Origin of the sequence: Rathayibacter sp. AY2B3 (assembly GCF_002931755.1) — a bacterium.
In the GTDB taxonomy this organism is placed as follows: Bacteria; Actinomycetota; Actinomycetes; order Actinomycetales; family Microbacteriaceae; genus Rathayibacter.
The window spans coordinates 1-114,121 of the sequence record NZ_PSUG01000001.1; the positions used below are offsets into that span (position 1 = coordinate 1).

Consider the following 114,121-nt stretch of genomic DNA (forward strand, 5'->3'; position numbering starts at 1 on the left):
TCAGCCGCGGCTGGCCCAGACCGCGCGGCGGCTGTCGTACTCGACGAGGTTGCCGTCGTCCTGCATGACGAGCTTGTACGGGCCGCCCTCCTCGACAGGACCCCTGCGATGACGCACCTCCCCTCCGGCCGCTCCCTGGCCGTCTCCCTCGCGGCGATCGCCGCCACAGGCGCCCTCCTGCTGGGGTCGCTGTCCGCCTCCGCGCTCGAGGTCCCGGCCTCGGCGCCCTCCGCCGTCGCCTCCGCCGCGGTCCTCCGCGCCGGCGAGCAGCTCGCGCGCGGCGAGCGCCTGGTGTCCCCCGACGGCGCCTCCTCCCTCGTGATGCAGAACGACGGCAACGCCGTGGTCTACGCCGCCGGCGGCCGTCCCACCTGGGCGTCGGGCACGCAGGGGCGCGGTGACAGCCTGCGGATGCAGGACGACGGCAACCTCGTCGTGTACGCCGCGGACGGGCGCCCCGTCTGGGCGAGCGGCACGGTGGCCGACCCGGGCGGCGAGCTGCGGATGCAGGACGACGGCAATCTCGTGATCTACCGCCGCAGCGGCTCGGCCGCCTGGGCCAGCAGCATCGGCGGGCGGATCGACGAGCCGCGCACCGACACCCTCCGCCGCGGGAGCACCCTCTACGCGGGGAACCGGCTCGCCACCCAGGGAGGCACCACGGCGGTGATGCAGGCGGACGGCAACCTCGTCGTCTACGGGCAGGGCGGAGCTCTCTGGGCGAGCGGCACCCGCGGCCGGGGCAACGTCCTCCGGATGCAGGACGACGGGAACGCCGTGGTCTACGCCGCGGACGGCGCACCCCTGTGGGCCTCGGACACGTCCGGCGAGCCGGGCGCCACGATGGTCCTCCGCGAGGGCGATCTCCGGATCGCGGACGACTTCGGCGTCCTCTGGAGCAGTGCTGCGCTCGTCGTGCGCGACTCGCTCTCCCCGAGCGGCCTCGTCGTCGCGGGCTCGCGGCTGACCTCGGCGAGCGGGCAGTGGCGGGCCGAGATGCAGCGCGACGGCAACTTCGTCGTCTACGGGCCGAACGGCGCGGACTGGGCGACGAACACCTCCTCCGCCTCCGGTGCCGCCTTCTCGATGAGCTCCGAGGGCCGGCTCGACGTGGCCGACTCCCGGATCCTCTGGCTGCGGTTCCCGAGGATCTCGTTCGGCATCGGCCAGAGCGGCGTCGCCCTGCCCTACCGCCTGGTGCTGCAGAACGACGGCCGCCTCGTCGAGTACGACGGCCTCGGACGGGCCGTCTGGGCCAGCCGGGGCTGACGCGCGACGCATGATGGAGGGGTGAGCGACCCCGGCGACTTCATCCGCTCGGCCCTGGAGTACGAGGGCGACGTCTGGCGCGCGCAGGACGTGCGCGAGCGCCTGGGCGCGGGGCTGGACTCGACGGGAGCCTCCGTCGGGGCGGTCCGCGGCACCGTCCGCGACGCGCTGAGGAAGTTCCGCTCGCTCGAGCACGACGACGTGACCGCCCTCTCCTCCGAGCTCTGGGAGACGGCGGTGTTCGAGCCGCGGCTGGCGGCCGTCGTGCTGCTGCAGTCTCGGGCCGAGTGGCTGCGAGGCTCCGACCTCACCCGGCTCGAGGGCTTCGTCCGCGACTCCCGCGTGGACGAGCTGAGCGACCCGCTGGCCCGCGACGTCGTCGCTCCGCTCCTGGCCGGGCTGCGCGGTGCGGCGCGGACCCGGGCGGACGCGGTACTCGACCGCTGGGAGGCGGAGGGCGGGCGCCTGGCGCGGGCGGCCTCCCTGGCGCGGGCGCCAGCCCGGTCGGACCGCGGCTGAGGGCCCCTCGACCCGGTCGCCCTCGCGGAGCCGGACCCCTGCTCAGGCGGCCCCGTGCTCCTGGATCGCCGTGCCGTCCGCCACCCGGATCCGCGTGTCGAACACCAGGCCGGGATCGACGCGGTGCGCGATCAGGACCACCGTCCGCCCCTCGGCGGCGCGGAGCAGATCCGCGAGCAGCGCATCGGCCACGGGAGCGTCCACCGACGCCGTCGGCTCGTCCAGCATCAGCACGCGGAAGTCGGCCAGGAGTGCGCGCGCGAGCGCGATCCGCTGCGCCTGGCCGCCCGAGACGAGCGTGCCCCGCTCCCCCACCCGCGCGTCGAGACCGCCCCGCGCAGCGGCCCAGGGCCCGAGCCCGACCCGCTCCAGCACCGCCTCGAGCACGGCGTCGGCGGCCTCGGGCCGCGCGAAGAGGAGGTTCTGCCGGATCGTGTCGTCGAAGAGGTACGGCTGCTGCTCCACGAGCCCGACCCGCTTCCGCACTTCCGCCTGCGGCAGCGTGCGCGCCTCGACTCCGCCCAGCACGTAGCTGCCGGTGTGGTCGAGGAAGCGCACCAGAGCGTGCGCGAGCGTGGTCTTCCCGGAGCCGCTGCCGCCGGTGACGAGCACGCGCGCACCCTCCGGCAGGTCGAGCGAGACGCCGCTGAGCGCCGGCGAGTGCGCACCGGGCCAGCTCACCGACAGGTCGCGCAGGACGATGCCGGCACCCCGGGGGGCCGGCGCGTGCGGGTCCACCTCCGCATCGGTCGCGAGCGCCGGCGACGCCGCCTCCGCGTCCAGATCGGCCAGGCGCTGAGCGCTCGAGAGCGCGGTGCGCGCCGCCTGCACGGCGAGCGGCGCGGCGGCGGCGACCTCGAAGACCGCGAGCGGCACGAGCGCGACGACTCCGAGGGCCGGACCGCCGAGGTCGCCGATCGCCGGGATCCCCAGCGCGAGGCCCGCCCAGACCGCACCGCCCGAGCAGAGGGCGAGGACGGCCGCGGCCAGTCCGGCGGACGCGGCCCGTCGTCGCGCCGCCCGGGCGAGCGACTCCTCCGCGCGCGCGACGTCCGCCAGAGCGTCACCGGCCGCATCGAAGGCGATGAGCACGTCGAGGCGGGTGACCAGCAGGTTCAGGCGCTCGGCGAGCTCCCCGCGCAGCGGCGCCAGCTCGCGGTCCGCCTGCGCGGAGAGCCGGCCGGCGCCCAGCGCCCCGCCGGCGAAGGCGAGGACGAGCAGCGCCAGCAGCACGGCGCCCATCGCCGGCAGCAGCAGCCAGACGCCGACCACGGAGACCGTCGCGACCAGCGCCGCGACGATCAGCGGCTGCACGACGCGAAGCGGCACGTCCTGCTGGGCGTCGACGTCCGATACCACCCGTGAGATCAGATCGCCGCGGCGCACGCGGCCCAGCCCGTCCGGCGCGACCGGCACCAGGCGCCCGTAGACGCCCGCCCGGAGCTCTGCGAGCGCGCGGAAGGCGGCGTCGTGGCCGGTCAGCCGCTCGAGGTAGCGGAAGAAGGCCCGCGCCAGTGCGAAGGCCCGCACGCCCACGACGGCCATCGAGAGGAACAGGATCGGCGGCTGCTCGGCCGCGCGGACGATCAGCCAGGCCGAGCAGGCCAGCAGCGCCACGACGGAGGCGGAGGAGAGCAGCCCGAACGACAGGCCCGGCAGGAAGCGGCGCGGCCCGGGCATCGCGGCGCGGAGGACGTCGGAGCGGTTCACCTCGCGACCACCCCCGACGGCGCCAGGGCGATCACGGCGTCGGCCGCCGCGACGGTCGCGGGCCGGTGGCTGGCGATGATCACGATCGTCCCGCTCTCCGCCAGGGTCCTGAGCCCGGCGAGCACGGCCCGCTCCGACTCCTCGTCGAGGGCGGCGGTCGGCTCGTCCAGGGCCAGCACGGCGCACTCGCGCTCGAGCAGGCGGTGCACGGCGCGGGCGACGGCGACACGGGCGCTCTGCCCGCCCGAGAGGCCTGTCCCCTCGGCGTCGAGCCGGCGCTCGGGGTCGACGTCGGCCGCGGCGATCGCCAGGGCCCGCCGGACGCGCTCGGGGTCCGGCGAGAGCGCTCCGAGCCCGACCGCGGACGCGACGCTCCCCGCGAGCAGGTCGGGCCGCTGGCCCGCCCAGGCGAGCGTCGACCGCAGATCCGCGACCGGCGACCCGCCGAGCAGCAGCGTGCCCGAGAAGGGCACGAAGCCCGCGAGCGCGGCGAGCAGCGTCGACTTCCCGGATCCGCTGGGCCCGGTCACCACGGTGATCGACCCGACGGGGAGCACCGCGTCGACAGGAGCGAGCGTCCGCCCGCGTCCGTCGTCGACCGCGAGTCCCCGCAGCTCGAGCGCCCCCCTCGCCGCCGGGGCCTTCCCGCGAGGGGGCAGGGCCGCCGCGCGCTCGAGGACGGCGAAGGCGCGGTCCGCCGCCTGCACCCCGTCGGCCGCCGCGTGGAACTCGGCACCGACCTGGCGCACCGGCAGGAACACGTCGGGCGCCAGCACCAGGACGAACAGCCCGACGGCCAGCCCCAGCGAGCCGTCGACGAGCCGCAGCCCGATCGAGACGGCGACCAGTGCGACCGAGAGCGAGCCGGCGAGCTCGAGCACGAAACCGCTGACGAAGGTCACCCGCAGCACCTTCATCGTGTGCACGCGGTAGTCCTCGGTCAGCGCGCGGATCCGCGTCGCCTGCCGCTCGGCCCGCCCGAAGATCTTGAGGGTCGCGAGGCCGCCGACGGTGTCGACGAAGCCGGACGCGAGGGCCTGCAGCCGCTCCCACTGCCGCGCCTGCACGGCCTGCGTCGCCCAGCCGATCAGCACCATGAAGACCGGGATGAGCGGCAGGGTCACCACCAGGAACAGCGCGCTGAGCGGATCGGCGAGGAAGACCACGAGCGTCAGGAGCGGCGTCGCCACCGCGGTGGCGATCAGCTGCGGGAGGTAGCGGGCGAAGTAGCCGTCGAGGGCGTCCAGACCGCCGCCCAGCAGCGCGACGACCCCGCCCGAGCCGCCCTCGGAGCGGCCCGCCGGGCCGAGCTCGACCAGCGCGGCGAGGACCGCCTGCCGCAGCTGGGCCTTCGCTCCTGCTCCGTGGCGCACCGCGTTCACCTCGGTCGCCCAGGCGAGACCCGCCCGCACCGCGACGACCGCGAGCAGGGCGGCCAGCAGCGGCGCGAGGTCGTCGGCGCTCCTTGCGTCCACCGCACCGGCCACCAGCTGCGCCACCAGCCACGCGAAGGCGACGATCGCGAGAGTCCTGGCCAGCGCGAGCGCCCCGCCGAGCAGGAGGAACACGCGGGCCGCCCGGGCGTAGCGGAGCAGGCGCGGATCGAGGGGCTTCACGTCAGTGGGCGTCGACTGGGATGTGCGCGCGGCTGATGCGCTTGCGGAAGATCCAGTAGGTCCAGGCCTGGTAGCCGACGATGAGCGGCACGAACACCAGCGCGGTCCAGCTCATGACGGTCAGCGTATAGGGCGTGCTGGAGGCGTTCTCGATCGTCAGCCCGTAGGCGGGGACGTTCGAGGCGGGCATCACCGCGGGGAACAGCGTCGCGAAGAGGGCGAGCACGGCCAGCGCTGTGGTGCCGGCCAGCAGCGCGAAGGCGCGTCCCTCCCGGCCCCGCGTGAGGGCGAGCCAGCCGCCGACGAGGGTGGCGGCCGCCCCCGCCGAGAGCGCCCAGGAGGCGGTGCTCCCCTGGCCGAGGTTGGTCCAGGCCAGGAAGACCGCGGCGACGACCACGGTGAGCAGCCCCGCGCGGGTCGCCAGGCGGCGCGCCCGCTCGCGGATCTCCCCCTCCGTCTTCAGCGCGACGAAGACGACTCCGTGCGTGAAGAAGAGCAGGAGGGTCGTCGCTCCGCCCAGGAGCGCGTAGGGGTTCAGCAGGTCCAGGACGGTGCCGATGTAGTTGTGGTCGGCGTCCATCGGGACGCCCTGCACGATGTTCGCGAAGGCCACGCCCCAGAGGAAGGCGGGCACCGCGGAGCCGACGACGATCATCGTGTCGAAGCGCCGCTTCCACTGCGCCTCCGGACGCTGGTGCCGGTACTCGAACGAGACACCGCGGGCGATCAGCGCGAGCAGGATGAGCAGCAGCGGCAGGTAGAACCCGCTGAAGAGCGTGGCGTACCACTCCGGGAACGCGGCGAACAGGGCGGCGCCGGCGACGATCACCCACGTCTCGTTGAGGTCCCACACCGGGCCGATCGTGTTGATCAGCACGCGGCGGTCGGTGTCGTCGCGCCCGAGGAAGGGGAGCGACATGCCGACGCCGAAGTCGAACCCGTCGAGGACGAAGTAGCCGATGAAGAAGAACGCGACGATCCAGAACCAGAGAACGGCGAGATCCATGGAGGTGCCTCCTAGTAGACGGTGCCGACGAGCTGCGGGCGACCGCTCTCCTCGTCGACCTCGGGAGCGTCGTCGGGGCCGGCCTGCGCGGCCCGCTTGATCAGGCGGAACTCGACCACGGCGAGAGTGCCGTAGATCGCGGTGAAGGCGAGCAGCGAGATCAGGACTTCGACGCCGCTCACTCCGGGCGAGACTCCGTCGGCGGTCTTCAGCAGCCCGAACACGAGCCACGGCTGGCGGCCCATCTCGGTGAAGACCCAGCCCACGATCATCGCCATCAGGGGCAGCGGGGCGGCCCAGATCGCGACCTTCCACATCCACTGCTTCGGCTCGCGGCCCTTCCGGGTGAACCACAGACCCGCCGCGGCGACCCCGATGGCGAGGACGCCGAGCGCCATCATCCAGCGGAACGACCAGTACGTGACCCAGATGATCGGCGTGTAGTCGCCGGGTCCGTAGACCCGGGTGTACTGCGCCTGGAGGTCGTTGATGCCCTCGACCGTGCCGGTGAAGGTGTGCGTCGAGAGGAACGAGAGCAGGTAGGGGATGCGGATCGAGAACAGCTCGCTCGAACCGTCCGGCGTTCCCCAGGTGAAGATGGAGAAGGAGGCGTCGACGCCCGTGGAGGTCCGGTAGAGCGCCTCCGCGGCCGCCATCTTCATCGGCTGCGTGTCGACCATCGCCAGGCCGAGCGAGTCTCCGGTGAACAGGGTCAGGCCGCCGCTGACGAGCATCATCCAGGCGCCGAATCTCAGGGCCGGACGCATGGTCTCGAGGTGCTGGTTCCGCGAGAGGTGGTAGGCCGCGACGCTGATGATCACGGCCGCGGAGACCATGAAGCAGGCGAAGATCGTGTGCGGGAAGGCGGCGAGCGCGACCTTGTTGGTCAGGAGCGCCCAGATGTCGGTGAGCTCCGCACGGCCCTTGGTCTCGTTGATGCGGAAGCCGACCGGGTTCTGCATGAACGCGTTCGCCGCGATGATGAAGTAGGCCGAGAGCGTGGTGCCCAGCGTGGTCAGCCAGATGGTGGCCAGGTGCAGCTTCTCGGGGAGCTTGTCCCAGCCGAAGATCCAGAGGCCGATGAAGGTGGCCTCGAGGAAGAAGGCGAGCAGGCCCTCGAACGCGAGGGGCGCCCCGAAGACGTCGCCGACGAAGCGGGAGTAGTCGCTCCAGTTCATCCCGAACTGGAACTCCTGGACGATCCCCGTCACGACGCCCATCGCGAAGTTGATCAGGAAGAGCTTCCCGAAGAACTTCGTCAGCTGCAGGTAGTGCACCTTCCCGGTGCGCACCCAGCAGGTCTGGAAGATCGCGACGGTGAGCGCCATGCCGATCGTGAGCGGCACGAACAGGAAGTGGTAGATCGTCGTCAGACCGAACTGCCATCTCGACAGCAGGAGCGGATCCAGGAGTTCGTTCACAGCTCCGAGAGTAGGTCGGCGGGAGAGGTCCGACGGCCTCCGATCCCAGTACTGGGGCGGATGTGCGGCCTTCCACGAGCTCCTGGCGACCCCCTTTCCGGGGTGGCCCCGGGAGCCCCGCCGAGCACTCCCACCGACCGGTCGCTCGACGTCGAGACGGACCCTCTCGACGTCGAGGGAGTCTTCCGTGCGGCGACTGCCGAGCAGGGCTCGCCTCCGTCGGACGTGCTGCCGCCGATTTCTCGACGCCGAGCGATCGGGCGGTCGGCGACCCGCTGAGGGATCGTCTCACCCACCTTCAGTGGATTCTCAGGCGCACATCCGCGAGATCGGCGGTGGGAATCCGTTCAGGGCGCGCCGTCGGCGACGGATACACCCGCAGCAGGCGCTCGAGGAGGCCCGTGCGGAGGCGCCGCCGGTGGGCGACCCGCGGTCAGCCCGCGTCGACGCGCGAGCGGGAGCCGGAGAACCAGGCGGGCGCCTGGAAGCCGTACTTCAGGACGGGCAGATCGCGCGTGAGGCGCCAGTAGCCCAGCGCCGCCGCGACGCCGGACCCGCAGACCAGGAGCGGCACGACCGGCCCGATGACGTCGAGCCAGCGCTGTCCCTGGAAGAGCAGCAGGGCGCTCGTGGCGAGCGAGACGAAGAGGACGTGCACCACGTACACCGGGAGCGTGTTGCGACCGATGAAGGTGATCCAGCCCGCGCCGCGCCGGTTCGAGAGGAAGCGGGCGACCACGAGCCCGGCGAGGACCGCCAGCACGCTCACCACGACCAGCCCGATCGTCAGCAGCGGGAAGCGGACGCGGGCGGCGAGGATCACGCCGGCGAGCACGAGGAAGAGCACGCCGAAGCCGAGTCCGCTGACGATCCCGCGGCGCTCCACGAACGCGATCACCGCGTTCCGCAGGTACAGGCCGAGCAGGAAGAACATCAGGTAGCGGGCCATGCCGTCCCAGGCGATGTTCCCGGTGCCCTCGGAGGTGCTGGAGCGGACGGCGTACCAGACCACGGCGATCGCAGTCGCGATGCCGATCTGCACTCGCCAGTCGATCCGGCCCTGCGCGAGCTTGGCGGCCACGAAGAAGATCGTGAGGGCGTAGAGGAACCAGAGCCCGTTGTGCGGCATCACCGGCTGGAGGAGCAGCGCCAGCGGGTCGGACTCGTCGGTACCGCCCGGGTTGGGCACCACCAGGAAGAAGAGGAACCGCACCACAGACCAGAGCAGGAAGGCCCAGACCAGCAGGCTCAGCCGCGAGCGCCAGAGCTCCGACCACGACCGGGTGAGCACCGAACCGGCGAACAGCCCCGAGGCGAGGAAGAACAGTGGCATCCGGAAGGTGATGAGGAGCAGGTTGATGTCGTTCCACGAGTCGGGGGCGATCCCGGCGGTCGTGGTCCACTGCACGGAGTGGGCCAGGGCGACCAGGATGATCGCGATGCCCTTCGCCGTGTCCACCCAGGTGATGCGTGCGCGTGCCATGAGTCCTCGTCGTGATCGTCCATCGGAAGTCGGCCGGCGGCGACGATGACGATGGCGAAGTGCAAGTGTGGCACGGCTGTGCATCCTCTGTGACGTTCTGGACGGATCCGATCTCGGCGATCCGGTGACGCGGAGACGGCCATCGGGTGCTCCGATCCTCGGCCGGCCTCCTCGTGCACGACGCGCGCCCGCCGATGCCCGAAGATCGAGCCATGACTCGAGCGACGACCTCCGGCTCCGCGCCCGGCCCCCGCCGCATCCGCCTCCGCCTCCTGGTCGCGCTGCTGGTGCTCGCGCTGATCCTCGCCGGCGCAGGCATCGCCCTCTCGCTCGCCTCCCGGAGCGGTAGCGCGGGCACCCCGGCCGCGGGCTCCCCCGAGCCCGGACCGACCTCCTCCGTCGACATGGCCGAGCGCGTCGCCGGTCTCGAGAAGCGCTTCGCCGCCGGGTTCCCGCAGCACAGCATCGTCCTCACGGGCAGCTCCACGATCGGCCGCTGGACGACCTCCAAGGAGGACCTGCGCCCGCTCGAGACCTACAACATCGGGATCGGCGGCACGACGGTCGCCGACCACCTCGCGTGGCTGGACCGCATGGTCGCCCCCTTCGATCCCCGCGCCGTGATCGTGTACGTGGGAGCGAACGACATCAGTGGCGAGGAGGGCTCGCGGACCGGCGCGCAGACCGCCGACTCGGTCGTCGAGTACCTCCAGCGCGTCGAGGAGGTCGCCCCCGACGCCGAGCTGTTCTACGTCGAGATCGCGGAGACGCCCGCCCGCGCCTCCGTCGGCGCCGAGGTCCGCGCCGCGAACACCGCGGTCAGCGCCTACGCCGAGACGGACGACCGCGTCACCTTCGTCCCCACCGCCGACGCGCTCGTCACCTCCGACGGCGCGGTCGACCCCTCCCTCTTCGTCGACGACGGCCTGCACTTCGACGAGGCCGGCTACGCCCGGTTCTCAGAGGCGGTCCGCGCGGTGGTCCTGCCCGCTCTGGAGTGAGCAGGCGGACCGCCGTACTGCGGCCCGCTCCGCGTGAGCGGTCCGGGGACACCGCGCCCGGAGCCCCCAGTGTTGACCCTGAAGGGGGACACGGCCACTCCCTCGCGCGCGCCTATCCTGGCCCCGCGTCATCGCCGACAGCGCCCTCTGCACCGCCGCAGACCGCCGCTCGCTCAGCAGCGCCGACCGTCTCGGAGTCACCGATGCCCCGCTCGAGGATCCGCCCCCGTGGTCTCGCCCTGCTCGCCGTCCTGGCGGTCACGGCCGCCGCGCTCGTCGCCGGGCCCGCGGCTCCGGCGTCCGCCGCTCCCGTCGTCCCCGCCGGCTTCACCGACTCGCGGGTGGCGGCCGTCCCCGCGCCGACCGCCCTCGCCTTCACGACCGACGGGCGCACCCTCGTCTCCTCGCAGACCGGCGCGATCCGGGTGATCCGCGGAGGCAGCCTGGTCGCCACCCCGGCCCTCGACCTGCGCTCGAAGATCTGCGCCAACGGCGAGCGCGGTGTGCTCGGCCTCGCGGTCGACCCGGCGCCGGGATCCCGGACCGTCGTCGTCTACTACACCGCGAAGGGCTCCGACTCCTCGTGCCCGACCAACGCCGGCGGCACGGTGAATCCCTCGGGAGCTCCGCGCAATCGCGTCTCCTCGTTCCAGCTCGGCACCGACGACCGCATCGACCCGGCCTCCGAGCGCGTCCTCCTCGACGGCATCTACTCCCCCGCGAGCAACCACAACGGCGGCGACCTCGCCATCGGCAAGGACGGGCTGCTCTACGTCAGCGTCGGCGACGGCGGCTGCGACTACCGCGGCGGAGTCGGCTCGCCGGGCGGCAGCGGCTGCGGCGGCCGGAACGACGCCGCCCGCGACCCGAACATCCTGAACGGCAAGATCCTCCGGGTCACCCTCACCGGCGGCGTCCCGGCCGGCAACCCGTACCTGGGCACCGGGACCGCCTCCTGCCGACTCGCCCCGGCCGCCGCGGGCGTGCGCTGCCGCGAGACGTTCGCGAGCGGCCTGCGCAATCCGTTCCGGATGGCGTTCGACCCGAACGCGACCGGCACCGTCTTCCGCATCAACGACGTGGGCCAGGACGCCTGGGAGGAGATCGACCAGGGCGTCGCCGGCGCCGACTACGGCTGGAACACCCGCGAGGGCCACTGCGCGAAGACCGGCTCGTCCTCGAACTGCGGAACAGCGGCGCCCGCCGGGCTCACCGACCCCGTCTTCGACTACCCGCACAGCAGCGGCTGCGCCTCGATCACGGGCGGCGCCTACGTCCCCCGCGGCGTCTGGCCGGCCGCCTACGACGGCGCGTACCTCTTCGGCGACTACGTGTGCGGGAAGATCCGGACCCTCGGCCGCACCGGCGCGGCCGGCGACCTGGTGACCGGCCTCGGCGGCAGCAGCGCCGTCGCCATGGCCTTCGGCCCCTCGCGCGGGACCCAGGACCTCTTCTACACGAGCTACGCGAACGGCGGCGAGGTCCGGCGCCTCGCCTACACCGCCGCGGCGAACCGCGCCCCGACCGCGGCCCTCTCCGCCGCCCCCTCCTCCGGTGCGGCTCCTCTCGCCGCGCGGCTGAACGGCTCCGGCAGCAGCGACCCGGAGGGCGGGGCCCTGACCTACCTGTGGTCGTTCGGCGACGGCACCCCCGACCGCATCACGACCGGCCCGACCTTCACCCACAGCTACGCCGCCGGCAGCTGGACCGCGTCCCTCCGCGTCCGCGATCCGAAGGGAGTCGTCTCCGCACCTGCGACGACGAGGATCACCTCGGGAGACAGCGCGCCGACCGTGAGCATCACCGCACCCGCCGACGGAGGGGTGTTCGTCACGGGCCGGAGCTACGGCCTCCGCGCCACGGCGACCGACGCCGAGGACGGGGCCCTGCCCGCCTCGGCGCTCACGTGGACCGTCCAGCGCCGCCACGCGCAGCACACGCACCCCTTCCTCGGCCCGCTGACGGGGAACGACCTCTCCTTCGTCGCCCCCGGCCCGGAGGACCTCGCCGCCGCCGCGGACAGCGACCTCCTGATCAGCGTCACGGCGACGGACTCGAGCGGAGTGTCGACCACGGCGACGCGGACGTTCTCGCCGCAGAGGGTCTCCGTCACCCTGGCCACCGCTCCCGTCGGCCGGACGGTCGTCGTCAACGGCACCGAGGTCGCCGGAGGCACGACGGTCGTCTCGTGGGCGGGCTCGGCACTCCAGCTGGAGGTCCCGGACCAGACCGACGCCTCGGGCACGGCCTACCGGTTCTCGTCCTGGTCCGACGGCGGCGCCGCCTCGCACAGCGTCGTCACTCCCGGGAGCAGCACCACGCTGACGGCGACCCTCGCCGCCACCGGGCTCCCCGGCGCTCCGACCGCGGTCACCGCCACGGCGGGCTCGGACGGCACGGCGACGCTCGCGTGGTCGCCCCCCGCGGGCACCGGGGGCTCGGCGGTCACCGGCTACCGGGTGTCGCGCGACGGGTCCGACACGAGCGGAGCCGGAGCCTGGAGCGCCGTGGTCGCCGCGACCAAGCGGTCGCAGACCTTCACGAAGCTGGTCCCGGGCAGCAGCTACACCCTCTCCGTGCAGGCGGTCACGGCGAACGGCACCGGCCCCGCCGCCTCCGCACGGGTCGCCGTCCCCTGAGCGCTCCACGCCCACCGGCCTCCCGGGCGCAGCCCTGCCGCCGCCCAGCCGTGCGCCCCTACGATCGAGCCATGCCGAGCATCCGGAGCCGCTGTCGGCCCCAGCCCCCGATCGAGTCCGCGGCGGGCGGGGGCGCCCGGTGAACGACACCCTCACCGGGATCCTGGACTTCGTGGTCGGCGTCCCCCCGGTCTGGCGGACGCTCCTCGCCGGGCTCGCGATCTTCTTCGAGACCACGATCCTGGCGGGCCTCGTCGTCCCCGGCGACACGATCGTGATCGTCAGCGCGACCGGCGTCACCAGCCCGCTGCAGTTCGTGGCGCTGGCCGTCACCGTCGTCATCGGCGCGCTCTGCGGCGAGTCCGTCGGCTTCTGGCTCGGCCGCTGGTTCGGGCCGCGGATCCGCGCATCGCGTCTGGGACGCCGACTCGGCGAGAAGAACTGGCTGAAGGCCGAGCGCTACCTCGCACGGCGCGGCGGGTTCGCCGTGTTCCTCTCGCGCTTCCTGCCGGTGCTGCACTCGCTGATCCCGCTGACGGTGGGGATGAGCGGGATGCGCTACCGGACCTTCATGGCCTGGACGATCCCGGCGTGCGTGCTCTGGTCGTCCGCCTACGTCGGCGTCGGCGCCGCGGCGGCCGGCAGCTACCGGGAGCTCTCGGAGAGCCTGCACGGCGCCGGCTACCTCTTCGTGGGGGTCATCGTCGTCTTCGCCCTGCTCGTGCTCCTCGGGAAGAAGCTCCTGAACAGAGCGGAGGCGCGCCACCTCGACGAGTGACGCGCCTCCGGGCGTGGATCCGGGGAGGATCAGTCGACGAGACCCGCCGACTTCAGCCACTCGCCCGCGATCGCGGACGCGGACTTCTGCTCGTTGACGCTCTCGGAGTTGAGGGCGACCAGGTCGTCCGCGGTGAGCTTCGCGCTGACCGCGTTCAGCACCTCGGCCGCGTCGTCCGTGATCTTGCTGGAGACGATCGGCACGACGTTGTCGGCGACGAACAGTCCGTCCGGGTCCTCGAGAGCGACGAGGTCGTTCTTCTGGATGTTCGGGTCGGCCGTGTAGACGTTCGCCAGCTGGATCTGGTCGCTGGTGAGCGCGTCGACGGTGGTCGATCCGCCGCTGTCCTCGATCGCCTGGAAGGTGGTCGTGATGCCGTACTTCGACTGCAGGGTGTCGGGCCCGTAGGGACGCGTCTGCAGCTCGGAGTTGCCGCCGACCACGATCGGGTCGGTGACGTTCTTGAGCGACGCGATGTCGGTCAGGTCCCACTTGTCGGCGAAGGCCTGGGTGACGGTGTAGGAGTTCTGATCGCTGGCCTCGGCGGCGTCGAGGGCGCGGAGGCCGTCGGGCAGCGCGTCGCCGAGCGCGGAGTACACGTCGTCGGCAGTGGTGGCCGTCGCGTCCGGCTCGAGCGCCTGCAGGAGGCTGCCGTCGTACTCCGGGAAGACGTCGATGGATCCGCTCTCGATCTCGGGCAGGTAGATCTCGCGCTGGCCGATGCGCAGCTGGCGGTCGACGGTGAAGCCGTCGTTCTCCAGAGCCTGCGCGTAGATCTCGGCGAGGATCTCGTTCGAGTAGTAGTCCTGCGAGCCGACCACGATGGTCTCGCTGCCCGCAGTCGCACCCGATCCCTCATCGAGCGGATCGCCCGAGGAACACCCTGCCAGTGCCACGACGGCACCGACCGCGAGTGCGCTCAGCGCGACACGGCCCTTCGTGAAATGTGCTGTGAACATTGCTATTTCCCTTCTTCGATGGGGATTCCCACCACCGCGCGTCGTCGGGGCGACGACGTGCGGGAACCTGTGCGGCCGGCGGTGCCGGCCAGGCCGAGCACGACTCCGCGCGGCACGGCGAGCCGCTGGAGGAGGGCGAAGAGGACCTCGCTGAGGAGCGTCAGCACGATCACCAGGATCGAGCCGGCGAGCATCTGCGGGTAGTCCCCCGACTTCACTCCGCGGAAGATGTACTGGCCGAGTCCGCCCGCGCCGATGTAGTCGGCGAGCGTGGCGGTCGCGATGATCTGCAGCGCGGCCGAGCGGAGTCCGCCGATCAGCAGCGGCAGCCCCAGCGGGATCTCGACCTTCGTCAGGATCTGCCACTCGGTCATGCCCATCGAGCGCGCCGCGTCGACCGTGCGGCGGTCGACCGCCTCCAGTCCGGAGTACGCGCCGGCGAGCACCGACGGGATCGCGAGCACGACGAGGGCGATCACCGGAGCGCCGAGTCCGAGCCCGAGGCTCATCGCCGCGAGGACGAGCACGCCCAGCGTCGGCAGGGCTCGCAGACCACCGGCGACGGGCACCGCGATGCCCTTGCCGCGCCCGGTGTGCCCGATCAGGTACCCGATCGGGATAGCGATCGCGGCGGCGATGACGAGCACCAGCAGGCTGATGCCGACGTGCTGGGCGACGCGGGTCGGGATCGCGTAGACCCCGGTCCAGTGCGCGGGATCGGCGATCCAGGCGAAGGCCTCGGCGATGAGGTTCACGACGTCACCGCCCTCTCGACCGCGAGCGGCCTGCGCGAGCGGCGCGTGCGGTCCAGGGCCGTCCAGGGCATGAGGAGACGGCCGATCAGCACCAGCAGCCCGTCGAGCACCAGCGCGAGGACGATCGTGAGGACGATGCCCGTGACGATCTCACCGGTGATGCCGCGCTGGAAGCCGTCGGTGAAGAGCAGGCCGAGGCTCTGGATCCCGAGCACCGCGCCGACCGTCACCAGGCTGACCGTGCTGACCGTGACCACCCGCAGGCCCGAGAGCAGGACCGGACCCGCCAGCGGGAACTCGACCCGCCAGAAGCGCGCCCAGCCCGAGTAGCCCATCGCGGTCGCCGACTGGCGGACGTCGTCCGACACCGCGCCCAGTGCGTCCGAGGTGGTGCGGACCATCAGCGCGACTCCGTAGAGGGTGAGGCCCGTGATCACGTTGGCGGTCGAGCGGAGCGGGATGCCCAGCAGGACCGGCAGCAGGATGAACATGGCCAGCGACGGGATGGCGTAGAGCACGCCGAGCCCCGTCAGCAGGGTTCCGCGGCTCCAGCGGTAGCGGTTCGCGAACCAGCCGAACGGCAGCGAGACGAGGAAGCTGAGCAGGATCGGCGGAACCGACAGGGCCAGGTGCGCCAGCAGGTTCGCGACGATCGCGTCCGTGTTGTTGACGACCCAGTTCACGCGGCGGGGCCGTCCTGCGAGCGCAGCACGCCGGTCGGGCGCCCGTCGCCGTCGACCACGATGCGGGCGCCGTCGCGCTCCTCGATCCGGAGCGAGCGCTTGCCGCGGTCGGCGCCGACGAAGCCGGCGACGAACTCGCTCGCGGGGTTCGCCAGGATCTCGGCGGGCGAGCCCTTCTGCGCGATCCGGCCGCCCTTCTCGAGGATGACGACCTGGTCGCCGAGCAGGAACGCCTCGTCGATGTCGTGGGTGACGAAGACCACGGTCTTGTCGAGCTCGTCCTGGAGCCGCAGGGTCTCGCGCTGCAGGTCGGCGCGCACGAGCGGGTCGACCGCTCCGAACGGCTCGTCCATCAGCAGGATGTTCGGGTCCACCGCGAGGCCGCGCGCCACGCCGACGCGCTGCTGCTGGCCGCCGGAGAGCTGGCTGGGGTACCGGGCGGCGAGCCCGCGGTCCAGTCCGACCGTGTCCATCAGCTCGAGCGCGCGGGAGTGCGCCTGCTTCTTGGCGACCCCGTTCAGCCGCGGCACGGTCGCGATGTTGTCGATGACCTTGCGGTGCGGCAGGAGTCCGGAGTTCTGCATCACGTAGCCGATTCGGCGGCGGAGGGCGACGGCGGGCAGAGAGGAGATGTCCTCGCCGTCGATCTCGATGGTGCCGGACGTCGGCTCGATCATCCGGTTGATCATGCGGAGGATCGTGGTCTTCCCGCAGCCGGAGGAGCCGACGAAGACGGTCGTCTGCCGGGAGGGCAGCACGAGCGAGAAGTCGTCGACCGCCCGGGTGCCGTCCGGGTACTGCTTGCTGACGTTGCGGAACTCGATCACGAGGCCGCCCGCCGTCCGGCGGTGTGCGCGCCGATCTGTCCCTGGTCCACGACTGTGCCCGCTCTCGCTCCGCGCGTCCGGCCGCTGCGCGGCCCGCGGCCCCGAACGGGGCCAGGCGGCAAGGAAAACACCAATAGCAGCCGCCTGCCAACCCGGACCGCGAAGTGTTGCGGGATGTTCCGGGAGCGACTAGGGCCTTGACAGCCCGGGCGGGTCAGGACTCCTCGACGGCTCCGTAGTGCGAGGTCATGTAGTGGCGCAGCAGCGAACGGCTCTCGTCGATGAAGCGCTGGTCGCCGTGGGGGTCGATGAGGAACGCGCGGGTGAGCAGCGCGTCCGCGACCTCGATGGTCACCTCGAGGCGGAAGGACAGCTGCGCGCCGCCCGGGAGGCCGTACTCGGACGCGAGGATCTCGGCGAAGCGGCGCGCGAAGAAGCCGGCCTCGAACGCCTCGCCCGCGACCTCGGGGGCGTGGATCGTGTCGACGAAGCGGATGGAGCGGAAGCCCGGCTCGTTGCGGTGCATCTCGCAGAAGGCGTCGATCGCGCAGTCGACCGCGCCCCACCAGTTGCCCGGGTGGGTGTCGCGGATCTCGGTGATGACGCGTCGGCGGAAGCGCTCGAGGGCCCGCTCGCGCAACGCCTGGAGGACGGCGATGCGGTCGGGGAAGTAGCGGTAGACCGTGCCGATCGCCGCTCCCGCGCGCTCGGCCACCATCGCCGTGGTCAGGCGGTCGAAGCCGACCTCGTCGACGACGGCGGCCGCCGCGTCGAGCAGCGAGGCGAGACGGGCGGCGCTGCGCACCTGCACCGGCTCGTTGCGGACCTGGGACGATTCACCGAACGGTCGGTCGACGAGGTTTCCAAGAGGCACGGCGGGCTCCTTCGGTCGTGGTTCCTACAATCGTACGCACGCCGACCGCCGGTCGGGGTCGTTTCATCGAAAGTCCCTCGTGTTTCGCGCCCCCGGACGGGCGACGGCTCCGCGGGTCCGATCCACCCGGGAGAAACCATGTGCGGACGCTTCGTCCTCTCGCAGACCACCGCCGACCTGGTGGCGCTCTTCGACATCGACGAGCCGGGCGCCGACCTGCCGGAGCCGTCCTGGAACATCGCGCCGACCCAGCGGATCGCCGTCGTCGCGGAGTCGATGAAGGGGGTCGAGGAGGGCAGCCCGCCGCGACGCCGGCTCGCCGGGGCCCGCTGGGGCCTGGTGCCCCGCTCCGCCGCCGACCCGTCCGCCGGGCCGCCGCTGTTCAACGCCCGGATCGAGTCCGTCGCCGAGAAGCCGTCGTTCCGGGAGTCCTACGCCTCCCGGCGCGCCATCGTGCCCGCCTCGGGCTGGTACGAGTGGCGGGTCGGCGCGGACGGGGCGAAGGCCCCCGTCTACGTCTCGCCGGGCGAGGGCTCCCTCCTCCTCTTCGCCGGTCTCTACGAGTGGTGGCGCTCGGCTCAGCCGGGCGCTCCCTGGCTGCTCTCGGCGACGATCCTCACCCGCCCCTCCGCCGGGCCGCTCGCCGAGGTGCACGAGCGGATGCCGGTGCTGCTGCAGCCGGAGCTGATCGAGGACTGGCTGGACCCGGCCTCCCCCGGGGACGGCGAGCTGCTGCGCGCGGCCGCCGAGGGCGCGGCCGAGCTGGCCGAGGAGCTCGAGGTGCACGGCGTCGGGGCGGCCGTGGGCTCCGTCTCGGTGAACGGGCCCGAGCTGATCGAGCCCGCCGACGCCTGACGATCGCGTGAGAGCGCGATCCGCGGTCCGGCATCGGGTCTGACAGACTGGGCGGATGCCGCTGACGCCCGAGAGCAAGCCCCTGAGCGCAGGCAAGGCCGAGGTCATGCACCGCGCCGCCCGCCTCGAGGACCGACTCCACTCCTTCCGGATGAGGCGCGTCAAGCGCAAGGGCTACGTCCCGCGGGTCATCCCCTACACCGGCTACGGCTCGACCACGCAGCTGCGCGTCCTGGCCCGTGTCCTCTACACGCGGCCGACCCCTCCCGGGGTCGAGGAGGTCCGCCCCGTCGAGGGCGTGCGCGGCTGGCGGAGCTTCACCAGCGTCTTCGTGAGCGGGGCCGTCGTGACCGTCGAGGCCGACGGGCAGACCCATCGGGTCACGGCCGACCGCGGCGGGGTCGTCGACGCGGACCTCCCGATCACGCTCGATCCCGGCTGGCACACCATCACCTTCTCGACCGCGGGCTCGAAGCCCGTCGAGGCGCCCGTCTTCATCGTGCGTCCGGAGTCGCGGCTCGGAGTCGTCTCGGACGTCGACGACACGGTGATGGTCACCGCGCTCCCCCGCCCCTTCGTCGCCGCCTGGAACACCTTCGTGCTCGACGAGCACGCCCGGATGCCCACGCCCGGCATGGCGGTCTTCCTCGACCGCTTCGCCCGGCAGTACGAGGGCTCCCCCGTCATCTACCTCTCCACGGGCGCGTGGAACGTCGCCCCGGCGCTCACCCGCTTCCTCTCGCGGCACCTGTACCCGGCCGGAGCGCTGCTCCTGACCGACTGGGGCCCCACGCACGACCGCTGGTTCCGCAGCGGCAAGCAGCACAAGGAGATGAACCTCCGCCGACTCGCGGCCGAGTTCCCGGACGTGCGCTGGCTGCTGGTCGGCGACGACGGGCAGCACGACGAGGAGATCTACTCCGACTTCGCGGACGAGCACCCCGACAAGGTCGCGGCGATCGCGATCCGCCAGCTCTCCACCGGCGAGGCGGTGCTCGCGGGCGGCCGCTCCAAGGCCGAGGACCGCTCGCTGACCAGCGGCACGACCTGGGTCTTCGCGCCCGACGGCGCGGGCATCTCCGAGCAGCTGACGGAGCTCGGCATCCTCTGATCCCGCACCGGCTCCGGGAACGACGGAGCCGTCCGCTCCCCGGAGGGAGGGACGGCTCCGGTCGATCGGCTCGGACTACGCCTGGTGGGCGGCCTGCAGGTCGAGGGTGATGGTGACCTTCTCGCCGATGAGCACGCCACCGGTCTCGAGGGCCGCGTTGTAGGTCAGGCCGAAGTCGGTGCGGTCGATGGTGGCCTTGGCGGTGAGGCCGGCCTTGTAGTTGCCGTACGGGTCGGTGCCGAAGCCGCCGAACTCCACCTCGAAGGTGACGGGCTTGGTGGTGCCCTTGATGGTGAGCTCGCCGTCGACGAGGAAGTCGTCGCCGTTCGGGCGGACGGCGGTGGAGACGAAGTGGATCTCCGGGTACTGCTCGGCCTCGAAGAAGTCGCCGGTGCGGAGGTGGCCGTCGCGGTTGGGCTCGTTGGTGTTGACGGAGGCGACCTCGGCGGTGGCCTCGACCTTGGAGTCGAGCGGGTTCTCGCCGGTGGTGAACGTGGCGGTGAAGCGCTCGAACTTGCCCTTGACCTTGCTGATCATCAGGTGGCGGACGCTGAACGCGACCTCGCTGTGGGTGGGGTCGATGACCCAGGTGCCGGCCTTGTAGCCGGGGATGGTGACGGTGTCGGTCATGGTTTCTCCTCGAGTGTGACGGTCGTCGCGGGGAGAGCGTCCCCGTCCGATGTATGCAAGCGCATCGACGTCGATCAGTATTCCATGTAGCGACAACTATTTCATCCACGTTCCGTCGAAGGATCGGCGGACGCTGCGTGAACACGGGGCGCCGCACCCCCGGGCGGGGGCCGATCCCGCTCCCCCGAGCGCCCGTCAGCGGTCGGCGGGAGCGGGGTTGCGGATGCCGAGGAGGGAGACGACGCCGCCGGCGACCAGGAGGACGGAGGTCGCCACGGCGGCGCGGGAGAAGCCCTCGACGTCGAGCGAGTCGCCGACCACGAGCGAGGTGGCGGCGATGGCGACCAGCCCGGCGATGCGCGAGACCGCGTTGTTCACAGCGGAGCCGACTCCGCTGTGCCCGTCCTCGACCGCGCCGAGGATCGTCGAGGTCAGCGGGGCGACCGTCACCGCGAGGCCGAAGCCGAACAGGAGGATCCCCGGCAGCAGCTGCGTGGCGTAGTCCGCGCCCTCGTCGACGAAGGAGAGCAGGAGGAACCCGGCCGCGGCGATCAGCGGTCCGACGCCCATGAAGAGCCTGGGGCCGAACCGCGCCGACAGCGACCCGGAGACCTGCGAGAGCAGGAGCAGCAGGATCGTCGGCGGGAGCGTCGCGAGCCCGGCCAGGGTCGCCGAGAAGCCGAGGGTCTGCTGCAGGAACAGGCCCAGCGCGAAGAAGCCGAAGGAGAGCGCTCCGTAGACGAACGCCGTCGAGACGTTGCCGACGGTGAAGTTCCGCGAGGCGAAGAGCGAGAGCGGGAGCATCGGGTGCGCCGCGCGCCGCTCCCACACGACGAACGCGACGAGCGCGGCGACTCCCCCGATCAGGGCGGTCAGCACGAGCGGATCCCGGATCCCGAGCCGCTCCTGCTCGATCAGCGCGAACACCGGCCCTCCCAGGCCGATCACCCCGAGCACCGCGCCGACGCCGTCGATCGGCACCCGGGTCCCCGAGTCGACCGCGCCGAGCCTGCGCAGCAGCACGAGCGTCACCGCGATCGGCAGCAGGTTGAGCGCGAAGACGTACCGCCACGATCCCGCGTCCACCAGCAGGCCGCCGAGCACGGGCCCGGCGATCGTCGCCGTGCCGGTCCAGGCCGTCCACGCGCCGATGGTCCGGGCCTGCGCGGCGCCGTGGACGGTCGCGATGATGAGGGCGAGCGAGCTGGGCACGAGGATCGCCCCGGCGGCGCCCTGGAGCATCCGCGCCACGATGAGGACCTCGGCGGTGGGGGCCAGCGCGCACAGCAGCGAGGTGACGCCGAAGCCGATCAGGCCGATGGTCATGCTGCGGGCTCGGCCTATGCGGTCGGCGAGCGAGCCGGCGACCAGGATCAGCGCGCCGAGCGTGATCAGGTACCCGTCGACCACCCACTGCTGCACCGCGAGCCCGCCGCCGAGCTCGCGGGTGATCGCGGGCAGGGCGACATTGACGACGGTGCCGTCGAGGAAGGCGACGAAGGAGGCGAGGACGGCCACCACGAGCACCGCGCGGCGGCGCGTCTCAGCGGGGTCGGCGGAGGTGGTCATGCTCGGGCTCTGCTCACTCGATCACCGTACCGGCGGCCGCCGCTCCCGGGACCGGGAGGGCGGGCATCCGGGCCCCCGAGCGCGGCCGCACGACGGATCCAGACTCGTCGCCTACTCTCGTAGCCATGTCTGCGCAAGGAACCGCCCGCGGCGGCGTGCTCGCCCGGGTCCTCGGGATCGTCGGAGCCAGCCTCGCCGGGGGCCTGCTGATCACGGTCGGGGTCACCCCCGCCCTCGCCGTCACCGGGCTCGCCGAGAACAACCCGATCGGGCTGTTCGAGACGGTGCCCGAGTACCTCGAGCTCGGCCAGCTGGCCCAGAAGACCGAGATCTACGCGAAGCGCACCGACGGCTCGGACGAGCTGCTCGCCTCCTTCTACGCGCAGAACCGCGAGGAGGTGGCCTTCGACCAGGTCAGCCAGTCCGTGAAGGACGCGGCGGTCTCGACCGAGGACCCGCGCTTCTACGACCACGGCGGCGTCGACCTGCAGGGCACGATCCGCGCGGTGCTCAGCAACATCGTCGGCGGGGACCTCCAGGGAGGCTCCTCCATCACCCAGCAGTACGTCAAGAACGTCCTCGTGCAGAAGGCGGAGTCGCTGAGCGCGACCGACGAGGCCGCCTCGGAGGCCGCCTACGAGGAGGCGACCGCGACCACTCCGAGCCGCAAGCTCAAGGAGATGAAGCTCGCCGTCGACCTCGAGAAGAAGTACAGCAAGGACGACATCCTCCTCGGCTACCTCAACATCGCCGGCTTCGGCGGGCAGGTCTACGGGATCCAGGCGGCGGCCGAGTACTACTTCTCGACCACCGCGGCCGACCTGAGCCTGGCCCAGGCCGCGAGCCTGATCGCCACGGTCAACAACCCCAACGGCCTCAGGATCGATCAGCCCGAGAACATCCCGGACAACACGGTCCGCCGCGACTACGTCCTCGGCCAGATGCTGAAGGAGGGGAAGATCTCGCAGGCCGACCACGACGCCGCCGTCGCCGAGGAGGTCGTCCCCGCGATCACGCAGACGCCGACCGGCTGCCAGACGGCCGGCAACGCGGCCTTCTTCTGCGACTACATCACCCGCGTCGTCCAGAACGACCCGGCCTTCGGCGACGACGTGGACACCCGTCTCGCGAACTTCCAGCGCGGCGGCTACAAGATCTACACGACGCTCGACCGCGACCTGCAGGACACCGCGGCCAACGCGACGAACAACGCCGTCCCCAAGGTGCCGACCCTCGACACCAACATCGGCAGCGCGACCGTCTCGATGGAGGTCGGCACCGGCCGCATCCTGGCGATGGTGCAGAACAAGGACTACGACGCGGCCGGTGCCGTGAACGGCGCCAACTTCTCCGCCGTCAACTTCAACACCGACACGGCCTACGGCGGCTCCGCCGGGTTCCAGGTCGGATCGACGTACAAGGTGTTCACGCTCGCGCAGTGGCTGGCGAGCGGACGCACCCTGAACGAGACGGTCAACGGCCGCGAGCGCACCTTCTCGGGCTTCCCCGCCAGCTGTGCGCCGGGCGGAGAGCTCGACACCTCGTACGAGGTCAACAACGACGACGGCGAGAACGGCAGCTACAGCGTGCTGACCGGCACGATGCAGTCGATCAACACCGTCTACGTCTCGATGGCGCAGCAGCTCGACCTCTGCGCCATCCGCGACCGCGCGGTCGGCTTCGGCGTGAAGGCGGCCGACGGCGGCGAGGTCGACTACAAGCCGTCCGCCGTCCTCGGCTCGGACACGCTCATCTCCCCGCTCTCGATGGTCACCGCCTTCGCCGGCTTCGCCAACAACGGCACCGCCTGCTCCGCGATCGCCATCGACTCGATCACCGACGCGACCGGTGCCGCCGTCCAGCCGCCGACCTCCACCTGCAACCAGGCCCTCAGCCCCGAGCTGACGGCGGTCGCGAACTACGCCCTGCAGCGCGTCGTCACCAGCGGCACGGCCGCCCAGTCCGACCCGGACGACGGCATCGAGCACATCGGCAAGACGGGCACCACCGACAACGCGGAGTCGACCTGGATGGACGGCGCGAGCTCGCGCGTCGCGACCGTGGTCTGGGTGGGCAACATCGACGGCCACACCTCGATGCGCGAGGTCCGCTTCCCGAACTCCGAGCTCGAGAGCCGCCCCTACGCCTCCAACATCCGCCACTACATCTGGAACTCGGTGATGACCCGCGCCGACCAGAAGTACGGCGGAGACGACTTCGAGGAGCCCAGCAGCGCCCTGCTGAACGGCCGCCAGATCGCCGTGCCGACCGTCTCGGGCCGCTCGATCGACGACGCCACGGAGGCGCTGGAGGATCTCGGCTTCGACGTCGAGGAGGGGGCGACCATCGACTCGTCGCTCCCCGCCGGCGTGGTGGCGGGCACCGACCCGGCCGCGGGCACGACCGTCGCGCGCTACTCCGACATCGCCCTGCTGATCAGCAACGGCTCGCAGGTCCCGGCCCCCGCCACCGAGGCACCGGCCCCGGCGCCGTCCGGAACGGGAGTGCCGGCGACCGAGGCTCCCCCGGCGACGCCCACCGCGACCCCGACAGCGACGCCCACGGCGACTCCGACGGCGGAGGTCGAGGAGTGAGCTTCGACGCGGACTTCCTCGGCGTCCCCGCGGCGGCACCGCGCCTGAGGGTCGAGCGCCCCGTGCGGCTCCTGCCGTACACGCACTTCGAGGTGATGCTGGACCCGGAGCGGCGCCTGGCCGTCTCGACGGCCGTGAACATCGACGGCGCGCGCCTCGTCGAGCTCGGCCGCGGCGACGACTGGCACCTCGACGACCGCGTCCCCGCCGACGAGCAGACGGGTCCGGAGGTGTACGCCCGCAACGACCTCGACCGCGGCCACCTCGTCCGCCGCCGCGACCCCGTCTGGGGCGACCGGGTCGAGGCCGCCGCGGCCAACCGCGACAGCTTCTGCTACACGAACGCCGCGCCCCAGGCGAGCGGCTTCAACCAGTCGCAGGAGCTGTGGCTCGGGCTCGAGACGCTGGTGCTCGACTACGCGCAGACCTGGCGCACCCGCCTGAGCGTCTTCACCGGGCCCGTGCTCGCGGACGACGACCCGGTCTACCGCGGCACGGGCATCCCCCGCCGCTTCTGGAAGATCGCGGCGTGGAGCCCGGACGGATCGACGCTCGCGACGAGCGCGTACCTGCTCGATCAGAGCGAGCTCGTGGAGCGGGTGCGCGAGGGCCTGGTGCCGCTCGGCGGCTTCAGGACGTTCCAGCTGCCCGTCGCCGCGATCGGCGAGCTGACCGGTCTCGATGCGGACCTCCTCGCCGAGGCCGACGTGCTCGGCGCGGCAGGACTCCGGCCGGAGCCGTGGCGCGAGCTCGTGGAGCCGTCCGACGTGGCGAGCGGCCTCCTCCCCCGCTGAGACCCCGCCGGGGGCAGGATGGGCGGATGAGCACCCCCGTCCTCGTCGAGATCGCCTCCCGCACTGTCGTCCTCCGCGACCCGGAGGGTCCGCTCGTCCGCGTGGACGAGGCGGGCTACCTCCGCGGCGACGGCGTCTTCGAGACCCTCGCGGTCCTCGACGGACGTCCCCGCGCACTCCCCGAGCACCTCGAGCGGCTGGCCGGGTCGGCCCGGGCCGTCGGGCTGGCGATCCCGGAGGCGTCGCTCTGGTCCCGAGCGGTCGACCTCGCCGTGGCGGAGCACGACCGGGTCGACGACCTGACGATCCGCTTCATCGCCGCGCACGGCTCGGGCGACGCCGCCCGGTGCACCGTCCGCGCGGCCCCGACTCCCGACTCGAGCGCGCTCCGGGAGAAGGGCGCGGCTGTCGTCGTGCTCGACCGCGGCTACGCGAGCGGTCCGCTCGCGCCGTGGCTGCTCCCGGGCGTCAAGACGACCTCGGGCGCCGTCACCCGGGCGGCGCTGCGCGAGGCGGCCTCGCGGGGCGCGGACGACGTTCTCTGGCGCACGAGCGACGGGCTGCTCCTCGAGGGGGCGACGTCCAGCCTGGTGCTCCTCGCCGACGGGGCGCTCACGACCCCGCTCTCGGGCAGCGTGCTCGCCGGCACGACGGTCGAGCGGATCCTCGCGCTGGGCGAGCACTGCGGTCTCGCGTCCTCGCATCGCGAGCTGCCGGTCTCGGCGCTCACCGGCGCCGATGCGGCCTGGCTGGTGTCGAGCACCCGGCGGGCGATCCCCGTCCGCTCGGTCGACGGGGCACCGCTCGCGATCGACGCCGGCCTGACAGCGGCGTTCGAGGCGGGGCTGCTCGCCGACTGACCGCGGCGGCGGCTCGGACTCCCTGCGGCTCAGGCCGCTGCGGCCAGCGCGTGGGAGGTGTGCGGGCCGACGCCGGCCTCCTCCGCGTCGCCGAGGTCGGCGAGCGTGTCGACGTCCAGCCGCAGCGTCGACGAGCCGGGCAGCACGACGACGGTGCAGCCCGCGTCGCGGTGCCGGGAGAGAGAGCCCGGGCCGAACGCCGGAGCGACGAGGGCTCCGGCCGCCAGCAGGAGCGCGGTGGTGCCGCTCCCCTCGCGGTCCGGGACGACGGCCGGGAGCGACCGCGTCGCGAGCGCCTCGGAGAGGTCCGACGGCAGCAGGGCGGGCAGGTCCCCGGTCAGCACGACCACCGGGGCGCCGGGCCGGCGGTGCAGGGCGGCCTCGGCTCCCGCGGACACGGCGGCGTCGAGGGTCCCCGGGTCGGGCACCACCACCAGCTGCGGGTGCTCCGCCCGGGCACGGTCGGCCGCGCCGGCGTCGGAGGTGACCAGCAGCAGGCTCACCACAGGCTCCGCGGCGGCCACGGCGGCGAGCGTGTCCAGGAGGAACGCCTCGGCCAGCGCCGCGCGGCCCGGCACGTCGAGGCGCGTCTTCGAGCCGCCGCGCCCCTTGAAGACGACGACCGCACTCCAGCCGGTCACGCGCGCTCCTCGCGCGCGGCGGCTCCGGCCGCGAAGCCCTCGGCGTAGGCCTCGTCGGCGCCGAGGCGGAACATGTCCTCGGGACCCGTGCGGGTCAGCGTGCGGGCGCCGGGGCTCCCGACCCCCGTCACCAGGCGTGCGAGCCCGCGGACGACGGCGACGGGTCGACCGCTCGCCTTGCCCTTCACCAGGTCGCCGAGCGCGGCGATCTCGTCCGCCACGGCCGGCATGGTCACTCCGAGCGTGCGCCCCAGGGCGTCGACACCGCCGCGGAGGTCGTCGATCACGAGGACTCCCGCGGCTCCGATGGCCGCGTCGGTCTGCCCGACCCGCCAGGCGCGGCCGAGGGTGTCGCTGACCAGCACGCCCACCTCCACGCCGAGCCGCTCCCGGAGGCCCGCGCAGAGGGCCCGCGCCGAGGCGTCCGGGTCGACGGGGAGGAGGAGGACCGTCCCCTCCGCGACGTTGCTGGCGTCGACTCCGGCCGCTGCCTGCACGATCCCGAGTCGGTTCTCCACGATGCGGGTGACGCCGGATCCGTGCGCCCGGGTGGCGACGACGCGGACGGTCTCGGCCGTGATCGCGTCCTCGCGGTCGGTCGCGGCGACGACGCGCCCCTCCGCCTTCGAGACGATCTTGCTCGTGACGACGAGGATGTCGCCGTCCGCGGGCCGGTCCTCCTCCTCGGCGGCGGCGACGGCCGCGAGGATCAGCTCGAGCAGGTCGTCGCCGGGAGTCACCTCCGGGATGCCGTCGAGGGCCCAGGCCTGCACGCGCGTCTCGCTCACCGGTCCATTCTCCCGGCTGCCGCGGGCGCACGGGTCCACGGCCCGAGATCGCCCGCGTGGACGATCGGCGGCGCCTCAGCCGGCGGCGAGGTACGCGGCGACCGCGGGCGGCACGTAGGGGGCCACGTCGCCGCCGAGGGAGGAGACCTGCCGCACCAGCGAGCTCGACACGTGGGCGTGCGCGGGATCGGGCAGGAGGAACACCGTCTCGACGTGTGCGAGGTTGCGGTTCACGATCGCCATCGGGGTCTCGTACGCCACGTCGACCTGCGAGCGGATGCCCTTCACCAGGATGCTCGCGCCGACGTCGGTGCAGTAGTCGACGAGCAGTCCCATGCTCCACGAGGCGACGACGATCCGCCCCTCGACCCCCGCCTCCGCGATCGACTGCTCGATGAGCGAGACGCGCTGGGCGATCGGCAGCAGCGCCGTCTTGGCGGGGTTGTGCACCACCACGACGTGCAGCTCGTCGACCAGGCGCGCGGCCCGCTCGATCACGTCGAGATGACCGAGGGTCACGGGGTCGAAGGAGCCGGGGACGACGGCGATGCGGGCCATGCCGACAGAGTAGCGGGCGCGCACCGCCTAGCTCTTGGCGAGGAACTCCCGGTCGCGGTCCTGCACGCGGCGCTCGAGCGCGGCACGGAGCCGGTCGTGCGCGGCGAGCGACGGGTCCTCCGCGAGGAGCCGCTCGGCGAGCGCCCGCGCCTCCACGATCACGTCGGCGTCCTGCACCACGCGCAGCAGGCGGAGCGACGAGCGCCCGCCGGACTGCGAATCGCCCAGCACGTCGCCCTCGCGGCGCAGCTCCAGGTCGACCTCGGCGAGCGCGAAGCCGTCGAGCGTCGCGGCGACCGCCTCCACCCGCTCGCGCGCGACCGTCCCCGCCTCCGCCGCCGTCACGAACAGGCACACCCCCGCGACGCCGCCGCGCCCGATGCGCCCGCGGAGCTGGTGCAGCTGGGAGACCCCGAACCGCTCGGCGTCCAGCACGACCATCATCGAGGCGTTCGGCACGTCCACGCCGACCTCGATGACCGTCGTCGACACCAGCACGTCGATCTCCCCCGCGGCGAAGGAGCGCATCACGGCGTCCTTCTCCTCCGTGGTCATCCGCCCGTGCAGCGCTGCCGACCGGCGCTTCCCGAGCAGCGGATGCGCGCGCACGCCCTCCAGCGTCGCCGCGACGGTCGTGAGTGGCGCGGCGGCGTCCTCCTCGGGCGGCTGCGCGTCCTCGGCCGGCTCTCCCGGCTCGATCGCCGGGCAGACGAGGTAGACCTGGTGGCCCGAGCGGATCTCCTCCTCGGCGCGCTCCCACGCCCGCGCGATCCACGCGGGATGGTCGGCGAGCGGCACCACGTGGCTCGTGATGCCGGGGCGCCCCGCGGGGAGCTCGCGGATGGTCGAGGTGTCGAGATCGCCGAAGACCGTCATGGCCACGGTGCGCGGGATGGGCGTGGCCGTCAGCACCAGCACGTGCGGCGGGGTGGCGCCCTTCCGGCGCAGGGCGTCGCGCTGGTCGACGCCGAAGCGGTGCTGCTCGTCGATCACGACGAGGCCCAGGTCGTAGAAGGAGACCGCGTCGCCGAGGAGGGCGTGCGTGCCGACGACGATCTTCGCCGTGCCCGAGACGATCCGGAGGAGGGCCGCGCGTCGCTGCGCCGCCCCCAGTCCGCCGGTGAGGAGGGTCGGCACCAGCTCGGCCGCGAGCTCCGGACCGAGCGTCCTCGCGATCGAGCGGAGGTGCTGCCCCGCGAGCACCTCGGTGGGAGCGAGCAGCGCCGCCTGACCTCCGCTCTCGGCCGTGGCGAGCATCGCCCGGAGCGCGACGAGGGTCTTGCCGGAGCCCACCTCGCCCTGCACCAGCCGCGTCATCGGGCTCTCGGCGGCCAGGTCGACGGCGATCTCGTGCCCCACCGCGGTCTGGTCGCCGGTGAGGGCGAACGGCAGCGCCGCGTCGAAGCGCTCGAGCAGCCCGCCGGGGCCGGGCACGCGGGCGGTGGCAGGGCTGCTCCGCGCCGACGCCCGGCGCTCGAGCAGCGCGAGCTGCAGGAGGAACGCCTCGTGGAAGCGCAGCGTCTCGCGCGCCTGCGACTCCTCGCCCTCCCGCTGCGGGCGGTGGATCAGCTCCAGCGCCTCGCCGAGGCCCAGCAGCGAGCGCCCGGCGCGCACCTGCTCGGGCATCGGGTCCGGCACGTCGCGCAGGCCGTCCAGCAGCACGCCGACCGCGGCCTGGAGCTGCCAGCTCGAGATCGCGCTGGTCGCCGGGTAGATCGGGATCGGCCGCTCCGCCCAGTCCTTCGCGAGCTCACCGCCTCCCGTCTCCGTCGCGGCGGCCTCCTCGTCGTCGAACAGGCGGTAGTCGGGATGAGTGAGCTGCGGGGTGTCGCGGAACATCGAGACCGTGCCCGCGAAGATCCCGCGCACACCGCGGTGCAGCTTGGCCGCGCGCCAGGGCTGTCCGAAGAACGTCAGCGAGAGCGTGCCCGAGCCGTCCGAGATGACGACCTCGAGCAGGGTGCCGCGCCGGTTGCGCATCGGGCGCTCGCGCACCTCGCGCACCTCTGCCACGATCGTCACGCTCTCGCCCACCGGGAGGCGCGAGAGCGCCGTCAGCTCGCCCCGCTTCGCGTAGCGGCGCGGGTAGTGGCCCAGGAGCTCGCCGACCGTGCGGTACCCGAAGGCCTTCTCGACCGCGCTCGCCGTGCGCGGCCCGATCAGCGGCGCGAGCGAGGCGTCGAGAGGGTCCGGGATCACCTAGCGATCATAGGTCGGACCTCGGACGCGCGAGCCGGGCGACCGGGTCCAGCGCCGAGCGGGGCACGACCGTTGCGAGCAGCCGCCGACCGGGACCCGCGGAGCCGCGGAGAGCGGCGGCCACAGCGGTCGCGTCGTCCCACGCCTCCGACTCGCTCGCGGACGGCGAGTAGCGCCGGCGCTCGACGCGCTCCCGGAGCCCCTGCAGACGTGCCGCTGCTCCGGGGTCGAGGGCGGGAGCCATGCGGGCCTCCTGCGCGCGCGGCGACTCCGTGTCCTCCACGGGGACGCCCAGGTCGCGGGCGGTCGCCAGCAGCTCGGCCCACGCGGCCTCGACGGAGCCGGAGCGCGCGGACCGGCGCCGCAGCGCCCGCTGGACGGCGCGCATCAGCCAGGGGACGAGCACGAGCAGCAGGAGGAGCACCCAGAGCGTCGCCGCGGGAGCCGCCGTGGTGCTGGAGGCGCCGACGGCGCCGGGGGTCGGCGTGGCCGACGCGGCGGTCGGAGTGGGCGTCGCGGCGGGAGCGCTGGTCGCACCGGGCGCGGTGGTCGCGGTCGAGCCCGGGGCGGTGGGGCCCGAGGACGCCGTGGCGCTCGGCAGGGTGTACGAGGCCGGGGCCCCGCGGCTGGGCGTCGGCTCGAAGGGCAGCCAGCCGACCCCCTCGAAGTAGAGCTCGGGCCAGGCGTGCAGGTCGGAGGAGAGGACGCGGTAGGTGGTCAGGTCGCTGCCGCCGGAGGGCACGACGGAGCCGGGCTGGTAGCCGATGGCGAGCCGCGACGGAATCCCGAGCTCGCGCGCCATCACCGCCATCGCCGAGGCGAAGTGGACGCAGTAGCCCTCCTTCGTCGTCAGGAAGGCCGAGAGCACGCCGACTCCGTCGCCGTCGTAGCCCTCCTCCACCGGGGTGTCCTCGGAGTAGCGGAACTCGGACGAGCGGAAGTACGTCTGCAGCGCGCGCGCCCGGTCGTAGGCGGTCGGAGCCTCCGCGGTGACCTCCTCGGCGGTGGTGCGGACGATCTCGGGAACGTCGTCGGGGAGCGAGAGGTACCGGTCGACGCCGGACGGCGCGGGCGCGGCGAGCAGCTGCTGCGGGTCGGGCTCGAGCCGCAGCGCCTGCACCTGGTAGTCGTCTCCGGAGCGGGTCGTCGCGTCGCCGCGGATCGAGCCGTCCTGCACGTCCTGGAGCCAGCCGTCGCCGACGCCCGTCAGCGACGAGACCGGGTACGGCACGGGGAGCCACTGGCTCCGCAGCGTCTCCACCGAGACGTCGACCTCCTCCGCCTCGCGCGGCACGCTCTCGGAGAGCCCCTCGGGCGCGATCGGCGCCTCGATCGGAGCGGTCTGCTCCGTCTCGCTCGGCGCCCAGTCGTCACCGTCGAAGTCCGAGACGGTCAGCACGCGGAGGTAGACGGGCAGGTCGGAGTCGGTGGCGTAGCGCAGCACGGTCACGGGGTTCGGGCGGCGCAGGTCCGCGCCGAGGGCGACCACCGGGTCGATCGCCCCGTTGAAGAGGCTGCCGGAGACGCCCGAGGGAGCGGTGGTGCGCGCGTAGCCGGCCGCCGACCCGGCGACGACTCCCGCGCCCAGGACGACCACGGTCACGGCCGCGAACGCGGGCAGCACGGCCGAGGCCGCGCTCGGGCCGCTCGAGCGGCGCGGAGCGGCAGTGGCGGCGAGCACGCCCGCGTAGGCGAGCGCGGTGACGACGAGGCTCGCCCAGGACACCTCGGAGGGGTCCACGATCGCCGGCACCGCCAGCAGAGCCGCGGGGAACAGCCCGGCCAGGGCGGGGAGGCGGACGGAGAAGGCGAACAGGTCGGCCGCCCAGGCGAGCACGACCACCCCGCCGATCAGGAGGAACGAGATGCCGTCGTCGGCGACGGCCGGGAGCCCCTGCTGGGCGATGGACTCGAAGCCGCCCTGCGCGAGCGCCTCCGCCTGCGCGACGGCGCCGGGCGTGGGGATCACGAACAGCAGGGCCCGACCGGGCACGAACATCGCGGTCAGCACGCCGACCATCGTCAGCGTGCCGAGGATCGGCGGGACGACAGGATGCACGCGCAGAGCCCGGGCGGCGGCCGGGACGCCGAGCACCACGGCGACCGCGCACGCGAGGAGCACCAGCCAGTCGACGCCGACGAGGAGCCGGCCGATCCCGGCGGCCGCGGCCGTGATCGCGAGGAAGAGCAGACCGCTCAGGGCAGCCGACCCGGCGCGCGGATCGATCTCGGCGCGGCGGCTCACGCGACCACCCGCAGAGCGAGGGCCTGCGCCCACGCCTCCTCGACGGAGGCGCTCGGGTCGACGGACACCGCGTACCAGCCGAGCGAGGCGAGAGCCGCCTCCTCCTCGACGGTGCCGGCGACGACGAAGGCGATCGCCGGGCGCGACTGCGCCGCCAGGGAGGCGAGGGCGTCGAGGTCCGACTCGAGGAGGCGGGTGAGCACGGCGAAGACCGGGCGCACTCCCCCGGTGTCGCGCATGTCGGCCGAGATCCGGGTCACCGCGTCGACCGACTCGCGCGAGGGCGTCAGCTCGGCCAGGCGCAGCAGCACGTCGTGCGCCACCTCGCGCTCGTCCTCCGAGTGCTCCGGCTCGCCGTCCGCACCGGTCTCGACGAGGTGGGTCTCGAAGCCGCGGTCGAGCAGGTGGACCGCGAGGGAGGCCGTCATCGACACCGCCCACTCGAGCCGGTCGTCACCGCGCCGCTCGAGAACGCGCTCGGCGCGGGTCTCGAGGAGGATCCACGCGTGGGGATCCGTGTTCTGCTCGTCCTGGCGGACCATGAGCTCGCCGGAGCGGGCGCTCGCCCGCCAGTGCACCCGGCGCATCGCGTCGCCCGGGCGGTAGTCGCGGGGGATCACGTCGTCCGTGCCGGCGCCGGCCGTCGCGTGCGCGACCGGGCTCGATCCGCCTGCTCCGTGCGCGTCGAGAACGTCGCTCTGGAGCGGAACGACCCGCGGAGTCACGACGAACGGCTGCGCCGCCCCCACGACGCTCTCCCGGAGCGCGAGCCCGAGGCCGTCGCCGCGGACCAGGCGCAGCGGGCCGATGCGGTGGATCCCGCGCCGCTCGGCGAGCAGACGGTAGCGGGCGCGCACACGCCCGCCCGACGGGACGCCCGGGAGCCCGAAGACCCCCTCGGCGACCGGCCGGCCGACGACCACCCCGCGCTCCACGCGCTCGAGGCGGTCGTGGGCGCGGGCGCCGCTGCGGACGGCGCGGCCGCGGTTCTCGAGCAGCACGTCGACCTCCACCACGTCACTGGCCGCGACGGTCTGGGGAGCGAAGCGGCGCTGCACCCGGAACGACGCCGGCGCCAGGAGCAGGGAGACGAGTGCGCCCAGGGGCAGGCCCAGCAGCACCAGGCCGACGAACAGCAGCTCGCGGAACTCCGACAGCGGCGCGATCACCACTCCCGCGATGCCCAGCAGCACGAGCGCCCAGCCGCGCAGCGTCAGCGCGACCCCGCGGAGCGCGGGCAGTCCGCCGAGACGGGACGACGGCGTCTCGGTCGGGCGGGCCTCAGTCGCCACGGTTGCCGAAGGGGACGGGGGTGGCCGCGACGATGCGCTGCACGATCTCGGTGACCGAGTGCGAGGATCCGGCGCCGGAGCGGCCGGGGAGGCGCGTCGCGGGCAGGAGGCGGTGGCCGAGGACGGGGACGGCGAGCGCGTCGACGTCGTCCGGCACGACGAAGTCGCGGTCGCTGAGGGCGGCGAGCGCTTTCGCGGCGGCGATCAGCTGGAGCGTGGCGCGAGGGCTCCCCCCGAGCCGCAGCTCGGGGTCGACGCGGGTCGCCTGCATGATCGCCACCACGTACTCCTGCACGGGCGGTGCGACGTACACGGAGCGCACGTAGGCCATCATCCGCTCGAGCTCGGCGAGGCCGACGACGGGCCGCAGCTCCTCGAGCGGGCTGGCCGAGTCGCGGGTGCGGATCATCTCGAGCTCGGCGCGCTCGTCGGGGTAGCCGAGCGAGAGGCGGGCCATGAAGCGGTCGCGCTGGGCCTCGGGCAGCGAGTAGGTGCCCTCCATCTCGACCGGGTTCTGCGTCGCGATCACGGCGAAGGGGCGCGGGAGGAGGTGGGTGGTGCCGTCGACCGAGACCTGACGCTCCTCCATGCACTCCAGCAGCGCCGACTGCGTCTTGGGCGAGGCCCGGTTGATCTCGTCGCCGATCAGGATGTTCGCGAAGACCGGGCCCGGCTTGAACTCGAAGTCGCGGGTCGCCTGGTTGTAGACCGAGACCCCCGTGACGTCGGAGGGGAGGAGGTCGGGCGTGAACTGGATGCGCGCCACGCTGCCGCCGACCGAGGCCGCCAGCGACTTCGCCAGGACCGTCTTGCCGGTGCCGGGGACGTCCTCCATCAGGAGGTGCCCGCCGGCGAGGAACACCGTCAGCGCCATCGAGACCTCGGCCGCTTTGCCGTCGATCACGCGGGTGAGGTTCCCGAGGACGGCGCCGCAGTGCGCCGTGAACTCCTCGCGGGTCAGGGGCGTCTCGGGTGCCGCTCGGCGGCCGACAGCGGAGCGGGTGTCTTCGAGCGACGTCATAGCTACGGATTCTCGCAGTCCTGACGGGAAAAGGGTCCAGGTTCCGCGAGTTCGCAGTGTGCCGCCAGGTGGGAGCCGCGCGGCGGCCACCGGACGCCGCAGGCAGGGGTGCCGCCCTATGCTCGGTCCGGTGACCAGGATCATCGCCGGATTCGCCGGCTCGCTCACCCTCCGGGTCCCGCGCGCGGGCACCCGCCCCACCAGCGACCGCGTGCGCGAGGCCGTCTTCTCGGCCCTCGAGGCCCGGGACGCCCTCGACGGCGCGACGGTGGTCGACCTCTACGCCGGCTCCGGCGCCCTCGGGCTCGAGTCGGCCAGCCGTGGGGCGAGCGCGGTCGTCCTGGTCGAGCGGGACCCGAAGGCCGCGCGGACCGCGGGCGAGAACGCCCGGGCGATCACGACCGCGGCGGCCAAGAATAAGCGGCCCGCCCCGCGGATCGAGGTGGTGACCGGCTCCGTCCGCTCCTTCCTCGACGGCTCTCCGGCCCTCAACACCGACACGGTGTTCCTCGACCCGCCCTACGACCTCGGCGAGGACGACCTCGCCGCCGACCTCGCCGGCGTGCTGCCTCTGCTGCGCGAGGACGCGGTGGTCGTCGTGGAGCGGAGCTCCCGCAGCCCTGAGCCGCGCTGGCCCTCGGGCCTGGAGCGGGAGCGGAGGAAGGACTACGGCGAGACCACGATCTGGTGGGCTTCGCCTGCTTCGCCTGCTCCGCCTGCTCCGCCTGCTCCGCCTGCTTCTCCCGCTTCTCCCGCGGCCGGCTGACCGGCCTCAGCCCGCCGCGCCGTCCCAGCCCAGGTACGGGTCCCAGCCCCCGCGTCCCTCGAGCGCGACCCCGCCCAGGCGCACCTGCGGATCCCCCTCGCGGACGACCCCGAGCGGGACGAAGCCCTCCGGCGGCGCCGAGTCGGGCGGGAAGCACGCGAGCATGGCGTGGTCCTCGCCGCCGCCCAGCACCAGCGCCCGCGCCAGCTCGAGGTCCACGCCCTCCACTCCCGTGAGCCCGCGCGCGTGCGCGTCGACCGCCGCGGGATCGAGATCGATCGCCACTCCGCTCGCACGCGCCATCCGACGGGCGTCGAGCACAACGCCGTCCGAGACGTCCATCATCGCCGTGGCGGTCCCGCCCGCGGCCTCGCCAGCCGCGATCGGCGCGGTCGGTCGCAGCTGCGCCTCGAGGAGGGACGGATGCCGCTCCCGGAGCCGGGCGGCGAGGTCGGCCGACGGCTCCCCGTCCCGCCGCGCCTGCTCGAACAAGAGGCGCAGCCCGAGTCCCGCTCGTCCCAGCGGGCCGGCCACGGCCAGCACGTCTCCCGGCCTCGCACCGCTGCGGAGCACCGGCGGCCGTCCGTCGAGCGAGCCGAACGCCGTGATCGAGAGCGTGAGCGTCGCCGAGGCGGAGAGGTCTCCCCCGACGACTCCGCACCCCGGCGCCATCGCGGCGCAGCCGGCCGCGAGCCCGCCCGCGATCCCCTCCAGCACGTCGACGCCCAGCGACTGCGGCGCCGCGAGCGCGACGACGAGCCCGGTGGGCCGGGCCCCCATCGCCGCGACGTCGGCGAGGTTCGAGGCCGCCGCCTTCCAGCCCAGGTCCGCCGGGCTCGACCAGGCCAGCCGGAAGTCGGGGCCGTGCACCATCATGTCCGTGGTCACCACGAAGCGGCCGTCGGGAGCGCGCAGCACCGCACAGTCGTCCCCGGGCCCGACCAGGGTCTCCGCTCCCGGGCCGCCGAGGCGGGCCAGCACCCTCGCGAGCACCTCGCCCTCGCTGAGCTCGGCCAGGGTGGGACTCCGATCCTCTGCCATGGTTCACACGCTAGCGTTGACGGCGATGTCCCCCCGCCGACTCCGCTCCCCCCTCCTCGCTGCTGCCGCCGTCCTTCTGCTCTCGGGCTGCTCGGCCGCCGTGGCCCTCGAGCCCGCCGCCGACGCGACGAGCACGGGCTGCGCGGAGGTGTCCGTCCGCCTGCCCGACGTGGTGGCGGAGCAGCCCGAGCGCGAGACGAACGCGCAGGGCACCGCCGCCTGGGGTACGCCGGCCGCGGTCATCCTGCACTGCGGAGTCGAGGTGCCCGGCCCGACGACGGACCTCTGCGTGAACGTCAGCGGCGTCGACTGGATCATCGACGAGACGCAGAAGGACGAGGACATCTACACGCTGACCACTTACGGGCGCGATCCCGCGGTGCAGATCACGGTCGACCAGAACCGCGCGTCGGGGTCCTCCGCGGCGCTCGACCTCGCGAACGCCGTCTCCTACCTCCCGCAGACCCGCGAGTGCACCGACGTCTCGGACGCCGACACGCTCGACCCGACGGGCACGCCCACCGGCTGATCCTCACGGAGCGGGGACGTCGGCGAGGTCGGTGCACCGCCGCTCGTCACTCGCGGGCAGCGCCGACAGCGCCGGGACGAGGTCGAGGAGCACGGTGCTGCCGGACGCCCGGTCCCCGTCGACCACCACTTCCGTCGCGGGCGTGCGCCCGAAGGTGACGAAGCGGTACCGAGGTGCGTCGGAGGCGTCACGGATCCAGGCCACTCCGCTGATCTCGACACAGGTCGGGTCCGCCGCGGGGGGCTCGACGCCGCAGCGGAGCAGCACCGTCGCCGGCGACCCCCAGGCGGCCGTCGCCTGAGCCGACGTCTCGCGGCGGTCGATCACCGCGCCCGTCCCGTCGCCGAGCGAGTCGGGCAGGCGTGCCGAGACCTCGGCGCATCCGGTCGTCGTCGCGTCCGCGGCCGCGTCGAGAGCGACGACGGGCGCGCACCCCGAGAGCAGGAGCGCCACCGCGCCGAGGAGCGCGGCCCCTCCCCGCGGCCGTCGGTCGAGCATCGTCCGGCGCCTCAGCGGTCCGGTCGCAGGGCCAGCCCGACGACGCGCCGGGCGTGCTCCTCCGTCGCCCCGAGCTCGCGCGCGCGGGACGCGTACACGGCGGCCGCGGCCTGCAGCTCGCGCTCCAGCGCGTCGACACCGCCCGCGACGACCGTGCCCGCCCGGCCGCGCGTCTCGACCAGGCCCGCCGACTCCAGCTCCCGGTAGGAGCGGGCGACCGTCCCCGCGGCGACGCCCAGCGTCTCGGCCAGCGCGCGCACCGGCGGCAGCCGCGTGCCGACCGGCAGCTCGCCCGCGGCGATCAGAGCGGTGATCTGCTCACGGATCTGCTCGAAGGGCGCCGCGGCCGCGCCCGCCTCGACGCGGAGCGCGAGCGCCGACGTCATCGGGCGGCGACCGGGACGCGATCGAGCGCCGAGTCGAGCAGCTCGCTGATCAGGTCCGGGTAGTCCACGCCGCTCGCGCCCCACATGCGCGGGAACATCGAGACCGGCGTGAAGCCGGGCATGGTGTTGATCTCGTTGACGACGAAGCCGTCCTCGGTGAGGAAGAAGTCGACCCGGGCGAGGCCCTCGGCTCCGATCGCGTCGAAGGCGCGGATCGCGAGGGACCGCATCTCGGCGAGCTCGCCGTCGGTGAGGTCGGCCGGGCAGACCAGCTCGATGCCGGACGCCCCGAGGTACTTCGCCTCGAAGTCGTAGAAGCCGCGGCCGGTGACGACCACCTCGCCGGCGACGGAGGCGCGGGCCGGAGCACCGCGGCGGCCGCCGAGCACGCCGATCTCGACCTCGCGGCCGACGATGCCCGACTCGATCAGCACCCGCGAGTCGTGCGCGAACGCCTCCTCCAGTGCGGCCTCGAGCTGCTCGCGCTCGTCGATCCGGCTGACGCCCACGCTCGAGCCGGCCCGCGCCGGCTTCACGAACGCGGGCAGGCCCAGCTCGTCGAGGGCCGAGGAGGCGTCGCCCGGGTCGGCGCGCCACTCCGCCTCGGTCACGAGGTACCAGGGCGCCACCGCGAGGCCCGCGGCCTGCAGCACCGTCTTGGTGAAGTGCTTGTCCATGCCGAGCGCCGACGCGAGCACGCCCGAGCCGACGTAGGGCAGCCCGACGAGCTCGAGCATCCCCTGGACGGTGCCGTCCTCGCCCCACGGGCCGTGCAGGATCGGCAGCACCACGTCGACCTCGCCGAGCGAGCGCGTCGCGCCGTCCTCGGTCGTCACGGTGAGCTCTCGCGAGAGGGCCGACTCCGGCCAGCGCACACGGGAGCCGTCGTCCTCGACGCGGGGCAGCGACGCGGCGTCGAGAGCGAACTTCTCAGGACGGTCCTCCTCGAGCACGAAGGCGCCGTCGGAGGTGATCCCGACGGGGATCACCTCGAAGCGGTCACGGTCGATCGCCCGCAGCACCCCGGCCGCCGTTGCGCAGCTGATCGAGTGCTCGCTGGAGCGCCCCCCGAACAGAACGGCCACGCGGAGCTTGCTGGTCATCGAGGTTCCTCTCACCCTGTGGCTCGTCCGAATCCGTGGTCAGGTGCGGCGCGATGTCCTTCGGATCGAGCGTACCGGCGAGCACCTGCGACACCTGCTCGACGATGGGCATGTCGACTCCCCTGGCGCGCGCCAGCTCGAGGACCGGCGCGACGGAGGCGAGCCCCTCCGCCGTCTGCTGCATCGACTTCACCACGTCGGTGAAGCTGTAGCCCTGGCCGAGCAGGCGCCCGGCCGTGTTGTTGCGCGAGAGGGACGAGCTCGACGTCGCGATGAGGTCGCCGAGCCCAGCGAGTCCGGCCATCGTCTCGGCCCGTCCGCCGTACGCGACCGCGAAGTCGGTCATCTCGGCGAGACCGCGCGTGATGATCGATGCCTTCGTGTTCTCGCCGTAGCCGACGCCGTCGACGATGCCGATCGCCACGGCGATGAGGTTCTTCAGCACGCCGCCGAACTCGGTGCCGATCACGTCGGTGTTGACGTAGGAGCGGAAGTAGCGGTTGGTCGCCGCGAGAGCCACCTCCTGCGCGGTGACGAGGCTCTCGGAGGCGATGACCGCCGCGGTCGGCTGCTCCTTGGCGATCTCGAGGGCGAGGTTGGGCCCGGAGGCGACGGCGATCCGGTCGAGAGAGACCGGCAGCATCTGCGCGATCACCTCGCTCATCCGCTGGCCGGTGCCCTTCTCGACGCCCTTCATCAGGCTCACCAGCACCGTGCGCTCGGTGAGGAACGGCGTGATCGCCTCGAGGTTGCTCCGCAGCGACTGCGACGGGATGGAGAGGTAGACGTGGTCCGCGCCCTCCAGCGCCTCCTCGATGCGCGGCGTGGCCCGGATGTTGCGCGGGAGGTTGATGCCGGGGAGGTAGTCGCTGTTGCGCTTGGCCTCGGTGATCTCGCGGGCCAGCTCGGCGCGGCGCGCCCACATCACGACGTCGGAGCCGCCGTCGGCGAGGATCTTCGCGAACGTGGTGCCCCAGCTGCCGGCGCCGAGCACGGCGACGCGGCGGGGCACGGGGAGGGGCGCCTTCCTACTGCTCGGACTCAAAGCGACCCGTGCCCTTCTGGTTGTGCTCGGAGGGGTTCCAGCGCTTCTCGGGCGCCGCCTCGCCGCGCAGCTCCTCGAGCAGGGCGGTGATCGCGGCCATCACGACCGCGGAGGCCTCGGTGAGAGTGGCGGAGTCGAGGCTGCGGCCCCGGAAGGCGGACAGGTCGACGGGGTCGCCGACGAGGACGTCGACGCGCTTGCGGCGGAAGAGGGTGATCCGCTTGGAGTAGCGGCCCATCAGCTGCTGCGCGCCCCAGTGCGCGACGGGGACGACGGGCAGGCCGTACTGCAGCGCCATCCGCACGGCCCCCGTCTTGCCGCGCATCGGCCAGAGCTCGGGGTCGCGGGTGAGGGTGCCCTCCGGGTAGATGATGACCGAGCCTCCCTCGTCCACGAGCGCCTTGGCGGTCTTCAGCGGCTCGCTGCCGCGGACGGAGCCCGAGCGCTCGACGGGGATCTGGCCGGAGCGGCGCAGGATCGCTCCGAGCACGGGCACCGAGAACAGCGAGGCTTTGGCGAGGAATCGCGGTGCGCGGCCGGAGCGCCACAGCGTCCAGCCCGTGATGATCGGATCGATCTCGCTGTAGTGGTTCGGCGCGAACACGAAGGCTCCGGTGCTCGGGATCTTGTCGCCGTTCCGGATCCGCAGGTCGACCGAGGCGGTCATCACGGGGATCACCGCCGCCGCGAGGAACCAGAAGATGGACGGACGGCTTCGCTCAGACACCCGCCCATCCTCGCATCCCGGCTCCCGTGCCCGAAGCCGAGGGAACCCCGACCCGTCGAGGGAGCCTGCTGGTGCAGGTTCCCTCGACGGTCCGGGGTTCCCTCGATCAGGCGTCGAGCGAGAAGTCGGCGCCCAGCAGCTCGAGCTTGGTGAGGAAGTTCTCGTAGCCGCGGCTGATGATGCCGACGTTCGAGACCGTCGAGGTGCCCTCGGCCGAGAGCGCCGCGATCAGGTGCGAGAAGCCGCCGCGCAGATCCGGCACGACGATGTCGGCGCCGTGCAGCTTCGAGGGTCCCGAGATCACGGCCGAGTGCATGAAGTTGCGCTGCCCGAAGCGGCAGGCCTGCCCGCCGAGGCACTCGCGGTGGATCTGGATGGTCGCGCCCATCTCGACGAGCGCGTCGACGAAGCCGAAGCGCTGCTCGTAGACGGTCTCGTGCACGATCGAGACGCCCTTGGCCTTCGTGAGCGCCACGACCAGCGGCTGCTGCCAGTCGGTCATGAAGCCGGGGTGCACGTCGGTCTCGATGATGACCGGCTTGAGCTCGCCGCCCGGGTGGTAGAAGCGGATGCCGTCCTCGGCGATCTCGAACGCGCCGCCGACCTTGCGGAAGACGTTGAGGAAGGTGGTCATCTCCTGCTGGCGGGCGCCGCCGACGAAGATGTCGCCGTCGGTCGCGAGGGCCGCGGCCGCCCAGGAGGCCGCCTCGTTGCGGTCGAAGAGCGCGCGGTGGGAGTAGCCGGTGAGCCGGTCCACGCCCTCGATGCGGATCACGCGGTCGGTGTCGACCGAGATGATGGCGCCCATCTTCTGCAGGATGTTGATCAGGTCCATGATCTCGGGCTCGATCGCCGCGCCCGAGAGCTCGGTGATGCCGGAGGCGCGCACCGCGGTCAGGAGGACCTGCTCGGTCGCTCCGACGCTCGGGTAGGGCAGCGACACCTTGGCGCCGTGCAGGCCCTCGGGGGCCGACATCCGGATGCCGGAGGGCAGCTTCTCGATGACCGCTCCGAAGTTGCGGAGGACCTCGAGGTGGTAGTCGATCGGGCGGTCGCCGATGCGGCAGCCGCCGAGGTCGGGGATGAACGCCTCGCCGAGGCGGTGCAGGAGCGGGCCGCAGAAGAGGATCGGGATGCGGCTGGAGCCGGCGTGCGCGTCGATGTCGGCGAAGTGCGCGGACTCGACGTTCGAGGGGTCGAGGATCAGCTCGCCGACCTCGGAGCCCTGCTTCACCTTGACGCCGTGGACTTCGAGCAGGCCCTTCACGACGCGGACGTCGCTGATGTCGGGCACGTCGCGGAGGGTGGAGGCGGTCTCGCCGAGCAGCGCCGCGACCATCGCCTTGGTGACGAGGTTCTTCGCTCCCTTGAGCTCGATGCGCCCCACCAGCGGCCGACCGCCCTTGATGGTGATCCGCTCCGTCGTCATCCCCACGCGGGCTCCCGAGGCCTTGGCGTCCTGGAGGGCCTTGGCGTCCTGAAGAAGTGTGTTCACGCTATTTCACCGGCAATGTCTTGGGCCGCCAGCTCTCGCGGCGGGTCTCGAATTCGGAAATGAGCGCTTCGTCGCGCAGGGTCAGGCCGATGTCGTCCAGGCCCTCGATCAGGCGCCATCGAGTGTAGTCGTCGATCTCGAAGTCGAAGGCCTCGCCACCGGCGGTGACCGTACGCGCAACCAGATCCACCGTCGGTTCTATTCCCGGGGTGCCCTCGATGATCTCCCACAGCCGCTCGACGTCGGGCTCCGAGACGACGGCCGCGAGCAGTCCCTGCTTGCCGGCGTTGCCCCGGAAGATGTCGCCGAAGCGGGGGGAGATGACGACCCGGAAGCCGAAGTCGCGCAGCGCCCAGACGGCGTGCTCGCGGCTGGAGCCGATGGCGAAGTCGGGGCCGGCGACGAGGATGCCGGCGCCGCGGTAGCGCTCCTGGTTGAGGACGAAGTCCGCCTCCTGCCGCCAGCCGTGGAAGAGCGCGTCCTCGAAGCCGGTCTTCGTGATGCGGCGGAGGTAGATGCCGGGGAGGATCTGGTCGGTGTCGACGTTGGCGCGCTTCAGGGGCGCGGCGATCGCGGTGACGGTCTCGAACTTCTGCACGGTCAGACTCCTGCTCTCTCGCGGACCGGCTCCAGATCGGAGGGACTGGAGAGGGTGCCGCGCACGGCCGTGGCCGCGGCGACGAGGGGCGAGACGAGGTGGGTCTTCGCCCCCTTGCCCTGACGACCCTCGAAGTTGCGGTTGGACGTGGAGGCCACGCGCTCCCCCAGGACGAGCTGGTCGGTGTTCATCCCGAGGCACATCGAGCAGCCGGCGAAGCGCCACTCCGCGCCGAACGCGGTGACGATCCGGTCGATCCCCTCGGCCTCGGCCTCGAGCCGCACCCGGGCGGAGCCGGGGACGACCATCACGCGGACGCCGGGGGCCTTGGTGCGCCCCTCGACGACGGCAGCGAAGGCCCGCAGGTCCTCGATCCGGGAGTTGGTGCAGGAGCCCATGAAGACCACGTCGACCGGGATCTCCTTCATCGGCGTGCCGGGCTCCAGCGCCATGTACTCCAGCGCTCGCAGAGCGCTGGCGCGCTCGTTCGGATCGTCGAGGACCTCGGGGTCCGGTACTGCCTCCGAGAGCGAGACGCCCTGGCCGGGGTTCGTGCCCCAGGTGACGAACGGCTCGAGCGCGTCGGCGTCGATCGCGACCTCGGCGTCGAAGACGGCGCCCTCGTCGCTCGGCAGCGTCCGCCAGTAGGCGACCGCGGCGTCCCAGTCCTCGCCCGCCGGAGCGTGCGGGCGGCCGTGCAGGTAGGCGAAGGTCGTCTCGTCCGGCGCGACCATGCCGGCCCGCGCACCCGCCTCGATCGACATGTTGCAGATCGTCATCCGGCCCTCCATCGAGAGCGCGCGGATCGCGGAGCCGCGGTACTCGAGGATGTAGCCCTGGCCGCCGCCGGTGCCGATGCGGGCGATGACCGCGAGGATGATGTCCTTGGCCGTCACCCCCTCCTTCAGCGTGCCCTCGACCGTGATCGCCATCGTCTTGAAGGGTTGCAGCGGCAGCGTCTGCGTCGCCATCACGTGCTCGACCTCGCTCGTGCCGATGCCGAAGGCGATCGCGCCGAACGCGCCGTGCGTGGAGGTGTGCGAGTCGCCGCAGACCACCGTGACGCCGGGCATCGTCAGGCCCAACTGGGGGCCGACGACATGCACGATGCCCTGCTCGACGTCGCCCAGGGAGTGCAGGCGGACGCCGAACTCGCCGGCGTTGCGGCGCAGCGCGTCGATCTGGGTGCGGCTGATCGGATCCTCGATGGGGCGTCCGATCTCGAGGGTCGGCGTGTTGTGGTCCTCGGTGGCGATGGTGAGGTCCGGCCGGCGCAGCGGGCGCCCCGCGGCACGCAGGCCGTCGAACGGCTGCGGGCTGGTCACCTCGTGCAGCAGGTGCAGGTCGATGTAGAGCAGGTCGGGAGCGCCGTTCTCGCCCGCGACGACGACGTGGTCGTCCCAGACCTTCTCGGCGAGGGTGCGCGGCCCCTCGACCCCCCTGCCGGTCCGAGCTCCGCTCGACGCGGTCGCGGCTGTTCCGGGTGTGGTCTCGATCATGACGGTTCCTTCTCCTCCTGGAGTCGCTGCTCGGCCGGGCGAGGCACCGCGACGAGGGAGGCCGTCAGATCGAGGTCTCGTCGCGGCACGGAAGGAGGTGCGGGCCACTCAGCATGGACCGAGAATAGCACCGCGCTCCCCCGCTCCCGGGAGCCGGCGGCGCGCGGTCGACGGGCTCAGGCGCGGGCGTCGAGCACCGCGTCGACGACGACGACGGTCACGTTGTCCCGACCGCCGGCCTCCACCGCCGCGCCCACGAGCGCCTGAGCGAGGTCGGCCGGGTCCCCGGAGTCGCGCCGCGCGAACAGCGCCGCGATCCGCTCGTCCGGGAGCTCCTTCGTGAGTCCGTCGGAGCAGAGCAGGTAGCTGGCGCGCGGAACGACGGGGAGCGTCCAGACGTCCGTCTCGACCTCCTCGTCGGCGCCGAGGGCGCGGGTGACGATGTTGCGGTCGGGGTGCGACTCGGCCGACTCCCGCGTGAGCAGACCCGCCGAGACGAGCTCCTGCACGGCCGAGTGGTCCACGGTCAGCTGCTCGAGCTCCGTCCCGTCCCAGCGGTAGACGCGCGAGTCGCCGACGTTGAACAGCGCCCAGCGCGCGGGCCCGGCCGGCTCGGGGAGGACGAGCATCAGCCCGGTGAGGGTCGTGCCGCAGAGCGCACCGCCCACGTCCAGTGCGCGCACCGCCGAATTGGCGCCCTCGACCAGGTCGAACACCGCGTCGACCGGTCCGAGGGCCGTCGGCCGGTTCTCGTGCAGAGCCCCGACCGCGGCGGCGCTCGCGAGGTCGCCGCGGGCGTGCCCGCCCATGCCGTCGGCGACCGCGAGCAGCAGTTCGTCGGCGAGGAGGGAGTCCTCGTTGACCCGGCGGACGGCTCCGACGTCGGTGCTGCTGCTGACGGCGAGGCGCAGCGCCCCCTGGGGCAGGTCGACGGTGGTGGTCGTCATCGCGGGGTCACTTCTCCTCGGCGGCCGAGCGGGCATCGTCCGAGACGACCTCGGGGTGCCCGTCGTGCATCTCGATGTGGCGGTGCTCGCGGCGCATCTTCGCCAGGCTCGCGAGCGTCGCGACGGTCATGCTCAGGACGATGACCACCAGCGAGGTGATCGTGTCGATGTCCCACACCGGCACGGGCTCGCCGCCGTTGAGGAAGGGCAGATCGTTCTCGTGCAGGGCGTGCAGGACGAGCTTCACGCCGATGAAGGCGAGGATGAACGCGATGCCGTACTTGAGGTACTCGAGCTTGTCGATGAGGCCGCCGAGCAGGAAGTAGAGCTGGCGGAGCCCCATCAGGGCGAAGATGTTCGCGGTGAAGACGATGAACGGGCTCTCCGTGATGCCGAAGATCGCCGGGATCGAGTCGAGCGCGAAGAGAAGGTCGGTCGAGCCGATCGCGAGGAACACGATCAGCATCGGGGTGAAGTACCGGGTTCCGTCCTTGACCGTGCGGATCTTCGAGCCGTCGAACTCGTCCGAGATCTTCACGCGCTTGCGCAGGAGGCGGATGAGCAGGTTGTCCGTGCCCTCGTCCTCGTCCTCCTTGCCGAACGCCTGGTTCCACGCCGTGTAGACCAGGAACGCGCCGAAGAGGTAGAAGATCCAGCTGAAGCTCTCGATGAGCTGCGCGCCGAGGAGGATGAAGATCCCGCGGAAGACCAGCGCGATGATGATGCCCACCATCAGCACCTCCTGCTGCAGCTTCGCCGGCACCGCGAAGCGGCCCATGATGATGACGAAGACGAACAGGTTGTCGATCGAGAGGCTGTACTCGGTCAGCCAGCCCGCGACGAACTGGCCGGCGAGTTCGCCGCCGCCGAGGATCAACATCGCCAGCGCGAAGATCAGCGCGAGCGTGACATAGAAGCCGACCCAGAGGCCGGACTCCTTCAGGCTCGGCACGTGCGGGCGCTTGTAGACCAGCAGCAGGTCGGCGGCGAGGATCAGGCTCAGGACGACGAACGAGCCGATCACGAACCAGACGGGCAGATCGAGCATGAGGGCCTTCCGAGTGGGTGGGGGCCGAAAGTCTCTCCCCGGGGAGCGGACGGCCGTGCCGGTCCGCGTCACCCGTCCCGCCCCCGGCGCCGCGCAGGGGCGGTGCGTACTGACGGGAGCGGAAAGGCGGGATACTCCCCTTCGCGGATGCGATCCTAGCGCCGATCCACTCGGATGCCGCCTCGGGGCGGCGGAGCGGGGACGTGACGATCGACACAGCGCGTCGAGCGGGTGCCGAGGGGCGAGCACCCAGGGTGTTAAACGAGAAGAACCCCCGGTCAGACCGGGGGTTCTTCTCGTGTTGCCGTGGTGACCCCAGCGGGATTTGAACCCGCGTTACCGCCGTGAGAGGGCGACGTCCTAGGCCGCTAAACGATGGGGCCGCGTTTTTGCAACTCGAAGAGTGTTGCACACGGATCCGCATCGACGCAAATCGAGCGCCCGGCCCATCCGGTCTCCGCTCGGCCCCGGCCTTGCCCGCCGCCCGCCGAGGCGGTTGGCTCGGGGCATGAGACTGACGAAACTCGAGCACGCCGCCGTCCTGATCGAGGAGGACGGCGCCCGGCTGGTGATCGATCCGGGGTCCTTCACCCGGCCCGTCGAGGGGACGACCGACACCGTCGCCGTGGTGCTCACCCACGAGCACGCCGACCACTGGACCCCGGAGCAGCTGCAGCGCCTGCGCGACGCGGCCCCGTCGCTGCGGATCCTCGGCCCGGCCGGGGTCGCCGCCGCCGCCGAGGGCTTCGACGTCGAGACGGTCGCCGACGGCGATGTCGTGACGGTGGGCCCGTTCGAGCTGCGCTTCTTCGGCTCCCGTCACGCGGTGATCCACCGCAGCATCCCCGTGATCGACAACGTGGGCGTCCTGGTGAACGGCCGGGTCTACTACGCCGGCGACTCGTTCACAGTGCCGGAGGGCGTCGATGTCGAGATCCTCGCTGCTCCCTCGGGAGCACCGTGGATGAAGATCGCCGAGGCGATGGACTACGTGCTCGAGCTCGCCCCGCGGCACGCCTTCGCGACCCACGAGCAGGTGCTCTCGGAGGCGGGGCGCTCGCTCGGCCACGACCGGCTCGGCTGGGCGGTGCGCGAGGGCGGCGGGCAGTACCACGCGCTCGAGCCCGGCGACGTGCTCGAGCTCTGACGCCGGGTACGCCGACGGCCGGGTCGGGGTGAGTCCCGGCCCGGCCGTCGCGCCGTTCCGCTAGCGGATCAGTAGTACTCGCCCTGGCGGTAGTCCCAGGAGTTGAACTGCTCGGCGAGGTTCAGCATGATGCGCTCGTAGTCGAGGCCGCGGCGGATCAGCACGGGGCCCGGGGTGATCGAGCGCTCGCCGCCCTGCACGGGGATGAGGGCGCCCGAGGCGTCCACCATCGAGACCATGACGCCCTGCTCGTGGCGGGAGTCCTCGTCCTTGTCCGGCTGGATCGAGGAGACGTAGGAGTCGGCCGAGACGATGACGTCGGCCTCGTTCTCGATCCGCTCGCCGATGTTCGCGACGCGGCCGCGGTTGCCCACGCCCGAGGGGTTGGCCGAGCTGGCGAAGGTGAGGGTGCGGTCGCGCTCCCACATGGTGGCGACCAGCTGCTCGGCCGGGCGGCCGAAGCGGATGACGAAGCAGCTGGTGCCCCGTCCGTCGCGGACCAGCTCGCGGGCGTCCTCGTCGATCAGGTCGACGGCCTCGGCCTTCCACGGGAGGATGCAGCCGAGCAGGACGTCCTGGTCCCAGTGCTTCTGGTAGAAGGCGAGGACCTCCTCGTTGAGCTCGGCGAGCTCGGTGAGCTGCTCGATGCTGGAGCAGAGCACGACGCCCGGCTTGTTGCGGTTGCGCTGCTTGGCCGAGAACTTGCGCTCGAGGCCCGCTCCGTCGGTCGTCATCAGGATGTAGCCGACCTTGGTCGCGCAGACGACCAGTCCACCGGGGGCGTAGAGCGCGTCCACCGCTTCCGCAGGAGCCTGCTCACGCCATTCGATCACCGTCGTGCTGGTCATTCTTTCCCTTTCGTGGTGTCCAGAGACGCCATGGGCGGGGCCCCGGCCGAGCGGAAGCCTAGCGGATCGCCTCCCGTCGTCCGCGGCGGTGATGCCGCGAACGGACGCGCACCGGGCTCCGGATCGACTCCGGTGCCCGGTGCGCGCCCGTCCGCGCCGCGCGCGCCGACGGGACGGCTCAGGCGAGGGCCGTGAGCGAGCCTCGCGCGAGCGTGTTGACGGTCAGATGGAAGCCGACCAGCGAGGCCGGAGTCGACTCGTCGACCGGCAGCGTCGGCACTCCGAGCGCGTGCACCGTGAAGAGGTAGCGGTGCGGGCGGTCACCGGGCGGCGGGGCCGCACCGGCGTAGGCGAGCGACCCGAGGTCGTTGAGCGCCGGGCGCCCCACGTCCGTCGAGCCGGCGGCCAGCTCGGTGACCTCCTTCGGGATGTCGACCAGGACCCAGTGGTGGATGCCGCCGAGGGTCGGCGCATCGGGGTCGAACACGGTCACGGCGTACGACTGCGTGCCCTCGGGGCCGGCGCTCCAGCGCAGGGACGGGCTGGTGTCGCCGCTCCCCTGGGCCTCGGCGAGCCGCTCGCCGTCGGTCACGTCGTCGCTGGACACCTCCAGGGGCGCCGTCGCGGGCAGGAAGTCGAGCGGGTGCGGGGGCGTGCTCCTGGTCAGATCGGTCATGTCGTTCTCCTTCTCTCTCAGTCGGTGACTCGGCCGCGGACGCCGTCGAGCCAGTAGTCGGAGTGGCGGTCCGCGGTCGCCGCGTCGCGGAACGAGTACGTCTTCAGCAGCCAGCGGAAGCGGGTCTTGTCGCGGTCCTGGACGTCGACGAGCTGACGGCTGTGCAGGCCGTCCTGGTTCGCGATGATCAGCAGGTCCGCGTCGCGGATCCGGTGGTACTGCTCGCTGACCTTCGAGAGCGCATCGCGGAACTGCCAGAGCGCCCACAGGTGCGGCAGGTCGTCCGGGTCGGCCGGCACCGTCCGGGTGTCGTAGTAGCGGAAGCTGTGCTCGTTCTCGAGCAGAGCGTGCTGGTCCGACACGATCTGGTTCTTGTTCTGGGCGCGCGAGAGCTCGTCGAACGGGGTGATGTAGACCGCCTCGCGCAGGAGCGCCTGGTTCTCGGGTGAGATGAAGCGCAGGATCTCGCGGCCGTCGACGTACTTCGTGTAGACGAGGTCGGTCTCGGGCGTGCGCAGCCCCAGGAGCGAGATGAAGTCGGCGCGCACCGGGTGCGCGGTCCGCTCGTTGTGCCAGTACAGCTCGCCGTCGGTCTTCTGCGTCTGGGTGTTCGAGAAGCGGTTGTCCGCGTAGACGTCCTGGAAGAAGTCGCCGTTGTTGCGGGTGGCGTACGCCAGCAGCGGCGATCCGAGGTACTGCGACTGCAGCTCGAGCAGGCCCTCGCCGACGAAGGTCAGCTTCTTGCGGTATTTGTCCTCGAGCGCGTCGTCCTGGTCGAGCCAGGGGATCTCGTCGTCGACCGGGTTGTTCGAGATCAGGTGCGCGTAGGTGATCTTCTCGTCGCGCTCGCGCCGGATGCGGGCGAGCGCGTCGACGAAGCCCTGCGGGACGTCGCCGCTGTCGATCAGCGCGGCGATCGCGTCGCGGAAGCGGTCGTAGTCCTTGTAGGGATCGATGGCGATCGCCAGCAGCGACTGCTGGAGGGCCGATCGGTCGGAATCGGAGAACGTGTAGATGGGCTGCATTGCTTCACTCCTTGCACGTGGATGAGGGACGCCGCCCGCGGGCTCGTCCCGGACTTCCTCTGTCACTCCGCTTCTGCGGTGACGGCCCTCCTCTCCTGTCGCCGCATCGAGACGGCCCCGATCGTCTGCGCGAGGACCGCGAGGACGACGAGGACGACGAGGGTCGGCGCGGTCCCTCCCGTGTGAGGGACGAGGATCCCGGCGCCGATGAGCAGGACGGCCTGGAGGATCCCCTGGTTGCGCTCCAGTCTTCGCATCACCGCGACCCGGGCGCCGTCCTCGAGCCCGTTCATCGCGGGCGCCAGGGCGATCATCGTCGCGGGCCTCACGAAGCCGCCCGCGATCCCGAGCAGGGCGAGGCCGGCGATCGCGGCACCGAGCACCCCGAGGGTGGTCAGGGCGAGGCCCAGCACCTGGGTGAGCGCCGTCAGCCTGAAGACCAGGGGCGTGCCGGCGATGAGCGGTGAGAGCCGGGCGGCGGCCAGGCCGGCGAGCGTGTAGAGGCCGAGCACCAGGCCGAACGCGGGCAGCGTCAGTCGCAGCTCTTGGAACAGCAGCAGCGGGATCACGAACGTGTAAGCGGCGAGCAGGACGGCGCGGTTCACGGAGTAGTAGAGGGACCAGAAGCGCACCGCGGCGGGCAGGACGGCCGGCCGCACCGCGCGCGCCGCCGCTCCCGAGGCGGCGCTCGCGCCGAGCGGCAGGCGGGCGAGGAGCACCACGGCCAGCGCGGCGCACGACACGAGCGCGCTGAGGAGGAACGGCAGCCGGTCCCAGAGCGCGAGCGAGGCGGCCCCGAGCACTCCCGCGCCGAAGGAGGCGAGGAACATCCCGCTCTGCACCCGCGTCTCCTGGCGGCGGGCATCGGCTCCATCGCGCAGCGAGGAGGCCAGCGCGGCGTCCCGCCCGGCCGTCAGCGCGAAGCCGCAGCCGGCGAGCAGCTGGCTGATCACGACGGCGACCGGATCCGCGTTCAGCACGATCACGACGAGGCCGAGGGCCTTCACGCCCTCGCCGAAGACGAGCGCCCCAGCCGAGGACAGGCGGCGCGTGAGGGGCGAGAGCGGGCCGTCGGCGAGCGCCGCCACCACTCCGTAGAGCGCCAGCAGCAGCGCCACGGCCAGGATCGGGTACCCCCTCGCCAGCAGGAACACTGCGACCACGGGCAGGTGGAAGTAGGCGCGCGAGACGATCCGGTAGACCGTGATCAGCCCGGCGGCGCTGCGGCCGCGCGATGCGTCCCCGCGCCCGAGGTCAGACAAGGGAGGGCACGACGACGCGCAGTGCGTCGGCGCCCACGTCGCCCTGACGGACGATCGACGCGCCGCCCACGAGGGAGACGATCGTGCTGCTCATCGTGGAGTCGGGGGCGGTGGTGCTGCGGATCAGGTAGTCGCTGTCGCCGCCGAGGTGCTCCGCGGCGAGGTCGAAGTCGACGAGTCCGGTCGACACCGTGCCGCTGATGTTGGCGGAGGTGGCCGCGAGCGGCAGGCCCGCGAATATCGAGAGCAGGTTGATCGGGGCGCTGAGGTTGTGCACGACCGACACCGTGTCCTGGCCCGAGGTGACCCAGTCCGGGACGACGGGCTTGCGGCGCAGGATGACGTTCAGCGGCCCCGGCCAGAACGCTGCGACGAGCGCGTCCATGTCGGCCGTCTCCGGGGCGAAGGCCCAGGTCGCCCAGTCGCGGGGCGCGGAGACGAAGAGGGTGAGCGGCTTCGCGCCGTCCCGCTTCTTCATGTCGTAGAGGCGGGAGCAGGCGCTGCGCGAGAAGGGGCTGGCGAACACGCCGTAGTTCGTGTCGGTCTGCGCGATGACGGTGGCGCCCTCGCGGAGCTCCTGCCCGACGCGCCGGAGCTCGTCGAGATCGGACGCGTCGATGATCTGTGCCGTCATAGGTGGTTCTCCTGCTGCGCTCGGGCGCGTCCGGCGGGACCGGATCGCGTCGCTGTCGGGGGTGGTCCGCTGACGGCGGCGTCCCACGGAGGACGCCTGGCGGGGGGAGGGTGCTGAGCCCGTCCCGATGCGGGTGACCACGGAGGAGAGATGCGGCTGCGTCCTCCCCCCGAGGACGTCTGCCCGGCGAAAGTAGCACGGTGCGAATCCGGCTCGAGTGTTCACGACTCTGCGTGACGAAAGAAGTCGACGACGCCGGGGAGCAGGGTCGACGATCGGTATGTTCCGCTGACGCGCCGCATCTCCGCGGCGTTCTCCGGCTCCGCGGATCCGCGCGATCGTCCGTTCGACGGCGCACCACGCCCAGGGCCGCACGGCTCGCGGCGACCCGGTCTCCGGCCCCCCTCCCCGACAGAAGGACCGCCCATGATCGACTACTGGCCCGTGCTCCTCATCCTGCTCACGATCGTGGCCGTCGTGGTCCTGATCGTCGTGCTGAAGGTCGAGCCGGTGATCGCCCTCCTCGTCTCGGCCCTCGGGCTCGGCCTCGTCTCGGGGCAGGGCGGCGAGGGGACGGTGACGGCGATGACGTCCGGATTCGGCGCGGTCCTCGGCGACATCGGCCTGCTGATCGCGCTCGGACTGCTGCTCGGGTCGCTCCTGGAGGCGCTGGGCGTGGCTCCGCTGCTCGCCCGCTGGCTCGTGGCGCGCTTCGGTCGGCGCGCGCTCCCGGTCGCGTACGCGCTGACCCTCGGCGTAGCCTTCCCCTCGATCTACTCCGACGTGCTCGTCGTGATGAGCGCACCGCTGACCCGTCTGGCCTCGCGGGGGCTCGGCGCCGGAGGCTACGGCCTGCTGGCCGGCTCCTCCATCGTCGGGATGATCGTGGGCGTGGTCTTCGTCGTCCCCGGAGCCGCGGCGCTGGCCACGGCGGGCATCGCGGGCGCTCCCCTGCCGTCGATGGTCGCCATCGGCGCCCCGCTGGGCATAGTCACCATCGTGCTGACCGTGCTGGTGTACAGCGCCCTGGTGAAGCGCGGCGGCTGGCGGGACGAGCGCGACCTCGAGGGAGGGGCGGTCTCCGGACCCGCTCCGGAGTCCGAGGCGGGCGCGGCCACGGGAGGCACGGCGCTCGCGACGCGGCGGGTGCCGCTCGCGCTGGCCGTCGCCCCGATCGCCCTCACGATCGTGCTGATCGCCACGAACTCGCTCACCCAGCTGGCCGAGCTCGACGTCCCGCTCCTGCGGTTCCTCGGTGACGCGCACATCGCGCTGCTGGCCGGCCTGGTGCTGGCCTACGCGACGGCACTGCGGATGCTCCCGAAAGGCACCGTGTCCACGGCACTGGGCGGAGCTCTGACCCGCAGCGGCCCGATCGTCATCCTGACCGGAGTCAGCGGCAGCCTCGCCGCCGTGGTCGGAGGAACCGGGGTCGGCGACGCGCTCGCCGGCGCCTTCGACGGGCGGGCACTCTCGCCGATCCTCCTCACCTGGGTCGTCGCGGCTGTGCTGCACGCAGCGATCGGCTCGGTCTCGACGGCCGCGATCACCGCGGTCGGAATCGTCGCTCCGCTGATCCCCGTGCTCGACGTGAACCCGGCGCTGATCGCCCTGGCCGCCGGCTCCGGCGCGCTCTTCCTCGGGATGGTCAACGCCAACGCGTTCTGGCTCTTCAAGTCCGTGCTCGGCCTCACCGTGCGGGGCACGTTCACCGCCTACTCGCTGACGCTCTCGATCGCCTCGGTCATCTCGCTGCTGGCGCTGCTGGTGGCGGGAGCGTTCGTCTGAGCGTCGGCCGGTCCCCAGGAGGCGACGGTCGCGAGGTCGGCGCCGAACTCGACCCGGAGGCGGACCGGCGGGCCGCCGCGCAGCACGTCCGGCAGCCACAGGCGCGCGTCGTCCCACATCCGGTCGAACGGCACCTCCTCGACCGGGACGAACGCGGCCGCGAGCTCGCTGGACGCGGCGACGTCGCCCGTCGTCCGGCGGCAGAGGAAGACGTGGGAGCGCTGGCTCCACGCGGGCCGGTGGGGGAAGGAGTAGTCGAGCACACCGCGTGGCTCCAGGTCGGCCGGGAGGGCGACGAGCCCCGCCTCCTCCTGCAGCTCGCGGACGGCCGCGTCGACGGGCGACTCGCCGGGCTCGAGCTTGCCGCCGGGGGCGACCACGCGGCCCTCGCCGAGGCCCCGGCGCTTCCGGCCGAGGAGCACCTCCGCACCCCGCGGGCCGTCGCGGAGGACGTAGACGACGCAGACCTCGGGCAGTCCCACCGCGCACCTCCGCTCCGGCGGGCCGGGGGCCCGGCACCGCCGTCGTAGGCTAGCCCGGTGACGACGACCGCGCTCGAGCGCTTCCAGGCCCTGCTGCGCGTCGACACCGTGTCCCACTCGGACGAGTCGGCGACCGACTGGAGCCGCTTCCACGCCTTCCGGGAGCTCGTCGCCGAGCTCTACCCGGCGCTGCACGCGGCGCTGGAGTCCGAGACCGTCGCCGGCCACTCCCTCCTCTGGCGCTGGCGAGGCGAGGAGCCGGGCGAGCCGGCCGTGCTGATGGCCCACTACGACGTGGTCAGCGTGACGGCGGCGGAGTGGTCGCACGACCCGTTCGCGGCCGAGACCGTCGTCGGAGCGGACGGCCGCACCTCCGTCGTGGCGCGCGGCGCCCTCGACGACAAGGGCTCCCTCGTCGCCCTCCTCGAGGCGGTCGAGGCCGCCGTCGTCCGGGGCGAGCGGCCCCGGAACGACGTCTACCTCCTCTCCACGCACAACGAGGAGACGGCCGGCGACGGCGCCCCCTCGGTCGTAGCCCTGCTCGGAGCACGCGGGGTCCGCCCCCGCCTCGTGCTCGACGAGGGCGGGAACGTGCGGCGCGGCATCCTGCCCGGCGTCACCACCCCGATCGCCGTGATCGGCGTCACCGAGCGCGGGATCATGAACCTCGAGCTGACCTGCCGCGACGTCGGCGGCCACGCCTCCGCTCCGCCGCCCCCGCCCGGGCTGCTCGCGACCCAGCGGCTCGCGAGGGCGATCCACCGCCTGACCGAGAACCCGTTCCCCTCCACCCTCCCGGAGCCCATCGCAGAGCTGGTGCGCGCCGCTGCCGACCACGCGGACGCGGCCCACGCCGTCTGGTACGCCCGCCCGCACGAGCACCCGGACGCCGTCATCGGCGCGCTCGCCGCCCACTCCAACCGCTCGGCCGCGATGCTGCGGACGACGGTCGCGATCACCGAGCTGCGGGGCAGCACCGGGGCGAACGTCCTCGCCTCCAGCGCGAGCGCCACGGCGAACGTGCGGATCAACCCCGGCGGCACGGTCGCGGGAGTGGTCGAGCGCATCCGCGCCGTCATCGACGACCCCGAGGTCGAGGTCGAGGTGAAGGTCGCCCACGAGCCCTCCCCCGTCTCCCCCACCGGCGAGCCCGGCGACGGAGGGCCGTACGACCTGCTGCGCGCGGTCGTCCAGGAGTCGTTCCCGGAGGCGGTCGTCGCGCCCTACGTGCAGACCGGCGGCAGCGACGCGCGGCACTTCCACGCGATCAGCGACCACGTCTACCGCTTCATCCCGTTCGAGATCAGCCCGCGGCAGCAGCTCGGGATCCACGGGGTCGACGAGTCGGTCGAGACCGACCAGTTCGAGCGCGCGATCGCGTTCTACGCGCGGCTGCTCGCCCGGCTCTGATCCGGGTCGGTCGGCCGGGCCTCCGGCAGCGCGCCCGGCGGGGATCCGTCCCGTGCGGTGGTCCTCCGGGGTCCGGGAGGACCGCGCAGCGACCGGCAACCTGGGAGAACCGTTCGATGACGCGCCGACCGGTGTTGGCCGGGAGTTCACCCCGCGATGATGGACTGGTTCCAGCGGGGTCGCCTCCGCTGAGACAGAGCGCAAGTGCCGACGCCGGGTCGCGTGATCCGGCTCCCGCCGATCGTGGAACCCGAGGATCATGTCCCTCCGCCAGGCCGAGTACCCCCGGCCCAACCACTTCATCCTTCACCTGAGCGACACCCACTTCATCGCCGGAGACGGCGGCCTCTACGGCTCCGACGTCGACAGCGAGGCCCAGCTGCGGCTCCTGTTCGACGAGCTGGAGGCGTCCGGCGGACGACCGGAGGCGATCGTCATCACCGGCGATCTCGCCGACAAGGGCGAGCCGCAGGCGTACGCGAAGCTGCGCGCCGTCGTCGAGCCCGCGGCCGCGCGCCTCGGCGCCGAGGTGATCTGGGTGATGGGCAACCACGACGACCGCGGCGCGTTCCGCTCGGGGCTGCTCGACCAGCTCCCGACCACGCAGCCGGTCGACCGCGTGCACGACGTGAACGGGCTCCGGATCATCGCTCTGGACTCCACCGTGCCCGGCGCCCACTACGGCGAGATCTCGGATGCGCAGCTCGACTGGCTGGCGGAGGAGCTCTCCAGCCCGGCCCCCCACGGCACGATCCTCGCGCTGCACCACCCCCCGGTGCCGAGCGTGCTCGACCTCTCGGTCCTCGTGGAGCTGCGCGACCAGCCCGCCCTCGCGGAGGTGCTCGAAGGCTCCGACGTCCGCAGCATCATCGCGGGCCACCTGCACTACTCGTCGACAGCGATGTTCGCCGGCATCCCCGTCTCGGTCGCGTCGGCCACCTGCTACACGCAGGACCTCAACGTGCCGGTGGGTGCGACCCGCGCCCGCAACGGCGCCCAGGCGTTCAACCTGATCCACGTCTACGACGACACGGTGCTGCACTCGGTCGTGCCGATCGGCGCCTCGACCGAGGTGTCCTACGTCTCGGCGAACGAGACCCAGCGCATCCTCGCGGACCACGGCGTCGAGATCGCCGCGGCGACGGCGGCCCCGGTCTCGCGCGACGAGGCTCTGTACCCGCCGCTCGTGGAGCCGGTGGGCGTCAGCGCCTAGGGCCCGCCGGGCTCCGCCCGCCTGGGGGCGTGCGATCTGCAGGAGATCGTGCGATCTGCAGGAGATCGTGCGATCTGCAGGCCCTCCCGGGCGTCGCGTGCGATCTGCAGGCCCTCCTCGCCGCGGTGTGCGATCTGCAGGCACGCCACCCTGCCGCGTGCGATCTGCAGGGGAGGGTGCGATCTGCAGGCCGTCCAGCGCGGAGATCGATCTCATCCGCTCGACGAGGCCGCGACTATCGAGATCCCCTGCAGATCGCCCCACCACCTGCAGATCGCACCGGCCACTGCACATCGCGCCGGCCCCTGCACATCGCACAGTGCGGGGAGGAAGCGGCTCCTTCACCGGGGAGCGTGCGATCTGCAGGAGAACATGCGATCTGCAGGAGATCCGGTCCGGTCGGTGTGCGATCTGCAGGAGATCGGTGTGCGATCTGCAGGAGATCCGGTCCGGAGAGCGTTCTCATCCTCGTGCAGAATCCACGATGGTCGACATTCCCTGCAGATCGCACTGGCCCCTTCGGATCGTACGGACCCCTGCAAATCGGACAGGCCCCTGCAGATCGGACCGACCCCTGCAGATCGCACAGGCCCCTGCGGATCGCAGGCACACGCCTCCTCCGAACGGAGCCGCGGACACGTCAGCGCCCGGAGCCGCCGGCGCGGTCCCGCGCGAACAGCCATCCGGCGAACGCCAGCGCCGCGGCCAGCGCGACGCCCACGCCGACGCCCGCTCCCACTCCGATGCCCGGGAACACGAGCGAGCTCGCCAGGCCGAGAAGCAGCCCGGCCACCGCTCCCCCGACGGCCCAGCCCACGGTCAGTCCTCGCGCTCCCACGGAGCCGGGATCGGGTAGTACTCCTCGAGGAACCCGATGACGGCCTTGGTGCGCGCCTCCGCCGAGATCTCGGGGAAGCTGCCGTCGTTGAGGCAGAAGAAGTCGACTCCGCGGTTCTTGAGGAGCTTGCGCATGTCCTTCAGCCCCTGGTGCATCGTCGTGTCGACGTACTTCACCGAGGCGTTCTCCTGCACGACCGCGCGGCCGGTCATCAGCGCGTAGTAGTGGTAGAGCGAGTTGGTGACGGAGACGTCGCTCGCGGAGCGGAAGCGGCTCGCGGCGGTCGCGGTGAACTCCGGCTCGAACTCGGCCTCGAGCTCGGCCATCACGGTCTTGCGGAGCGGCGTGGCGGCGTGCTCGAGGTGACGGGTCGTCATCGCGCCGAAGCGCTCGCGGAGCAGGCGCCGGTTGACGCGGGCCGCGTTCTCGAAGCCGCTGCGGGAGGCGTTGGAGTCGCCCATGCCGATGCGCGTCGTCGCCTCGATGAACTTCGTGATACCCCCGGGCGAGAAGAAGGTCGACGGGTCGACCGGGCGCCCGAAGAACATGTCATCGTTGGAGTAGAGGAAGTGCTCCGCCAGCCCCGGGATGCGGTGCAGCTGGCTCTCGACCGCGTGGGAGTTGTGCGTCGGCAGCACCGAGAGGTCGCGGAAGTGGTCCTCGCTGCGCACGAGGGTGACGTCCGGGTGCTCGTCCAGCCAGCGCGGGCGCGGGGAGTCGGTGACGATGTAGATGTGCCGGATCCACGGCGCGTACATGTAGACGCTGCGCAGGGCGTACTTGAGCTCGTCGATCTGGCGGAAGCGCGCCGGAGCGTCGTCGCCCTCGCCCACCACGTAGCTGGCCATCCGGGCCGCACGGGCGCGCTGGAACTCCAGGTCGGTGCCGTCGACCCACGAGAAGACGATGTCGACCTCGAAGCGGATGTCGCTGACGAGCGGCTCGAACATGCCCTCGAACGTCGGCCAGGTGCGGCCGTACGCCTCGACGTGGGCGTCGATGGCTTCGGCGACGGGGAGGCTGTTGCGCATGAGCGCGTTCTCGGCGGGAGTGATGATCTCCTCCTCGCCCACCTTCCACAGCTCGAGGCGGACGCCGCTGCGGGCGCCGTAGCGCAGCGATCCCGTCGAGGAGACGCGCGGGCGGAAGAGCTTGAAGACGGAGGCGCGCGGATACGGCGCGAGCACGCCCTCGGCCAGGAGCTGCGGCGGGGTGCCCCGCTTGTCGACCGTCTTGGCGTAGAAGGGCTCGGTCGCGAAGGCGCGCGCCAGCAGCGTCGCCAGCTCGGCGCCGAGCACGCGGTCCACCGCGAGGAAGGGCGAGCCGTCGGTGCCGCGGATGAGGCGGTAGGGGAATTCGGCGGCGTCGAGGACCTCGCCGATGGCGATCAGGTCCTCGGTCCAGGCCGCGCGCGGCGTCGTACTCGAGTTCACCAGCGAGAACAGGCCGGCATGGACCACGACGTCGTCGCGGTCGAAGTGGCGCGGGCGCAGGAGCGGTGACGGAAGAGCACGGACGGAAGGCATGATTCACATTATCCGCCGTGGATTTCGTCTGTGTGACCGGGGCGTCGTCTTGACAGCGACCGCGGGCCCGCACGGTCAGCGCGAGAGCGACTCCAGACGGTCCCTCGCCTTCTCCGCGGCCTTCGCGGCCCGCCTGGCGCGGCGACGCTCCTCGGCGGCGACGACCCCCAGCGCGAAGGCCCCCTCCCCGCTGCGATCGGCCTCCTCCAGGATCAGCGCGCGGGCGGCGAGCGCGTCCCGCTCCTCCCCCAGGGCGTCGGCGAGGTCCTCGCCCGCCTCGGCGAGCGAGCGGCGCCGGGCGCCGACGGCCTCGGGGACGACCGAGCGCCACGCCTCCACGGTGTACCGGAGCCGCTTCGCCGCCTTCCGCAGGTCGTGCCGGACCTCGAGCGCGCCCCCGGCCGAAGCGGCGCCCGCCGCGGAGATGCGCGCGAGCTCCTTCGCGACGGAGCGGCGCACCAGCGCAGTCGCGCTCGAGCCCGCCCGCGCAGTGCGGGGCGGGTCCGCGAGCACGGCGTCGAGCGAGGCGAGGAGCGCGAGGTAGCGGCCGCCGCGCAGAGTGCGGTCGACGCGGCGCAGCGCCGAGGCGTGCCGGTGCTCGATCTCCTCCAGCAGGGCGGAGGGAGTGCTCGGGGCGCCCTCGACGGCCGCCAGGGAGGCGCGGAACCGCTCGGCGAGCACCTCCTGATCGCGGGCCGCGCCCAGGACCCCGCCCAGCCAGCGCAGCTCGTCCCGCACCGGGTCGGTCGCCGCACGGTCGAGCACGGAGCGGGAGGCGGCGAGGACGGAGCGGAGCCGGCGTGCGAGCACGCGCATCCGGTGCAGGGCGTCATCGGCCTCGAGGCGCACCCGCGGGTCGACGGCGCGCAGCTCGCGCAGGAGCGAGCGGACCGCGGCGAGCGCCGCCTCCCCGCCGTTCCGCGGATCCGGAACCGTCTCGTGGATCGGGCCGCCGGTGGCCCGGGCGAGCTTGGAGGCGCTGGCGGCGGGGCGGGCGCCCGCGGAGAGGAGGCGCCGCTCGATCTCGTCGAGGACACGCTCGCCCTCGTCCCGCGGGACGTCGACGAGCTCGACCTCCCACTCCCTCCAGCGCCGCTCGCGGCCGGTGCGCTGGTCGCGAGCGGTCACCAGGTCGTCGGCGATCTCGGCGAGCTCCCGCCCGTGGGAGTCGAGGGCGCGGGTGATCGAGCGGACCGTCTCCAGGAGCGCCAGCGGCTCGAGCGGCGCGCGCCCCACCTGCCCGAGCACCGGCTCGCGGACGGCGGACGGGACCGTGCGCGCGGCCGTGAGCTCCGCGTGGATCTCCGTGCGGCCGGAGGAGCCGGGCAGCTTGACGTGCCAGCCCTGGTCGGATCCGCCCTCGCGGCGGCGCAGCGTGATCCGCGCCCTGGAGAGAGCGCGGTCGGCGGTGTCGAAGTACTCGGCGCGGAGGGTCACCGGCTCCTCCGTGCGGACGCCGGCGACGCTCCCGGCGCCGGTCAGGTCGGGCAGCCGGGTGCCCGCGTCGACGTCGTACTTGCGCTCGACCTCGGTCTGCACTCTCCGCGCACCGCCCGCCCGGGACGTCGCCGACTCGTTCTCCGCACCGCTGGCCATGCTCCATTGTGATCACGCCCGACGCTGCTGCGGCACCCCGGGGCGGCCGGGGGTGCCCTCGCCCTAGGCTGGAGCGATGACCGCGCCCGTTCCGCCCGTCGCCCGCCGCGTCCCCCTCGAGCGCCGCCACCACGGCGACGTGGTGGTCGACCACTACGAGTGGCTGCGCGAGAAGGAGAGCCCCGAGGTGATCGCGCACCTCGAGGCCGAGAACGCGTACACCGAGGCGGTGCTCGCTCCTCTCGCCCCGCTGCGCGAGCGCCTGTTCGAGGAGATCCGGTCGCGGACGAAGGAGACCGACCTCTCGGTCCCCGTCCGGGAGGGCTCCTGGTGGTACTTCTCGCGCTCCTACGAGGGCCGCCAGTACGCCGTGCACTGCCGGGCGCCGATCAGCGGGCCGGACGACTGGACGCCGCCGTCGATCGCCGAGGGCGGTCCGCTCGAGGGCGAGCAGGTCGTCCTGGACGGCAACGCGGAGGCGGACGGGCACGACTTCTTCTCACTCGGCAGCTTCGACGTGTCGGCCGACGGCACCCGGCTGCTCTTCGGCACCGACGTCGAGGGCGACGAGCGGTACACCCTCCGCATCCGCGACCTCGAGACCGGTGAGGACCTGCCGGACGTGATCGAGGGCACGGGCGGCGGAGCGACCTTCGGTGCCGACGCGCGCTTCGTCTTCTACCCGACCGTCGACGAGTCCTGGCGCCCCGACACCGTCTGGCGGCACGAGGTCGGCGCCGGGACCCCGGACGAGGTCGTCTTCGCCGAGCCCGACGAGCGCTACTGGATCGGCGTGGGCCTCACCCGCAGCCGCCGCTACCTCGTCATCGAGATCGGCAGCAAGATCACGAGCGAGTGCCTGCTGCTGGACGCGTCCGACCCGACGGGCTCCTTCCGCTCGGTGTGGCCGCGCCGCGAGGGCGTGGAGTACGAGGTCGAGCACGCCGTCGTCGACGGGCGCGACCGCCTGCTGATCGTGCACAACGACGGCGCCCTCGACTTCGAGATCGTCGAGGAGCCGGCCGACCTGTCGCTCGACGCCGACGCCCGGGCCCGCGAGCGCCGCGTGGTGGTGCCTCACCGCGAGGGCCGTCGGATCGAGGGCGTCGACGCCTTCGCCGGGCACGTCGTCGTCTCCTACCGCGCCGACGGCGCCACCCGGCTCGGGCTGCTCCGCGAGGACGGCACCGGAGCGCGGCTCGAGGAGATCGTCTTCGACGAGCCGCTCTACGACGCGGGCCCGGCGGGGAACCCGGAGTGGGAGCAGCCCTCTCTCCGCCTCGCCTACACCTCGTTCGTCACCCCCTCGACCGTGCTCGCGCTCGACGTCGCGACGGGCGAGCGCACGGTGCTCAAGCAGCAGCCCGTGCTCGGCGACTACGACCCCGCGCTCTACGTGCAGCGGAGGGAGTGGGCGGTCGCCGAGGACGGCACGCGGGTGCCCCTGTCGCTCGTCTGGCGCCGCGACGCCGCCGACCCGGACGCCGCCCCCGCGCCGCTCCTCCTCTACGGCTACGGCTCCTACGAGGCCAGCATCGACCCGGGCTTCTCGATCGCGCGCCTCTCGCTGCTGGACCGGGGAGTCGTGTTCGCGATCGCGCACGTCCGCGGCGGCGGCGAGATGGGCCGCTCCTGGTACGAGAACGGGAAGACGCTGGCGAAGCGGACGACCTTCACCGACTTCGTCTCCGCGGCGCGGCACCTGGTCGACGCGGGCTTCACCACTCCGGACCGCCTGGTCGCGCAGGGCGGGTCGGCCGGCGGCCTGCTGATGGGCGCGGTCGCGAACCTCGCCCCGGAGGCGTTCGCCGGCGTCCTCGCGCAGGTGCCTTTCGTCGACGCGCTCACCTCGATCCTCGACCCGTCGCTCCCGCTCACGGTGATCGAGTGGGACGAGTGGGGCGACCCGCTGCACGACGCCGAGGTCTACGCCTACATGAAGTCGTACTCGCCCTACGAGAACGTCCGCGAGGACGTGCAGTACCCCCGGATCCTCGCGACGACGAGCCTCAACGACACCCGGGTGCTCTACGTGGAGCCGGCGAAGTGGGTGGCCAGGCTCCGCGAGGTCGGCGCTCCCGCGCTGCTGCGCACCGAGATGACCGCGGGACACGGCGGGGTGAGCGGACGCTACGAGCGCTGGCGCGAGATCGCGTTCGAGTACGCCTGGACGCTGGACGTGCTCGAGCTGGCCTGAGCGCCCCGCCGCAAGCCCCTCCGCCCGTCGCCCGCGGCCAGTAGGGTTCGGGGTGCCGACGGAGGGAAGAGCATGAGCGCAGGCCTGTCGATCGACCGCATCGCCGCATGGGTGGCGGACCAGAGGTGGTACGCGAGCAAGGGGCGGCGCCCCGAGCTGGAGGTCCGCGGCGCCTGGTCGCTGCACCCCGGCGAGGCGGAGGTGGTGGACCACCTCTTCATCGACCGGGCGGGGACGAGCCCGGTGCTGTACCAGGTGCCGGTGACCGTCCACGCGGCTCCGGTGCCCGGGCTCGAGGACGCCCTCGTCTACTCCGACGACGCTCACTTCGTGTACGACGCTCCGCGCGACCCGGTGTTCGCCCGTGCTCTGCTGGGCATGATCGCCGACGGCGGCCGCTCCGACGAGGACGGCGCCCGGGGCGGCGCCCGCGCCGAGGGCCACCGGCAGCCGGGGGCCGCGATCGGGGCGTTCGCGTCCTCGAAGGTTCTCAGCGGCGAGCAGTCGAACACCTCGGTGATCGTCCGCACCACCGCCGACGACGGATCCGACGCGACCCCGGTGATCGTCAAGGTCTTCCGCGCCCTCCACCACGGCGACAACCCGGACGTGACGGTGCAGTCCGCGCTCAACGCCGCCGGGAGCGCCCTCGTCCCGCCCGTGATCGGCAACGTGACCGGCGAGTGGGACGACGAGGGCGAGGAGACGGGCCGCGCCTTCGGGCACCTCGCCTTCGCCCAGGAGTTCCTCCCCGGCGTCCAGGACGCGTGGCGCGTCGCCCTCGAGGCGGTCGCCGCCGACTCCGACTTCACCGGCCCCGCCCGCGAACTGGGCCGCGCCACCGCCGAGGTGCACGCGACGCTCGCCGAGGTCATGCCGACCGAGGACACCACGTCCGAGGTCGTCGAGCGGATGGTCGCGACCATGCGCCGGCGCCTGCGCATCGCATCGGCCGAGGTCCCCGTGATCGCGGAGGACTCCGAGGCGATCGACGCCGTGTTCCACGCCGCCGAGACCGCGCCGTGGCCGAGGCTCCAGCGCATCCACGGCGACTACCACCTCGGACAGGTCCTGTCCGTGCCCGACCGCGGCTGGGTGCTCCTCGACTTCGAGGGCGAGCCGCTGCGGCCCATGCACGAGCGCCGTCTTCCCGACGTGGCCCTGCGCGACGTGGCCGGGATGCTGCGCTCCTTCGACTACGCGGCCGGCGCGCACGAGCAGGCCGAGCCGGGCGCCTCGAGGGCGGCCTGGGCGGCGGCGAGCCGCGCCGCGTTCCTCGAGGGCTACACCGAGCGGGCGGGCGACGCGGTCACCGCGCACCGGGCGGTGCTCGACGCGTTCGAGCTCGACAAGGCCGTCTACGAGGCGATCTACGAGGCGCGCAACCGGCCGGAGTGGCTGTCGATCCCGGTCGCCGCAGTGCAGCGCCTCGCCGGACGCTCGTAGGGTGGCAGGCATGAGTGACGACACCGACGGAAAGAAGCCCCTGGACCCGCTGAGCGACTTCAGCATCCCGGGCGACACCGACCTGCACACGAGCGGCGACGCCTCGGGCGCCGACGGCGACGAGGTCGCGGAGCCCGGAGCGGACGAGGACTGACCCGGCTGCTCCGCGGGGCCGGCCTCGGCTCGGCTCCGCGGGGCCGGCGGCCGTCCTAGCCCAGCGGGGCGAGCGGCTCGACCGCCGGACCCTCCAGCACCGTCCCGTCGGCCGCGAAGCGCGAGCCGTGCAGCGGGCAGTCCCAGCTGCGCTCCGCGTCGTTCCAGGTGACGATCCCGCCCAGGTGCGGGCACACCGCCGACACCGCGCAGCGCCTCCCCTCCACGGTGGAGACCGCGACGGGCTGCAGCCCGTCGCGTGCGAGCGACCCCTGGCCCTCCACCGGCACCACCCCGGCAGAGCGGGGGGCGCGCAGAGCGGAGGACCAGCCCCGCGCGTACCAGGCACCCACCGCGAGCCCCGCACCGAGCCCCTCCGCCATCACCCGCGGCAGCGTCGGCCGGCGGTGCAGCGTCCTCGCCCAGACCGGCGTCTCGCCGTCGAGGTCGGCGACGAGCGTCAGCGCGGCCTGGACCGCGTTCGTCATCGCCCACTTGTCGTAGCCGGTCGCGAGGAAGATCCGCCCGCGGCCGCGCGGCAGCCAGCCCACGAACGGCACGCGGTGGAACGGCTCGTAGTCCTGCGCACTCCACTGCGCGACCGGCTCGGCGCCCGGGAAGGAGCGTCGCGTCCAGGCCACGAGGTCCGCGACTGCTTCCGAGGTGACCGGTCTGCGGCCCACGGGGTGGCCGTTCCCCCCGACCAGGAGGAGCCGCTCGCCGTCGCGCTCGGCGTCGCGCACCGAGCGCGACGGCTCGTCGACCGAGAGGTACATGCCGTCCGGGATCGGCGCGTCCGTGCGGAACGCGACCGCGTAGGACCGCAGCGCCGCGAGCTTGGCGAAGTACAGCCCGCGGTCGAGGATCGGCGCCCCGGTGAGCAGGTAGGCGCGGTCGCCGGTCACCGGCCCGGCACTGGTGCGCACCTGGACGGGAGCGGAGGCGCGCATCCCGAGGGCCCGCACACCCTGCACCAGAGTGCCCCCGGCGGCGCGGAAGTCGGCGGCGAGGGCCGTGAGGACGTCCATCGGGTCGAACTGGGCCTGGTCGTCGAGGGCGACCGCAGCCGTGCTGGGGAACGGGACGTCGAGCTCGCCGACGAGCCGCGTCGCAAGGCCGAAGCGGCGCGCGGTCGCGTGCTCCTTCAGCACGGCGTCCACGCCCTCGGGAGTCTGCGCGTAGCTGTACGCGGTCCGCCTCTGGACGGGCACTCCCGCCCCCTCGCAGTAGTCGAGCAGCCAGCGGAAGCCCGCGAGGTTCGCCGCGACGTAGGCCTCGGTCACGGCGGGGATGTTGCGGCCGGCGATCAGGGAGAGGTGGGCTCCCTGCAGGAGGCTCAGCTTAGCGGTCGTGTTCCCGGTGGCGACCGCGCCGACCTCGCGCGCCTCGAGCACCAGCACGCGCCGGCCGGTCCGCTGCAGCAGGAGCGCGGTGACCAGACCGGTGAGACCGGCCCCGACCACCACGTCGTCGTAGTGCGCACCGGGGGCGAACTCGTCGGAGGGGATCGGAGCAGCGGCCGCCCGCCACAGGGATCGGGGCGGCGGCGCGGACGTGGTCGCGGCCTCTGGAGTCATCGGGAGTCCCTCCGCTCGGGGGCCGAGCGGCCCGCGAGCGACGCTACGCGGCGCCTCCGGGAGCGTCACGGTGTTGACACACCGCGGGCGGAGGACTCAGAGCCAGCCCCAGCGCTTGAACAGGCGGTGCAGCACCACGCTCGAGGCGAGCATCGCCGCGAGCGCCGCCGGGTACCCCCACGCCACGTGCAGCTCGGGCATCACGTCGAAGTTCATGCCGTAGATGCTCGAGATCATGGTCGGCGCGAAGAAGATGGCCGCCCATGCGGAGATCCGCTTGACCTCGTCGTTCTGCTGGTTGCCCACCTCCGCGAGCTTCTTCATGTCCTCGTTCTGGCGCTGGGCGACGAGGGTCGCGTTCACCGCCAGGATCTCCCGCAGCGTGGTGCGGAAGCCGTCGACCCGTTCGGTGACGAGCGCGACGTGGTCGGCGACGTCGCGGATGTAGCGGCGCAGCTCCACATCCGACTGGAACACCTCGAAGTCGGTGACGAGGCGCCCGAGCATGCCGGTCAGGGGAGCGACCGCGCGCTGGAAGTCCAGCACCTCCTGGCTCAGCTCGTAGATGCGGCGGGACACGGCCGGGTCGCCCTCGAAGACCTGCGCCTCGATCTCGTCGATGTCGTTCTCGAGGCCGGCGACGACGGGCGAGTACTGGTCCACGACGGCGTCGAGGATCGCGTACAGCACGGCGACGGGGCCGACGCGCAGCAGCTCCGGATCCGCCTCCATCCGCCGCCGAACCAGCGAGAGGTCCGGCTTCTCGGAGTGGCGGACCGTGACGACGAAGTTCGACCCCACGAACAGGTGGAGCTCGCCGAAGTCGACCTCCTCGCGCTGGTCGGAGTAGCTGGCGGCGCGCAGCACCACGAACATGTCGCTGCCGTACCGCTCGAGCTTCGGCCTCTGGTGCGCGCTGATCGCGTCCTCGAGGGCGAGCGGGTGCATCGAGAACTCGTCCTCGAGCGCGGCGAGCTCGGCCGCGTTCGGCCGGTACAGCCCGATCCACGCCATCGCGTCGGGCAGCTTCTGCAGGGCGGCGAGCGCCTCCGGGATGCTGCCGGGTGAGACGACCCGGCGGCCGTCCTGGTAGATCGCGTTGTCGACCGTGCTGGTGCGCGCCGGCTCGTCGTCCGGGCGCAGACGCTGGATGGGCGCGGTGTCCTCGGCGGCGGCGCGGGTGCGCGAGCCCAGACCCAGGATCGTCGCGGGGACGCGGGGCAGCTTCACGACCATCTCCTCTGCTCGACCGACGCCCTATTGTGCACCTCCCGGTGAACGGGAGGTGTCGGCTGCGCCGCCGGTGTCGGAGGGCCTCACTAGCCTGGAGTCGCTCCCCCGGACGACGCAGAGGAAGGACGACCGTGAAGCTGCTGCACACCTCGGACTGGCACATCGGCCGCACCTTCCACGGGCACTCCACGACGGCGGCGCTCGCGACCGTGCTCGAGGCCCTGGTCGAGACGGTGCGGGCCGAGCGCGTGGACGCGGTGCTGATCGCCGGCGACGTCTTCGACTCCGCCGTGCCCGCCGCGGAGCACTACACGCTCCTCACCCGCACGCTCGAGGCGATCCGCGCGGCCGGCGCCGAGGTCGTCCTGACCAGCGGCAACCACGACTCCCCCGCCCGGCTCGGCTTCCAGGCCGGGCTCCTGCGCGGGGCGGGCGTGCACGTCCTCACCGACCCCGAGGCGTACGCCGAGCCGGTCGTGCTGCGCGACGCGTCCGGCCTCGAGGTCGGAGTCCACGGCATCCCCTACCTCGAGCCCGCCCTCTACCGCCACCGGCACCCGGAGGAGCAGCTGCGCCGCCACGAGGACGTGCTCGCCTTCGCGATGGGGCGGGTGCAGGCCGCCGCCGAGGCGGCGGGTCGTCCCTGGGTCGTGCTCGCGCACTGCTTCGCGGTCGGAGCCCCGGCCGCGGTCCTCGAGCGCGACATCACGGCGGGCGGGCTCGACTACGTCTCGGTCGAGCACTTCGCCGCGGCCGACTACGCGGCGCTCGGGCACGTCCACGGGCGCGCCGAGCTGCTGCCGGGCGTGCGCTACTCCGGAGCGCCGCTGCACTACTCGTTCGGCGAGGCGTCGAAGCCGCGCGGCGCCTGGCTGGTGACGATCGGGCCCGGGGGGCTCGAGGGCGTCGAGTGGTCGCCGCTCCCCGTGCCGAGGAGGCTCAGTGTGATCGAGGGCGAGCTCGAGCAGCTGCTGCGCGATCCCTCCCTGGCGGAGGTGGAGGGCGACTGGGTCTCGGCGGTGCTCACCGATCCGGTGCGCCCACTCGACGCGATGGCGCGCCTGCAGTCGCGCTTCCCCGGCTGCGCGACGCTCGAGCACTGGCCCCCGCACGCCGCGGCCGAGCCGCGCGCCTACGCCGAGCGGATCCGCGGGCGGAGCGACGTGGAGGTCGTCGACGACTTCCTCGCCCACGTCCGCGGCGGCCACGGCGCCACGGAGACCGAGCGCGCCCTCACCCTCGACGCGCTCGCAGCCGTCGAGGCCGAGGCTCTGCGGTGAGGATCCGCCGACTCGCCTTCGCCGGGCTCGGACCCTTCCGCGCCGAGCAGTGCGTCGACTTCGACCGACTCGAGGACGTGGGCGTGTACCTCATCGCCGGGCGCACCGGAGCGGGCAAGTCGACGATCCTGGACGCGATCGCGTTCGCGCTCTACGGCTCGGTCCCCCGCTTCGACGGCACCGCCTCGCGCCTCCGGAGCGACCACAGCGGCCCCGAGGACGAGACGTTCGCCGAGCTCGAGTTCGAGGCGGCGGGGCGGGTCTACCGCGTCCGGCGCTCGCCCGAGTACGAGCGGCCGAAGCGGCGCGGCACCGGCACGACGACCCAGCCGGCGAAGGTCGAGCTGCTGGAGCGGGTCGACGGCTCCTGGGTCGGGCTCTCGTCGAGCGCGAAGGAGGTGGGCGCCGACATCGGCCGGATCGTCGGCCTGACGAAGGACCAGTTCCTCCAGGTGATCCTGCTGGCGCAGAACCGCTTCCACGAGTTCCTGCTCGCGAAGAACGACGACCGGCAGCGGCTCCTGCGCACGCTCTTCGCGACCGAGCGCTTCGATCTGCTCCGCCGCCGCCTGCTCGAGCAGCGCGATGCCGGCGCCGTCGGGCTCGAGGAGGAGCGCGCGGCCGTGACCGCGCTCGCGGACGAGGCCGTCCGGCTCCTGGACGACGAGGCCGAGCCGCCCCTGCCGGACGCCGCCTGGTTCGCCGGGCTGCCGGCGCGGCTCGCCGCTCCGCTCGAGGCCGCCCGGGCCGGCGCCGCCTCGGCCGACGCGGCGCACGAGGCCGCGGGCACTGCTCTCGACGAGGCCCGGCGCATCGCCCGGGGGCAGGAGCGGCGCCGGCGCGCTCTCATCGAGGCGGAGGAGCTCGCGGTCGCCGAGGCGCACGTCGAGCAGCAGCGGGCCGGGATCGAGCGTGCGCGCCGGGCCGACGGCGTGCTGCCGCTGCTCCGCTCGGCCCGGGCAGCCGCCGAGAAGGAGCGGGCCGCCCGACAGCAGCGCGACCTCGCCGCCGACGCCTACGGGGACTCGTCTGCGGGCTCGGCCGCCGAGACGGCCGAACGGCTCGCCGCCGTCCTCGGCGCCCTCGCCGAGGCGCTGGCCGACGAGCGCCGACTCCCCGACGCGGAGCGCTCCGCCGAGCGGTCCGCGCGCGCCGAGCAGGCGGCGGCGACCGCGCTCGCCGGGATCGAGGCGGAGCTGCGCGGGCTGCCCACCCGGGTCGACGCGCTCGCCGCCGAGGAGGAGTCCCTCGCCGACGAGGCCGCCGCCGTCCCCGCGCGCGTCGACGAGCTCGCCGTGCTCGAGCGGAGGATCGCCGCAGCCCTCGAGCGCGATCTCACCGCGGCGAGCCTGCAGCGGCTCCGCACGGCCTACGCGGATGCGGCGCGCGTCCACGGCGAGCGCGCCGCGGAGCAGTCCGCCCTGATCGCGCGCCGGTTCGCCGGTTTCGCCGGGGAGCTCGCCGAGCGGCTGGAGCCGGGCGAGCCCTGCCCGGTCTGCGGCTCGTGCGAGCACCCCCGCCCGGCCGAGCACGACGGCCCGACGACGGTCGGCACCGACGACCTCGACCGGGCCCGCGCCGCGGTGGAGCGCGCCGCCGCCGCCCTCGACGGCGCCCGCGAGCGCGAGGGTGCCGCGGCCCTGGCTCTGGCGGCGCTGAAGGAGCGGGTGGGCGGGGACGCGGACCCGGAGTCGCTCCGCCCGGCGCACGAGGAGCGGCTCGCCTCGGCCCGCGCGGCGGCCGCCCGCACCGAGGAGCTCCGGCGTGAGCGCACCCGGCTGCGCTCCCGGATCGACGCTCTCACGACCGGACGGGACGCCGCTCGCGAGGAGCACCGCACCCGCGCCGACGAGTCCGCCCTCGCCGCCGAAGCGCTGCGGGTGCTGCAGGAGCGCGTCGAGGCCTCCCGTGACGGCGCGACGAGTGTCGCCTCACGGGTCGAGCAGCTGAGCGCCCAGCGCCGCCGGGCCGTCGCCCTGGTCGAGGCCGAGGAGGCGGCCGTCTCGCGGGCCGAGGCCGCCGCCGCCGCCCGGGAGGAGCTCGCCGAGGTCCTCGGCGAGCGCGGCTTCGCGACCGCCGAGGAGGCCGAGTCGGCCGCGCTGGCGAGCGGGGACCGGGCGCGGGCCGAGGCCGTCGTCGCCGAGCACGAGCGGCGGCGGAGCGCGACGGAGGCGGTGCTGTCCGACCCGGAGCTCCGCGAGCTGCCGGGCACGGCCGTCGACGTCGCCGCCGCTGAGGAGCGCTCGCGCGAGGCCTCCGCCCGTCGCGACGAGGCGCGAGCCCGCCTCTCCGTGCTCGAGCACCGCTCGGAGCGCCTGGCCGAGCTCGCCACGAAGGCCGCGGCCCGCCTCACCGTCCTGGGTGAGCGCCTCCGCCGCCACGAGGAGCTGCGCGCACTGGCCGAGACCGTCTCCGGCCGAGGGCAGAACACGCGCCGGATGGACCTCGAGGCCTTCGCCCTCGCCGGACGCCTGGAGGAGATCGTGACCGCGGCGAACCTCCGCCTCGACGCGATGACCAGCGGCCGCTACGCCCTCGCCCACGACGACTCGCTCGCCTACCGCGGTGCCGCCTCCGGCCTCGGGATCGACGTGCTCGACGCTTTCACCGGCGTCCGCCGGCAGCCCGCCTCGCTGTCGGGCGGCGAGACGTTCCTGGCCTCGCTCGCCCTCGCCCTCGGCCTCGCCGACGTGGTGACGGCGCAGTCCGGCGGCATCTCACTCGAGACCATGTTCATCGACGAGGGCTTCGGCTCGCTCGACGCCGAGACGCTCGAGACGGCGCTCGGCACGCTCGACGAGCTGCGGTCGGGCGGGCGGACGATCGGCCTGATCAGCCACGTCGACGCGATGCGCGAGCGGCTGCCGATCGGCCTCCGCGTCGCGGTGGGGCCGCGCGGGGACTCGACGATCCTCACCGGCTGAGCGGGCGCACCGGAGCGCCGGGGTGACGAGGCCCCGCGCCCGCTGCGTCGGCTCGGAATGCAGGAGCGAGCGCGCCCGCGCCCGCTGCTAGGGTCGTGCGCAGTGACACGGGGTGCCCGCCAGGGCTGAGAGAAGACCCGTTGAACCTGATCTAGTTCGTACTAGCGAAGGGATGTCGCGAATGAGCATTCGCACGCCTGTCCACCCGACCCTCCCCGCCGACACGGCGCCCGACCGGGCGTCCGTGGGCCGCGATCTCGCCGAGCTCCGTGCCGCCGGACCGCTGGTGCAGTGCATCACGAACGCGGTCGTCACCGGCTTCACCGCCAACAGCCTGCTGGCCCTCGGCGCCAGCCCGGCGATGTGCGACCTGCCCGGCGAGGCGGGCGTCTTCGCGGGCCTGGCCTCCGCCGTGCTCGTCAACCTCGGCACGCCCGGAGCGGAGCAGCGCGAGGGTGCTCGCGAGGCGGTCGCCGCAGCCGGCCGCGCCGGCACTCCGTGGGTGCTCGATCCGGTCGCCGTCGGCCCGCTGCCCGTGCGCACCGCTCTGGCTGTGGAGCTGCTCGAGGCGCGGCCCGCGATCATCCGCGGCAACGCCTCCGAGATCCTCGCCCTCGCGGGAGCCGGTGCGGGCGGCCGCGGCGTGGACGCCGTCGACACCGCCGAGCAGGCGCTCGACTCCGCCCGCGTCCTCGCCCGCCGCATCGGCGGCGTGGTCGCCGTCTCCGGAGCGGTCGACCTCGTCACCGACGGCGAGCGGGTCGTCCGGGTCACCGGCGGCCACCCGCTGCTGACCCGCGTGACCGGCGGAGGCTGCGCGCTCGGCGCCGTGATGGCGGCTTTCCTCGGCGCGGGCGCCCGCCCGCTGGACGCTGCCGTCAGCGCCTCCGCGGTCTGGGGCCTGGCCGCCGAGCGTGCCGCTGCGGCGAGCAGCGGTCCCGGGTCCTTCGCGGTCGGCCTCCTCGACGCCCTCGCTGCCCTCCAGCCGGCCGACGCCGAGGCCGGGGCGCGGATCGCATGAGCCTCGACCTCTCGCTCTACCTCGTCACGGACACCGCCCAGTGCGGCCCGCGCGGCGTACCCGCCGTGGTCGCCGCCGCCGTCGGGGGCGGGGTGACGACCGTGCAGATCCGCGATCACGACGCCTCCGCCGCGGAGCTCGTCGCCCTGACCCGGGCCGTCGCCGCCGTCCTCGACGAGCGGACGACCCTGCTGATCGACGACCGCGTCGACGTCGCCCTCGCCGCCCGCCTCGCGGGCGCCCGCGTCCACGGCGTCCACCTCGGGCAGGCCGACCTGCCCGTCACCGCCGCCCGCTCGCTGCTCGGTCCCGACGCGGTGATCGGGCTCACCGCGAACACCCCCGAGCACCTCGCCGCCGTCCGCGCCCTGCCCGCGGGGACGGTCGACTACCTCGGCGTCGGCGTCATCCGGCCCACCGCGACCAAGCCCGACCACCCCGCTCCCCTCGGTGTCGACGGGTTCGCCGCCCTCGCTGCGGCCACGGCGCTGCCCTGCGTCGCCATCGGCGGAGTCGGAGCCGCGGACGCGGGCCCCCTCCGCCACGCCGGCGCGGCCGGACTCGCGGTCGTGTCGGCGATCTGCACGGCCGCCGACCCCGCGGCGGCCGCACGTCTGATCCGAGCGGAGTGGGACCGGTGACCACCCGCGCCCGCATCCCCCGGGTCCTGAGCATCGCCGGCACCGATCCGACCGGCGGCGCCGGCGTGCAGGCCGACCTCAAGTCGATCGGCGCGCTCGGTGGCTACGGCATGGCGGTCGTCACTGCGCTCGTCGCGCAGAACACGCACGGCGTCCGCTCCGTGCATCTGCCGCCCGCCGCGTTCCTCCGCGAGCAGCTCGACGCGGTCAGCGACGACGTCACGATCGACGCGGTGAAGATCGGGATGCTCGCCACGGCCGAGTACGCCGGAGTCGTCTCCGAGTGGCTCGACGAGGTCCGGCCGCCCGTCGTGGTCGTGGATCCGGTGATGGTCGCGACCAGCGGGCACCGGCTGCTCGCTCCCGAGGCGGAGGACGCCGTGCGCGATCTGCTCCGCCGCGCCGACCTGGTGACGCCGAACCTCCCCGAGCTGGGCGTGCTCGCCGGAGAGCCGACCGCCTCCGACTGGCCGGCCGCGCTCGCGCAGGGAGCGGCGCTCGCCCGCGCCCTCGACGCCGCCGTGCTGGTGAAGGGCGGCCACCTCGACGGCCCCGCCACCCCGGACGCGATCGTCACCCCCGACGGCCTCGTGCGCGAGGTCCCCGGCGAACGCGTCGCCACCTCGAACACGCACGGCACCGGGTGCTCGCTCTCGTCCGCGATGGCGACGCTCCTGGCCGGGCGCGACGCCTCCTCCGACGCCCTGGTCGAGGCGCTGACGGAGGCCAAGGAGTGGTTGACCGGCGCCCTGCGCGCCGCCGACGCTCTCGAGGTCGGCACCGGCAACGGCCCGATCGACCACTTCCACCGGCAACGTCCCCCGGCGTTCTGCGCGGACGTCTGGGAGCGGACGCGGACGCTCCGCGACGAGATCGACGCGCTCCCGTTCGTGCGGGCCCTCGGCGACGGCTCCCTCGGGCGCGAGGACTTCGAGTGGTACCTCGAGCAGGACGCTCTCTACCTCACCGAGTACGCCCGTGTCCTGGCCGTGGCGGCGCAGCGTGCGCCGACCACCGCGGAGCAGGTCTTCTGGGCCGAGGGCTCGGCGTCCGCCCTCGCTGCGGAGGCGCAGCTGCACCGCGACCGGCTCGGGACCAGGGACTCGGCTCCGGCGCCCGTGACCCGCGGCTACACGGATCACCTGCTCGCGGTCGCCTCGCGCGGCGGCTACGGCGAGATCGTCGCCGCCCTGCTCCCCTGCTTCTGGCTCTACGCCGACGTCGGGACGCGCCTCGCCGCCTCGGGGCACCCCGAGCACCCCTACGCGGACTGGCTGCTCACCTACGGCGACCCGGTCTTCGCGGCCGCCACCGAGCGGGCGATCGCGATCACGGAGCAGGCCGCGCGGGACGCCTCGCCGAGGGACCGCGCCGCGATGAGGGACGCGTTCCTGCGGTCCAGCCTGTTCGAGAGGGACTTCTTCGCCGCACCCCTCGCGCGGGCCGACTGAGCGCTCTCAGCCGGCCCGGTCGGGCGTGCTCAGCCGATCGCCTCGCGCAGGACGTGCATGAGGGCGTCGAGCTGCACGGTGTCGGCGGAGGCCGTCTCGGCGTCCGCGCCGTCGAGCGCGCGGGCGGCGAGACCGGCCTTGGCGTCGATCAGCTCCGCGATCTTCGCGTCGATCGTGTGCGCCGCGATGATCCGCCACGCCGTCACCGGCTCCTCCTGGCCGATGCGGTGCACGCGGTCGATCGCCTGCGTCTGCTCGGCCGAGGTCCACGACAGCTCGGCGAGCACCACGTTGGACGAGGCCTGCAGGTTCACGCCGACACCCGCCGCGGTGAGCGAGCAGACGGCGACCGACACGTCGGGGTCCTCGTTGAAGGCGTCGATCTGCGTCTGGCGGAACGCCGCGGTCTGGTCGCCCCGGATGGAGACGGACGTCAGCTCGCGCTTCTCGAAGGTGTCCTCCGCCTGGTCCATCACGTCGATGTGCTTCGCGAAGAAGACGACCTTGCCCACCGAGCGGGCCAGCTGCGAGGCGTAGTCGGCGGCCAGCGCCGCCTTGGCCTGGCCGATCCGGCGCACCATGGTGAAGACGTTCTCGCCGGTCTTGGCCGACTTCGACTCCTCGAGCTCGCTCTGCGCCACGATGCGGATGAACCGCTCGCGCTCGTCGTCGTCGAGCTCGTGGGTGATCGAGGCGGTGACCGCCCTGAAGCGCTGCAGCATGCGGGCGCCGAGCTCGCGCTCGGCCTTCTGGATGGAGCGGCCGAGGTCGTCGTCCAGCTCGACGGGCAGGTCGACGATCCGCTTCGACGGCAGGTCGGCGGCGACGTCGATCTTCTTGCGCCGGACGATGCCGAGGTCGATCACGGCCTCGCGCGCCTCCGGGTAGAAGCCCGTGTCGGCGGGGGTGAGGCCCGTCTCCTCGAGGCGGCCCATCAGCTCCGGGCCCGGCTTGGTCTCGTCGATCCAGCCGAGGAAGCGCCAGATGGCGCGGAAGTCGTCGACGTCGTTGATCAGCGGGGTGCCGGTCAGTGCGATCATCAGCGGATCGTGCCCCGGCGTCGTCTCGCGGATCCTCGACGCCAGCGCGAGCACGCTCTGCGAGCGCTGCGAGCGGAGGTTCTTGATGAAGTGCGCCTCGTCGACGACCATGCCGCGGAAGCCGAGGCTCCCGAGCCAGCCGATGTGCCGGTCGAGGATGTCGTAGTTGACGATGACCACGTCGGCGAACGCGTCGAGCGTGCCGCCGTCTCCGTGGATGACCGTGGCGCGCCGCTGCGGCGTCCAGTGCTCGACCTCGCGCGCCCAGTTCATCTTGACCACGTTCGGCACCACCGCGAGCAGCGGGTACGCCCCGACCACCGAGGCGGCGAGGAGGCTCTGCGCGGTCTTGCCCAGACCCGGCTCGTCGGCGAGCAGGAAGCTGCGGTGGCCCTCGCGGGCGCTCTCGATGAAGCGCGCCTGGTGCGGCATCAGCTCGCGGCCTCGCGGGGAGACCCGGTCGAGCTTCGGCGGCTCCGGGAGCTCCATGCTCGCGGCCCGTCCGCCCGCTCCGTACTCGAACGCCTTGAAGAGCGGCCCGAGCAGCTCCCAGTCGTCGAGCCGGCGGCGCGGCGCCGGAGCCGCGGCCTCGGCGATCGAGAAGTCCGGCGGGAGGAAGGGGTTCGCCAGCTGGCGGGCGCGCACCGACTGCGGCACGACCTGGTTGACCGGCACCTCGGGCTTGGGCTCCGGCTCGGTCACGATCAGCAGCTCGTCGGGGCTGAGCTCCGCGCCCGCCTCGAGCAGCCAGTCCCGGCGGAGCTTCTGCGCGGCCGCCGTGACGCCGGCCTCCGATTCGAGCAGCGCGATCAGGCTGGTGTCGCGGGCGGCCGTCTTGGCCAGGATCGTGGCGATGCCGTCGAGGCGCTTCATCTCCTCGGCGCGCTGCGCGTCGCTGAGCGAGGGATCGACCTTGACCCGCTTGCGCTCCTCGCGCATCAGGAGGGCGATCACCAGGAACTTCGTCCGGTTGGTCGGCCCGACCTTGCCGGTCTGGGCCTTCGCCTCCACCTCGCGGACGCGGCGGGCGAGGATCGGGATGATCCCCGCGTTGTCCACCCCGCGCGAGCGCGATCGGGGTCGGCTCCCGGCGGCGTTCGACGCTCGTCGCGTCTGACCGGACTGACGCTGGCCGCTGCGAGCCATGCTCCTCCTCGATGTGTGACGGGGGGCGGAGGAGGGGTTCCCGCGCGCTGCCGTCGCCGTGCATCCGCCGGATCGCCTCCGGAGAGGCGTCGGGCGTCGGTGCATCCGGTGGCCGTCGGGAGCTCCGAGCAACGGGTCTGGGACCCGGTCGCAGCATCCCCGGCGTGCGGGTGCGCCGTCAGTCTACTCCTCGGCGCGCTTCGGGCGGCGCTGCGCCGCGCGGACGGTCGCGCTGGTCGTCATTCCGGGGTCGGGACGCGGATGACGAGGCCCGCCGCCACGAAGACGCCGACCGCGGCGAGGCTCAGCGAGGACCAGATCGCGTTCGGGAACGCGAACGGCAGCACCGGGTTCCACAGCACGAGCACCGGCACGAGCCCGATCAGCCAGAGGAGCACGCGCGCCTGGATCGCGAACCAGCCGATGACCGCCGCGAGGATCGCGACCGGGTAGCGGATGAAGTCGTAGGCGTCGGAGCCGACGAGGGCGAGCCCGGCCAGCAGCACGATCGCGCCGAGGATCCCGGGCGCCAGCGCCATGCGGGCGCGGTCGCGCGAGGGGTAGCGGGCGGCGGTCGCGCGGGACGGCTTGCGGGTGCTCACCCCTCGATCGTAGGCGTCCGGATACCCCGCCCGGGTACTGCCCGCGGCGCGTAGGCTTGAGGAGTGATCGAGGACCTGAAGAAGCGCTCGCTGCACCGTGCCCGGATCCTGGGCGGCCAGATGCGCGGCCTCGAGCGGATGATCGAGAACGAGGACTACTGCGTCGACATCGTCACGCAGTCCCTCGCGATCCAGAAGTCGCTCGGCTCGCTGAACAAGCTCATCGTCGAGAACCACCTCCGCACGCACATCACCGCGATGTTCGAGGAGGGCGGAGACGCCCGCGAGGCGGCGATCGCCGAGCTCGTGAAGATCTTCGAGCTCTCCAACAACCGCTCGTGACCGCCGACCTCGTCGCCGCGGCGCGGGAGCGGCCGCTGCTGCTCGACGGGGGCCTGGGCACGGAGCTGGAGGAGCAGGGCGCCGCAGTGGACTCCTCGCTGTGGAGCGCCCGGGTCCTGCTGGAGGAGCCCGGCCGCGTCGTCGCCGCGCACCGCGCCTTCGCCGAGGCGGGCGCCCGGGTCGCGGTGACCGCGAGCTACCAGGTGTCCGCGAGCGGATTCGCGGCCGCGGGCCTGCCCCCGGGCCTCGTCGAGCGCGCCCTCCGGGAGAGCGTCGACCTGGCCCGGCGCGCGCAGAGCGGCTGGGTCGCCGCTTCCGTCGGTCCCTACGGCGCGAGCCTCGGCGACGGCTCCGAGTACCGAGGCGACGACGACCTCACCGTCGGCGAGCTCGCCGCCTGGCACCGCCCGCGCCTGGAGGCCCTGGCCGCGGCCGGGCCCGACCTGCTCGCCGTCGAGACGATCCCGTCGGTGCGGGAGGTGCGGGCCGTCGTGGAGGCCCTCGCCGGCTCCTCGGTCCCCGCCTGGATCTGCGTGAGCGGCCGTTCGGGACGCACCGCGGCCGGCGAGCCGCTGGCCGAGGCGTTCGCCGTCGCCGCCGCCTCCGGCGAGGTGGTCGGCGTGGGAGTGAACTGCTGCCCGCCCGGCGACGTCGCCGAGGCGGTCCGCATCGCCCGCTCCGTCACCGGCAAGCTGGTCGTCGTGTACCCGAACAGCGGCGAGGAGTGGGACGCCGTCGAGCGCCGCTGGACGGGCGACGCGGCCTTCGATCCCGCGCTGGTCGCCTCCTGGCGCGCAGCGGGGGCGGACCTGATCGGCGGCTGCTGCCGCGTGGGGCCTGCGGCGATCGCCGCTCTCGGCCGCAGCCTGGAGGAGGAGTCGTGACCAATCTGAGAGCCGTGCGCGGCGACCTCACCCGCGAGCACGTCGACGCGATCGTGAACGCAGCGAACTCGTCCCTCCTCGGTGGAGGCGGCGTCGACGGCGCGATCCACCGCGCGGGCGGCCCGGAGATCCTCGTCGAGTGCCGTCGGCTCCGCGAGACAGAGCTGCCCGACGGCCTTCCCGCCGGCTCCGCGGTCGCCACGACCGCCGGCCGCCTCCCGGCCCGCTGGGTCGTGCACACCGTCGGTCCGGTCCACTCGAGGTCGGAGGACCGCAGCGCCGTCCTCGCCTCGGCCTACCGCGAGTCGGTGCGCACGGCCGTCGGTCTCGGTGCGCGGACCCTCGCCTTCCCGGCGGTCTCGGCGGGCGTCTACGGCTGGCCGATGGACGACGCAGCGCGCATCGCCGTGGAGTCGGTCCGCGCGGAGACCGCCGACGGCGCCCTCGACGAGGTCCGGTTCGTCCTCTTCTCCGCGGACGCCCTCGCGGCCTTCGAGGCCGCCCTGGCGGCGGAATGACGGAGGGGGAGCCGACCCTGCGGTCGACTCCCCCTCCACGGTGCTGCGCTAGGCCGTCTTCGGCCGTGCGAACTCGTCGTAGGGCAGCGTGATCGGGCGGGTCCTCGGAGGCATCCGCACGACCGCCTCGAGCGCCGGGCCCAGAGCCTCGCGCCAGGCGCGGTAGCCGTCCTCGTTGAGGTGCAGGCCGTCCGGCGAGTACTGCTCGAGCAGCCCGCCGTCCTCGCCCGCGAGCACCGGCCACAGGTCGAGGTAGCCCGCGTGCGCCGTGGGCGCGAACTGCCACAGGTGGCGGTTGATCTCGCGGATCTGCGGCGCGAACTCGTGCCCGCGCGGCAGGACCGAGGTCACCAGGATGCGCACGTCCGGCAGGTCGCGCCGGAAGGTGGCGACGATCGTCTCGATGTTGCGCACGACGTGCTCCGTCGTGCGGTGCCAGGCGAGGTCGTTGGTGCCGATCAGCAGCACCACCGTGTCCGGCTCCTGCGCGACCAGCTCGGCGAGCCTCGCGACGACGTCCGCCGTGGTGGCCCCTCCGACCCCTTCGTCGACGACCGTCGACTCCGTCAGCCACTCGCCCCAGGCTCCCGCCTGGATGATGCTGTCCCCGATGAAGAGGACCTTCCCCAGCTGGAGTCCGCGCCCCGCGTCCGTACTCGACCGTTCGCTCATCGTGCTCCTCTCGTCGGCGTCCCGGGCGGTCTCGCCGCCGCCGGACCCCTCCATTGTCACCGCTGCACCCGGCGCCCGCCAGGGGAGCGCTCGTCGCCGGAGTCCGGCAGGTCGGCCGCGGTGGCCGTGATGCGGTTGGCCATGCCGTTGAAGATGATGCCGTGGAAGGGCAGGATCGCGAACCAGTAGAGCCGGCCCGCGAGGCCCTGCGGGAAGAACACCGCGCGCTGCGTGTAGACCGAGCCGCCGTCTCCGGAGGGCTCGGCGCGCATCTCGAGCCAGGCCCCGCCGGGCACCTTCATCTCGGCGCGCAGGCGCAGGAGCTTCGGCCGCTCGATCTCCTCGACGCGCCAGAAGTCGAGGGCGTCGCCGGCGTGCAGGCGCGCGGAGTCGCGGCGCCCGCGCTGCAGGCCCACTCCCCCGACGAGGCGGTCCATCCAGCCGCGGATCACCCACGCGAGCGGGAAGGAGTACCAGCCGTTGGTGCCGCCGATGCCCTCGATGACGCGCCAGAGCTTGGCCGGGTCGGCGTGGGTGCGGCGCTCCTTGAGGTCCACGTAGACCGTGTGGCCGGCCCACTCCGGGTCGCTCGGCAGCGGGTCGCTGGGAGCGCCGACGACCTCCGCGTTCTGCCAGCTCGTCTCGATCTCGCCGGCCTGCATCTTGCCCAGCGCGAGGCGGACCGCGCGGCGGTAGGAGGTCAGCCCGCCCTCGGGATCGGGGATGAGCGCGCGGATGTCCTGCTCGTGCACGACGCAGTCGTACTGCAGCGAGGCGATGATGGGCACCGCGAGCGAGCGCGGGATCGGCGTGACCAGGTTGACCCACTGCGAGGCCAGCCACGGGGTGAACACCGGCAGGGACGCGATCGGCCGCTGCGGGAGCCCGGCCTCGACCGCGTAGCCGTTCATCATCTGGCCGTAGCGGAGCACGTCGGGCCCGCCGATGTCGAAGGTGCGGTTGAGCGTGGCGTCCTCGAGCGACGCGGAGCCGATCAGGTAGTGCAGCACGTCGCGCACGGCGATCGGCTGGATGAAGTTGCGCACCCACTGCGGCGCGGGCATGTACGGCAGCACATCGGTGAGGTGGCGCACCATCTCGAAGGAGGTCGACCCGGAGCCGATGATCACGCCCGCCTGCAAAGCGATCGTCGGCACTCCCGACTCCATCAGGATCCGGCCCACCTCCGCGCGGGAGCGGAGGTGCTTCGACAGCTCCTGGCCCTCCGGGTGCAGGCCGCCGAGGTAGACGATGCGGCCGACGCCGGCCGACTCCGCGGCCGTGGCGACGTTCTGCGCCGCGCGGCTCTCGACCTCCTCGAAGTGGGCGTGGTCGTTGCCCGAGCCCATCGAGTGGACGAGGTAGTAGAGGACGTCGACGCCCTCGACCGCGGCCTCCAGCGACTCCGGATCGCCGAGATCGCCCTGGGCGACCTCGACCTCCTCCGCCCACGGCACGTCGACCAGCTTGCGCGGGTCGCGCACCAGAACGCGCACCCGGAAGCCCGCCTCGAGGAGGCGCGGCGTCAGTCGGCCGCCGATGTAGCCGGTCGCGCCGGTGACGAGCGCGAGGGGGCGCGCCGAGTCGGAGGGGGTTTCGCTCATGCGGCCACGGTACGCCGATGCCCCTCCCGCCTCTCCCGCTGGTGCGAGCCCGCGGCCCCTGCTAGGCGGCACTCGGCATCCCACTCAGACGATGCCGAGGACCTCGCGCACGCGCAGGACGTCGTGGTTCATCTGGCGGATGAGCGGCTCGACGCCCTCGTAGGCCACCTGGCCGCGGATCCGGCCGACGAAGGACACGTCGACCACGCGGTCGTAGAGGTCGAGGGTGTCGAGGGTCTGGTCCAGCACGTAGGCCTCGACCTGCTTGGGCGGCACTCCGACGAAGGTGGGGTTGCTGCCGACCGAGATCGCGGCGGGATGCGTGACGCCGTCGGTGGTGAGCCGGCCCGCGTAGACCCCGTCGGCCGGGATCAGGCCCTGCGACTCCGGCGAGAGGTTGGCCGTGGGGAACCCGAGCTCGCGCCCGCGCTTCGCCCCGTGCACCACCACTCCGCGGACCACCGGCTCGTGCCCGAGCAGGCGCGTCGCGTGCTCCACGTCGCCCTCGGCCAGAAGCTCGCGGATCCAGGTGGAGGAGACACGGCGGCCGTCCTCGGGCCGCACGTCGTCGATCAGCTCCACCTCGAAGCCGTGCTGCCCGCCGAGCACGCGCAGCAGGTCGACGTCGCCCGCTCCCCGGGCGCCGAAGCGGAAGTCGGAGCCGACGAGGACCACGCGGGCCTCGAGCGCCTCCACCAGCACCTGCTGGACGAACTGCTCGGGCGAGAGCGCCCGGAACTCCTCGTCGAAGGTGAGCAGCAGCGTCGCGTCCACGCCGGTCCCCGCGAGGAGCTCGAGCTTCTGCTCGTTGCCGACCAGGACAGGCGGGCACTTCTCCGGCGCGATCACGCTGAGCGGATTGCGGTCGAAGGTGACGACGACCGCGGCGAGCCCCTGCTCGCGGGCCCGCTCGTGCAGCCGGCCGATGACGGCCCGGTGCCCGGAGTGGACGCCGTCGAACTTGCCGATCGTGACGGCCGAGGGTCCGATCCCGGCCAGGTCGCCGGGGCGGGTCTCGACGCGCATCAGGCGGTCGCCCGGGCCGCGCGCCGCCCCTGCACTCGGAGCCACCAGAGGCCGAGCACGGGCAGGACGAGAGGGATGAGCAGGTAGCCGGCGCCGAAGGCCGCCCACACCGTGGACTGGCGCCCGAACGGGTCGGCGCTGGAGAGCCCGAGCAGCTGCGGCGCGAGGAGGCTCAGAGCGCCGACCACGAGCACGCCCACCAGCTCGAACGTGATGGTCACCCAGGCGACGCGCTGCCAGGCGCGGCCGGGGACGATCAGCGCGACGGTCGCGACGATGTACACGACGGCCGAGAGCGCCGAGAGCGAGAACGCCAGCGGCGCTTCGTCGAAGCGGTCGAGGATCTGGAAGACGGAGCGTCCCGTCGCGGCGAGCGCCAGGATCCCGTAGACGACGACCAGGAGGCTGCCGATCCCGCGCGAGCGGGAGGAACGGGTCGGCTCTCCGCTCCCGGGGGCCGAGGGGACTGAGGGGTCGTGAGCGGCCCGTCCGGACGCATCGCTGGCTGGTTTCGACATCGCACGTCCATGCTAGGCGCTCGCCGGGCCGGGCCCGGTGGCGGGCGGGATCAGGCGTTCTGGAAGAACCAGATCTGGTGCATCCGGTAGACCATGACCGCGATCGAGAGGCAGGCGACGCCCAGGATCACGGTGCTCCAGCGGCTCCGCTCGATGAGCGCCCAGAAGCCGGCCGCGAGCGGCAGGAGCAGCGCCGAGATCAAGTAGATGTAGTACTCCGGCAGGCTCCCCGACGGGCGGTTGCCGACCAGCGGCGACACGATCGCGACCGCCAGCTGGACGATCAGGAGCAGCTCGACGATCGCCGTCGCGCCGACCGAGACGTCGGAGGGGCGGCGGGCGAGCAGCCCGAGCACGAGGCAGAGCAGGCCGGCCGCGACCGCGATCCCCACCTGGAGGATCGTGAACCACTCGATCACGAGGCGGCCGTCCGGAGGTCCTCGGTGGGGAAGTTGACGACGCTCTTGAGCTGGGTGCCGCGCCGCTCGGCGAGGCCGATCAGCCGCTCCCCCGGGCCGACCGCGGCGAGGAGGCCCTTCACGCCCGCGACCGCCTCCGGGGCCGGGATGCGCTTGCCGTTCGCGAGATCGCCCGCCTCCCGGGCGTCGAGGCGCAGCAGCGGGAACAGCTCGCCGGCGACGAGCGTCGGCGGCAGCAGCGCGTCGGGGACGTCCAGCTCCTCGATCTCGCCGGCCTGCGCCACGGAGAAGGGGCCGACCGCGGTGCGCCGCAGCGCGGTCAGGTGGCCGCCGACGCCGAGCGCCGCGCCCAGGTCGCGGGCGAGCGCGCGGATGTAGGTGCCGGAGGAGCAGGTGACGCGCACGTCCAGGTCGAGGAACCCCTCGACCGTGCGGGTCGCCAGGACGGCGAACTCCGAGACGGTCACGGGGCGGGAGGCGAGCACGACCTCCTCGCCGTCGCGGGCGCGGGCGTAGGCGCGGCGGCCGTCGACCTTGATCGCGCTGACGGTGCTGGGGACCTGCTCGATCGCTCCGGTCAGGGCGGCGATCGCATCGGACACCGACTCCGGGGCGAGGGCCGCGACGAGGGCGGGATCCGCCGAGGCGAGCACCTCGCCCTCCTGGTCGTCGGTGGTGGTGGAGGAGCCCAGCCGGATCGTCGCCTCGTACTGCTTGTCGAGGCCGACGAGATAGGTGAGCAGCCGCGTCGAGGGGCCGAGGCCGAGGATCATCAGCCCGGTCGCCATCGGATCCAGCGTCCCTGCGTGGCCGACCTTCCGGGTCCCCGCGCGGCGGCGGGTCCGCGAGACGAGGTCGTGGCTGGTGATGCCGCCGGGCTTGTCCAGCAGGAGGATCCCGTTCGGAGCCGGGGCGGGGGTCTCGAGCACGGGTGCGAGGATACACGGACGGATCGGGAGTACCCCCGGGGTGGAGCCGGACCCCTCTCCCGCCCGTCCTAGGCTGTCCGGATGAGGATCGCAGTACTCGGAGCAGGCGCCGTCGGCGGCACCATCGCCGCCCTTCTCGACCGCGCCGGGCACGACGTCGAAGTCACCGCCCGAGGCGGCCACCTCACCGCGATCCGCCGGTCGGGGATCCGGCTCGACGGGGCGTGGGGCGAGCACACCGCCTGGGTCCGCTGCGGCGAGTCCCTCGACCTGGTGCCCGATCTCGCCTTCGTCTGCACGAAGGCGCAGGACGCCGAGGACGCGCTGCGCACCAACCGCCGCACGGTCGACGGCACCCTCGTCGTCGTCGTCCAGAACGGACTGGACGGACTCACCGCCGCGGCCCGGCAGGTGCGCGACGCCCGGCTCGTGGGCGCTCTCGCCCTGTTCGCCGCGAGCCACCTCGAACCCGGCCGCGTGACCGTCACAGCTCCCGCCACGACCACGCTGGGCGTCCCCGGCCGCCCGGCCGACGACCACGTGCGCCGCGCCGCCGCCGTGCTCGGCGAGGCGGTCCCCACCGCCGTCACCGACGACTTCACCGGTGCGCAGTGGACGAAGCTGCTGATCAACGAGGTCAACGCCCTGCCCGCGATCACCGGGCTCTCGGTCCAGGAGACGATCGACGATCCGGGACTCCGGCGCGTCCTCGCCCGGTCGATGCGCGAGGCGGCCCGGACGGGCCTCGCGTCGGGCGTCCGCTTCGGCTCTCTGCAGGGACTCTCGAACGCTTCCGTCCGCGCCCTCGCCGCCGCTCCCCTGCCCGTGGTCGAGCTGCTCCCCCGACGGATGGCCGCGCGGATGGGCGAGGTGCCGAACCCCGGATCGACGCTGCAGAGCGTCCGTCGCGGAGTGCCGAGTGAGATCGACCACCTGGCCGGGGCCGTGGTCCGCACCGCTCACCGCGGCGGGCGCGAGGCGCCGGTCAACCAGCTGCTGGTCGACCTGGTGCACGAGGTCGAGCGGGCGGGCGCCTTCCTGCCTCCCGCCGAGGTCGTCCGCCGGGCCGGCCTGGTCTGAGGCGGCGGACCGGCGTGCGTCCGGCCGTCACGACGAAGGCCGGCGCGGCCCGATCGACGCGTTCCACCGGGTAGACGCGGCCATGGCCTTCGTTCTGCAGGCGGGCGCTCAGCAGGAGTCGGCGAAGAGGCGCCGGGGCTGCTCCGGATCGCGGATGTCGACGAGGATCCCCGCCAGGCGGCGCGGGTCCGTCGTGGCGCGGTACGCCGCGTCCACCGGGGGCTCCTGCGTGTCGAGGCGGATGCTGGTGCTCCACGCGCCGCGCAGCTCCGGCCGGAGGGCGAACTCGCCGTCGACGAGCAGCACCGCGTCGCGGCCGGCGGTCCGCCAGCGGGCCTGCCGCGCCTCGTCGCGCACCGCGTCGAAGCCCGCGAGGACGAAGCCCGTGCTGCCGCCGAGCGTGAACGGATCGAGCAGCACGCGGCGCAGGAGCTCGTAGTCGTAGCCGGCCGCGTAGGAGCGCTGCTCCTCGGGCACGGTGGGGTCGTCCCGATCGGCGCGGGGGCGTCGGAAGTCGGCGAGGTGCGCGACGATCGCGTCCTTGCCGGCCCGGCGGAGCGCCTCCGCGAGGTCGAGCGCGAACGCCGCGCTCACCGCGGGGTCGTCGCCGTCGATCCCGACCTTCACCCGTCCGCGACCGTAGTTGTGCAGCACCTCCGCCGCGAGAGCGTCGAGCACATCGGCCATCTGCGGAGCCCACCTGGTCATCCGCCCACGATACGCGCCGCCGCCTAGTGTGGGCTGATGCCCTCCTCCGCCCTCGCCGACGCGATCGTCACCTGGTTCTGGACCAGTGCACGGGACCTGCCGTGGCGCCGGGAGGGCTTCCCCGCCTGGGGCACGCTCGTCAGCGAGTTCATGCTGCAGCAGACCCCCGTGGTCCGCGTCGTCCCGCGTCTGGCGGAGTGGCTGGAGCGCTGGCCGACACCCTCCGCACTCGCCGCCGTCCCGCCCGGCGAGGCGGTGCGCGCCTGGCAGTCCCTCGGTTACCCGCGGCGGGCCCTGCGCCTGCACGCCTGCGCGGTGGCGATCGCCGAGGAGCACGGCGACGTGGTCCCCGACGACGTCGACACCCTGCTCGCACTGCCCGGCATCGGCGACTACACCGCGCGCGCCGTCGCCGTGTTCGCCTACGGGAAGCGGCACCCCGTCGTCGACACCAACGTCCGGCGGGTCCTCGCGCGCGCGGTCGACGGAGCGGCGGAGCCCGGCCCGCCCCGCGCGAAGGCCGACCTCGCCGCGATGTCGGCGCTGCTGCCCGAGTCGCTCTCCGAGGCGGCGGCCTTCAACGCCGGCACGATGGAGCTCGGGGCGATCGTCTGCACCGCCCGCGCTCCGCGCTGCGACGAGTGCCCGATCCGCGACCTCTGCCGCTGGCGGGCGGAGGGGTACCCCGAGCACACCGGGCCCGTGAAGCCGAAGCAGAAGCGGTTCGAGGGCTCGGACCGCCAGGTCCGCGGCCTCATCCTCGCCGAGCTGCGTGCCGCGCACGGACCCGTCACGGCAGCCGAGGTGGAGACGCTCTGGCCGGACGCCGACCAGCGCGGTCGCGCTCTGGCCGGGCTTCTCGCCGACGGCCTGGCGACGGGCGGCCCGGAGGACGGCTACCTCCTCCCCGGCTCCTAGACGCCCTTGACCCGCGTCCGCGTCGGAGGAGGCGGGTAGGGTCGGCGCCGTGACCGGTCGCCGCCTCCGCCTCCCCCGCCCCGACGCCGCCGTCGAGCGCGCCCTCGACATCGACCTCGCCCAGGACGTCCAGCGAGCCCTCGCCGCGGTCCGCGTCGAGAACGACCTGCCCGGCCCGTTCCCGCCGGACGCGCTGGCCGAGGCCGAGCACGCGGACGCCGGAGCGGACGACGAGGGCCGCGCCGACCGGACGGATCTCCCCTTCGTGACGATCGACCCGTCCGGCTCGCTCGACCTGGACCAGGCCCTCCACCTGGAGCGCACGCCGGAGGGCGTCGTCCTCCGCTACGCCATCGCTGACGTGCCCGCGGTCGTCCGCACCGGCGGAGCGCTCGACGCCGAGACGCGCCTGCGCGGTCAGACCTACTACCTCCCGGACGGCCGCGTCCCGCTGCACCCCGCGGTCCTCTCCGAGGGGACCGCGTCGCTCCTGCCGGACGAGACCCGTCGAGCGCTGGTCTGGACGCTGACCCTCGACGAGCGGGCGGAGCCGCGCTCGGTGCACCTCGAGCGGGCGCTCGTGCGCAGCGTGGCCCGGCTCGACTACGAGGGCGTGCAGAGAAGCGTCGACGCGGGCGATCCGCACCCCTCGATCGCACTGCTCCCCTGGTTCGGGCGCGAGCGCCTGGCGCGCGAGGCCGAGCGCGGAGGAGCGAGCCTGACGCTGCCCGAGGAGGAGATCGTCGCCGTCGACGGCGGCTACCGGGTCGAGCGCCGCGCTCCCCTGGCCGTCGAGGGCTGGAACGCCCAGGTCTCGCTGCTGACCGGGATGGCGGCCGCGACGATGATGCTCGACGCGGGGGTCGGCATCCTCCGGACCATGCCCGACGCCGACCCTGCGACCGTCACCGCCTTCCGGTCCCGGGCCGCGGCGCTGGGCGTTCCGTGGCCCGAGGAGGAGGCGTACGGCGCCTACCTCCGTCGCCTCGACACCGACGACCCCGCGCAGCTCGCGATCATGTACGCCGCGGCGAGCCTGTTCCGCGGCGCCGGCTACACCGCGTTCGACGGCGCCCCGCCGGAGCACCCCGAGCAGGCGGCCCTCGCCGCGCCGTACGCGCACGTCACCGCGCCGCTGCGGCGCCTGGTGGACCGGTTCGGCCTCGCCGTCTGCCTCGCGGTGTCCCGCGGCGGGACGATCCCGTTGCAGCTGCGCGAGGCGCTGCCCCTGCTCCCGCCTCTCCTCGCCGCGAGCGACCGCCGGGCCGGAGCCGCCTCCCGTGCGGCGACCGCGATCGTCGAGGCCGCCGTCCTGCGCGGTCGCGAAGGAGCCTCCTTCAGCGGGATCGTCGTCTCCGCGGCGCGCACCCGATCCTCGGTCCAGCTGCTCGACCCGGAGATCACGGTCGACCTCCCGGTCCCGCTCACGCCGGGAGCCCGTGTCGTCGTCGTCCTGGAATCGGTCGACGTCGCCACGGGCTCCGCGGTGTTCGGGCTCGGCGCCTAGTCCTCGTCGTCCTCGCGGGGCTTCACGTAGGGGTCGGCCTCGCCGGCGTAGTCCGCCTGAGCGGCGAGGGACTGCACCTGCGAATCCTGGCTGCGCGCGGCGGCGAGCAGGTCCTCGATGTGCTTCGCGTTCTCAGGCACCGCGTCGAGGATGAACTCGAGCGACGGCGTGAGCCGGGACGTGATGTTCCTGCCCACCTCGGTGCGGAGCATGCCCGTGGCGGCCTTGAGGGCCGCGGCCGAATCGGCGCGCTCCTCATCGGTGCCGTAGACCGTGTAGAACACCGAGGCGTGCTGCAGGTCGCCGGTCACCTGGACATCGGTGATGGTGACGAAGCCGAGGCGCGGGTCGCGGAGACCGCGCTCGAGCCGCTTCGCGACGATCACCTGGATACGTTCGGCGAGCTTCCTCGCCCGGGCCGGATCTGCCATGGCTGGTCCTCACATCTCTCTCGGCGAACCGTTCAGCTCGCCATTCAACCACTCCCCGCCCGGACGACCGGTCGCGCGGAGGGGGCCTTGCTTCGTGGGCATGGACGGGGCACTGCGCGTCTGCGACGGCGCGGGTGAGGTGCCTCCTCGCGGCTCCCCGCCCGTGCCTGCGATCGGAGGGAGTGGGGGTCCGCCCCCGAGGACTCGGGGATCGGGGTGGGGAGGCTGAGGGGCTGGATCGGGCACCGACCGTCGCCCCCTGCTCGGGAGACGCCCGCTCAGCGGGCGCACCCACCGAGATCGGTCCACCGCGCCCGGAGGTGCGGAAGCACCCGTTGGAGGGTCCGCGCCTCCGAGACACGATGCGGCCCCGATTCCTCCCGCAGGGAGGGAGGGGACTCCCGATCCCGCACGGGCAGCGCCGTGAGACGCCGGAAGGCCCGGGCGGACCCGGGCCTTCCAGTGGAGCGGATCAGCCTCGCGGCTTCTCCTTCATCTCGATCGTCTCGATCTCGTCGCCGATCTGGATGTCGTTGTACTTTCCGAGACCGATACCGGCCTCGTAGTCCGTACGGACCTCCGTGACGTCGTCCTTGAAGCGACGCAGCGACTCGATGGCCAGGTTGTCCCCGACCACGACGCCGTCACGGATGACGCGCGCCTTCGAGTTGCGGGTGATCGTGCCGGAGCGGACGATGACACCCGCGATGTTGCCGACCTTGGAGGAGCGGAACACCTCGCGGATCTCGGCGACACCGGACTGGACCTCCTCGAACTCGGGCTTGAGCATGCCCGTGAGCGAGTTCTCGACCTCTTCGATCGCGTTGTAGATGACCGAGTAGAAGCGGATGTCCACTCCTTCTCGAGCAGCGCGCTCGCGGGCCTTCGGGTCGGGGCGGACGTTGAAGCCCACGATGATCGCGTTGTCGATCGTCGCGAGGTTGACGTCCGACTCCGTGATCGCACCGACACCGCGGTGGATGATGCGCAGCTGCACCGAGTCGTCGACCTCGATCTTGACGAGCGACTCCTCCAGCGCCTCGACGGCACCGGACACGTCGCCCTTGATGATGAGGTTGAGCGACTCGACCTTGCCCTCCTCGAGAGCACGGGTGAAGTCCTCGAGCGAGATGCGCTTGCGGGCCTTGGCCAGCAGGGCGTTGCGCTGAGCGGCTTCGCGCTTCTCGGCGATCTGACGGGCCGTGCGGTCCTCCTCGGTGACGAGGAAGGTGTCGCCGGCGCGGGGCACGGACGAGAGTCCCTGCACCTGCACCGGACGCGACGGCACGGCTTCGAGGACGGCGTTGCCGTTCTCGTCCGCCATCGCACGGACTCGGCCGTAGGCCGTTCCGGCGACGATCGCGTCTCCGACGCGCAGCGTTCCCGACTGGATGAGCACGGTCGCGACCGCACCGCGTCCCTTGTCGAGCTTCGCCTCGATCGCGACTCCGCGTGCCTCCTTGTTGGGGTTGGCGCGCAGGTCGAGACCGGCGTCCGCGGTGAGCAGCACGGCGTCCAGGAGGTCCTGGATGCCGGTGCCCGCGCGAGCCGACACGTCGACGAACATGACGTCTCCGCCGTACTCCTCGGCGACGAGCCCGAACTCGGTGAGCTGCTGGCGCACCTTGGCGGGGTTGGCGTCGGGCTTGTCCACCTTGTTGACCGCGACCACGATCGGCACGTTGGCCGCCTGGGCGTGGTTCAGCGCCTCGATGGTCTGCGGCATGATGCCGTCGTCCGCCGCGACCACGAGGATCGCGATGTCCGTGACCTGGGCACCGCGGGCTCGCATGGCGGTGAACGCCTCGTGACCCGGGGTGTCGATGAAGGTGATCGGGCGCTCGATGCCCTCGTGCTCCGCGACGACCTGGTACGCACCGATGTGCTGCGTGATGCCGCCCGCCTCGCCGGCGACGACGTTGGCGTTGCGGATCGCGTCGAGCAGGCGCGTCTTTCCGTGGTCGACGTGACCCATGACGGTGACGACGGGGGGACGGATCTCGAGGTCCTCGTCCGTCTCGTCGTCGAGCTCCTGCTCGAGGTCGAGACCGAAGCCCTCGAGGAGCTCCTTGTCCTCGTCCTCGGGCGAGACGACCTGGATCTTGAAGCCGAGCTCGGAGCCGAGCACCTCGAAGGTGGCCTCGTCGAGCGACTCGGTCGCCGTCGCCATCTCGCCGAGGGCGAAGAGGACGGTGACCAGGTTGCCGGGGGGCACCGGCACGCCGGTCATGGCCTCGATCTTGTCGGCGAAGTCGGAGATCGACGCGCCGCGGCGCAGACGGATGACCGTCCTGCCGTCACCGCGGGGGACGCTGACGCCGCCGAGCGACGGAGCCTCCCTGAGCTCGAACTCCTGACGCTTCGTGCGCTTGGACTTCCGGGCCTTGCTCTTGCCGCCGCCGCGACCGAACGCTCCTGCGGTTCCACCGCCGGGGCCGCGACCGCGACCGCCGCCGCCACCGGGACGCGGGGCGAAGCCGCCACCGGCACCGGGAGCGCCGCCGGGGCGCTGGAAGCCGCCGCCGGCCGGACGACCGGCACCGCCGGGACGTCCTGCTCCACCGCCGGGTCCGCCGGGACGCTGGCCGAAGCCGGCGGGGCGCTGGCCCATGCCGGGTCCGCCGGGTCGGGGCGCGCCGGGGCGCGGAGCAGCGGGGCGGGGGATGTTGCCCGGGGTCGGACGCGATCCCATGCCCTGCGAGCTGGCGAAGGGGTTGTTGCCGGGGCGCGGGGCGGCCGGACGCTGTCCCATGCCCTGGTTGCTGGCGAACGGGTTGTTGCCCGGGCGCGGGGTGCCGCCGGGACGGTTGGAGCCGCCCGAGGCGCCGCCGGGGCGCGGGGTGCTCGCGGCGGGAGCCGGACGCGGGGTCACGGGCTTGGGTCCGCCGGGGGTCGGGCCGGACGCCGGCTTCTCGGCGGCGGCCGGAGCCGCGGGGGCCTCGGTCGGAGCCGGAGCGGCGGCCTCAGCGGGCGCGTCCTTGGCGGCCTGGGCGCGCTGAGCGGCCGCAGCCTCCTGGGCTGCCTGAGCCTGCGCCTGGCGCTCGGCGACCGACATCGGCGGTGCCGGCGCCGGAGCGGGCGGCTTGGCCGGGCCGGGCGTCGGCGCGGACGGACGGGCGCCGGAGGGGCGCGGGGCTCCGGAACGGGCTCCGGCGGCGGGGGCGGCCGGGGTCGCCGACGTTCCCGCGGTGGATCCGCCCTGGCCCTGGAGGGCCTGGCGGAGCTTGCGCGCCACCGGGGGTTCGATGCTCGAGGACGGGCCCTTGACGAACTCGCCGAGCTCCTTCAACTTCGCAAGTGCGACCTTGCTATCGACACCCAGTTCGGATGCGATCTCGTGTACGCGTGGTTTTGCCACTTCTCTCCTGTCTTGGGCCTGCACCCAAGACGGGGGCAGGCGTCACGAACGGACGGGTCTCATTTCGAGCCGCTCATCAGTCTTCGCTCATGATCAGTTCACGGGCCGTTCTGCCTGTTCTCTATGGTGTGATCGTGCGCTGCTCCGGGCCCTCCGGTTGAGGGGCCGAGCCGGTCGGATCGTGCGACGTACTGCTCCAGCTCGCTCGCGTCCACGCTCTCGCGTGTCCGGAACGCTCTTCCGAACGCGCGGCGCTTGACCGCGAGCTCGTAGCAGTCGGCTGTGTCGTGGAGCCACGCTCCCCGACCAGGACGGACGGCACGCGGGTCTACCGCGAGGACGTTCGAGTGGAGGACCAGCCTCAGAAGAGAGGCCCGGGGGGCGCGCAGACGGCAGCCGACGCACGTTCTGACGGCTTCCACTCTACTCCCTCCCCTCCGGGACCGCTCCCCCGCACGGCCGATGCTCGGGGATCACTCCCCGTCCATCACCGAATCGGGCTGGATGTCGATCTTCGCGCCGGTCAGCTTGGCGGCGAGGCGGGCGTTCTGGCCCTCCTTGCCGATGGCGAGCGAGAGCTGGTAGTCGGGGACGAGCGCCCGGACGGCCTTCAGGCTCTGGTCGATCACGAACGCGCTGGTCACCTTGGCGGGCGAGAGCGCGCTGGCGACGAAGGTCGGCAGGTCGGAGGAGTAGTCGACGATGTCGATCTTCTCGTTGTTGAGCTCGGCGGTCACCGCGCGCACGCGCTGGCCGAGCTCGCCGATGCAGGCGCCCTTGGCGTTCACGCCGGGCTCGGTCGCGCGCACCGCGATCTTGGTGCGGTGGCCGGCCTCGCGGGCGAGGGAGACGATCTCCACCACGCCGGACGCGATCTCGGGGACCTCGAGTGCGAACAGCTTGCGCACCAGCGACGGGTGGGTGCGGGACACCTGGACCGACGGGCCCTTGGGTCCGCGGCCGACGCTCGTGACGTAGACGCGGATGCGGCGGCCGTGACTGTAGTCCTCGCCGGGCACCTGCTCCTCGGGCGAGAGGATCGCCTCGATGGAGCCGAGGTCCACGTGGATCATCCGCGGGTTGGGGCCCTGCTGGATGACGCCGGCGACGATGTCGCCCTCGCGGCCCTTGAACTCGCCGAGCACGTGCTCGTCGGCGATGTCGCGCAGGCGCTGGTTGATGACCTGCTTCGCGGCGAAGGCGGCGATGCGGCCGAAGTCGCGCGGGGAGTCCTCGGCCTCGCCCACGACGGCGCCCTCCTCGTCGAGCTCGGGCACGAAGACCGAGACGTGACCGGTCTTGCGGTCGAGGTGCACGCGCGCGTCGACGGCGGTGGCCTTGTCGGCGTCGTCGGCCTGGCCGATGTGCTTGAGGTAGGCGGTCAGGATCGCCTGCTCGATGATCTGCACGAGTTCCTCGAAGGGGATCTCGCGCTCGCGCTCCATGAGTCGCAGAACGCTCAGGTCGATGTCCACGGGCGGGCCTTTCTCTCTATTCACTTGGATGCCGCGGTGGTGACCGCGATCGTTCGCCTGTCGGGCTCTCACCCGGATCAGCCCTCAAGGGTACCCGACGCGGCCCGGGGTTCCACCCGCGGATCCTGCCGACGCGGAATGGGCCCCGCCTGCCGCGGGAAGCGGTGGCGGGGCCCTCGGCGTGTCGGGTCTAGGCGCCCAGCCGGGCGAGCGCGTCGGCGACCGGGAGCTGCTCGCGCTCGCCGGACCGGCGGTCCCACAGCTCGACGATCCCGTCGGCCGCTCCACGCCCGGCGATGACGATCACGGGCACGCCGATCAGCTCGGCGTCGCCGAACTTCACGCCGGGCGAGACCTTCGGGCGGTCGTCGACGAGCACGTCGCGGCCGGCGGCCTCGAGGGAGGCGCCGACCGACTCGGCGAGCTCGAGAGCCGCCGCGTCCTTGCCGGTCGCGATCACGTGCACGTCGAACGGCGCGACGTTCGCGGGCCAGAGCAGTCCGCGGTCGTCGTGGGTGGCCTCGGCGATGATGGCGAGGATGCGGGTCACGCCGATGCCGTAGGAGCCCATCGTGACGGTGACGAGCTTCCCGTTCTCGTCGAGGACCTTCAGCCCGAGGACGTCGGCGTACTTGCGGCCGAGCTGGAAGACGTGGCCGATCTCCATGCCGCGGGCGGTCTCGATCGGGCCCGAGCCGTCGGGCGCCTCGTCGCCCGTGCGGACGTCCGCGACCTCGACGGTGGCGTCGCCGTGGAAGTCGCGGCCGGCGACCAGGTCGAGGACGTGCTGCCCGGAGACGTTGGCCCCGGTGATCCAGGCGGTGCCGTCGACCACGCGCGGGTCGAGCAGGTAGCGGACGCCGGTCGCGGACTCCTCGCCCAGGACGGCTCCCTCGGCCGACCAGGGGCCGATGTAGCCCTTGACCAGTCCGGGGTGCTTCGCGAAGTCCTCCGCGGTCGCGGCCTCGACCTCGGCCGGGGCGAAGGCCACCTCGGCGCGCTTGAGGTCGACGTCGCGGTCGCCGGGCAGGCCGACGACCACGAGCTCGCGGGTGCCGTCGAGCGCGGTGAGCGCGAGGACGACGTTCTTCAGCGTGTCCGCGGCGGTCCACGCGCGGCCGTCGGGCCGGGGCTGCGTCGCGTTCGCCAGGTCGACCAGGGTCTGGATGGTCGGGGTGTCGGGCGAGTCGAAGACGCGCGCCTCCGGCAGGCCCTCGACGGGCAGCGCTGCGGGGACGGGCGTGCGGTAGGCCTCGACGTTCGCCGCGTACCCTCCCGCCGACCGGACGAAGGTGTCCTCGCCGACGGGGGTGGGGTGCAGGAACTCCTCGCTCCGCGAGCCGCCCATCGCTCCGGCGTCGGCCTGCACGATCACGTACTCCAGGCCCAGGCGCGCGAAGATCCGCTCGTAGGCGTCGCGCTGGCGCTGGTAGCTCGCGTCGAGCCCGGCGTCGGTGTAGTCGAAGGAGTAGGCGTCCTTCATCGTGAACTCGCGGCCGCGCAGGAGGCCCGCGCGGGGCCGCGCCTCGTCCCGGTACTTGTCCTGGATCTGGTAGATCGACAGGGGGAGGTCCTTATAGGAGGAGTAGAGGTCCTTCACGAGCAGCGTGAAGAACTCCTCGTGCGTGGGAGCCAGCATGTAGTCGGCGTCCTTGCGGTCCTTCAGGCGGAACACGCCGTCGCCGTACTCGGTCCAGCGGCCCGAGAGCTCGTAGGGCTCGCGGGGCAGGAGCGCGGGGAAGTGCACCTCCTGGGCGCCGGCCGCCTCCATCTCCTCGTGGATGATCCGCTCGATGCGGCGCTTGACGCGCAGGCCCAGCGGCAGCCAGGCGAAGACGCCGGGCGCCTGACGGCGGATGTAGCCCGCGCGGACGAGGAGGCGGTGGCCCGCGACCTCGGCGTCGGCGGGGTCCTCCCGGAGCGTGCGGACGAACAGATGCGAGAGACGGGTGACCACGAGGGACGATCCTATCCGCTGCGCTCCCCCGGCTCGCGAGGGCGCCGGGAGCCTCAGTCCGGGATCCGCGAGAAGACGACGGCTCCGCCCGTGCCGTCCAGCAGCACGTCGTCGGGGGTGCCGCCGATCGTCATCGGGCCGGAGAGGAGCGCCCGGAGCCGGATGGCCTCGGGGCTCGGCGTGTCGGAGCAGGTGTCGGATCCGGTCACCTCGTCACCGGGGACCAGCACGCCGGCGTCGATCCGGTAGGCGGCGCTGACCACGAGGCAGCCGGTGCCGACGACCAGGGTCGGCGCACCCCCGACGCTCTCGGAGCGGAGGCGGACACGGGCGTCCTCGACCCACACCGTGTAGGGGGTCTCCCCCTCGGCCGCGGTCAGCACCCAGCGGTCGCAGCCGAAGGGGTCCTGCGGGGTGCGGCTGTCGATGCACTCGCCGGCCTCGGACGACGGGCCGCTGCGGAGCGCGGCGACACCGGAGGCGAGGAGCGCGGCGGCGACGACCACGAGCGCGAGGCGCAGTGCGGGGCGGACCACGTCGATCCGCCCCGCACCGTCTCAGTTCGCGCCGACGGTGACGACCGGGGCCCCGGTCGAGGTGTCGTCGGCCGGCATCTCGGCGGCCAGGCGGTTGGCCTCCTCGATGAGGGTCTGGACGATCTCGGCCTCGGGGACGGTCTTGATGACCTCGCCCTTGACGAAGATCTGGCCCTTGCCGTTGCCGGAGGCGACGCCCAGGTCGGCCTCGCGGGCCTCGCCGGGTCCGTTGACGACGCAGCCCATGACGGCGACGCGCAGCGGGACGCTCATGCCCTCGAGGCCGGCGGTGACGTCGTTGGCGAGCGTGTAGACGTCGACCTGCGCGCGGCCGCAGCTGGGGCAGGAGACGATCTCGAGCTTGCGCTCGCGGAGGTTCAGCGACTGCAGGATCTGCAGGCCGACCTTGACCTCCTGCGCGGGCGGGGCCGAGAGGGACACTCGGATGGTGTCGCCGATGCCCTCGCCGAGCAGGATGCCGAAGGCGGTGGCGGACTTGATGGTCCCCTGGAACTCGGGGCCCGCCTCGGTGACGCCGAGGTGGAGGGGCCAGTCGCCGCGCTCGGCGAGCTGGCGGTACGCCTTCACCATGACGACGGGGTCGTTGTGCTTGACCGAGATCTTGAAGTCGTGGAAGTCGTGCTCCTCGAAGAGGCTGGCCTCCCAGACGGCGCTCTCGACGAGGGCCTCGGGGGTGGGCTTGCCGTACTTCTGCAGGATGCTCGGCTCGAGCGAGCCGGCGTTCACGCCGATGCGGATCGAGACGCCGGCGGCCTTCGCGGCGGCGGCGATCTTGCCGACCTGGTCGTCGAACTTGCGGATGTTGCCCGGGTTCACGCGGACCGCGGCGCAACCGGCGTCGATCGCGGCGTAGACGTAGTTCGGCTGGAAGTGGATGTCGGCGATGACCGGGATCTGGCTCTTCTTCGCGATGATCGGCAGCGCCTCCGCGTCGTCGCGGCTCGGCACCGCGACGCGGACGATGTCGCACCCGGACGCGGTGAGCTCGGCGATCTGCTGGAGGGTCGCGTTGATGTTCGTCGTCGGTGTGGTGCACATCGACTGGACGCTGACCTGCGCGTCACCGCCCACGAGCACCTTTCCCACCTTGATCTGGCGGGACTTGCGGCGGGGGGCGAGGGTCATGGGGACCTTGGGAAGACCCAGATTCACTGCTGGCACGCGCCCCATCGTACGCGCGCCGCGGGACCCCTCGTCCGCTCGCCGCGTCTTCCCAGCCGCCGCCCCTCGCCCGGGGCTCCGCCCGCGCGCCGCCGCGTGCGATCTGCAGGCCGACGTGCGATCTGCAGGCCCCCGTGCGATCTGCAGGCCCGCGTGCCATCTGCAGGCATCCGTACCATCTGCAGGCCCGTCACCCGGGAAAGCGCTTCCACCCCAGTCAGCCCGCCGAGAATCCCCCGGATCCCCTGCACATCGCACCGGAACAGGACGCGCGCGGCCTGACCGGCGCCCGTGCCATCTGCAGGCCCCCGTGCCATCTGCAGGCATCCGTACCATCTGCAGGCCCGTCACCCCGGAAAGCGCTTCCACACCAGTCCGTCCGTCACGCACCCCCCGGATCCCCTGCACACCGCACCGGAACAGGACTGGAGTGAGCTGATCGGCCACCGTGCGATCTGCAGGCCCATGTGCGATCTGCAGGCCCGGCACCCCGGAAAGCGCTTCCGCACCACTCCGCCCGCCGCGCATCCCCCGGATCCCCTGCACACCGCACCGGAACCGGACGACTCCATCCGCCACGCGCACCCCGAGGCGAACGGGTGGATCGCGTCCCAGCGATTCGCCCTAACCGACCGCACCACGCTCCACCCGCGCACCCACCCCGAAGAGCCGACCGCGCCACGCCGGTCAGGGACCGGCGTGCCACCCCCGAGGCGAACGGGTGGATCGCGTCCCAGCGATTCGCCCTAACCGACCGCACCACGCTCCACCCACGTACCCCCTCGCTCAGCCGACCGCGCCACGCCGGTCAGGGACCGGCGTGGAAATGAACTCAGAACAGCGTGATCGGCTTCACGATGTCGGCGTAGATCAGCAGGGCGCTCATTCCGCCGAGCACGAGCACGACGACGTAGGTCAGCGGCAGCAGGCGGGCGATGTCGACGGGGCCGGGGTCGCGGCGGCCGAAGAGCTTGGCGATCCGGCGGCGCAGGCCCTCCCAGAGAGCGCCGGCGATGTGGCCGCCGTCCATGGGGAGCAGCGGCACCAGGTTGAAGACGAGGAGGGCGATGTTGAGGGAGGCGAGGACGCCGACCATCGTCTGCACCTTCGACACGACGGGGAGCTGGTCGGAGGCGGCGATCTCGCCCGCGATCCGGCCGACTCCGACGACGCTGATCGGACCGTTGGCGTCGCGCGCCTCCGAGCCGAACGCCGCCTGGGCGACGTCGATGAGGCGCTGCGGCAGGTTGAGGATGACGTGGGCGACGCTCGTGATGTTCGACCAGACCGTCTCGGGCACCGCGGTGATCGGCTGCTGTGCGAGGGCCGATGTGGGCGAGATGCCGATGAACCCGACCGTCTGCGTCTCGATCGCACCGGAGGCGTCGGTGACGGGGGCACCGTTCGCGTCGGTCACCGCGACCTCGTTCTCGGCGGGGGTGATCGTGAGGGTCAGCGGGGCGCCGTCGCGCTGGACGGACACGCTGAGCGGGACGCCCGCGGAGCGCTGGATGATCGGGGTCAGGTCGTTCCAGGTGCTCACCGGAGTGCCGTCGATGGCCGTGATCGTGTCGCCGGGCAGCAGGCCCGCCGCGGCTCCGGGTGCCAGCGGGTCGTCGGCGGTGCAGGTCGCGGTCGCGCGCTGCGACTCCGGGACCACGCACTGCGAGACCGCGGCGAGGGTGCTGGTGCTCTGCGGGATCCCGATGCCGCAGAGGAGGACGGTGAAGAGGACCGTGGCGATCACGAGGTTCATGAAGGGACCTCCGGCCATGACGATCACGCGCTTCCACACGGGGAGCCGGTAGAACGCGCGGTGGTCCTCGCCTTCGCCGATCGTCTCGGCGCTCGCGGCGCGGGCCTCGTCGATCATCGTGGCGTAGGCGCCGCGCTTGGGCTCCTCGAGCTGGGCCTCGGAGGACGCCAGGCCGTTGAAGAAGCCGGTGCTCGACTCCGTGGGCCGGTCCCCCGGGTGCTTCGGCGGGTACATGCCGATCATGGCGATGTAGCCGCCGAGCGGGATCGCCTTGACGCCGTATTCGGTCTCGCCGCGGCGCCGGGAGAAGATCGTCGGCCCGAAGCCGATCATGTACTGCGTGACCTTGACCCCGAACAGCTTGGCGGGGAGCAGGTGCCCGACCTCGTGCAGCGCGATCGAGAGGGCGACGCCGACGGCGATGATGACGACGCCGAGGACGAAGAGCAGCACGGATTCCACCGACACACTGTAGGCCGGGGCCGCCCGTCCACGCTGGGGTCCGCCTGCACGGATCCGATGAACTCCGCGCCCGAGCGGATCAGCGGCGCGACGTCGGCCGAGACGGATCCGCGGAGGCGGAGCCCGTCCGGGCGACCTCTGGTCAGACCGCGGCGATCCGCTCGTCCGCCGTGCGGCGCGCCCACTCCTCCGCCGCGGCCAGCGACTCGCGGGTCAGCGCGCCGTCGACGCTGTGCGCATCGACCACCGCCTCGACCGTCTCGAGGATGTCGAGGTACCCGATCCGCCCGGCGTGGAACGCCTGCACGGCCTGCTCGTTCGCCGCGTTGAACACGGCCGGGTAGGAGGCGCCCGCCTCGCCGACGCGCTTCGCGAGCCGGACCGAGGGGAACGCCTCCTCGTCCAGCGGCTCGAAGGTCCAGGAGTGGGAGCGGGTCCAGTCCAGCGGGACGCCGACCCCGGCGACGCGGTGCGGCCAGTCGAGGCCGAGCGAGATCGGGAGTCGCATGTCCGGCGGCGAGGCCTGGGCGATCGTGGAGCCGTCGACGTACTCGACCATCGAGTGGATCACCGACTGCGGGTGCACGGTGACGTCGATCCGGTCGTAGGGGACGTCGAAGAGCAGGTGCGCCTCGATCACCTCGAGCCCCTTGTTGACCAGGGTGGAGGAGTTGGTCGTGACGACCAGGCCCATGTCCCAGGTCGGGTGCGCGAGCGCCTGCGCCGGGGTGACGTCGCGGAGGGAGGCGCGGTCGCGTCCCCGGAACGGCCCGCCGGACGCGGTCAGCACGAGGCGGCGGACCTCCCGGTGCTCGCCCGCGAGAAGGGCTTGGGCGATCGCGGAGTGCTCGGAGTCGACCGGCACGATCTGGCCGGGAGCGGCGAGCGAGGTGACGAGCTCGCCGCCGACGATCAGCGACTCCTTGTTGGCGAGGGCGAGCGTCCTGCCCTCCTCGAGCGCCGCGAGGGTCGGGCCGAGCCCCACCGAGCCGGTGATCCCGTTCAGCACGACGTCCGCGTCGACCGAGCGGATCAGCTGCTCGGCCTCCTCCGCGCCGAACGCCGTGTGCTCGACGCCGAACGCGGACGCCTGCTCGGCGACCGCCGCCCGGTTCGAGCCGGCGGCGAGGCCGACGACCTCGAACCGCTCCCGGTTCGCGCCGATGACGTCGAGAGCCTGCGTGCCGATGGACCCGGTCGAGCCGAGGATGATGACCCTGCGCATCCGCCCATCCTGGCACGGAGCGCCGAGCGCCTCCCGGTCAGCTGATGGCGAGGATGTCGACCACGAAGACGAGGGTGTCGGTCCCGCTGATCCCCGCGTTCTGGTTGCCCTGGTCGCCGTAGCCCTTCGACGGCGGGATGGTGACGAGCACCTGCGAGCCGACGGTCTGGCCGACCACGGCCTCCTTGAAGCCCTCGATGACGTCGCCGGTGCCGAAGGCGGCGGGAGCAGGCTTGCCCCAGCTCTGGTCGAACACCTCGCCCGTGCCCCAGACCACGCCCTGGTACTGCACGATCAGCTGGTCGCCGTCGGCCACGGTCGCGCCGCTCCCCTTCTTGAGGACGGCGAGCTGCAGGTCGGCGGGCGGGTCGGTCGAGGGGATGGTGACGGTGGGCGCCCCGTCCTCGGCGAGCGCCACCGTCGGCAGGCCGTCGACCGGGGGCTGCGGCTCGCCGTCGGCGGCGGTCGGCACGATCTGCTCGACGTCGATCACCATGACGATCGAGTCGGTCGCGGCGATGCCGAACTGGCTCTGCCCGGCGTCGCCGAACGCGTCGGCCGGGGGAACGACGGCGACGACGCGCGAGCCGACGGTCGCGCAGTTGACGGCCTTGACGAGGCCCGCGAGGTACTGGTCGGTGTCGACCTCGAAGGCCGCGCGGCCACCGGACGCGTAGCTGCTCGCCGAGAACTCGGCACCGCTCGTCCCGTTGTAGAGCGTGTAGTCGACCAGCACGGTGTCGCCCTCGGCGACCTCCTCGCCGGTGCCCTCGATCGCGACGGAGCGCTCGGTGGCGTCCACGCTGACCGGGCTGGGGAACACGGTGACCGGCTTGGTGGCGAAGTCGCCGCTGGTCTGCACCGCGGCGGTCGCGTCGCCCTCGGTCGCGCAGCCGAGCGGGGTGGCGGAGGCGGACGGTGCCGCGCCCGGCTCCCCGGGGGTGCAGGCCGCCAGGCTCAGGGAGGCGCCGAGGACGGCGAGGATCGCGAGGGTTCTGCGCACAGGGGCACCTTTCGTGACCGGCGGCGGCCGGTGGACGTTCGGGGATCGCCTCCATCCTGCACGGCGCGCCTCGCAACGCGCTGGGTGCGGGTCCTCGAACGGTCCAGGCCTACCATCGGGGCATGCGTGAATTCTCGGTCCCCCAGTCCCGAGAGCTCGTCACCGAGCTCCCCGGCCCGCGCTCCGTCGCCCTCCAGGAGCGCCGCGTCGCCAGCGTCTCCCGCGGCGCCGGGACGCTCGCGAACATCTACATGGACCACGCCTCGGGCGCCGTCCTGGTCGACGTCGACGGCAACCGCCTGATCGACCTCGGCTGCGGCATCGGAGTGACCACCATCGGCCACGCGCACCCCGCGGTCGCGGCGGCCGCGGCCGCGCAGGCCGAGAAGCTGACGCACACCCTCTTCACCGTCACTCCGTACGAGAACTACGTCCGGGTCGCCGAGAAGCTCGCCGAGATCACCCCCGGTGACTTCGAGAAGCACTCGATCCTCGTCAACTCCGGCGCGGAGGCGGTCGAGAACGCCGTCAAAATCGCGCGGAAGTTCACCGGCCGCCGCGCCATCGCGACGCTCGACCACGCCTTCCACGGCCGCACCAACCTCACGATGGCGATGACCTACCGCCCCTGGCCGGAGCGCGCGGGCATGGGCCCCTTCCCGGGAGAGATCTACAGCCTCCCGATCAGCTACCCGTTCCGCGACCCCGAGGGCATGACGGGCGAGGAGGCGGCCGAGCGCACCATCGACTACATCACCACCCACATCGGCGCGCAGGAGCTGGCCGCGCTCTTCGTCGAGCCGATCCAGGGCGACGGCGGCATCATCATCCCGGCGCCGGGCTACTTCCGCCGCCTGTCCGAGTTCTGCACCGAAAACGGCATCGTCTTCGTCGCGGACGAGATCCAGGCCGGCATCGCCCGCACCGGCACCTGGTACTCCATCGAGCACCACGGCGTGGTCCCGGACCTGATCACGACGGCCAAGGGCATCGCGGGCGGCTTCCCGCTCGCCGCCGTCACGGGCCGCGCCGAGATCATGGACGCCGTGCAGCCCGGCGGCATCGGCGGCACGTTCGGCGGCAACCCCGTCTCCACCGCCGCGGCGCTCGCGACGTTCGAGGCCATCGAGTCCGAGGGCCTGCTGGAGGAGGCGCAGCGCGTCGAGCGCCTGCTGCAGGCGCGGATCGGCGATTGGGCCGAGCGCTTCGCGGTCGTCGGCGAGGTCCGCGGCAAGGGCGCCATGTGGGGCGTCGAGCTCGTCCACCCGGGCACGAGGAAGCAGTACCCGGAGGCGCTCACCGCGATCCTGAAGCACGCCACCACGAACGGCGTGATCGTCCTCGACGCGGGCAGCTGGGACAGCGTGCTGCGGATCATGCCGAGCGTGGTCATCAGCGAGGAGCTCATCGACGACGCCGCGACCGTGATCGAGGAGGCGCTCGCCCCGTTCGGCTGAGCCGCCGCATGACCGGAGCGGCATGGACGCCCCGGTAGCTTCGTCGGAATGCGGATCGACGACGACCACGAGAGGCCGACTCCCCCGGGGATCGGCCTCTCCGCGCGTCTGGCGCGCCTGTCCATCGGCGGCGTCGGCCGGCTGGTCTACCGGCCGATCGTGGAAGGTCGGGACAACGTCCCGGCCGAGGGACGCGTGATCCTGGCCGCCAACCACCTCTCGTTCATCGACTCGCCGGTGCTGACGCTGCTCGCCCCGCGGCCGGTGCAGTTCCTGGCCAAGTCGGACTACTTCACGGGCACCGGGGTGCGGGGCGCCCTCTCCCGCGCCTTCTTCACGAGCGTCGGAGCCGTGGCGGTCGAGCGCGGCGCCGGCCAGGCCGCCCAGGAGGCGCTGGACCTCGGCCGGGCGATCCTCGAGCGGGACGAGGCGTTCGCCGTCTACCCCGAGGGCACCCGCTCGCGGGACGGGCGCCTCTACAAGGGCCGCACCGGAGTGGCGTGGCTCGCCCTCACCACGGGCGCCCCGGTGGTCCCCGTCGGCATCATCGGCACGCAGGAGCTCCAGCCGGTGGGCACGCGGGTGCCGCGCCTGCACCGGATCACGGTCCGCTTCGGGGCTCCGCTGGACCTCTCGCGGCACGGCTCCGCCGACTCCGGCCGCGCCCGACGCCACGCCACCGACGAGGTGATGGCGGCCGTCCACGCGCTCTCGGGCCAGGAGCTCGCTGGAGCGTACAACGAGTCTCCGCCGACGACCACGGTCGAGCGCATCCGCCGGGCGCTTCCGCACGAGCGCCGCTGAGCCTCAGCGCGCGGACGCCTCCGGCTCGTGGGCGACGGGGAAGTTCACCGAGTTCGCGATGAAGCAGAGCCGGGAAGCCTCGGCGTGCAGCGTCTGGGCGATCGCCACCATCGACTCCTCGGCGACAGTGACACGGGGCCGGAGGGTCACCGAGGTGAAACGGCCGCTCTCCCCCTCCTGCAGCATCGAGCCCACCGCGTCGTCCGTGTAGCCGGTGACGACGACTCCGTTCTTCACCGCCACGTGCAGGTAGGAGAGGAGGTGGCACTGCGCGAGCGCCGCGAGGAGCAGCTGCTCCGGGTTCCAGCGGTCCGTGTCGCCCCGGAAGGGCGTGTCGGCCGAGGCGAGGATGGGCGCCGGGCCCTCCGCCGTGACGGTCAGCTGGCGCCCGTACTCGCGGTAGCCGCTCGTGCCGGTGCCCCGGTCGCCCTCCCAGACGACGGACACCGCGTACTCGTGCTCGGACTTCATCGGGCTCCTCCTCGACGGCGGTGGATCAGGCCGGTCGCGCCGGTCTGGACCTCTGGACGCGGGACCCCCGCGGGTAGACTCCGAGGACCATGACAGACACGCTCGCCCCCCAGGTTCCCACGTCAGCAGTCCCCCAGGAGCGGCGCGTCGCGACCGAGATCCCCGGGCCGCGATCCCGGGCCCTGCACGAGCGCCGCCTCGCCGTCGTGCCCACCGGCGTCGGCACCGCGCTCCCCGTCTACATCGACCGCGCGCACGGCGCGATCCTGGTCGACGTCGACGGCAACAGCTTCATCGACCTCGGCGCCGGCATCGGCGTGACGACGATCGGGCACACCGACGACTCCGTCGTGGCGGCCGCCGCGGAGCAGCTCGCGCGCCTCACGCACACCCTCTTCACCGTCACTCCGTACGAGCCGTACATCCGTGTGGCGGAGCTGCTCGCCGAGCACACCCCGGGCGACTTCGCGAAGAAGACGGTCCTGGTCAACTCCGGCGCGGAGGCGGTCGAGAACGCCGTCAAGATCGCACGCAAGCACACCGGCCGCCCCGGCGTCGCGGTGCTCGACCACGCGTACCACGGCCGCACCAACCTCACGATGGCCATGAACTTCAAGGCCCTGCCGTACGGCCTGGGCTTCGGGCCCTTCGCGAGCGACGTCCACCGCGCGCCGAGCTCCTACCCGTACCACGACGGCCTGTCGGGAGCCGAGGCCGCCCAGCGCGCCATCTCCTACCTCGAGAAGACGGTCGGCGCCTCCGCCCTGGCCTGCCTCGTGGCGGAGCCGATCCAGGGCGAGGGCGGCTTCATGGTCCCCGCCGAGGGCTTCCTCCCGGCGCTCCAGGAGTGGTGCACGGCCAACGGCATCGTCTTCGTCGCCGACGAGATCCAGTCGGGCATGGCCCGCACCGGCGCCTGGTTCGCCAGCGAGCACCTGGGTCTCGTCCCCGACCTCGTCCTGTCGGCCAAGGGCATCGCCGGCGGCCTCCCGCTCGCCGGCGTGACCGGCCGGGCCGAGATCATGGACTCGGCGCAGGCCGGCGGGCTCGGCGGCACCTTCGGCGGGAACCCCGTCGCCGCCGCCGCTGCGGTCGCGGTCTTCGAGCGCATCGAGCGGGAGGGCCTCCTCGCCGAGGCCGACCGGATCGGCGCGCGCCTGGGCGCCGCTCTGCGCGGCCTGCAGGAGCGCTACGACATCATCGGCGACGTCCGCGGCATCGGCGCGATGATGGCGATGGAGCTGGTCCAGCCCGGCACCGCCGGCACCACGAAGGAGCCGAACACCGCGGCCGTGCAGGCGATCATCGACTACGCCGCGCAGCACGGCGTCCTCGTGCTGAGTGCCGGCACCTACGGCAACGTGGTCCGTTTCCTCCCCAGCCTCGCCCTCACCGACGAGCTGCTCGACGACGCCGTGTCGGTCGTCGCCGACGCGTTCGCCACCCTCTAGGCGCGATCCCCCGAAGGCCACCGCGGGCGCCGAGGCGCTCCTCGGTGGCCTTCGGCGTCACCGGGAGCGCGGGACCGGTCGGCGCATCGGGCAGGATGGGGGGATGCCAGCAGGAACCTTCACCGTCGCCGAGTCCGTCGAGCTGGCGGTCGTCGAGCGCTCCGGGTTCGTCGAGTCGCGCCACGCCGGCTCCGCCGTGCTCCTCGACTCCGAGGGCCGCGTCGCCCGCAGTCTCGGCACGCCGACAGCGCCCGTCTTCCCCCGCTCCTGCCTCAAGCCGTTCCAGGCCCTCGCGGTGATGACCGCGGGAGTGGAGCTGAACGGTGCGGAGGCGGTGATCGCCACGGCGAGCCACGCGGGCATCCCCCAGCACGTCGCACTGGTCCAGAACCTGCTCTTCCGCGCCGGCCTCGATCACACCGCCCTCCAGTGCCCGGCCGACTGGCCCGGCGACGCGGGGACGCGTGCCCAGCTTCTGCGGGCGGGCGCGACTCCGGACCCGCTCTACATGAACTGCTCGGGCAAGCACGCGGCGATGCTGCTGGCCTGCGTGCAGAACGGCTGGAGCACCGAGGACTACCTCGAGCGGACGCACCCGCTGCAGCAGCACATCGTCGACACGATCGAGCGCCTCACCGGCGAGCGCATCGTGGCCTCGGGGATCGACGGCTGCGGTGCTCCCGTGCACGCCCTTCCTCTGACCGCGCTGGCGAAGGGCGTCTCGCGCATCGTGTCCTCCTCCCCCACCTCCCCGTTCGGCCTCTACCGCCAGGCCGGCGTCCTCACGGCCGCGATCCTCGAAAACGCCTGGGCGATCGACGGCCCGGGCCGGGACAACACCGTCGTGATCGAGCGCCTGGGCCTGGTCGCCAAGCTCGGCGCCGAGGGCGTGCTCGTGATGGCCTCGCCCGACGGCACCACGGTCGCCCTGAAGATCCTCGACGGGAGCCTGCGCGCGGCGACCGTGGTCGCGCTGAAGCTCCTGGTCGAGGCGGACGCGGTGGACCGGACCGCGGCGAACGAGGTGCTCGTGCGGCTGAACCCGGTCGTCTCGGGCGGCGGGCGTCCGGTCGGCGCGATCCGCGCCTCCTACGTCTGACCCGGGCACACGCGCTACTGCTCGCGCGCGAGCCGCTTCGCCCGGGCCGCCGCGGAGACCTGCGTGACCACCACCACGAGGATGGCCAGGACGAACACCGCCGATGCGATGACGTTCGCCTCCGCCGGGATGCCGCGCGCCGCCGCGATGTAGATGTACTTCGGGAACGTGGTGACCGATCCGGAGTTGAAGTTCGTGATGATGAAGTCGTCGAAGCTCAGCGCGAACGAGAGCAGCGCCGCGGCGAGGATGCCGGGCAGCAGCAGCGGGAAGGTGATCCGCCAGAAGACCTGGTTCGGCGACGCGTACAGGTCTCGTCCCGCCTCCTCCAGCTTCGGGTCCAGGCTCGCCACCCGCGCCTTCACGGTGACCACGACGAAGCTGATGCAGAACATCGTGTGCGCCAGCACGATCGTGACCAGTCCCTTCTCGGCGCCCACGCTGAGGAACTGCGCGGCGAGGCCGGCTCCGAGCACCACCTCCGGAGTCGCCATGGGGAGGAACAGCAGCAGGCTGATCGCCGAGCGGAACCGGAAGCGGAACCGCACCAGGGCGATGGCGATCATGGTGCCGAGCGCGGTGGCCAGCACGGTGGCGATCACCCCGACCAGCAGGCTGTTCCCGAAGGCGGTCATCACCTCCTCGCTGGTCCAGGCCGACACCCACTTGTCGAGGGTGAAACCGCGCCAGGCGAGGTTGCTCTTCCCGGAGTCGTTGAAGGAGAAGACGAAGGTGTACCCGATCGGGATGAGCAGGAAGAGCAGCGCCAACGCCGTGTAGACGCCGAGGCCGAGGCCCCGGAAGCGGCGGCGGCCCCGGACCGGGGCGGGGGGTGGCGCGCCGAGCGCCTCCTGGGCGCTCGCGAGCGGACGGTCGGCCGTCGCGGTCACAGGAGGTCCTCCGTTCCACTGCGCTTCACGTAGAAGCCGACGATGACCAGGATCACGGCCATCAGCACGATCGAGAGCGCGGCGGCCGCCGGGTAGTTCTCGAGCGTGAGGAAGTTCGCCTCGATCGCGTTGCCCACCATCGAGGTCTGCGACGAGCCGAGGAAGTCCCGGCTCGCGTTGATGTAGTCGCCCGCCGCGGGGATGAACGTCAGCAGGGTGCCCGAGACGATGCCCGGCATCGACAGGGGGACGGTCACGCTCCAGAACACGGAGGCGGGGTGAGCGTAGAGATCCGACCCGGCCTCCAGGAAGCGCACGTCGAGGCGTTCGAGCGTCGTGTACAGCGGCAGCGTCATGAACGGGATGAAGTTGTAGGTGATGCCGAAGATCACGGCGATCGGCGTCCCCGTGAGATGGCCGTCGCTCGGCAGCACCGCCACGGCCTTGAGCGCCTGCACGAGCGGGCTCTCGTCCGCGAGGATCTGCTTCCACGCCAGCGTCCGCAGCAGGAAGCTGATGAAGAAGGGCGCGATCACCAGCGTGAGGAGCAGGTTCTGCAGCAGCGGCCAGGGCCGCGCCTTCACGCCGATGAAGTAGGCCAGCGGGTAGCTGATCACCAGCGCGAGCACCGTCGCGATCAGCGCGTAGCCGAAGGAGCGGAGCACGTGCGGCCAGTAGTCGCCCATCACCACGAGGTAGTTCTGCCAGGCGAACCCGGGTGCGTACTCGCCGATGTCCCCGTCCGGCACCTCGGCCTGGAACGACGTGATTACGAGTGAGATCAGCGGTGCCAGGAAGAACAGCAGCATGTAGGCGATGCCCGGCAGCAGCAGGACCAGCGCGATCGTCGACCGCCGGCGGACCGGAGCGTCCTGAGGATCCGCCTGCCCCGTGGCGAAGGCGGCGAAGGCCATGCCTACGCTCCCCCGCTGCGGCCGGCCAGGAGCCCCCGGCGCTGCACGGCGATGGCGCTGGTGGAGTCGTCCGCCTCGAAGCGCGCGACCGAGCCCGGCTCGTCCGCGAGTCCGAAGCCGTGCTCGGTGCTGAAGCCGACCCACACCTCCGCTCCCTCGCCGACGACCGGCCCGAAGACCATGTTCTGCGCGAAGACGACCACCGGGCCCAGGCCCGGCATCCGGATCGTGTACTGGGTGCTGACCCCGCTGAAGGAGACGTCGACCACGCGGCCGGGCCCGAGCACGTTCCGGTCGGAGTCCGCCGGCGGCTCCTGCGTCAGCAGCAGGAGCTTCTCGGGGCGGACGCCGACGGTGATCTCGCCGCTCGTGCGGGCGCAGCGGGCGACGGGCACGACGATCCGGTGCCCGCCCGCGTCGACGGTGAGCGCGCGGTCGGTGCTGCCGACCACCTCCCCCGTGAAGAGGTTGGACTGGCCGAGGAAGTTCGCGACGAACGCGGTGCGCGGGAGCTCGTAGAGCTCCTCCGGCGCGCCCATCTGCTCGATCCTGCCCTTGTTCATCACCGCGACGGTGTCGGCCATCGTCATGGCCTCCTCCTGGTCGTGCGTGACGTGGAGGAAGGTGAGGCCCACCTCCTCCTGGATCGACTTGAGCTCGAGCTGCATCTGCCGGCGGAGCTTGAGGTCGAGGGCCCCGAGCGGCTCGTCGAGCAGGAGCAGTGCGGGCCGGTTGACGAGGGCGCGCGCGAGGGCGACCCGCTGCTGCTGGCCACCGGAGAGCTGCGCGGGGCGGCGCTGGGCGAGGTGGTCGAGCTCGACCAGGCGGAGCGCCTCGTGCGCTTTGCCGACGGGGTCGGCGATCCTCCGCCGCTTCAGGCCGAAGGCGACGTTCTCGAGGATCGACATGTGCGGGAACAGCGCGTACGACTGGAACACGGTGTTGACGGGCCGCTGGTAGGTCTTCGTCTCGGTGACGTCCCGCCCGCCGATGAGGATCCGGCCGGCGGAGGGCTCCTCGAGCCCGGCGACCAGCCGCAGCGTCGTCGTCTTGCCGCAGCCCGAGGGGCCCAGCAGGGCGAAGAAGGAGCCCGCCGGGATGGTGAGGTCCAGGGAGTCGATGGCGGTGAAGCCGGGGTACTGCTTGCTGATCCCGACCAGCTGGAGGTCGGCGCCGCTCTCGGCGAAGGTCCCGATCGCCATCAGATGCCCAGGAGCACCTTCTGGAACTCGGCCTGGTACTCCTTCTCCTCCGCGGCGGTCAGGGTCCGGAACACGTGCGCCTGCGCGAGCGTGTCCTCGTCGGGGAAGATCAGCTGGTTCTCGGCCAGCTCCGGATCGATGCTCTCCATGACGTCCTTGGCTCCATCCACGGGGGTGATGTAGTTGACCCAGGCGGCCACCTCGGCGGCGACCTCGGGCTCGTAGTAGTAGTTCATCAGGGCCTCGGCGTTGGCCTTGCGCTCGGAGCCCATCGGGACGACGAAGGTGTCGTTCCAGAGTGCGCCGCCCGAGTCGGGGAAGGCGAACTCCCACTTGTCGCCCGCCTCGGCGTTGATCAGGGTGATGTCGCCGGACCAGCAGATCGCCGCGAGGGTGTCCTCGTTCTGCAGGTCGTTGAGGTACGCGTTCCCCTTGATGTTGCGGATCTGACCGGCGTCGACCTGCTCGCGGAAGACGTCGATCGCGTTCATGTACTCGTCGTCGCCCCAGGAGCCGGCGATGTCCGTGCCCTGCGCGAGCATGATCAGCCCGATCGTGTCGCGCATCTCGCTCAGCACGCCGACGCGGCCGCGGAGCGACGGATCCCACAGCTCCTCGATGCTCGAGAGGCCGTTCGGCAGCTTCTCCTTGTTCCAGCAGATGCCCGAGAACCCCGCCTGGTAGGGGAGGGAGAGCCGACGGCCCGGATCGAAGTCGGGGTTCGCCAGCGAGGGGGTGAGGTTGGCGATGTTCGGGATGTTCGCGTGGTCGAGCTCCTGCACGTAGCCGCGGCGGACCAGGCGCGAGACCATCCACTCCGTCAGGCAGACCGTGTCGGCGCCGATGTACTGCCCGAGCGCGAGCTGGTCCTTCACCTTGCCGTAGTAGGAGTTGTTGTCGTCGACGGCGACGTTGTAGGTCACCGCGATGCCCGTCTGCTCCTCGAAGCCCTGGAGCGTGGGGTAGTTCCCGTCGTCGTCCTCGTCCATGTAGGCGGGCCAGTTGTCCCAGACCAGGCGCGGGTCGTCGGCCGATCCGTCGGCGGCGGCGGTCGGAGCGGCACGGGTCTGCGGGGCGCAGGCGGCCAGGGCGAGGGCACCCGCTCCGAGGCCGATCCCGCCGAGGACCGCCCGACGCGAGAGGACCGCCCGGCGCTCGCGCTCGTGCGAGCGTGCCGCGGCGACGGCCCGGCGGAGGACGGGATCCCTCGGGAGGGGACGGGTCATGGCGGGGGCTCCTGACTGCGTCGGGGCTCGTGCCTCGGGGGCCGAACGTGGGGAAATACTGGCACAGCGCTCGTCCGCCTGTCACGGCGAACGGAGGAGAACGCTCATCCGGAAACATGATCGTCACGAATTCCGCACCCGGAGGCCGTGTCGACTGCCGATTCGGTCCCCGGAGGCCGTGCCCTCAGCGAGTGAGGGGCGGGCGTCCCGAGCCGCCGGCGGACCCGTCGACGCGCTCGACCGCCATCTCCACGGAGGAGAGCAGGATCCGGCTGCCGAGCTTCGCGCGGTAGCGGCGGCCGGCCTCGAGCGGGAGCGGCGCCTGGGTCGGCGCGACCAGCACGGACCCGTTGGCCGACCAGCGGTCCCTGACCCAGAGCCCGCCCTCGTCGAAGCCGAACTCGAGGTGGGTCTTGGAGAGGGATCGCGACGGATCCGGGATCGCGAGGATGTGCCGGAACGTCTCGTTGGGGTCCGGGAGCGGCTGGCGTCCGATCAGGCCGTTGCCGGTCACGATCGCGTGCTGCCCGGTCGCGAAGCTGAGGCGGACGAGCCCCTGCGAGGGCGGCGCCATCGGAGCGCCGGGGGCGGGACGCCGGTGCCGGCCGGGGGCCAGGCCCGGCAGCCAGGCGCGGCGGGACGGATCGAGGACCGTCGTGTCGCCGGAGGAGGAGGGTCGGGACGCACCCGTCGTGGCGTGCGCCGCCACCGACGAACCGCACTCGCCGCAGAGGATCGCCCCGGGAGCGAGGTTGGAGCCACACGTGCTGCAGATCACCGAGAACGCCCTTCCGCTCCCCATCGTACCCAGCGCCGGCGCGGGGAGCCCCGAGCCGGCCGAACCCGACGCGAACCGGCAGGCCGGGGACCGTCGTGCGGCTGTTCGGCGTATGCGGGCGGTTCGGCGGCACCGCGACCGCGCCGCCGTCCCGTGCCGGAGAGCTGCTCGTCAGACCGGTGCGCCGGCCTCCTCGTCGCCGGTGACCGCGAGGACGTCGACGACGATCACGGTGACGTTGTCGCGCCCGCCGTTGTCCAGCGCGGCGTCGACCAGGGCGTCGGCCGCCTCCTGCGCGGAGCCGGTGCCGCTGAGCAGGTGGCCGACGCCGGCGTCCGTCAGCTCCTTCGTGAGGCCGTCCGAGCAGATCAGCAGACGCGATCCGGCGAGGACGGGCACCAGCCGGTAGTCGGGGACGGGCGCCTCGTGGAAGCCGACCGCGCGGGTGATCACGTTGCTGTGCGGATGCACGTCGGCCTCGTCGCGGGTGATCAGGCCCGCGTCGACCAGCTCCTGGACGATGGAGTGGTCCACGGTGAGCTGCACGAGGGTCCCGGAGACGCTCAAGTACACGCGCGAGTCGCCGATGTTGAAGACGGACCAGTAGGGCTCTCCCCCGACCACCGTGAGCGCGATCCCGGTGACCGTGGTCCCGGTGCCGACGTCGGCCGTGTGCGACTGCCGGGCGATGTCTCCGACCGCCTCCCGCAGCGCGCGGTCGATCTCCTCCGCTCCGACGGTCGCGCCGAGCGCCGCCGTGGACAGGCGCGACACCACCGCGTCGCTGGCGACCTCTCCCGCCGCATGCCCGCCCATTCCGTCGGCGACGGCGAAGAGCGGACTCTTGGCGAGGTAGCTGTCCTCGTTCGCGCTGCGCACGTGGCCGGTCTCGGTGCGCGCGGCCCAGCCGAGGGTCACTTCGGCCGAGGGCGAGTCGGAGCTCCAGGCGGAGACGGGGACGATGACGGACGCGCGGCTGCGGCCGATCTGCGTCATCGCTGCTCCTCGCCTCCCCGTGGCCCGTGGCCGTCCGGTCCGACGGCCCGTGACCGCCGGCTCCGGGGTGCCCGGCCGCCTCCCGATGGTAGTCGCTGACGACCCTCCGCCGAGCCCGCCCGCCGTCCACTTCCCGCGATGCCCGTCGCACGGAGGGTCGGGCGCTCCGACCACCGGATCCGACGCCGGAGAGAGCTCCGACGTGCGGATCCACTTGCCCGGACCCCTGCGGACTGCCAGAATCGCCGCATGGCCCCTTCCCGCCCTCCCTCTCAGCGCCCTGTCCAGCTCGACGAGGTCTCGAAGGCGATCATCGAGCAGCTGCAGGCCGACGGGCGGCGCTCGTACGCCGAGATCGGCAAGGCCGTGGGCCTGAGCGAGGCGGCCGTCCGGCAGCGGGTGCAGAAGCTCACCGAGTCGGGCGTGATGCAGATCGTCGCCGTGACGGATCCGATGCAGCTCGGCTTCTACCGCCAGGCGATGATCGGGGTGCGGGTCACCGGCGACACCCGCGACGTCGCGGACCGGCTCGCCTCCATCCCCGCCGTCGACTACGTCGTGCTGACGGCCGGCTCCTTCGACATCCTCGCCGAGGTCGTGTGCGAGAACGACGACGATCTGATCGCCCTGCTCAACCAGGAGATCCGGTCGCTTCCCGGCGTGCTCTCGACCGAGACCTTCGTCTATCTGAAGCTCCACAAGCAGTTCTACAACTGGGGAACGCGGTAAAAGATGACCACCGAGACAGCCTTCTCGACCTCCGGCCTCGAGTCGGGCGACCCCGTCCG

The 114,121-nt window shown here is 72.9% G+C and carries 103 protein-coding genes, 1 tRNA gene and 1 riboswitch (1 of these 105 cut by a window edge); of the genes, 36 read left to right on the forward strand and 68 right to left on the reverse strand.

The window, feature by feature from the left end; all coding sequences use genetic code 11:
• Positions 1–108: 108 nt before the first annotated feature.
• Positions 109–1,269, forward strand: a complete 1,161-nt coding sequence (locus C5C24_RS00005; RefSeq protein WP_104303992.1) for a hypothetical protein — start codon at positions 109–111, stop codon at positions 1,267–1,269.
• Positions 1,270–1,290: 21 nt separating this feature from the next.
• Positions 1,291–1,788: a DNA alkylation repair protein gene (locus C5C24_RS00010; protein ID WP_104276561.1), complete on the forward strand. Its 498-nt coding sequence runs from the start codon at positions 1,291–1,293 to the stop codon at positions 1,786–1,788.
• A gap of 42 nt (positions 1,789–1,830) precedes the next feature.
• Here the strand turns inward: C5C24_RS00010 and cydC are convergent, their stop codons facing one another.
• The 5 genes from cydC to C5C24_RS00035 form a co-directional block, all read right to left on the reverse strand.
• Positions 1,831–3,498 carry a thiol reductant ABC exporter subunit CydC gene (gene cydC / locus C5C24_RS00015; protein WP_104303993.1) on the reverse strand — a complete coding sequence of 556 codons (1,668 nt, stop codon included), beginning with the start codon at positions 3,496–3,498 and terminating at the stop codon, positions 1,831–1,833.
• Complete coding sequence (gene cydD / locus C5C24_RS00020; protein ID WP_104303994.1) at positions 3,495–5,114, reverse strand: thiol reductant ABC exporter subunit CydD; 1,620 nt, start codon at positions 5,112–5,114, stop codon at positions 3,495–3,497. Before cydD ends, cydC begins: the two co-directional genes overlap by 4 nt.
• Position 5,115: 1 nt before the next feature.
• Positions 5,116–6,120 (reverse strand): cytochrome d ubiquinol oxidase subunit II, encoded by a 1,005-nt coding sequence (gene cydB / locus C5C24_RS00025; RefSeq protein WP_104281525.1) that lies wholly within the window; start codon positions 6,118–6,120, stop codon positions 5,116–5,118.
• Positions 6,121–6,131: 11 nt separating this feature from the next.
• Entirely contained in the window at positions 6,132–7,541 is a 1,410-nt protein-coding gene (locus tag C5C24_RS00030; protein WP_104303995.1) for a cytochrome ubiquinol oxidase subunit I, read from the reverse strand.
• 433 nt (positions 7,542–7,974) lie between these two features.
• A complete protein-coding gene (locus C5C24_RS00035; RefSeq protein ID WP_181118481.1) occupies positions 7,975–9,024 on the reverse strand; it encodes an acyltransferase family protein in 1,050 nt (349 codons plus the stop codon).
• Between the two features lie 212 nt (positions 9,025–9,236).
• Here C5C24_RS00035 and C5C24_RS00040 point away from each other — a divergent pair, with 212 nt between their 5' ends.
• From C5C24_RS00040 to C5C24_RS00050, 3 genes are all read left to right on the forward strand, one after another.
• A complete protein-coding gene (locus C5C24_RS00040) occupies positions 9,237–10,025 on the forward strand; it encodes a GDSL-type esterase/lipase family protein (protein WP_181135442.1) in 789 nt (262 codons plus the stop codon).
• A gap of 203 nt (positions 10,026–10,228) precedes the next feature.
• A complete protein-coding gene (locus C5C24_RS00045; protein ID WP_181135443.1) occupies positions 10,229–12,664 on the forward strand; it encodes a PQQ-dependent sugar dehydrogenase in 2,436 nt (811 codons plus the stop codon).
• A gap of 139 nt (positions 12,665–12,803) precedes the next feature.
• Positions 12,804–13,442, forward strand: coding sequence for a DedA family protein (locus tag C5C24_RS00050; protein ID WP_104303998.1), 639 nt, complete (start codon positions 12,804–12,806; stop codon positions 13,440–13,442).
• A gap of 29 nt (positions 13,443–13,471) precedes the next feature.
• Here the strand turns inward: C5C24_RS00050 and C5C24_RS00055 are convergent, their stop codons facing one another.
• The 5 genes from C5C24_RS00055 to C5C24_RS00075 all read right to left on the reverse strand — a co-directional run bounded on the left by C5C24_RS00055 (position 13,472) and on the right by C5C24_RS00075 (position 17,540).
• Complete coding sequence (locus C5C24_RS00055) at positions 13,472–14,401, reverse strand: ABC transporter substrate-binding protein (protein WP_104303999.1); 930 nt, start codon at positions 14,399–14,401, stop codon at positions 13,472–13,474.
• A 2-nt stretch (positions 14,402–14,403) separates the two neighbouring features.
• Positions 14,404–15,156, reverse strand: coding sequence for an ABC transporter permease (locus tag C5C24_RS00060; RefSeq protein WP_104276552.1), 753 nt, complete (start codon positions 15,154–15,156; stop codon positions 14,404–14,406).
• Entirely contained in the window at positions 15,153–15,839 is a 687-nt protein-coding gene (locus C5C24_RS00065; RefSeq protein ID WP_104276551.1) for an ABC transporter permease, read from the reverse strand. The genes C5C24_RS00060 and C5C24_RS00065 overlap by 4 nt, the downstream gene beginning before the upstream one ends.
• Entirely contained in the window at positions 15,836–16,666 is an 831-nt protein-coding gene (locus C5C24_RS00070; protein ID WP_104276550.1) for an ABC transporter ATP-binding protein, read from the reverse strand. The genes C5C24_RS00065 and C5C24_RS00070 overlap by 4 nt, the downstream gene beginning before the upstream one ends.
• A gap of 214 nt (positions 16,667–16,880) precedes the next feature.
• Complete coding sequence (locus C5C24_RS00075; RefSeq protein ID WP_104276549.1) at positions 16,881–17,540, reverse strand: TetR/AcrR family transcriptional regulator; 660 nt, start codon at positions 17,538–17,540, stop codon at positions 16,881–16,883.
• Between the two features lie 138 nt (positions 17,541–17,678).
• Here C5C24_RS00075 and C5C24_RS00080 point away from each other — a divergent pair, with 138 nt between their 5' ends.
• Both C5C24_RS00080 and C5C24_RS00085 read left to right on the forward strand, forming a co-directional pair.
• The gene (locus C5C24_RS00080) at positions 17,679–18,395 is read left to right on the forward strand and encodes an SOS response-associated peptidase (protein ID WP_104276548.1); all 717 of its coding nucleotides are present in this window, start codon (positions 17,679–17,681) and stop codon (positions 18,393–18,395) included.
• Positions 18,396–18,450: 55 nt separating this feature from the next.
• Positions 18,451–19,506, forward strand: a complete 1,056-nt coding sequence (locus C5C24_RS00085; protein ID WP_258064987.1) for an App1 family protein — start codon at positions 18,451–18,453, stop codon at positions 19,504–19,506.
• A 75-nt stretch (positions 19,507–19,581) separates the two neighbouring features.
• On the opposite strand, the gene C5C24_RS00090 is transcribed toward C5C24_RS00085, so the two are convergent.
• Together C5C24_RS00090 and C5C24_RS00095 are read right to left on the reverse strand one after the other, a co-directional pair.
• A complete protein-coding gene (locus tag C5C24_RS00090) occupies positions 19,582–20,136 on the reverse strand; it encodes a YceI family protein (protein ID WP_104237910.1) in 555 nt (184 codons plus the stop codon).
• A 195-nt stretch (positions 20,137–20,331) separates the two neighbouring features.
• Positions 20,332–21,705 (reverse strand): DHA2 family efflux MFS transporter permease subunit, encoded by a 1,374-nt coding sequence (locus tag C5C24_RS00095; RefSeq protein ID WP_104281529.1) that lies wholly within the window; start codon positions 21,703–21,705, stop codon positions 20,332–20,334.
• 125 nt (positions 21,706–21,830) lie between these two features.
• On the opposite strand from C5C24_RS00095, the gene C5C24_RS17750 reads away from it, so the two are divergent.
• The 3 genes from C5C24_RS17750 to C5C24_RS00115 are packed head-to-tail and all read left to right on the forward strand — an operon-like array spanning position 21,831 to position 25,953.
• Positions 21,831–24,299, forward strand: coding sequence for a penicillin-binding protein (locus C5C24_RS17750; protein WP_181135444.1), 2,469 nt, complete (start codon positions 21,831–21,833; stop codon positions 24,297–24,299).
• Complete coding sequence (locus tag C5C24_RS00110) at positions 24,296–25,093, forward strand: DNA/RNA non-specific endonuclease (RefSeq protein ID WP_258064988.1); 798 nt, start codon at positions 24,296–24,298, stop codon at positions 25,091–25,093. Before C5C24_RS17750 ends, C5C24_RS00110 begins: the two co-directional genes overlap by 4 nt.
• 26 nt (positions 25,094–25,119) lie before the next feature.
• Positions 25,120–25,953 (forward strand): aminotransferase class IV, encoded by an 834-nt coding sequence (locus tag C5C24_RS00115; RefSeq protein ID WP_104304001.1) that lies wholly within the window; start codon positions 25,120–25,122, stop codon positions 25,951–25,953.
• A 29-nt stretch (positions 25,954–25,982) separates the two neighbouring features.
• Here C5C24_RS00115 and cofC read toward each other — a convergent pair whose 3' ends face one another.
• From cofC to C5C24_RS00150, 7 genes are all read right to left on the reverse strand, one after another.
• Positions 25,983–26,594, reverse strand: a complete 612-nt coding sequence (gene cofC, locus C5C24_RS00120) for a 2-phospho-L-lactate guanylyltransferase (RefSeq protein ID WP_104304002.1) — start codon at positions 26,592–26,594, stop codon at positions 25,983–25,985.
• The gene (locus tag C5C24_RS00125) at positions 26,591–27,382 is read right to left on the reverse strand and encodes a coenzyme F420-0:L-glutamate ligase (protein ID WP_258064989.1); all 792 of its coding nucleotides are present in this window, start codon (positions 27,380–27,382) and stop codon (positions 26,591–26,593) included. The genes cofC and C5C24_RS00125 overlap by 4 nt, the downstream gene beginning before the upstream one ends.
• A gap of 75 nt (positions 27,383–27,457) precedes the next feature.
• Positions 27,458–27,940: a pantetheine-phosphate adenylyltransferase gene (gene coaD / locus C5C24_RS00130; protein ID WP_104223138.1), complete on the reverse strand. Its 483-nt coding sequence runs from the start codon at positions 27,938–27,940 to the stop codon at positions 27,458–27,460.
• Positions 27,941–27,967: 27 nt separating this feature from the next.
• Complete coding sequence (locus C5C24_RS00135; protein WP_374955313.1) at positions 27,968–30,139, reverse strand: ATP-dependent DNA helicase RecG; 2,172 nt, start codon at positions 30,137–30,139, stop codon at positions 27,968–27,970.
• A gap of 7 nt (positions 30,140–30,146) precedes the next feature.
• On the reverse strand, positions 30,147–32,384 hold the full coding sequence (locus C5C24_RS00140) for a DUF3488 and transglutaminase-like domain-containing protein (RefSeq protein ID WP_104304003.1): 2,238 nt from the start codon (positions 32,382–32,384) through the stop codon (positions 30,147–30,149).
• Positions 32,381–33,676, reverse strand: a complete 1,296-nt coding sequence (locus C5C24_RS00145; RefSeq protein WP_104304004.1) for a DUF58 domain-containing protein — start codon at positions 33,674–33,676, stop codon at positions 32,381–32,383. The genes C5C24_RS00140 and C5C24_RS00145 overlap by 4 nt, the downstream gene beginning before the upstream one ends.
• Positions 33,666–34,697: a MoxR family ATPase gene (locus tag C5C24_RS00150; protein ID WP_104304005.1), complete on the reverse strand. Its 1,032-nt coding sequence runs from the start codon at positions 34,695–34,697 to the stop codon at positions 33,666–33,668. The genes C5C24_RS00145 and C5C24_RS00150 overlap by 11 nt, the downstream gene beginning before the upstream one ends.
• 130 nt (positions 34,698–34,827) lie before the next feature.
• Between C5C24_RS00150 and C5C24_RS00155 the strand changes: the two genes are divergently transcribed.
• Positions 34,828–35,463: an RsmD family RNA methyltransferase gene (locus tag C5C24_RS00155; protein ID WP_104304092.1), complete on the forward strand. Its 636-nt coding sequence runs from the start codon at positions 34,828–34,830 to the stop codon at positions 35,461–35,463.
• 6 nt (positions 35,464–35,469) lie between these two features.
• On the opposite strand, the gene thiL is transcribed toward C5C24_RS00155, so the two are convergent.
• Complete coding sequence (gene thiL / locus C5C24_RS00160; protein WP_104304006.1) at positions 35,470–36,504, reverse strand: thiamine-phosphate kinase; 1,035 nt, start codon at positions 36,502–36,504, stop codon at positions 35,470–35,472.
• Between the two features lie 25 nt (positions 36,505–36,529).
• On the opposite strand from thiL, the gene C5C24_RS00165 reads away from it, so the two are divergent.
• Positions 36,530–37,033, forward strand: a complete 504-nt coding sequence (locus tag C5C24_RS00165) for a DUF3515 family protein (protein ID WP_104304007.1) — start codon at positions 36,530–36,532, stop codon at positions 37,031–37,033.
• A gap of 3 nt (positions 37,034–37,036) precedes the next feature.
• Here the strand turns inward: C5C24_RS00165 and C5C24_RS00170 are convergent, their stop codons facing one another.
• The 11 genes from C5C24_RS00170 to C5C24_RS00220 form a co-directional block, all read right to left on the reverse strand.
• Positions 37,037–37,531, reverse strand: coding sequence for a DUF3515 family protein (locus C5C24_RS00170; RefSeq protein WP_104304008.1), 495 nt, complete (start codon positions 37,529–37,531; stop codon positions 37,037–37,039).
• 11 nt (positions 37,532–37,542) lie between these two features.
• The gene (locus tag C5C24_RS00175; RefSeq protein ID WP_104304009.1) at positions 37,543–37,917 is read right to left on the reverse strand and encodes a GntR family transcriptional regulator; all 375 of its coding nucleotides are present in this window, start codon (positions 37,915–37,917) and stop codon (positions 37,543–37,545) included.
• Entirely contained in the window at positions 37,914–39,020 is a 1,107-nt protein-coding gene (locus C5C24_RS00180; protein ID WP_104304010.1) for a D-alanine--D-alanine ligase family protein, read from the reverse strand. Before C5C24_RS00180 ends, C5C24_RS00175 begins: the two co-directional genes overlap by 4 nt.
• Entirely contained in the window at positions 38,917–40,032 is a 1,116-nt protein-coding gene (locus tag C5C24_RS00185) for an NAD(P)H-dependent glycerol-3-phosphate dehydrogenase (RefSeq protein ID WP_181027083.1), read from the reverse strand. The genes C5C24_RS00180 and C5C24_RS00185 overlap by 104 nt, the downstream gene beginning before the upstream one ends.
• A gap of 16 nt (positions 40,033–40,048) precedes the next feature.
• Positions 40,049–40,792 (reverse strand): lysophospholipid acyltransferase family protein, encoded by a 744-nt coding sequence (locus C5C24_RS00190; protein WP_374955314.1) that lies wholly within the window; start codon positions 40,790–40,792, stop codon positions 40,049–40,051.
• 106 nt (positions 40,793–40,898) lie between these two features.
• On the reverse strand, positions 40,899–42,221 hold the full coding sequence (gene murA, locus C5C24_RS00195) for a UDP-N-acetylglucosamine 1-carboxyvinyltransferase (RefSeq protein ID WP_181118484.1): 1,323 nt from the start codon (positions 42,219–42,221) through the stop codon (positions 40,899–40,901).
• A 67-nt stretch (positions 42,222–42,288) separates the two neighbouring features.
• A complete protein-coding gene (gene leuD / locus C5C24_RS00200; protein ID WP_104304012.1) occupies positions 42,289–42,885 on the reverse strand; it encodes a 3-isopropylmalate dehydratase small subunit in 597 nt (198 codons plus the stop codon).
• A gap of 2 nt (positions 42,886–42,887) precedes the next feature.
• Positions 42,888–44,384 carry a 3-isopropylmalate dehydratase large subunit gene (gene leuC, locus C5C24_RS00205; RefSeq protein ID WP_104304013.1) on the reverse strand — a complete coding sequence of 499 codons (1,497 nt, stop codon included), beginning with the start codon at positions 44,382–44,384 and terminating at the stop codon, positions 42,888–42,890.
• Between the two features lie 176 nt (positions 44,385–44,560).
• The gene (locus C5C24_RS00210; protein WP_104276532.1) at positions 44,561–45,331 is read right to left on the reverse strand and encodes a PP2C family serine/threonine-protein phosphatase; all 771 of its coding nucleotides are present in this window, start codon (positions 45,329–45,331) and stop codon (positions 44,561–44,563) included.
• A gap of 7 nt (positions 45,332–45,338) precedes the next feature.
• On the reverse strand, positions 45,339–46,379 hold the full coding sequence (locus C5C24_RS00215) for a TerC family protein (RefSeq protein WP_104304014.1): 1,041 nt from the start codon (positions 46,377–46,379) through the stop codon (positions 45,339–45,341).
• A gap of 307 nt (positions 46,380–46,686) precedes the next feature.
• Positions 46,687–46,762, reverse strand: a tRNA-Glu gene (locus C5C24_RS00220).
• A gap of 125 nt (positions 46,763–46,887) precedes the next feature.
• Here C5C24_RS00220 and C5C24_RS00225 point away from each other — a divergent pair.
• On the forward strand, positions 46,888–47,526 hold the full coding sequence (locus tag C5C24_RS00225) for an MBL fold metallo-hydrolase (protein WP_104304015.1): 639 nt from the start codon (positions 46,888–46,890) through the stop codon (positions 47,524–47,526).
• A gap of 68 nt (positions 47,527–47,594) precedes the next feature.
• Here C5C24_RS00225 and C5C24_RS00230 read toward each other — a convergent pair whose 3' ends face one another.
• The 5 genes from C5C24_RS00230 to C5C24_RS00250 form a co-directional block, all read right to left on the reverse strand.
• Positions 47,595–48,374: an L-threonylcarbamoyladenylate synthase gene (locus C5C24_RS00230; protein WP_104223084.1), complete on the reverse strand. Its 780-nt coding sequence runs from the start codon at positions 48,372–48,374 to the stop codon at positions 47,595–47,597.
• Between the two features lie 178 nt (positions 48,375–48,552).
• The gene (locus tag C5C24_RS00235) at positions 48,553–49,050 is read right to left on the reverse strand and encodes a YbhB/YbcL family Raf kinase inhibitor-like protein (protein ID WP_104281544.1); all 498 of its coding nucleotides are present in this window, start codon (positions 49,048–49,050) and stop codon (positions 48,553–48,555) included.
• A 17-nt stretch (positions 49,051–49,067) separates the two neighbouring features.
• Entirely contained in the window at positions 49,068–50,075 is a 1,008-nt protein-coding gene (locus C5C24_RS00240; RefSeq protein WP_104281545.1) for a TauD/TfdA family dioxygenase, read from the reverse strand.
• A 62-nt stretch (positions 50,076–50,137) separates the two neighbouring features.
• Complete coding sequence (locus tag C5C24_RS00245; RefSeq protein WP_104304016.1) at positions 50,138–51,337, reverse strand: hypothetical protein; 1,200 nt, start codon at positions 51,335–51,337, stop codon at positions 50,138–50,140.
• Positions 51,330–51,971: an L-threonylcarbamoyladenylate synthase gene (locus C5C24_RS00250; RefSeq protein ID WP_104304017.1), complete on the reverse strand. Its 642-nt coding sequence runs from the start codon at positions 51,969–51,971 to the stop codon at positions 51,330–51,332. Before C5C24_RS00250 ends, C5C24_RS00245 begins: the two co-directional genes overlap by 8 nt.
• Positions 51,972–52,397: 426 nt before the next feature.
• On the opposite strand from C5C24_RS00250, the gene C5C24_RS00255 reads away from it, so the two are divergent.
• Positions 52,398–53,759 (forward strand): GntP family permease, encoded by a 1,362-nt coding sequence (locus tag C5C24_RS00255; RefSeq protein WP_104276525.1) that lies wholly within the window; start codon positions 52,398–52,400, stop codon positions 53,757–53,759.
• Here C5C24_RS00255 and C5C24_RS00260 read toward each other — a convergent pair.
• Positions 53,687–54,241: an 8-oxo-dGTP diphosphatase gene (locus C5C24_RS00260; RefSeq protein ID WP_181109952.1), complete on the reverse strand. Its 555-nt coding sequence runs from the start codon at positions 54,239–54,241 to the stop codon at positions 53,687–53,689. The genes C5C24_RS00255 and C5C24_RS00260 overlap by 73 nt on opposite strands.
• Before the next feature lie 57 nt (positions 54,242–54,298).
• On the opposite strand from C5C24_RS00260, the gene C5C24_RS00265 reads away from it, so the two are divergent.
• Together C5C24_RS00265 and C5C24_RS00270 are read left to right on the forward strand one after the other, a co-directional pair.
• The gene (locus tag C5C24_RS00265) at positions 54,299–55,651 is read left to right on the forward strand and encodes a M20/M25/M40 family metallo-hydrolase (protein WP_104281548.1); all 1,353 of its coding nucleotides are present in this window, start codon (positions 54,299–54,301) and stop codon (positions 55,649–55,651) included.
• A gap of 259 nt (positions 55,652–55,910) precedes the next feature.
• Complete coding sequence (locus C5C24_RS00270) at positions 55,911–56,864, forward strand: phosphodiesterase (protein ID WP_104281549.1); 954 nt, start codon at positions 55,911–55,913, stop codon at positions 56,862–56,864.
• Positions 56,865–57,504: 640 nt separating this feature from the next.
• Here C5C24_RS00270 and C5C24_RS17755 read toward each other — a convergent pair.
• The 3 genes from C5C24_RS17755 to C5C24_RS00280 form a co-directional block, all read right to left on the reverse strand.
• A complete protein-coding gene (locus C5C24_RS17755) occupies positions 57,505–57,681 on the reverse strand; it encodes a hypothetical protein (protein ID WP_181109951.1) in 177 nt (58 codons plus the stop codon).
• A gap of 2 nt (positions 57,682–57,683) precedes the next feature.
• Positions 57,684–59,228: a stealth family protein gene (locus C5C24_RS00275; protein ID WP_104304018.1), complete on the reverse strand. Its 1,545-nt coding sequence runs from the start codon at positions 59,226–59,228 to the stop codon at positions 57,684–57,686.
• A 75-nt stretch (positions 59,229–59,303) separates the two neighbouring features.
• A complete protein-coding gene (locus C5C24_RS00280; protein ID WP_104304019.1) occupies positions 59,304–60,824 on the reverse strand; it encodes a CYTH and CHAD domain-containing protein in 1,521 nt (506 codons plus the stop codon).
• A gap of 76 nt (positions 60,825–60,900) precedes the next feature.
• Here C5C24_RS00280 and C5C24_RS00285 point away from each other — a divergent pair, with 76 nt between their 5' ends.
• The 3 genes from C5C24_RS00285 to C5C24_RS17760 all read left to right on the forward strand — a co-directional run bounded on the left by C5C24_RS00285 (position 60,901) and on the right by C5C24_RS17760 (position 64,621).
• Positions 60,901–63,021: a S9 family peptidase gene (locus tag C5C24_RS00285; protein WP_104304020.1), complete on the forward strand. Its 2,121-nt coding sequence runs from the start codon at positions 60,901–60,903 to the stop codon at positions 63,019–63,021.
• A 72-nt stretch (positions 63,022–63,093) separates the two neighbouring features.
• The gene (locus C5C24_RS00290; RefSeq protein WP_104281552.1) at positions 63,094–64,467 is read left to right on the forward strand and encodes a phosphotransferase; all 1,374 of its coding nucleotides are present in this window, start codon (positions 63,094–63,096) and stop codon (positions 64,465–64,467) included.
• A gap of 10 nt (positions 64,468–64,477) precedes the next feature.
• Positions 64,478–64,621, forward strand: coding sequence for a hypothetical protein (locus C5C24_RS17760; protein ID WP_181135445.1), 144 nt, complete (start codon positions 64,478–64,480; stop codon positions 64,619–64,621).
• 55 nt (positions 64,622–64,676) lie between these two features.
• Here C5C24_RS17760 and C5C24_RS00295 read toward each other — a convergent pair whose 3' ends face one another.
• On the reverse strand, positions 64,677–66,197 hold the full coding sequence (locus C5C24_RS00295) for an FAD-dependent oxidoreductase (RefSeq protein ID WP_104304021.1): 1,521 nt from the start codon (positions 66,195–66,197) through the stop codon (positions 64,677–64,679).
• A 96-nt stretch (positions 66,198–66,293) separates the two neighbouring features.
• Positions 66,294–67,433, reverse strand: coding sequence for a magnesium and cobalt transport protein CorA (locus tag C5C24_RS00300; protein WP_104223070.1), 1,140 nt, complete (start codon positions 67,431–67,433; stop codon positions 66,294–66,296).
• Positions 67,434–67,561: 128 nt separating this feature from the next.
• On the opposite strand from C5C24_RS00300, the gene C5C24_RS00305 reads away from it, so the two are divergent.
• From C5C24_RS00305 to thiD, 5 genes are all read left to right on the forward strand, one after another.
• A complete protein-coding gene (locus C5C24_RS00305) occupies positions 67,562–68,710 on the forward strand; it encodes an exonuclease SbcCD subunit D (RefSeq protein ID WP_104304022.1) in 1,149 nt (382 codons plus the stop codon).
• Positions 68,707–71,634, forward strand: a complete 2,928-nt coding sequence (locus C5C24_RS00310) for an AAA family ATPase (protein WP_104304023.1) — start codon at positions 68,707–68,709, stop codon at positions 71,632–71,634. The genes C5C24_RS00305 and C5C24_RS00310 overlap by 4 nt, the downstream gene beginning before the upstream one ends.
• Positions 71,635–71,732: 98 nt before the next feature.
• A riboswitch (TPP riboswitch) is annotated at positions 71,733–71,824 on the forward strand.
• A complete protein-coding gene (thiM, locus tag C5C24_RS00315; protein ID WP_104276513.1) occupies positions 71,816–72,655 on the forward strand; it encodes a hydroxyethylthiazole kinase in 840 nt (279 codons plus the stop codon). (Overlaps the previous riboswitch by 9 nt.)
• On the forward strand, positions 72,652–73,296 hold the full coding sequence (thiE, locus tag C5C24_RS00320; protein ID WP_104304024.1) for a thiamine phosphate synthase: 645 nt from the start codon (positions 72,652–72,654) through the stop codon (positions 73,294–73,296). Before thiM ends, thiE begins: the two co-directional genes overlap by 4 nt.
• Positions 73,293–74,747: a bifunctional hydroxymethylpyrimidine kinase/phosphomethylpyrimidine kinase gene (thiD, locus tag C5C24_RS00325; protein WP_258064990.1), complete on the forward strand. Its 1,455-nt coding sequence runs from the start codon at positions 73,293–73,295 to the stop codon at positions 74,745–74,747. The genes thiE and thiD overlap by 4 nt, the downstream gene beginning before the upstream one ends.
• Positions 74,748–74,776: 29 nt before the next feature.
• Here the strand turns inward: thiD and C5C24_RS00330 are convergent, their stop codons facing one another.
• Positions 74,777–76,933, reverse strand: coding sequence for a DEAD/DEAH box helicase (locus C5C24_RS00330; RefSeq protein WP_104276511.1), 2,157 nt, complete (start codon positions 76,931–76,933; stop codon positions 74,777–74,779).
• A 239-nt stretch (positions 76,934–77,172) separates the two neighbouring features.
• Positions 77,173–77,535: a DUF6804 family protein gene (locus tag C5C24_RS00335; RefSeq protein ID WP_258064991.1), complete on the reverse strand. Its 363-nt coding sequence runs from the start codon at positions 77,533–77,535 to the stop codon at positions 77,173–77,175.
• 63 nt (positions 77,536–77,598) lie between these two features.
• Between C5C24_RS00335 and C5C24_RS00340 the strand changes: the two genes are divergently transcribed.
• The 3 genes from C5C24_RS00340 to C5C24_RS00350 are packed head-to-tail and all read left to right on the forward strand — an operon-like array spanning position 77,599 to position 79,279.
• The gene (locus C5C24_RS00340; RefSeq protein WP_104223062.1) at positions 77,599–77,877 is read left to right on the forward strand and encodes a metal-sensitive transcriptional regulator; all 279 of its coding nucleotides are present in this window, start codon (positions 77,599–77,601) and stop codon (positions 77,875–77,877) included.
• Positions 77,874–78,761 (forward strand): homocysteine S-methyltransferase, encoded by an 888-nt coding sequence (gene mmuM, locus C5C24_RS00345; RefSeq protein ID WP_104276510.1) that lies wholly within the window; start codon positions 77,874–77,876, stop codon positions 78,759–78,761. The genes C5C24_RS00340 and mmuM overlap by 4 nt, the downstream gene beginning before the upstream one ends.
• Complete coding sequence (locus C5C24_RS00350) at positions 78,758–79,279, forward strand: O-acetyl-ADP-ribose deacetylase (RefSeq protein WP_104304025.1); 522 nt, start codon at positions 78,758–78,760, stop codon at positions 79,277–79,279. The genes mmuM and C5C24_RS00350 overlap by 4 nt, the downstream gene beginning before the upstream one ends.
• Positions 79,280–79,327: 48 nt before the next feature.
• Here C5C24_RS00350 and C5C24_RS00355 read toward each other — a convergent pair whose 3' ends face one another.
• The 6 genes from C5C24_RS00355 to truB form a co-directional block, all read right to left on the reverse strand.
• On the reverse strand, positions 79,328–79,951 hold the full coding sequence (locus tag C5C24_RS00355; RefSeq protein WP_104225671.1) for a GDSL-type esterase/lipase family protein: 624 nt from the start codon (positions 79,949–79,951) through the stop codon (positions 79,328–79,330).
• A gap of 56 nt (positions 79,952–80,007) precedes the next feature.
• The gene (locus C5C24_RS00360) at positions 80,008–81,555 is read right to left on the reverse strand and encodes an SDR family oxidoreductase (protein ID WP_104276508.1); all 1,548 of its coding nucleotides are present in this window, start codon (positions 81,553–81,555) and stop codon (positions 80,008–80,010) included.
• 84 nt (positions 81,556–81,639) lie between these two features.
• Positions 81,640–82,581, reverse strand: coding sequence for a bifunctional riboflavin kinase/FAD synthetase (locus C5C24_RS00365; RefSeq protein ID WP_104276507.1), 942 nt, complete (start codon positions 82,579–82,581; stop codon positions 81,640–81,642).
• Positions 82,581–83,099: a hypothetical protein gene (locus tag C5C24_RS00370; protein WP_258064992.1), complete on the reverse strand. Its 519-nt coding sequence runs from the start codon at positions 83,097–83,099 to the stop codon at positions 82,581–82,583. Before C5C24_RS00370 ends, C5C24_RS00365 begins: the two co-directional genes overlap by 1 nt.
• A 50-nt stretch (positions 83,100–83,149) precedes the next feature.
• Positions 83,150–83,518, reverse strand: coding sequence for a hypothetical protein (locus tag C5C24_RS00375; RefSeq protein WP_104304026.1), 369 nt, complete (start codon positions 83,516–83,518; stop codon positions 83,150–83,152).
• Positions 83,515–84,447 (reverse strand): tRNA pseudouridine(55) synthase TruB, encoded by a 933-nt coding sequence (truB, locus tag C5C24_RS00380; protein ID WP_104304027.1) that lies wholly within the window; start codon positions 84,445–84,447, stop codon positions 83,515–83,517. Before truB ends, C5C24_RS00375 begins: the two co-directional genes overlap by 4 nt.
• Before the next feature lie 81 nt (positions 84,448–84,528).
• Between truB and C5C24_RS00385 the strand changes: the two genes are divergently transcribed.
• Entirely contained in the window at positions 84,529–85,527 is a 999-nt protein-coding gene (locus C5C24_RS00385; RefSeq protein WP_104276505.1) for a ketopantoate reductase family protein, read from the forward strand.
• Positions 85,528–85,635: 108 nt separating this feature from the next.
• On the opposite strand, the gene C5C24_RS00390 is transcribed toward C5C24_RS00385, so the two are convergent.
• Positions 85,636–86,235 carry a hypothetical protein gene (locus C5C24_RS00390; RefSeq protein ID WP_146082481.1) on the reverse strand — a complete coding sequence of 200 codons (600 nt, stop codon included), beginning with the start codon at positions 86,233–86,235 and terminating at the stop codon, positions 85,636–85,638.
• Positions 86,236–86,271: 36 nt separating this feature from the next.
• On the opposite strand from C5C24_RS00390, the gene C5C24_RS00395 reads away from it, so the two are divergent.
• On the forward strand, positions 86,272–87,153 hold the full coding sequence (locus tag C5C24_RS00395) for an A/G-specific adenine glycosylase (RefSeq protein ID WP_104304029.1): 882 nt from the start codon (positions 86,272–86,274) through the stop codon (positions 87,151–87,153).
• A gap of 49 nt (positions 87,154–87,202) precedes the next feature.
• Entirely contained in the window at positions 87,203–88,660 is a 1,458-nt protein-coding gene (locus tag C5C24_RS00400) for a ribonuclease catalytic domain-containing protein (RefSeq protein ID WP_258064993.1), read from the forward strand.
• On the opposite strand, the gene rbfA is transcribed toward C5C24_RS00400, so the two are convergent.
• The 10 genes from rbfA to C5C24_RS00450 form a co-directional block, all read right to left on the reverse strand.
• Complete coding sequence (gene rbfA / locus C5C24_RS00405) at positions 88,657–89,091, reverse strand: 30S ribosome-binding factor RbfA (protein WP_104223052.1); 435 nt, start codon at positions 89,089–89,091, stop codon at positions 88,657–88,659. The genes C5C24_RS00400 and rbfA overlap by 4 nt on opposite strands.
• A 472-nt stretch (positions 89,092–89,563) precedes the next feature.
• The gene (gene infB, locus C5C24_RS00410; protein WP_104304030.1) at positions 89,564–92,449 is read right to left on the reverse strand and encodes a translation initiation factor IF-2; all 2,886 of its coding nucleotides are present in this window, start codon (positions 92,447–92,449) and stop codon (positions 89,564–89,566) included.
• Between the two features lie 98 nt (positions 92,450–92,547).
• On the reverse strand, positions 92,548–92,871 hold the full coding sequence (locus C5C24_RS00415; protein WP_104277141.1) for a YlxR family protein: 324 nt from the start codon (positions 92,869–92,871) through the stop codon (positions 92,548–92,550).
• A 51-nt stretch (positions 92,872–92,922) separates the two neighbouring features.
• Positions 92,923–93,924 (reverse strand): transcription termination factor NusA, encoded by a 1,002-nt coding sequence (gene nusA, locus C5C24_RS00420; protein ID WP_104225180.1) that lies wholly within the window; start codon positions 93,922–93,924, stop codon positions 92,923–92,925.
• Between the two features lie 190 nt (positions 93,925–94,114).
• Positions 94,115–95,881, reverse strand: coding sequence for a proline--tRNA ligase (locus C5C24_RS00425; protein ID WP_104304031.1), 1,767 nt, complete (start codon positions 95,879–95,881; stop codon positions 94,115–94,117).
• 53 nt (positions 95,882–95,934) lie between these two features.
• Positions 95,935–96,417, reverse strand: coding sequence for a hypothetical protein (locus C5C24_RS00430; RefSeq protein WP_104304032.1), 483 nt, complete (start codon positions 96,415–96,417; stop codon positions 95,935–95,937).
• 21 nt (positions 96,418–96,438) lie between these two features.
• Positions 96,439–97,599 (reverse strand): flavodoxin-dependent (E)-4-hydroxy-3-methylbut-2-enyl-diphosphate synthase, encoded by a 1,161-nt coding sequence (gene ispG, locus C5C24_RS00435; protein ID WP_173244694.1) that lies wholly within the window; start codon positions 97,597–97,599, stop codon positions 96,439–96,441.
• Between the two features lie 832 nt (positions 97,600–98,431).
• On the reverse strand, positions 98,432–99,817 hold the full coding sequence (locus C5C24_RS00440) for an RIP metalloprotease (RefSeq protein ID WP_258064994.1): 1,386 nt from the start codon (positions 99,815–99,817) through the stop codon (positions 98,432–98,434).
• A gap of 142 nt (positions 99,818–99,959) precedes the next feature.
• Complete coding sequence (gene dxr / locus C5C24_RS00445; protein ID WP_104304033.1) at positions 99,960–101,042, reverse strand: 1-deoxy-D-xylulose-5-phosphate reductoisomerase; 1,083 nt, start codon at positions 101,040–101,042, stop codon at positions 99,960–99,962.
• Between the two features lie 37 nt (positions 101,043–101,079).
• The gene (locus C5C24_RS00450) at positions 101,080–102,045 is read right to left on the reverse strand and encodes an FKBP-type peptidyl-prolyl cis-trans isomerase (protein ID WP_104304034.1); all 966 of its coding nucleotides are present in this window, start codon (positions 102,043–102,045) and stop codon (positions 101,080–101,082) included.
• A 122-nt stretch (positions 102,046–102,167) separates the two neighbouring features.
• Between C5C24_RS00450 and C5C24_RS00455 the strand changes: the two genes are divergently transcribed.
• Positions 102,168–103,502 (forward strand): aminotransferase class III-fold pyridoxal phosphate-dependent enzyme, encoded by a 1,335-nt coding sequence (locus C5C24_RS00455; protein WP_104304035.1) that lies wholly within the window; start codon positions 102,168–102,170, stop codon positions 103,500–103,502.
• Positions 103,503–103,550: 48 nt separating this feature from the next.
• Entirely contained in the window at positions 103,551–104,306 is a 756-nt protein-coding gene (locus C5C24_RS00460) for a 1-acyl-sn-glycerol-3-phosphate acyltransferase (RefSeq protein WP_104277135.1), read from the forward strand.
• A 3-nt stretch (positions 104,307–104,309) separates the two neighbouring features.
• Here the strand turns inward: C5C24_RS00460 and C5C24_RS00465 are convergent, their stop codons facing one another.
• Positions 104,310–104,777: an OsmC family protein gene (locus tag C5C24_RS00465; RefSeq protein ID WP_104304036.1), complete on the reverse strand. Its 468-nt coding sequence runs from the start codon at positions 104,775–104,777 to the stop codon at positions 104,310–104,312.
• A gap of 89 nt (positions 104,778–104,866) precedes the next feature.
• On the opposite strand from C5C24_RS00465, the gene gabT reads away from it, so the two are divergent.
• Entirely contained in the window at positions 104,867–106,228 is a 1,362-nt protein-coding gene (gene gabT, locus C5C24_RS00470; protein WP_104304037.1) for a 4-aminobutyrate--2-oxoglutarate transaminase, read from the forward strand.
• Between the two features lie 103 nt (positions 106,229–106,331).
• Positions 106,332–107,327, forward strand: coding sequence for an asparaginase (locus tag C5C24_RS00475; RefSeq protein WP_104304038.1), 996 nt, complete (start codon positions 106,332–106,334; stop codon positions 107,325–107,327).
• A gap of 14 nt (positions 107,328–107,341) precedes the next feature.
• Here C5C24_RS00475 and C5C24_RS00480 read toward each other — a convergent pair whose 3' ends face one another.
• From C5C24_RS00480 to C5C24_RS00505, 6 genes are all read right to left on the reverse strand, one after another.
• On the reverse strand, positions 107,342–108,097 hold the full coding sequence (locus tag C5C24_RS00480) for an ABC transporter permease (protein WP_258064999.1): 756 nt from the start codon (positions 108,095–108,097) through the stop codon (positions 107,342–107,344).
• A gap of 116 nt (positions 108,098–108,213) precedes the next feature.
• Positions 108,214–109,131, reverse strand: a complete 918-nt coding sequence (locus tag C5C24_RS00485) for an ABC transporter permease (protein WP_104304039.1) — start codon at positions 109,129–109,131, stop codon at positions 108,214–108,216.
• Between the two features lie 2 nt (positions 109,132–109,133).
• Complete coding sequence (locus C5C24_RS00490) at positions 109,134–110,333, reverse strand: ABC transporter ATP-binding protein (protein WP_104277131.1); 1,200 nt, start codon at positions 110,331–110,333, stop codon at positions 109,134–109,136.
• Positions 110,333–111,559, reverse strand: a complete 1,227-nt coding sequence (locus C5C24_RS00495) for a PotD/PotF family extracellular solute-binding protein (protein ID WP_104277130.1) — start codon at positions 111,557–111,559, stop codon at positions 110,333–110,335. Before C5C24_RS00495 ends, C5C24_RS00490 begins: the two co-directional genes overlap by 1 nt.
• A 184-nt stretch (positions 111,560–111,743) precedes the next feature.
• Positions 111,744–112,268: a hypothetical protein gene (locus C5C24_RS00500; RefSeq protein ID WP_104223034.1), complete on the reverse strand. Its 525-nt coding sequence runs from the start codon at positions 112,266–112,268 to the stop codon at positions 111,744–111,746.
• A 240-nt stretch (positions 112,269–112,508) separates the two neighbouring features.
• Positions 112,509–113,333 (reverse strand): PP2C family serine/threonine-protein phosphatase, encoded by an 825-nt coding sequence (locus C5C24_RS00505; RefSeq protein WP_104277129.1) that lies wholly within the window; start codon positions 113,331–113,333, stop codon positions 112,509–112,511.
• A 249-nt stretch (positions 113,334–113,582) separates the two neighbouring features.
• Between C5C24_RS00505 and C5C24_RS00510 the strand changes: the two genes are divergently transcribed.
• Complete coding sequence (locus C5C24_RS00510; RefSeq protein WP_104223032.1) at positions 113,583–114,062, forward strand: Lrp/AsnC family transcriptional regulator; 480 nt, start codon at positions 113,583–113,585, stop codon at positions 114,060–114,062.
• A 3-nt stretch (positions 114,063–114,065) separates the two neighbouring features.
• Positions 114,066–114,121 carry the 5' end (the start) of an aspartate aminotransferase family protein gene (locus C5C24_RS00515; RefSeq protein WP_104277128.1) on the forward strand. Its footprint extends 1,390 nt past the window's final position, so 56 of the gene's 1,446 nt are visible here — the first part of the coding sequence; the start codon lies at positions 114,066–114,068; the stop codon falls past the right edge of the window.

Excerpts from the sequence above, each read along its gene's own strand:
- C5C24_RS00005 (WP_104303992.1), top strand. The coding sequence starts at position 109 with ATGACGCACCTCCCCTCCGGCCGCTCCCTGGCCGTCTCCCTCGCGGCG.
- cydB (WP_104281525.1), bottom strand. The coding sequence starts at position 6,120 with ATGGATCTCGCCGTTCTCTGGTTCTGGATCGTCGCGTTCTTCTTCATC.
- C5C24_RS00035 (WP_181118481.1), bottom strand. The coding sequence starts at position 9,024 with ATGGCACGCGCACGCATCACCTGGGTGGACACGGCGAAGGGCATCGCG.
- C5C24_RS00040 (WP_181135442.1), top strand. The coding sequence starts at position 9,237 with ATGACTCGAGCGACGACCTCCGGCTCCGCGCCCGGCCCCCGCCGCATC.
- C5C24_RS00045 (WP_181135443.1), top strand. The coding sequence starts at position 10,229 with ATGCCCCGCTCGAGGATCCGCCCCCGTGGTCTCGCCCTGCTCGCCGTC.
- C5C24_RS00055 (WP_104303999.1), bottom strand. The coding sequence starts at position 14,401 with ATGTTCACAGCACATTTCACGAAGGGCCGTGTCGCGCTGAGCGCACTC.
- C5C24_RS00080 (WP_104276548.1), top strand. The coding sequence starts at position 17,679 with ATGTGCGGACGCTTCGTCCTCTCGCAGACCACCGCCGACCTGGTGGCG.
- C5C24_RS00085 (WP_258064987.1), top strand. The coding sequence starts at position 18,451 with ATGCCGCTGACGCCCGAGAGCAAGCCCCTGAGCGCAGGCAAGGCCGAG.
- C5C24_RS00090 (WP_104237910.1), bottom strand. The coding sequence starts at position 20,136 with ATGACCGACACCGTCACCATCCCCGGCTACAAGGCCGGCACCTGGGTC.
- C5C24_RS00095 (WP_104281529.1), bottom strand. The coding sequence starts at position 21,705 with ATGACCACCTCCGCCGACCCCGCTGAGACGCGCCGCCGCGCGGTGCTC.
- C5C24_RS17750 (WP_181135444.1), top strand. The coding sequence starts at position 21,831 with ATGTCTGCGCAAGGAACCGCCCGCGGCGGCGTGCTCGCCCGGGTCCTC.
- C5C24_RS00115 (WP_104304001.1), top strand. The coding sequence starts at position 25,120 with ATGAGCACCCCCGTCCTCGTCGAGATCGCCTCCCGCACTGTCGTCCTC.
- coaD (WP_104223138.1), bottom strand. The coding sequence starts at position 27,940 with ATGGCCCGCATCGCCGTCGTCCCCGGCTCCTTCGACCCCGTGACCCTC.
- C5C24_RS00150 (WP_104304005.1), bottom strand. The coding sequence starts at position 34,697 with ATGACGTCGCTCGAAGACACCCGCTCCGCTGTCGGCCGCCGAGCGGCA.
- thiL (WP_104304006.1), bottom strand. The coding sequence starts at position 36,504 with ATGGCAGAGGATCGGAGTCCCACCCTGGCCGAGCTCAGCGAGGGCGAG.
- C5C24_RS00165 (WP_104304007.1), top strand. The coding sequence starts at position 36,530 with ATGTCCCCCCGCCGACTCCGCTCCCCCCTCCTCGCTGCTGCCGCCGTC.
- C5C24_RS00170 (WP_104304008.1), bottom strand. The coding sequence starts at position 37,531 with ATGCTCGACCGACGGCCGCGGGGAGGGGCCGCGCTCCTCGGCGCGGTG.
- C5C24_RS00175 (WP_104304009.1), bottom strand. The coding sequence starts at position 37,917 with ATGACGTCGGCGCTCGCGCTCCGCGTCGAGGCGGGCGCGGCCGCGGCG.
- C5C24_RS00180 (WP_104304010.1), bottom strand. The coding sequence starts at position 39,020 with ATGACCAGCAAGCTCCGCGTGGCCGTTCTGTTCGGGGGGCGCTCCAGC.
- murA (WP_181118484.1), bottom strand. The coding sequence starts at position 42,221 with ATGACGACGGAGCGGATCACCATCAAGGGCGGTCGGCCGCTGGTGGGG.
- leuC (WP_104304013.1), bottom strand. The coding sequence starts at position 44,384 with ATGATCGAGACCACACCCGGAACAGCCGCGACCGCGTCGAGCGGAGCT.
- C5C24_RS00210 (WP_104276532.1), bottom strand. The coding sequence starts at position 45,331 with ATGACGACCACCACCGTCGACCTGCCCCAGGGGGCGCTGCGCCTCGCC.
- C5C24_RS00215 (WP_104304014.1), bottom strand. The coding sequence starts at position 46,379 with ATGCTCGATCTGCCCGTCTGGTTCGTGATCGGCTCGTTCGTCGTCCTG.
- C5C24_RS00225 (WP_104304015.1), top strand. The coding sequence starts at position 46,888 with ATGAGACTGACGAAACTCGAGCACGCCGCCGTCCTGATCGAGGAGGAC.
- C5C24_RS00230 (WP_104223084.1), bottom strand. The coding sequence starts at position 48,374 with ATGACCAGCACGACGGTGATCGAATGGCGTGAGCAGGCTCCTGCGGAA.
- C5C24_RS00235 (WP_104281544.1), bottom strand. The coding sequence starts at position 49,050 with ATGACCGATCTGACCAGGAGCACGCCCCCGCACCCGCTCGACTTCCTG.
- C5C24_RS00240 (WP_104281545.1), bottom strand. The coding sequence starts at position 50,075 with ATGCAGCCCATCTACACGTTCTCCGATTCCGACCGATCGGCCCTCCAG.
- C5C24_RS00250 (WP_104304017.1), bottom strand. The coding sequence starts at position 51,971 with ATGACGGCACAGATCATCGACGCGTCCGATCTCGACGAGCTCCGGCGC.
- C5C24_RS00255 (WP_104276525.1), top strand. The coding sequence starts at position 52,398 with ATGATCGACTACTGGCCCGTGCTCCTCATCCTGCTCACGATCGTGGCC.
- C5C24_RS00270 (WP_104281549.1), top strand. The coding sequence starts at position 55,911 with ATGTCCCTCCGCCAGGCCGAGTACCCCCGGCCCAACCACTTCATCCTT.
- C5C24_RS00275 (WP_104304018.1), bottom strand. The coding sequence starts at position 59,228 with ATGCCTTCCGTCCGTGCTCTTCCGTCACCGCTCCTGCGCCCGCGCCAC.
- C5C24_RS00280 (WP_104304019.1), bottom strand. The coding sequence starts at position 60,824 with ATGGCCAGCGGTGCGGAGAACGAGTCGGCGACGTCCCGGGCGGGCGGT.
- C5C24_RS00285 (WP_104304020.1), top strand. The coding sequence starts at position 60,901 with ATGACCGCGCCCGTTCCGCCCGTCGCCCGCCGCGTCCCCCTCGAGCGC.
- C5C24_RS00290 (WP_104281552.1), top strand. The coding sequence starts at position 63,094 with ATGAGCGCAGGCCTGTCGATCGACCGCATCGCCGCATGGGTGGCGGAC.
- C5C24_RS17760 (WP_181135445.1), top strand. The coding sequence starts at position 64,478 with ATGAGTGACGACACCGACGGAAAGAAGCCCCTGGACCCGCTGAGCGAC.
- C5C24_RS00295 (WP_104304021.1), bottom strand. The coding sequence starts at position 66,197 with ATGACTCCAGAGGCCGCGACCACGTCCGCGCCGCCGCCCCGATCCCTG.
- C5C24_RS00300 (WP_104223070.1), bottom strand. The coding sequence starts at position 67,433 with ATGGTCGTGAAGCTGCCCCGCGTCCCCGCGACGATCCTGGGTCTGGGC.
- thiM (WP_104276513.1), top strand. The coding sequence starts at position 71,816 with ATGAGCATTCGCACGCCTGTCCACCCGACCCTCCCCGCCGACACGGCG.
- thiE (WP_104304024.1), top strand. The coding sequence starts at position 72,652 with ATGAGCCTCGACCTCTCGCTCTACCTCGTCACGGACACCGCCCAGTGC.
- C5C24_RS00330 (WP_104276511.1), bottom strand. The coding sequence starts at position 76,933 with ATGGCTCGCAGCGGCCAGCGTCAGTCCGGTCAGACGCGACGAGCGTCG.
- C5C24_RS00355 (WP_104225671.1), bottom strand. The coding sequence starts at position 79,951 with ATGAGCGAACGGTCGAGTACGGACGCGGGGCGCGGACTCCAGCTGGGG.
- C5C24_RS00360 (WP_104276508.1), bottom strand. The coding sequence starts at position 81,555 with ATGAGCGAAACCCCCTCCGACTCGGCGCGCCCCCTCGCGCTCGTCACC.
- C5C24_RS00365 (WP_104276507.1), bottom strand. The coding sequence starts at position 82,581 with ATGCGCGTCGAGACCCGCCCCGGCGACCTGGCCGGGATCGGACCCTCG.
- C5C24_RS00370 (WP_258064992.1), bottom strand. The coding sequence starts at position 83,099 with ATGTCGAAACCAGCCAGCGATGCGTCCGGACGGGCCGCTCACGACCCC.
- C5C24_RS00385 (WP_104276505.1), top strand. The coding sequence starts at position 84,529 with ATGAGGATCGCAGTACTCGGAGCAGGCGCCGTCGGCGGCACCATCGCC.
- C5C24_RS00390 (WP_146082481.1), bottom strand. The coding sequence starts at position 86,235 with ATGACCAGGTGGGCTCCGCAGATGGCCGATGTGCTCGACGCTCTCGCG.
- C5C24_RS00395 (WP_104304029.1), top strand. The coding sequence starts at position 86,272 with ATGCCCTCCTCCGCCCTCGCCGACGCGATCGTCACCTGGTTCTGGACC.
- rbfA (WP_104223052.1), bottom strand. The coding sequence starts at position 89,091 with ATGGCAGATCCGGCCCGGGCGAGGAAGCTCGCCGAACGTATCCAGGTG.
- dxr (WP_104304033.1), bottom strand. The coding sequence starts at position 101,042 with ATGCGCAGGGTCATCATCCTCGGCTCGACCGGGTCCATCGGCACGCAG.
- C5C24_RS00455 (WP_104304035.1), top strand. The coding sequence starts at position 102,168 with ATGCGTGAATTCTCGGTCCCCCAGTCCCGAGAGCTCGTCACCGAGCTC.
- C5C24_RS00460 (WP_104277135.1), top strand. The coding sequence starts at position 103,551 with ATGCGGATCGACGACGACCACGAGAGGCCGACTCCCCCGGGGATCGGC.
- C5C24_RS00465 (WP_104304036.1), bottom strand. The coding sequence starts at position 104,777 with ATGAAGTCCGAGCACGAGTACGCGGTGTCCGTCGTCTGGGAGGGCGAC.
- gabT (WP_104304037.1), top strand. The coding sequence starts at position 104,867 with ATGACAGACACGCTCGCCCCCCAGGTTCCCACGTCAGCAGTCCCCCAG.
- C5C24_RS00475 (WP_104304038.1), top strand. The coding sequence starts at position 106,332 with ATGCCAGCAGGAACCTTCACCGTCGCCGAGTCCGTCGAGCTGGCGGTC.
- C5C24_RS00485 (WP_104304039.1), bottom strand. The coding sequence starts at position 109,131 with ATGGCCTTCGCCGCCTTCGCCACGGGGCAGGCGGATCCTCAGGACGCT.
- C5C24_RS00490 (WP_104277131.1), bottom strand. The coding sequence starts at position 110,333 with ATGGCGATCGGGACCTTCGCCGAGAGCGGCGCCGACCTCCAGCTGGTC.
- C5C24_RS00495 (WP_104277130.1), bottom strand. The coding sequence starts at position 111,559 with ATGACCCGTCCCCTCCCGAGGGATCCCGTCCTCCGCCGGGCCGTCGCC.
- C5C24_RS00505 (WP_104277129.1), bottom strand. The coding sequence starts at position 113,333 with ATGACGCAGATCGGCCGCAGCCGCGCGTCCGTCATCGTCCCCGTCTCC.
- C5C24_RS00510 (WP_104223032.1), top strand. The coding sequence starts at position 113,583 with ATGGCCCCTTCCCGCCCTCCCTCTCAGCGCCCTGTCCAGCTCGACGAG.